This window comes from Faecalicoccus sp. LCP19S3_E2 (genome assembly GCF_052121255.1).
Taxonomy (GTDB): Bacteria; Bacillota_I; Bacilli_A; order Erysipelotrichales; family Erysipelotrichaceae; genus Faecalicoccus.
Genome location: NZ_JBQKEP010000004.1, coordinates 1 through 115,343, shown reverse-complemented (window position 1 = coordinate 115,343; position 115,343 = coordinate 1). Strand labels below are relative to the sequence as shown.

At 38.6% G+C, this 115,343-nt stretch carries 118 protein-coding genes, 4 tRNA genes and 1 other annotated feature (1 of these 123 running past the window's edge); of the genes, 106 read left to right on the top strand and 16 right to left on the bottom strand.

The window, feature by feature from the left end; translation table 11 throughout:
* From ACTQX6_RS05320 to ACTQX6_RS05240, 17 genes are all read left to right on the top strand, one after another.
* A protein-coding gene (locus tag ACTQX6_RS05320; RefSeq protein WP_205141892.1) for an energy-coupled thiamine transporter ThiT crosses the window boundary here: on the top strand, window positions 1-374 show its final stretch. It extends 490 nt beyond the left edge of the window; 374 of the gene's 864 nt are visible here — the last part of the coding sequence; its start codon lies beyond the left edge, outside the window; it ends in the stop codon at window positions 372-374.
* Window positions 375-376: 2 nt separating this feature from the next.
* Window positions 377-2,350: a DHH family phosphoesterase gene (locus ACTQX6_RS05315; RefSeq protein WP_294688274.1), complete on the top strand. Its 1,974-nt coding sequence runs from the start codon at window positions 377-379 to the stop codon at window positions 2,348-2,350.
* Window positions 2,328-2,777 carry a 50S ribosomal protein L9 gene (gene rplI, locus ACTQX6_RS05310; protein WP_022789976.1) on the top strand — a complete coding sequence of 150 codons (450 nt, stop codon included), beginning with the start codon at window positions 2,328-2,330 and terminating at the stop codon, window positions 2,775-2,777. The genes ACTQX6_RS05315 and rplI overlap by 23 nt, the downstream gene beginning before the upstream one ends.
* 2 nt (window positions 2,778-2,779) lie before the next feature.
* The gene (dnaB, locus tag ACTQX6_RS05305; protein WP_168965706.1) at window positions 2,780-4,132 is read left to right on the top strand and encodes a replicative DNA helicase; all 1,353 of its coding nucleotides are present in this window, start codon (window positions 2,780-2,782) and stop codon (window positions 4,130-4,132) included.
* Window positions 4,122-4,862: an MBL fold metallo-hydrolase gene (locus ACTQX6_RS05300; protein WP_117445274.1), complete on the top strand. Its 741-nt coding sequence runs from the start codon at window positions 4,122-4,124 to the stop codon at window positions 4,860-4,862. The genes dnaB and ACTQX6_RS05300 overlap by 11 nt, the downstream gene beginning before the upstream one ends.
* Before the next feature lie 143 nt (window positions 4,863-5,005).
* Entirely contained in the window at window positions 5,006-5,626 is a 621-nt protein-coding gene (gene upp, locus ACTQX6_RS05295) for a uracil phosphoribosyltransferase (protein ID WP_022789979.1), read from the top strand.
* Window positions 5,627-5,803, top strand: coding sequence for an AtpZ/AtpI family protein (locus ACTQX6_RS05290; RefSeq protein ID WP_117445275.1), 177 nt, complete (start codon window positions 5,627-5,629; stop codon window positions 5,801-5,803).
* Window positions 5,796-6,158, top strand: coding sequence for an ATP synthase subunit I (locus tag ACTQX6_RS05285; protein WP_168965702.1), 363 nt, complete (start codon window positions 5,796-5,798; stop codon window positions 6,156-6,158). Before ACTQX6_RS05290 ends, ACTQX6_RS05285 begins: the two co-directional genes overlap by 8 nt.
* A 5-nt stretch (window positions 6,159-6,163) precedes the next feature.
* Window positions 6,164-6,868, top strand: coding sequence for a F0F1 ATP synthase subunit A (atpB, locus tag ACTQX6_RS05280; RefSeq protein WP_117445277.1), 705 nt, complete (start codon window positions 6,164-6,166; stop codon window positions 6,866-6,868).
* Window positions 6,869-6,885: 17 nt separating this feature from the next.
* Window positions 6,886-7,131 (top strand): ATP synthase F0 subunit C, encoded by a 246-nt coding sequence (gene atpE, locus ACTQX6_RS05275; RefSeq protein ID WP_117445278.1) that lies wholly within the window; start codon window positions 6,886-6,888, stop codon window positions 7,129-7,131.
* 19 nt (window positions 7,132-7,150) lie between these two features.
* Complete coding sequence (gene atpF / locus ACTQX6_RS05270; protein WP_117445279.1) at window positions 7,151-7,666, top strand: F0F1 ATP synthase subunit B; 516 nt, start codon at window positions 7,151-7,153, stop codon at window positions 7,664-7,666.
* Window positions 7,660-8,190, top strand: a complete 531-nt coding sequence (gene atpH, locus ACTQX6_RS05265; protein WP_195221989.1) for an ATP synthase F1 subunit delta — start codon at window positions 7,660-7,662, stop codon at window positions 8,188-8,190. The genes atpF and atpH overlap by 7 nt, the downstream gene beginning before the upstream one ends.
* Window positions 8,191-8,202: 12 nt before the next feature.
* Window positions 8,203-9,723, top strand: coding sequence for a F0F1 ATP synthase subunit alpha (gene atpA, locus ACTQX6_RS05260; protein ID WP_168965698.1), 1,521 nt, complete (start codon window positions 8,203-8,205; stop codon window positions 9,721-9,723).
* A 3-nt stretch (window positions 9,724-9,726) separates the two neighbouring features.
* Complete coding sequence (gene atpG, locus ACTQX6_RS05255) at window positions 9,727-10,572, top strand: ATP synthase F1 subunit gamma (protein WP_294688259.1); 846 nt, start codon at window positions 9,727-9,729, stop codon at window positions 10,570-10,572.
* Between the two features lie 10 nt (window positions 10,573-10,582).
* Window positions 10,583-11,986, top strand: coding sequence for a F0F1 ATP synthase subunit beta (gene atpD, locus ACTQX6_RS05250; protein WP_117445283.1), 1,404 nt, complete (start codon window positions 10,583-10,585; stop codon window positions 11,984-11,986).
* A gap of 1 nt (window position 11,987) precedes the next feature.
* Window positions 11,988-12,383 (top strand): ATP synthase F1 subunit epsilon, encoded by a 396-nt coding sequence (atpC, locus tag ACTQX6_RS05245; RefSeq protein WP_117445284.1) that lies wholly within the window; start codon window positions 11,988-11,990, stop codon window positions 12,381-12,383.
* Between the two features lie 32 nt (window positions 12,384-12,415).
* Window positions 12,416-13,093: a YjjG family noncanonical pyrimidine nucleotidase gene (locus ACTQX6_RS05240; protein ID WP_168965694.1), complete on the top strand. Its 678-nt coding sequence runs from the start codon at window positions 12,416-12,418 to the stop codon at window positions 13,091-13,093.
* A 125-nt stretch (window positions 13,094-13,218) separates the two neighbouring features.
* Here the strand turns inward: ACTQX6_RS05240 and ACTQX6_RS05235 are convergent, their stop codons facing one another.
* Window positions 13,219-15,006, bottom strand: a complete 1,788-nt coding sequence (locus tag ACTQX6_RS05235; protein WP_441657346.1) for an IS1634 family transposase — start codon at window positions 15,004-15,006, stop codon at window positions 13,219-13,221.
* 346 nt (window positions 15,007-15,352) lie between these two features.
* Between ACTQX6_RS05235 and ACTQX6_RS05230 the strand changes: the two genes are divergently transcribed.
* The 15 genes from ACTQX6_RS05230 (at window position 15,353) to fba (ending at window position 27,561) form a co-directional block, all read left to right on the top strand.
* Window positions 15,353-16,414 carry an IS1595 family transposase gene (locus ACTQX6_RS05230; RefSeq protein ID WP_441657347.1) on the top strand — a complete coding sequence of 354 codons (1,062 nt, stop codon included), beginning with the start codon at window positions 15,353-15,355 and terminating at the stop codon, window positions 16,412-16,414.
* Between the two features lie 148 nt (window positions 16,415-16,562).
* Window positions 16,563-16,653: transfer RNA gene (locus ACTQX6_RS05225), tRNA-Ser, on the top strand.
* 21 nt (window positions 16,654-16,674) lie between these two features.
* Window positions 16,675-16,750: transfer RNA gene (locus ACTQX6_RS05220), tRNA-Asp, on the top strand.
* 11 nt (window positions 16,751-16,761) lie between these two features.
* Window positions 16,762-16,835 (top strand) — tRNA-Gly (locus tag ACTQX6_RS05215).
* Window positions 16,836-17,090: 255 nt separating this feature from the next.
* On the top strand, window positions 17,091-17,969 hold the full coding sequence (locus tag ACTQX6_RS05210) for a DUF1848 domain-containing protein (protein ID WP_117445286.1): 879 nt from the start codon (window positions 17,091-17,093) through the stop codon (window positions 17,967-17,969).
* A 144-nt stretch (window positions 17,970-18,113) separates the two neighbouring features.
* Window positions 18,114-18,189, top strand: a tRNA-His gene (locus ACTQX6_RS05205).
* A gap of 264 nt (window positions 18,190-18,453) precedes the next feature.
* A complete protein-coding gene (radC, locus tag ACTQX6_RS05200) occupies window positions 18,454-19,128 on the top strand; it encodes a RadC family protein (RefSeq protein ID WP_117445287.1) in 675 nt (224 codons plus the stop codon).
* A gap of 48 nt (window positions 19,129-19,176) precedes the next feature.
* Window positions 19,177-20,013, top strand: a complete 837-nt coding sequence (gene mreC, locus ACTQX6_RS05195) for a rod shape-determining protein MreC (RefSeq protein ID WP_272001146.1) — start codon at window positions 19,177-19,179, stop codon at window positions 20,011-20,013.
* Complete coding sequence (gene mreD / locus ACTQX6_RS05190; RefSeq protein ID WP_294686597.1) at window positions 20,010-20,576, top strand: rod shape-determining protein MreD; 567 nt, start codon at window positions 20,010-20,012, stop codon at window positions 20,574-20,576. The genes mreC and mreD overlap by 4 nt, the downstream gene beginning before the upstream one ends.
* Before the next feature lie 61 nt (window positions 20,577-20,637).
* Window positions 20,638-23,211: a DNA polymerase I gene (gene polA, locus ACTQX6_RS05185; RefSeq protein ID WP_117445290.1), complete on the top strand. Its 2,574-nt coding sequence runs from the start codon at window positions 20,638-20,640 to the stop codon at window positions 23,209-23,211.
* On the top strand, window positions 23,212-24,039 hold the full coding sequence (gene mutM / locus ACTQX6_RS05180) for a bifunctional DNA-formamidopyrimidine glycosylase/DNA-(apurinic or apyrimidinic site) lyase (protein ID WP_195221982.1): 828 nt from the start codon (window positions 23,212-23,214) through the stop codon (window positions 24,037-24,039).
* On the top strand, window positions 24,012-24,608 hold the full coding sequence (gene coaE, locus ACTQX6_RS05175) for a dephospho-CoA kinase (protein WP_117445292.1): 597 nt from the start codon (window positions 24,012-24,014) through the stop codon (window positions 24,606-24,608). The genes mutM and coaE overlap by 28 nt, the downstream gene beginning before the upstream one ends.
* Entirely contained in the window at window positions 24,605-25,756 is a 1,152-nt protein-coding gene (locus ACTQX6_RS05170) for a DnaD domain protein (protein ID WP_117445293.1), read from the top strand. Before coaE ends, ACTQX6_RS05170 begins: the two co-directional genes overlap by 4 nt.
* Window positions 25,743-26,624 (top strand): ATP-binding protein, encoded by an 882-nt coding sequence (locus ACTQX6_RS05165; RefSeq protein ID WP_168966471.1) that lies wholly within the window; start codon window positions 25,743-25,745, stop codon window positions 26,622-26,624. The genes ACTQX6_RS05170 and ACTQX6_RS05165 overlap by 14 nt, the downstream gene beginning before the upstream one ends.
* Window positions 26,625-26,688: 64 nt before the next feature.
* Window positions 26,689-27,561, top strand: coding sequence for a class II fructose-1,6-bisphosphate aldolase (fba, locus tag ACTQX6_RS05160; RefSeq protein WP_027969080.1), 873 nt, complete (start codon window positions 26,689-26,691; stop codon window positions 27,559-27,561).
* A gap of 133 nt (window positions 27,562-27,694) precedes the next feature.
* On the opposite strand, the gene ACTQX6_RS05155 is transcribed toward fba, so the two are convergent.
* Window positions 27,695-28,930 carry a helix-turn-helix domain-containing protein gene (locus ACTQX6_RS05155; protein ID WP_195221980.1) on the bottom strand — a complete coding sequence of 412 codons (1,236 nt, stop codon included), beginning with the start codon at window positions 28,928-28,930 and terminating at the stop codon, window positions 27,695-27,697.
* Between the two features lie 482 nt (window positions 28,931-29,412).
* On the opposite strand from ACTQX6_RS05155, the gene ACTQX6_RS05150 reads away from it, so the two are divergent.
* From ACTQX6_RS05150 to ACTQX6_RS05070, 17 genes are all read left to right on the top strand, one after another.
* Window positions 29,413-29,883 carry a hypothetical protein gene (locus ACTQX6_RS05150; RefSeq protein ID WP_441657706.1) on the top strand — a complete coding sequence of 157 codons (471 nt, stop codon included), beginning with the start codon at window positions 29,413-29,415 and terminating at the stop codon, window positions 29,881-29,883.
* Between the two features lie 42 nt (window positions 29,884-29,925).
* Window positions 29,926-30,204: a hypothetical protein gene (locus ACTQX6_RS05145; RefSeq protein ID WP_441657348.1), complete on the top strand. Its 279-nt coding sequence runs from the start codon at window positions 29,926-29,928 to the stop codon at window positions 30,202-30,204.
* Window positions 30,205-30,253: 49 nt separating this feature from the next.
* Complete coding sequence (locus ACTQX6_RS05140; RefSeq protein WP_294689247.1) at window positions 30,254-30,760, top strand: SPASM domain-containing protein; 507 nt, start codon at window positions 30,254-30,256, stop codon at window positions 30,758-30,760.
* Window positions 30,714-31,964 carry a radical SAM protein gene (locus ACTQX6_RS05135; RefSeq protein WP_294689249.1) on the top strand — a complete coding sequence of 417 codons (1,251 nt, stop codon included), beginning with the start codon at window positions 30,714-30,716 and terminating at the stop codon, window positions 31,962-31,964. The genes ACTQX6_RS05140 and ACTQX6_RS05135 overlap by 47 nt, the downstream gene beginning before the upstream one ends.
* Window positions 31,954-33,126, top strand: coding sequence for an MFS transporter (locus ACTQX6_RS05130; RefSeq protein ID WP_441657349.1), 1,173 nt, complete (start codon window positions 31,954-31,956; stop codon window positions 33,124-33,126). Before ACTQX6_RS05135 ends, ACTQX6_RS05130 begins: the two co-directional genes overlap by 11 nt.
* Before the next feature lie 267 nt (window positions 33,127-33,393).
* On the top strand, window positions 33,394-34,659 hold the full coding sequence (locus tag ACTQX6_RS05125; RefSeq protein ID WP_294689253.1) for a UDP-N-acetylglucosamine 1-carboxyvinyltransferase: 1,266 nt from the start codon (window positions 33,394-33,396) through the stop codon (window positions 34,657-34,659).
* 42 nt (window positions 34,660-34,701) lie between these two features.
* Window positions 34,702-35,385: a LytR/AlgR family response regulator transcription factor gene (locus ACTQX6_RS05120; RefSeq protein ID WP_168966482.1), complete on the top strand. Its 684-nt coding sequence runs from the start codon at window positions 34,702-34,704 to the stop codon at window positions 35,383-35,385.
* Window positions 35,386-35,966: 581 nt separating this feature from the next.
* Window positions 35,967-36,128: a rubredoxin gene (gene rd, locus ACTQX6_RS05115; protein ID WP_022790003.1), complete on the top strand. Its 162-nt coding sequence runs from the start codon at window positions 35,967-35,969 to the stop codon at window positions 36,126-36,128.
* 106 nt (window positions 36,129-36,234) lie between these two features.
* On the top strand, window positions 36,235-37,005 hold the full coding sequence (locus ACTQX6_RS05110; protein ID WP_294689256.1) for an HAD-IIB family hydrolase: 771 nt from the start codon (window positions 36,235-36,237) through the stop codon (window positions 37,003-37,005).
* A 21-nt stretch (window positions 37,006-37,026) separates the two neighbouring features.
* Complete coding sequence (cdaA, locus tag ACTQX6_RS05105; protein ID WP_117445826.1) at window positions 37,027-37,974, top strand: diadenylate cyclase CdaA; 948 nt, start codon at window positions 37,027-37,029, stop codon at window positions 37,972-37,974.
* Complete coding sequence (locus tag ACTQX6_RS05100; protein WP_195221977.1) at window positions 37,958-38,740, top strand: CdaR family protein; 783 nt, start codon at window positions 37,958-37,960, stop codon at window positions 38,738-38,740. Before cdaA ends, ACTQX6_RS05100 begins: the two co-directional genes overlap by 17 nt.
* Before the next feature lie 12 nt (window positions 38,741-38,752).
* Window positions 38,753-40,087, top strand: coding sequence for a phosphoglucosamine mutase (gene glmM / locus ACTQX6_RS05095; protein WP_294689259.1), 1,335 nt, complete (start codon window positions 38,753-38,755; stop codon window positions 40,085-40,087).
* Window positions 40,088-40,098: 11 nt separating this feature from the next.
* A complete protein-coding gene (locus ACTQX6_RS05090) occupies window positions 40,099-40,758 on the top strand; it encodes a response regulator transcription factor (RefSeq protein WP_022790006.1) in 660 nt (219 codons plus the stop codon).
* A gap of 4 nt (window positions 40,759-40,762) precedes the next feature.
* A complete protein-coding gene (locus ACTQX6_RS05085) occupies window positions 40,763-42,250 on the top strand; it encodes a HAMP domain-containing sensor histidine kinase (protein ID WP_294689262.1) in 1,488 nt (495 codons plus the stop codon).
* Complete coding sequence (locus ACTQX6_RS05080; RefSeq protein WP_294689263.1) at window positions 42,247-43,239, top strand: Gfo/Idh/MocA family protein; 993 nt, start codon at window positions 42,247-42,249, stop codon at window positions 43,237-43,239. Before ACTQX6_RS05085 ends, ACTQX6_RS05080 begins: the two co-directional genes overlap by 4 nt.
* Window positions 43,240-43,462: 223 nt before the next feature.
* Window positions 43,463-44,089 carry a hypothetical protein gene (locus ACTQX6_RS05075; protein WP_320863480.1) on the top strand — a complete coding sequence of 209 codons (627 nt, stop codon included), beginning with the start codon at window positions 43,463-43,465 and terminating at the stop codon, window positions 44,087-44,089.
* Window positions 44,067-44,390, top strand: a complete 324-nt coding sequence (locus ACTQX6_RS05070) for a hypothetical protein (RefSeq protein ID WP_294689017.1) — start codon at window positions 44,067-44,069, stop codon at window positions 44,388-44,390. Before ACTQX6_RS05075 ends, ACTQX6_RS05070 begins: the two co-directional genes overlap by 23 nt.
* Before the next feature lie 88 nt (window positions 44,391-44,478).
* Here the strand turns inward: ACTQX6_RS05070 and yaaA are convergent, their stop codons facing one another.
* On the bottom strand, window positions 44,479-45,234 hold the full coding sequence (yaaA, locus tag ACTQX6_RS05065; protein WP_117445819.1) for a peroxide stress protein YaaA: 756 nt from the start codon (window positions 45,232-45,234) through the stop codon (window positions 44,479-44,481).
* Window positions 45,235-45,373: 139 nt separating this feature from the next.
* Between yaaA and ilvB the strand changes: the two genes are divergently transcribed.
* The 7 genes from ilvB to ACTQX6_RS05030 are packed head-to-tail and all read left to right on the top strand — an operon-like array spanning window position 45,374 to window position 53,110.
* Entirely contained in the window at window positions 45,374-47,053 is a 1,680-nt protein-coding gene (gene ilvB, locus ACTQX6_RS05060; protein ID WP_294689014.1) for a biosynthetic-type acetolactate synthase large subunit, read from the top strand.
* Complete coding sequence (gene ilvN / locus ACTQX6_RS05055) at window positions 47,053-47,589, top strand: acetolactate synthase small subunit (protein WP_117445817.1); 537 nt, start codon at window positions 47,053-47,055, stop codon at window positions 47,587-47,589. The genes ilvB and ilvN overlap by 1 nt, the downstream gene beginning before the upstream one ends.
* 18 nt (window positions 47,590-47,607) lie before the next feature.
* Window positions 47,608-48,624 carry a ketol-acid reductoisomerase gene (gene ilvC, locus ACTQX6_RS05050; protein WP_441657350.1) on the top strand — a complete coding sequence of 339 codons (1,017 nt, stop codon included), beginning with the start codon at window positions 47,608-47,610 and terminating at the stop codon, window positions 48,622-48,624.
* A 60-nt stretch (window positions 48,625-48,684) separates the two neighbouring features.
* Window positions 48,685-50,346, top strand: a complete 1,662-nt coding sequence (ilvD, locus tag ACTQX6_RS05045) for a dihydroxy-acid dehydratase (RefSeq protein ID WP_294689010.1) — start codon at window positions 48,685-48,687, stop codon at window positions 50,344-50,346.
* Window positions 50,343-51,536, top strand: coding sequence for an ATP-binding protein (locus ACTQX6_RS05040; RefSeq protein WP_294689008.1), 1,194 nt, complete (start codon window positions 50,343-50,345; stop codon window positions 51,534-51,536). Before ilvD ends, ACTQX6_RS05040 begins: the two co-directional genes overlap by 4 nt.
* Window positions 51,530-52,723 carry a threonine ammonia-lyase gene (gene ilvA, locus ACTQX6_RS05035; protein ID WP_294689006.1) on the top strand — a complete coding sequence of 398 codons (1,194 nt, stop codon included), beginning with the start codon at window positions 51,530-51,532 and terminating at the stop codon, window positions 52,721-52,723. The genes ACTQX6_RS05040 and ilvA overlap by 7 nt, the downstream gene beginning before the upstream one ends.
* 9 nt (window positions 52,724-52,732) lie before the next feature.
* Complete coding sequence (locus ACTQX6_RS05030) at window positions 52,733-53,110, top strand: RidA family protein (RefSeq protein WP_117445812.1); 378 nt, start codon at window positions 52,733-52,735, stop codon at window positions 53,108-53,110.
* A gap of 37 nt (window positions 53,111-53,147) precedes the next feature.
* Here the strand turns inward: ACTQX6_RS05030 and ACTQX6_RS05025 are convergent, their stop codons facing one another.
* Window positions 53,148-53,495 carry an ArsR/SmtB family transcription factor gene (locus ACTQX6_RS05025; protein ID WP_117445811.1) on the bottom strand — a complete coding sequence of 116 codons (348 nt, stop codon included), beginning with the start codon at window positions 53,493-53,495 and terminating at the stop codon, window positions 53,148-53,150.
* A gap of 81 nt (window positions 53,496-53,576) precedes the next feature.
* On the opposite strand from ACTQX6_RS05025, the gene ACTQX6_RS05020 reads away from it, so the two are divergent.
* The 20 genes from ACTQX6_RS05020 to ACTQX6_RS04925 all read left to right on the top strand — a co-directional run bounded on the left by ACTQX6_RS05020 (window position 53,577) and on the right by ACTQX6_RS04925 (window position 74,210).
* A complete protein-coding gene (locus ACTQX6_RS05020; protein WP_117445810.1) occupies window positions 53,577-53,807 on the top strand; it encodes a FeoA family protein in 231 nt (76 codons plus the stop codon).
* On the top strand, window positions 53,792-55,822 hold the full coding sequence (gene feoB / locus ACTQX6_RS05015) for a ferrous iron transport protein B (protein ID WP_294689002.1): 2,031 nt from the start codon (window positions 53,792-53,794) through the stop codon (window positions 55,820-55,822). The genes ACTQX6_RS05020 and feoB overlap by 16 nt, the downstream gene beginning before the upstream one ends.
* A 291-nt stretch (window positions 55,823-56,113) precedes the next feature.
* Window positions 56,114-57,862 carry a threonine--tRNA ligase gene (thrS, locus tag ACTQX6_RS05010; RefSeq protein WP_294689000.1) on the top strand — a complete coding sequence of 583 codons (1,749 nt, stop codon included), beginning with the start codon at window positions 56,114-56,116 and terminating at the stop codon, window positions 57,860-57,862.
* Entirely contained in the window at window positions 57,844-58,767 is a 924-nt protein-coding gene (locus ACTQX6_RS05005; protein ID WP_117445807.1) for a hypothetical protein, read from the top strand. Before thrS ends, ACTQX6_RS05005 begins: the two co-directional genes overlap by 19 nt.
* Before the next feature lie 118 nt (window positions 58,768-58,885).
* Window positions 58,886-59,554: a DUF4339 domain-containing protein gene (locus ACTQX6_RS05000; protein WP_195222022.1), complete on the top strand. Its 669-nt coding sequence runs from the start codon at window positions 58,886-58,888 to the stop codon at window positions 59,552-59,554.
* A 9-nt stretch (window positions 59,555-59,563) separates the two neighbouring features.
* Window positions 59,564-60,211 carry a zinc ribbon domain-containing protein gene (locus ACTQX6_RS04995; protein ID WP_117445805.1) on the top strand — a complete coding sequence of 216 codons (648 nt, stop codon included), beginning with the start codon at window positions 59,564-59,566 and terminating at the stop codon, window positions 60,209-60,211.
* On the top strand, window positions 60,212-60,907 hold the full coding sequence (locus tag ACTQX6_RS04990) for a zinc-ribbon domain-containing protein (RefSeq protein ID WP_117445804.1): 696 nt from the start codon (window positions 60,212-60,214) through the stop codon (window positions 60,905-60,907).
* Between the two features lie 222 nt (window positions 60,908-61,129).
* Window positions 61,130-61,390: a co-chaperone GroES gene (locus ACTQX6_RS04985; protein ID WP_294688997.1), complete on the top strand. Its 261-nt coding sequence runs from the start codon at window positions 61,130-61,132 to the stop codon at window positions 61,388-61,390.
* A gap of 11 nt (window positions 61,391-61,401) precedes the next feature.
* Window positions 61,402-63,015, top strand: a complete 1,614-nt coding sequence (groL, locus tag ACTQX6_RS04980; RefSeq protein ID WP_168966169.1) for a chaperonin GroEL — start codon at window positions 61,402-61,404, stop codon at window positions 63,013-63,015.
* Window positions 63,016-63,147: 132 nt separating this feature from the next.
* Window positions 63,148-63,398 (top strand) — a binding site (T-box leader).
* 53 nt (window positions 63,399-63,451) lie between these two features.
* Window positions 63,452-65,125, top strand: coding sequence for a 2-isopropylmalate synthase (locus ACTQX6_RS04975; RefSeq protein ID WP_117445802.1), 1,674 nt, complete (start codon window positions 63,452-63,454; stop codon window positions 65,123-65,125).
* Window positions 65,126-65,128: 3 nt separating this feature from the next.
* Window positions 65,129-66,388 (top strand): 3-isopropylmalate dehydratase large subunit, encoded by a 1,260-nt coding sequence (gene leuC / locus ACTQX6_RS04970; RefSeq protein WP_294688994.1) that lies wholly within the window; start codon window positions 65,129-65,131, stop codon window positions 66,386-66,388.
* 3 nt (window positions 66,389-66,391) lie between these two features.
* The gene (gene leuD, locus ACTQX6_RS04965; protein WP_294688993.1) at window positions 66,392-66,880 is read left to right on the top strand and encodes a 3-isopropylmalate dehydratase small subunit; all 489 of its coding nucleotides are present in this window, start codon (window positions 66,392-66,394) and stop codon (window positions 66,878-66,880) included.
* Between the two features lie 4 nt (window positions 66,881-66,884).
* Entirely contained in the window at window positions 66,885-67,961 is a 1,077-nt protein-coding gene (gene leuB, locus ACTQX6_RS04960) for a 3-isopropylmalate dehydrogenase (protein WP_294688991.1), read from the top strand.
* Between the two features lie 55 nt (window positions 67,962-68,016).
* A complete protein-coding gene (gene rdgB, locus ACTQX6_RS04955; RefSeq protein ID WP_270599578.1) occupies window positions 68,017-68,598 on the top strand; it encodes an RdgB/HAM1 family non-canonical purine NTP pyrophosphatase in 582 nt (193 codons plus the stop codon).
* On the top strand, window positions 68,595-69,116 hold the full coding sequence (locus ACTQX6_RS04950; RefSeq protein ID WP_168966179.1) for a tRNA (cytidine(34)-2'-O)-methyltransferase: 522 nt from the start codon (window positions 68,595-68,597) through the stop codon (window positions 69,114-69,116). The genes rdgB and ACTQX6_RS04950 overlap by 4 nt, the downstream gene beginning before the upstream one ends.
* Window positions 69,094-69,648 (top strand): hypothetical protein, encoded by a 555-nt coding sequence (locus tag ACTQX6_RS04945; protein ID WP_300398709.1) that lies wholly within the window; start codon window positions 69,094-69,096, stop codon window positions 69,646-69,648. The genes ACTQX6_RS04950 and ACTQX6_RS04945 overlap by 23 nt, the downstream gene beginning before the upstream one ends.
* Before the next feature lie 222 nt (window positions 69,649-69,870).
* Complete coding sequence (locus ACTQX6_RS04940; RefSeq protein ID WP_117445795.1) at window positions 69,871-71,127, top strand: NlpC/P60 family protein; 1,257 nt, start codon at window positions 69,871-69,873, stop codon at window positions 71,125-71,127.
* 137 nt (window positions 71,128-71,264) lie between these two features.
* Window positions 71,265-72,464, top strand: coding sequence for a M16 family metallopeptidase (locus ACTQX6_RS04935; protein WP_441657351.1), 1,200 nt, complete (start codon window positions 71,265-71,267; stop codon window positions 72,462-72,464).
* Window positions 72,451-73,716: an EF-P 5-aminopentanol modification-associated protein YfmH gene (gene yfmH, locus ACTQX6_RS04930; RefSeq protein ID WP_168966184.1), complete on the top strand. Its 1,266-nt coding sequence runs from the start codon at window positions 72,451-72,453 to the stop codon at window positions 73,714-73,716. Before ACTQX6_RS04935 ends, yfmH begins: the two co-directional genes overlap by 14 nt.
* A gap of 176 nt (window positions 73,717-73,892) precedes the next feature.
* On the top strand, window positions 73,893-74,210 hold the full coding sequence (locus ACTQX6_RS04925; RefSeq protein ID WP_022789897.1) for a single-stranded DNA-binding protein: 318 nt from the start codon (window positions 73,893-73,895) through the stop codon (window positions 74,208-74,210).
* 109 nt (window positions 74,211-74,319) lie between these two features.
* Here the strand turns inward: ACTQX6_RS04925 and rpsD are convergent, their stop codons facing one another.
* Window positions 74,320-74,928 (bottom strand): 30S ribosomal protein S4, encoded by a 609-nt coding sequence (gene rpsD, locus ACTQX6_RS04920; protein ID WP_117445792.1) that lies wholly within the window; start codon window positions 74,926-74,928, stop codon window positions 74,320-74,322.
* A 273-nt stretch (window positions 74,929-75,201) separates the two neighbouring features.
* Between rpsD and ACTQX6_RS04915 the strand changes: the two genes are divergently transcribed.
* The 5 genes from ACTQX6_RS04915 to rlmD are packed head-to-tail and all read left to right on the top strand — an operon-like array spanning window position 75,202 to window position 81,418.
* The gene (locus tag ACTQX6_RS04915) at window positions 75,202-76,977 is read left to right on the top strand and encodes a septation ring formation regulator EzrA (protein WP_294687320.1); all 1,776 of its coding nucleotides are present in this window, start codon (window positions 75,202-75,204) and stop codon (window positions 76,975-76,977) included.
* 1 nt (window position 76,978) lies between these two features.
* A complete protein-coding gene (locus ACTQX6_RS04910; RefSeq protein WP_294687318.1) occupies window positions 76,979-78,109 on the top strand; it encodes a cysteine desulfurase family protein in 1,131 nt (376 codons plus the stop codon).
* Entirely contained in the window at window positions 78,093-79,283 is a 1,191-nt protein-coding gene (gene thiI / locus ACTQX6_RS04905; protein WP_294687316.1) for a tRNA uracil 4-sulfurtransferase ThiI, read from the top strand. Before ACTQX6_RS04910 ends, thiI begins: the two co-directional genes overlap by 17 nt.
* Window positions 79,284-79,340: 57 nt before the next feature.
* Window positions 79,341-80,114, top strand: coding sequence for a methyltransferase domain-containing protein (locus ACTQX6_RS04900; RefSeq protein ID WP_167698873.1), 774 nt, complete (start codon window positions 79,341-79,343; stop codon window positions 80,112-80,114).
* Window positions 80,111-81,418: a 23S rRNA (uracil(1939)-C(5))-methyltransferase RlmD gene (gene rlmD / locus ACTQX6_RS04895; protein ID WP_294687310.1), complete on the top strand. Its 1,308-nt coding sequence runs from the start codon at window positions 80,111-80,113 to the stop codon at window positions 81,416-81,418. The genes ACTQX6_RS04900 and rlmD overlap by 4 nt, the downstream gene beginning before the upstream one ends.
* 237 nt (window positions 81,419-81,655) lie before the next feature.
* On the opposite strand, the gene ACTQX6_RS04890 is transcribed toward rlmD, so the two are convergent.
* Window positions 81,656-82,366, bottom strand: a complete 711-nt coding sequence (locus ACTQX6_RS04890) for a hypothetical protein (RefSeq protein WP_009268470.1) — start codon at window positions 82,364-82,366, stop codon at window positions 81,656-81,658.
* 467 nt (window positions 82,367-82,833) lie between these two features.
* On the opposite strand from ACTQX6_RS04890, the gene ACTQX6_RS04885 reads away from it, so the two are divergent.
* The 8 genes from ACTQX6_RS04885 to ACTQX6_RS04850 all read left to right on the top strand — a co-directional run bounded on the left by ACTQX6_RS04885 (window position 82,834) and on the right by ACTQX6_RS04850 (window position 94,800).
* Window positions 82,834-83,031 (top strand): helix-turn-helix domain-containing protein, encoded by a 198-nt coding sequence (locus ACTQX6_RS04885; RefSeq protein WP_055224076.1) that lies wholly within the window; start codon window positions 82,834-82,836, stop codon window positions 83,029-83,031.
* A gap of 36 nt (window positions 83,032-83,067) precedes the next feature.
* A complete protein-coding gene (locus tag ACTQX6_RS04880; RefSeq protein ID WP_441657352.1) occupies window positions 83,068-85,839 on the top strand; it encodes a type I restriction-modification system subunit M in 2,772 nt (923 codons plus the stop codon).
* Window positions 85,826-86,986, top strand: a complete 1,161-nt coding sequence (locus ACTQX6_RS04875) for a restriction endonuclease subunit S (RefSeq protein WP_320863485.1) — start codon at window positions 85,826-85,828, stop codon at window positions 86,984-86,986. Before ACTQX6_RS04880 ends, ACTQX6_RS04875 begins: the two co-directional genes overlap by 14 nt.
* Window positions 86,987-86,998: 12 nt before the next feature.
* Window positions 86,999-87,664 (top strand): type I restriction endonuclease, encoded by a 666-nt coding sequence (locus ACTQX6_RS04870; RefSeq protein ID WP_441657353.1) that lies wholly within the window; start codon window positions 86,999-87,001, stop codon window positions 87,662-87,664.
* A gap of 66 nt (window positions 87,665-87,730) precedes the next feature.
* The gene (locus ACTQX6_RS04865; RefSeq protein ID WP_441657354.1) at window positions 87,731-90,991 is read left to right on the top strand and encodes a type I restriction endonuclease subunit R, EcoR124 family; all 3,261 of its coding nucleotides are present in this window, start codon (window positions 87,731-87,733) and stop codon (window positions 90,989-90,991) included.
* 32 nt (window positions 90,992-91,023) lie between these two features.
* Complete coding sequence (locus ACTQX6_RS04860) at window positions 91,024-93,489, top strand: AAA family ATPase (protein ID WP_441657355.1); 2,466 nt, start codon at window positions 91,024-91,026, stop codon at window positions 93,487-93,489.
* Window positions 93,486-94,535: a 5-methylcytosine-specific restriction endonuclease system specificity protein McrC gene (gene mcrC / locus ACTQX6_RS04855; RefSeq protein WP_320863487.1), complete on the top strand. Its 1,050-nt coding sequence runs from the start codon at window positions 93,486-93,488 to the stop codon at window positions 94,533-94,535. The genes ACTQX6_RS04860 and mcrC overlap by 4 nt, the downstream gene beginning before the upstream one ends.
* A 10-nt stretch (window positions 94,536-94,545) precedes the next feature.
* The gene (locus tag ACTQX6_RS04850; protein WP_320863488.1) at window positions 94,546-94,800 is read left to right on the top strand and encodes a hypothetical protein; all 255 of its coding nucleotides are present in this window, start codon (window positions 94,546-94,548) and stop codon (window positions 94,798-94,800) included.
* Window positions 94,801-94,903: 103 nt separating this feature from the next.
* Here the strand turns inward: ACTQX6_RS04850 and ACTQX6_RS04845 are convergent, their stop codons facing one another.
* The 6 genes from ACTQX6_RS04845 to ACTQX6_RS04820 all read right to left on the bottom strand — a co-directional run bounded on the left by ACTQX6_RS04845 (window position 94,904) and on the right by ACTQX6_RS04820 (window position 99,445).
* On the bottom strand, window positions 94,904-95,281 hold the full coding sequence (locus ACTQX6_RS04845) for a hypothetical protein (protein WP_320863489.1): 378 nt from the start codon (window positions 95,279-95,281) through the stop codon (window positions 94,904-94,906).
* A 128-nt stretch (window positions 95,282-95,409) separates the two neighbouring features.
* Entirely contained in the window at window positions 95,410-96,894 is a 1,485-nt protein-coding gene (locus ACTQX6_RS04840; protein WP_320863490.1) for a DNA polymerase, read from the bottom strand.
* A gap of 250 nt (window positions 96,895-97,144) precedes the next feature.
* On the bottom strand, window positions 97,145-97,330 hold the full coding sequence (locus tag ACTQX6_RS04835) for a hypothetical protein (protein WP_320863491.1): 186 nt from the start codon (window positions 97,328-97,330) through the stop codon (window positions 97,145-97,147).
* A 74-nt stretch (window positions 97,331-97,404) separates the two neighbouring features.
* Window positions 97,405-97,968: a DUF2815 family protein gene (locus tag ACTQX6_RS04830; RefSeq protein WP_008976212.1), complete on the bottom strand. Its 564-nt coding sequence runs from the start codon at window positions 97,966-97,968 to the stop codon at window positions 97,405-97,407.
* A gap of 15 nt (window positions 97,969-97,983) precedes the next feature.
* The gene (locus tag ACTQX6_RS04825) at window positions 97,984-99,105 is read right to left on the bottom strand and encodes a DUF2800 domain-containing protein (protein WP_320863492.1); all 1,122 of its coding nucleotides are present in this window, start codon (window positions 99,103-99,105) and stop codon (window positions 97,984-97,986) included.
* Entirely contained in the window at window positions 99,098-99,445 is a 348-nt protein-coding gene (locus tag ACTQX6_RS04820) for a hypothetical protein (protein WP_320863493.1), read from the bottom strand. The genes ACTQX6_RS04825 and ACTQX6_RS04820 overlap by 8 nt, the downstream gene beginning before the upstream one ends.
* Window positions 99,446-99,930: 485 nt before the next feature.
* Between ACTQX6_RS04820 and ACTQX6_RS04815 the strand changes: the two genes are divergently transcribed.
* The 15 genes from ACTQX6_RS04815 to ACTQX6_RS04745 all read left to right on the top strand — a co-directional run bounded on the left by ACTQX6_RS04815 (window position 99,931) and on the right by ACTQX6_RS04745 (window position 111,229).
* The gene (locus ACTQX6_RS04815) at window positions 99,931-100,341 is read left to right on the top strand and encodes an RNA polymerase subunit sigma-70 (protein WP_320863495.1); all 411 of its coding nucleotides are present in this window, start codon (window positions 99,931-99,933) and stop codon (window positions 100,339-100,341) included.
* Window positions 100,341-100,556, top strand: coding sequence for an SHOCT domain-containing protein (locus ACTQX6_RS04810; protein ID WP_009268462.1), 216 nt, complete (start codon window positions 100,341-100,343; stop codon window positions 100,554-100,556). The genes ACTQX6_RS04815 and ACTQX6_RS04810 overlap by 1 nt, the downstream gene beginning before the upstream one ends.
* 59 nt (window positions 100,557-100,615) lie before the next feature.
* Window positions 100,616-101,536, top strand: coding sequence for a recombinase family protein (locus ACTQX6_RS04805; protein ID WP_320863496.1), 921 nt, complete (start codon window positions 100,616-100,618; stop codon window positions 101,534-101,536).
* Window positions 101,533-101,949, top strand: a complete 417-nt coding sequence (locus tag ACTQX6_RS04800) for a recombinase family protein (RefSeq protein WP_320863497.1) — start codon at window positions 101,533-101,535, stop codon at window positions 101,947-101,949. Before ACTQX6_RS04805 ends, ACTQX6_RS04800 begins: the two co-directional genes overlap by 4 nt.
* The gene (locus ACTQX6_RS04795) at window positions 101,942-103,477 is read left to right on the top strand and encodes a recombinase family protein (RefSeq protein ID WP_320863498.1); all 1,536 of its coding nucleotides are present in this window, start codon (window positions 101,942-101,944) and stop codon (window positions 103,475-103,477) included. Before ACTQX6_RS04800 ends, ACTQX6_RS04795 begins: the two co-directional genes overlap by 8 nt.
* 114 nt (window positions 103,478-103,591) lie before the next feature.
* Window positions 103,592-104,116, top strand: coding sequence for a helix-turn-helix transcriptional regulator (locus tag ACTQX6_RS04790; protein WP_237929518.1), 525 nt, complete (start codon window positions 103,592-103,594; stop codon window positions 104,114-104,116).
* Window positions 104,101-104,661: a hypothetical protein gene (locus tag ACTQX6_RS04785; RefSeq protein WP_320863499.1), complete on the top strand. Its 561-nt coding sequence runs from the start codon at window positions 104,101-104,103 to the stop codon at window positions 104,659-104,661. Before ACTQX6_RS04790 ends, ACTQX6_RS04785 begins: the two co-directional genes overlap by 16 nt.
* A 16-nt stretch (window positions 104,662-104,677) precedes the next feature.
* Window positions 104,678-105,052 carry a hypothetical protein gene (locus tag ACTQX6_RS04780; RefSeq protein WP_320863500.1) on the top strand — a complete coding sequence of 125 codons (375 nt, stop codon included), beginning with the start codon at window positions 104,678-104,680 and terminating at the stop codon, window positions 105,050-105,052.
* The gene (locus tag ACTQX6_RS04775) at window positions 105,049-106,413 is read left to right on the top strand and encodes a hypothetical protein (protein WP_441657356.1); all 1,365 of its coding nucleotides are present in this window, start codon (window positions 105,049-105,051) and stop codon (window positions 106,411-106,413) included. Before ACTQX6_RS04780 ends, ACTQX6_RS04775 begins: the two co-directional genes overlap by 4 nt.
* Before the next feature lie 355 nt (window positions 106,414-106,768).
* Entirely contained in the window at window positions 106,769-107,137 is a 369-nt protein-coding gene (locus ACTQX6_RS04770) for a hypothetical protein (protein ID WP_320863502.1), read from the top strand.
* Window positions 107,138-107,458: 321 nt separating this feature from the next.
* The gene (locus ACTQX6_RS04765; protein ID WP_320863503.1) at window positions 107,459-109,309 is read left to right on the top strand and encodes a heavy metal translocating P-type ATPase; all 1,851 of its coding nucleotides are present in this window, start codon (window positions 107,459-107,461) and stop codon (window positions 109,307-109,309) included.
* Between the two features lie 76 nt (window positions 109,310-109,385).
* Window positions 109,386-109,616: a heavy-metal-associated domain-containing protein gene (locus ACTQX6_RS04760; RefSeq protein WP_080961596.1), complete on the top strand. Its 231-nt coding sequence runs from the start codon at window positions 109,386-109,388 to the stop codon at window positions 109,614-109,616.
* A 15-nt stretch (window positions 109,617-109,631) separates the two neighbouring features.
* On the top strand, window positions 109,632-109,910 hold the full coding sequence (locus ACTQX6_RS04755; protein ID WP_278884724.1) for an iron-sulfur cluster repair di-iron protein, ric: 279 nt from the start codon (window positions 109,632-109,634) through the stop codon (window positions 109,908-109,910).
* A 27-nt stretch (window positions 109,911-109,937) separates the two neighbouring features.
* Entirely contained in the window at window positions 109,938-110,591 is a 654-nt protein-coding gene (locus ACTQX6_RS04750; RefSeq protein WP_117447042.1) for a Crp/Fnr family transcriptional regulator, read from the top strand.
* Window positions 110,592-110,599: 8 nt separating this feature from the next.
* Window positions 110,600-111,229 carry a hypothetical protein gene (locus tag ACTQX6_RS04745; RefSeq protein ID WP_047343138.1) on the top strand — a complete coding sequence of 210 codons (630 nt, stop codon included), beginning with the start codon at window positions 110,600-110,602 and terminating at the stop codon, window positions 111,227-111,229.
* A 46-nt stretch (window positions 111,230-111,275) separates the two neighbouring features.
* Here the strand turns inward: ACTQX6_RS04745 and ACTQX6_RS04740 are convergent, their stop codons facing one another.
* The 4 genes from ACTQX6_RS04740 to ACTQX6_RS04725 all read right to left on the bottom strand — a co-directional run bounded on the left by ACTQX6_RS04740 (window position 111,276) and on the right by ACTQX6_RS04725 (window position 113,695).
* Complete coding sequence (locus tag ACTQX6_RS04740; protein WP_294688441.1) at window positions 111,276-111,947, bottom strand: Crp/Fnr family transcriptional regulator; 672 nt, start codon at window positions 111,945-111,947, stop codon at window positions 111,276-111,278.
* 372 nt (window positions 111,948-112,319) lie between these two features.
* Complete coding sequence (locus ACTQX6_RS04735) at window positions 112,320-113,318, bottom strand: IS4 family transposase (RefSeq protein ID WP_294688439.1); 999 nt, start codon at window positions 113,316-113,318, stop codon at window positions 112,320-112,322.
* Window positions 113,290-113,505 (bottom strand): hypothetical protein, encoded by a 216-nt coding sequence (locus ACTQX6_RS04730; protein ID WP_294688437.1) that lies wholly within the window; start codon window positions 113,503-113,505, stop codon window positions 113,290-113,292. The genes ACTQX6_RS04735 and ACTQX6_RS04730 overlap by 29 nt, the downstream gene beginning before the upstream one ends.
* Before the next feature lie 13 nt (window positions 113,506-113,518).
* On the bottom strand, window positions 113,519-113,695 hold the full coding sequence (locus ACTQX6_RS04725) for a hypothetical protein (RefSeq protein ID WP_206198256.1): 177 nt from the start codon (window positions 113,693-113,695) through the stop codon (window positions 113,519-113,521).
* Window positions 113,696-114,062: 367 nt separating this feature from the next.
* Between ACTQX6_RS04725 and ACTQX6_RS04720 the strand changes: the two genes are divergently transcribed.
* Together ACTQX6_RS04720 and efp are read left to right on the top strand one after the other, a co-directional pair.
* The gene (locus ACTQX6_RS04720) at window positions 114,063-114,683 is read left to right on the top strand and encodes an alpha/beta fold hydrolase (protein ID WP_294688434.1); all 621 of its coding nucleotides are present in this window, start codon (window positions 114,063-114,065) and stop codon (window positions 114,681-114,683) included.
* A gap of 96 nt (window positions 114,684-114,779) precedes the next feature.
* Entirely contained in the window at window positions 114,780-115,340 is a 561-nt protein-coding gene (efp, locus tag ACTQX6_RS04715) for an elongation factor P (protein ID WP_022789889.1), read from the top strand.
* Window positions 115,341-115,343: the final 3 nt, after the last annotated feature.

Below are 115,343 nucleotides of genomic sequence, written 5' to 3'. Positions count from 1 at the left end.
TACTGGCAATTTTATTGTGTAACCGACTGCATATTCCTATACGGGATATTGGCTCTTTAAAACAGATTCATGGCAATTCGACCTTTGGTATGATCAGTATCATAGTTTGGCTGTTGTTCTTTTTTGGACAAAATGTGTTAGAATATCCTATATGGCAAACGGGATTACAAATTTGTTTTTTTGTCGATTGCATGCTGCTAAGCTTTTTTGGAGCTGTGGTCTTGATTGACTACGGGATCCGTCATAACATTCGAAAGTTTAGCTTCTTTGCGATTATCGGTGCCGTCATACCCGTTGTCAATTTAATTTGGATATTTTTAGGCGAACTGGATTGTCTTTTAGCAATCCGCAAGAATTGGGATTTGAGAGGTTGATCATGAAACAGTTTCATAAATGGCGTTCTTTATTTGGCGCAGCAGCTTTGATTTGGATCGTTTTGGAAGCCATATCGATTCTTAATGGATATTATTTTAGTGCCGGTTTTTTACTGTTGTTAGTTTTAGTGTTTGGAATCCCGTTTTTGGGATTTGTCAAAGATATTCGCGATTATGGGGTCAAGACCGAAGTGGATATTTCCCGTGTTTTAGGAAAAGATGCCAAGGAAGCCTTATCGTTTGGCGGGGTAGGGATCTTAACGTATAATAATGAATATGTTGTGACATGGGCTTCAGACTACTTTGTGCAAAAGGGGATCGATCTGGTCAATAAAAAGCTGACAAGCTGGATCGAACGGATTCGCATTTTGTTTGATGAGGATGTGGATGTGATTCGTGCTGAATACCAAGATACGGTTTATGAGATCACAAGAAAGCAGGACTCTCAGCTTTTATTTGTCAAAGATATTACCCGACTGGATGCTCTGGAAAGAGAAGTCAACGAGAATCGTCTGGTCGTGGGCTTGGTTCAGCTGGATAATTATATGGAGTATCAGTCTTATGAAAACGAAGAACTGATGGCGCATATCAACACGCAGCTTCGCAGTCCGGTCGTTACCTGGGCACAGGATAATGGTATCTTGATTCGTCGTTTGCGCAGCGATCGCTTTATCCTTATTTTAAATCAGGAGATCTTTAAACGCATTCGCAAACAGAATTTTTCAATTCTGCAGATCATTAAAGATAAGGCCAATCATATCGGTGTATCGATCACTTTAAGTATGAGCTTTGCCTATGGTACTAATGATTTTAAACTGTTGGATACAACGATCAATGAATTGATTGAATTGGCACAGTCACGCGGAGGCGATCAGGCAGCCATCAAGGATGTCAATGGTTCTGTTGAATACGTGGGCGGCAATTCGGAGATGAGTTCAGCACGTTCAAAGGTGCGTGTGCGCATTCTTTCGCAGACATTACAGGACGCGATGAAAGAAAGCGATGAGATTTATATCGCCGGTCATATCATGTCTGATTTTGACTGTATGGGTGCCTGTTTAAGTATTTCAAGCTGGGCGCATACTTTAAAGAAGAATGTTTATATTGTTTTAAAGGATGTGCCAAGAGATGCCCAGCTTCAGTCTGTCATGGATCACTATATCAAGGTCATGAAGGAACGGCATGTCTTTATTACACCGGAGCAGGCAAGAGAACGCATGGATTTTGCCAAGGATCTGCTTGTGATGGTTGATCATGGAATCCCGGCCATCAGCAGCGCCAAAGAATTTGTGGAAGAATGCCAGAGGGTTATTGTAATCGATCATCATCGAAGAAATGAAAACTTTATCCGTCATGCGATCTTAACGTATGTCGAAAGCAGCGCTTCTTCAACGTGTGAATTGATCGTGGAGATGCTGCAGAATATTCCGGATCATGTGCCAATCTTTGAAGCCGAAGCAACTATCATGTATCTGGGAATCTTAGTTGACACCAATCGCTTTAAAATGCATACGGATGCCAGAACCTTTGAGGCGGCAGCAGCCTTAAGTACATGGGGAGCCAATGTGAAGCTGGCCGAAAAAGCATTGTGTGAAGATTATGCCCACTTTACGCTCAAGCATAGTCTGATCCAGCTGGCAAAGCCTTACATGGATCATTTTATGATCGTATGCGAAGAAGAGAAAAAAGTGGATAAAACAACGTTGGCACAGGTCAGTGAAGCCTTATTGTTGATCAAAGGATGCACGGCAAGCTTTACGATTGCCCGCAGTAATGAGGACGATGCGCCGACTTGCTGCAGCGCCAGAAGCGATGGTACCTTTAATGTACAGAAGGTCATGGAAAAGCTCTATGGAGGCGGTCATTTCAGTGCGGCAGCCTCATCGACCAAAGAGCTAAGTCCACAGGAATACAAACAAGCTTTATTAGAAATAATCAAGGAGGAAACAAGTCATGAAAGTCATCCTGTTGAGTGATGTAAAAAAAGTAGGAAAGAAAGATGATGTCGTTGAAGTCAGCGATGGTTACGCAAGAAATTTTCTGATCAAAAGAAAATTGGCAGTTGCTTATACAAAGGGAAGCAGTAAAATTTTAGACGAGCAGCTGGCGATAAAAAAAGAACATGAAGCACAGTTGAAAAAGGAAGCTGAAGCATTAAAGAAAAAACTGGAAACAATGAAGTTGGAATTTTCTTTAAGTGCCGGTAAGGAAGGACAGGTATTTGGTTCGATCTCCACGAAGCAGATTCATCAAGCTTTACAGGAAAAAGGAATTGAAGTCGATAAGCGTAAGATCAAGCTGGATGTTCCGGTATCCAGTTTAGGGACAACCAATGTAGAAGTGGATTTATATAAAGGCCAGGTTATAGGCACGATTCATGTCCACGTTTCACAGAAAGGGTAATTATGGCAAGAGAACTGCCAAATTCAAAAACATTAGAGCAGGCACTTTTAGGATCTTTGATGGTGTATCCTTCTGTAATGCAGGAGTGTAATGATCTAGATTTACAGCCGGAAGAATTCTATCTTCCTTCTCATCAGCGTTTATTCAGCTGTATGCAGGAAATTACCCGAAATGGACAGCCGGTTGATTTGAATTTGATCATCACACGATTAGCGGATAAGGAAGAACTGGATAGTGCCGGAGGAACAGATTATATTCTTTCTTTGGCGGATAGTGCCATCAGTAGTGCCAATACGCGTAATTACATTGAATCGATCAAAAATACAGCCCAGCTAAGAAGATTGATCTTTGCGGCGGAAAAGATTTCTAATGAATCATACGATGCCAGTGAAGATATCGATACGATCTTAGATCAGGCAGAGCGCGGGATCATGGATGTGACAAGAATGCGACGAGGTTCGGAATTTGAGTCGTCACAGACGGTCATTCATCGTGTCATGGAGCAGCTGATTGAACTGCGCAGTAAAAAAGGCGTGACCGGTATTCGTACCGGTTATACGGACCTGGACCGGATCACTAATGGTTTTCAGCGTGGCGATCTGATCATTCTGGCGGCTCGTCCGGCCATGGGAAAGAGTGCATTGGCATTGAACTTTGCCAATGAAGTCGCCAAGCTCAACGAGGGAGCTGTGGCTATCTTTTCGCTGGAAATGCCGGCAGATTCTTTAATGAAGCGTTTGTTGAGCTCGGAATCACAGGTGGCTTCCAATAAACTGCGGGATGGAAAACTAAGCGATGCCGAAATGTCCCGCTTAAACTTTAGCGGCAGCCAGTTAGGGGAAAGAAATATTTTTATCGATGATACCAGCTCGATTAAAGTTTCACAGATCTTTTCCAAATGCCGAAAGCTAAAGACGGAATATAATAGTCTTTCTTTGGTCGTAATCGACTACTTACAGCTGATTACCGGAACCAGAGCTGATTCCAGGCAACAGGAAGTATCCGATATTTCGCGAAATTTAAAAATTCTTGCCAAAGAGCTGGATTGTCCGGTCATAGCACTTTCACAGTTAGCGCGTAAGGTGGAAGAGCGTAACGATCATGAACCGCAGCTATCGGATTTGCGTGAATCAGGATCAATCGAGCAAGATGCGGATATCGTTATGTTTATTTATCGTGAAGATTATTATAAAAAGGAGCAGGATGATCAAATTCCGGAAGATACATCAATCGTGGATCTCTCTTTGGCTAAACATCGAAACGGTGCTTTAGGAAAGATCAAGCTTGTGTTTGAAAAGAACATTTCTCGATTTACCAACTTTTCCAATCAAGGTGGCGATATTTATGAAGGTTGATTTGTTGTGCTCCGGTTCCAAAGGCAACAGCTGCCTGGTGCGAACACAAAGATCTTCAATCGTCATTGATTGTGGTTCAACCAAAAAGTATTTGATGGCAAGCCTGCAAAGCGTTTCTCAGGATATTCAAACCTTAGATGCTTTGTTGGTTACACACAGCCATAAGGATCATATTTCGCAGCTTAAACATTTTGAGCATTTGCCAATCTACAGCTATTGTGATCTGGATGTGCAAGATCATCGGTGCATCAAGCCATTAGATCGATTTATTATTGGAGATATGCAGATCACAGTCATCGGGTTAAGTCATGATGCACCCAATACTGTGGGCTATGTGATCGAAGACGGATGCCAAAAGCTGGTTTATATAACGGATACAGGGTATTTGCCAAATCATGAAAAAGCGTATTTAGAAAATGCGGATCATTATATCTTTGAAAGCAATCATGATATGGAAATGCTGATGCATACCGCAAGACCGATGTTTGTCAAACAACGGATTCTTTCAGATTCCGGTCATTTGTCTAACGAAGATGCCAGTCACAATATTACCAGTCTTATTAATACGAAAACCAAAAATATCGTGTTGGCGCATTTATCACAAGAGGCCAATGTTCCTGAGCTGGCTTTGGATGTATTAAATGATACCTTCTTAAAGAAGGATTTACGATCATCAAATCTACGAATTCAGGCGGCTCCGCAGTTTGGAATCGTTTCCATAGAAGATTAAAGTATCTGTCTTTAGGATGGATACTTTTTTTGATTGTAAAATAATTTAGATAACCTAAATTAAAATCCTATAAAACATGTGATTTTTCGTTTCAAATTAAAGTTGGATAATGTTATAATCGGAGAAGTGAGGTTGGTGAAATTATGTTAACAGTATTTGATCATCCGCTGATCAAGCATAAATTAACAGTTATGCGAAACAAAGAAACAGGAACAAAAGATTTTCGTCAGAACCTAGACGAGATAGGTGGCTTGATGGTCTATGAGATCACAAGAGATTTGCCGTTAAAAGAGGTCGATATCGAAACACCGATTTGTGCGTATAAGGGAAGTACGCTGGCCAAAGAGGTTGTGATCGTACCTATTCTTAGAGCCGGACTTGGTGTTGTCAATGGAATTCAAAATTTGATTCCTACGGCCAAGGTTGCGCATATCGGTATGTATCGTGATGAAGAGACGCTAGAACCGCATCCATATTTTGAAAAGTATCCAAGCTGTATGGAAGATGCCTATGTCCTAATCGTTGATCCGATGTTGGCAACCGGTGGCTCCAGCATTGCGGCCATTGATATGGTCAAACGTCAAGGCTCTAAAAACATCAAGCTGGTATGCCTTGTCGGAGCGCCAGAAGGGGTAGCCGCTGTGGAAAAAGCACATCCGGATGTAGATATTTACCTGGCCAGTTTAGATGATCATCTGAACGAAAAAGGATATATCGTCCCGGGACTGGGGGATGCCGGAGATCGTATTTTCGGTACGAAGTAGATGAAACCTTTAGCGTTTTCGGGAGTGTTTTTAGTAAATTTATTATTAAGTATATTTGTAGGTTATCAGATAGATTGTCGATTGCAGACTACACCTGTTTTTATTCTTATAGGGTTATCCTACAGCATTATCGGATCTATCTATCTGTTGATTCATAGGGCGAAAAATCATGAATGAAATTCAGGTCATGTCGAAGAAAATTATAGAATGGTCAGTGTTCTTTACAGCTGGCGTTTCTATACTTGCAGGTTTTTTCTTTCAAGATATTAAAGTTGTTCTTGGCATCATTCTTGGTCAAGTGATAGCTCTTGTAGGGTATCTGATGATTGTTAGAATGGCTTTATCGCTTGGAACGGATGAAAAAGCAGGAAAAAGTCAGGGGATGACAGGATATCTTGTACGCTACCTACTCTATGCTTGTTTTTTTGGATTTGGGGCCTATACTGGTCTTTCTGTGATTGCGCTGCTTATTGGCTTTTTATGTCATAAAGCAGCTATTCTACTTTATGCATACCAACAAAGAAAGGATTGATAAAAATGCCTGAAATCAGTGCGTTAGAAATACACTTTGGTTCTTTTACGTTGGAGATTCAACAATCCATTTGTGTATGGCTTGGGCTTTGTATTTTGTTTTCTATATTTTTTATTGTAGCAGGTAAAAAGATTGAGAGAGCGGATCCGACAAAGGCAAGCAAAGGCATTGTATATGTTTGCGAGGAAGCTTTAAATCTTGTTTTATTCGTGGTGAAGACAAATTTAAGGGAAACAACAAAAAAATATATTCCTTTATTCGGGACTTTGATACTAATGATGCTTGCATCAAATCTTATTGGCCTGATAGGCCTGCAAAATCCCACCAGTAATGTAAGTTTTAATGCCACGTTAGCCATTACCATGTGGCTTATGATACAGGGCAATGCGATCAAAAAAGGTGGTCTGGTTGCTCGTATGAAAGAATTAACGGAACCCATGGTGTTGTTGACACCACTCAACATTATCGGAGAATTGGCTTTGCCAATATCTTTGACGATGCGTTTATTCGGGAATATTTTGGCCGGAAGTATCATTACGATGCTTGTATATACATTAATTAAGCTTCTTATGCCGTGGGGTGTTTTAGGCTTAGCTGTTACACCGTTTCTGCATATGTATTTTGATATTTTTTCCGGTGTTATACAAACGTATATCTTTTTTACATTATCGTCGTTCTTTTTAGGACAACAAGTATCCAATGAGGAATAATGAAGGAGGAAACTAAAATGGAATTTAATGAATTTTTTGTACAAGGTATGGCTTTATTAGGAGCTGGTATTGCGATGGTTGCAGGACTTGGACAAGGTATTGGACAGGGTATTGCGGCCGGTAAAGGTGCAGAAAGCGTTGGCCGTAATCCGGAAGCTGCCAGTAAAATTCAATCAATTATGGTATTAGGTATTGCCTTAGCGGAAACAACTGGTATTTATTCATTAGTTATTGCGATTCTTTTGATCTTTATTAAGGGATAATCTTACGTGGTGAAAAGGTATGGATAGTTTCAATATTGATAACTATCTGCGAATTTCTTTGACGGATGTTGTACTTGTTTGTATTTCTACATTTTTAATTGTCCTGATTGCCAAAAAATTCTTTTGGGATAAGCTGTTAGCGTATATCCAAAAACGTCAGGATATGATTCAGGACAATATCGATTCTTCAGTCAAGATTAAAGAGGAAGCACAGTCGATAAAAGAAAGATACGATGAAAAGATGAAGAATGCGGGAAAAGAAGCGCATGCGATCTTGGAATCGGCAAGAGCAAGTGCCGCCCAGGAAAAACAGCAGATATTAAATCAGACACAAGACGAAGTCGTACGATTGAAAAAACAGGCGCAGGAGGATATCGAACGAGATAAGCGGAATGCGCAAAAAGACATGAAGGAAGCAATTGGCTCCGTCGCTCTTGAAATTAGTAAGAAACTTCTGAAAAAAGAGGTTGATGAGCAGGAACAGAAGAAATATATTGATGATTTCATTGATGAGGCAGGTTCCGCAAAATGGTAGAATCTTTACAACCATACGGACAGGCTCTTTATGATGTCGTAAAAGAAACAAATAAAGAAGCTGAATATCTCCATATTCTTGAAGAACTTTGTAGGATTTGGAAAAGAGAGAAGGATTTTGTCTTAGTTCTTTCACATCCAAAGATTTCAAAGACAAAAAAGAAAAAGTTACTGATGAATTTGTTTTCATCGCAGCTGGACCCCACTTTGATGCAGACTTTGTTGGTTTTTACAGAACATGGTGTAGTTTTTGCGTTGCCAAAAATTTTTGAAGCGTATCAGAAGTGCTACCAGGAAGATCACAATATTGAGTTGGTTCTTGTGAAAAGCGCCAGTGCATTGAGTGCGGAGCAGGTAGATTCTTTAACGAAGATGTTGGAGAAGAAGTTACAGAAAAAGGTTTCTTTGACAGTAAAAATAGAACCGGAATTGATAGCCGGTTTACGTGTACAGGCTGGAAATCTTGTATTAGACAATACGCTTTTATCGTCTTTAGAAACGATAAAAGAAAAAATAACAAGCTAGAAAGGTGATACTATGAGTTTAAATCCAGTACAGATCTCACAATTGATCAAAGCGCAAATTCAAAATATCGACCAAGATCTAGAAATGAACGAAAGTGGTACAGTTCTCAGTATTGGAGACGGTATTGCGACAGTTTATGGACTTAGAGATGCGATGATGAGTGAGTTGCTGCTGTTTCCTCATGATGTTTACGGCATGGTCATGAACTTAGAGGATGAGCAAGTCGGTGTCGTGCTCATGGGAGAGAACAACGATATCAAAGAAGGTGACCTGGTTAAACGAACAGGTCACATAGTTGAAGTCCCTGTTGGAGATGCCCTGATAGGACGTGTTGTTAACGCGCTGGGACAGCCAATTGATGGGAAAGGAAGTTTAGAGACTTCCCAAACGCGTCCGGTAGAACGAGTAGCACCGGGTGTTATGACAAGGAAAAGTGTTTCCGTTCCTTTACAGACAGGTCTAAAAATTATTGATTCTATGATCCCTATCGGTAGAGGACAACGTGAGTTGATCATTGGTGACCGTCAGACAGGTAAAACCGCTATCGCAATCGATACGATTATTAATCAAAGAGATCAAAATGTAAAATGTATCTATGTTGCGATCGGACAAAAGGCAAGTACGGTAGCTCAAATTGTCGAAAAATTGAAACAGCATAAGGCAATGGAATACACAACAATTGTTGTGTCTACGGCAAGTGAGCCTGCCCCTTTACAATATTTAGCTCCTTATGCCGGTTGTGCCATGGGGGAAGAATGGATGGAAAATGGTCAGGATGTCCTGATTGTTTATGATGATCTATCCAAACATGCGGTAGCTTATCGTACCATGTCGTTACTTTTAAGAAGACCACCGGGACGTGAAGCTTATCCGGGTGATGTTTTCTATTTGCATTCTCGTTTATTAGAGAGAGCTGCTCGTCTAAATGAGAATTATGGAAATGGTTCTATGACGGCTTTGCCAATTATCGAAACGCAAGCTGGTGATATTTCAGCTTATATTCCGACGAATGTCATTTCCATTACCGATGGACAGATTTTCTTAAAAACAGATATGTTTAATCAAGGGATTCGACCAAGTGTAGATTCCGGATTTTCAGTGAGCCGTGTTGGTTCTGCCGCACAAATCAAAGCCATGAAACAAGTCTCCGGATCTTTAAAACTGGAATTGGCACAATATCGAGAAATGGAAGCATTCTCAAAATTTGGATCTGATCTAGATGCCGCCACAAAGGAAGTTTTGGAGCATGGTGCCAGATTGATTCAATTGTTGATTCAAAAACAGTATGCACCTTTACGTGTCAGCGAACAAATCCTTTCTCTGTATGCTGCTAAGCATAAGTACTTAAAAGAGGTGCCTGTGGAAAAAGTACAAGCTTTTGAAGCCGGACTGCTTGCATTTGCCCATAGAGAATATCCTTTTATCTTCGATCAGATTGAGACCAAGAAGGAATTGGATGATGAGTTAGAGACACAAATGAAAACCGCTTTAGATGCATATTCTAAGAATTTTTTTGCGACAGAGGGTGCCTAATTTATGGCGCAGACTCGACAAGCAATACAGGCCCGAATTAAGTCCGTAGAATCAACCAAAAAAATTACCAGAGCTATGCAGCTGGTAGCTTCCAGTAAGTTAACTAAACAAAAACAAAGAATGGAAGAGAATCGTGAATATGCGGATAGTTTACAGACGCTTTTGACTTTGGTATTATATTCGGCTCAAAAGAATTCTATCTATCTTAATTCGGATGTTTCTAAACCCAAATTGATTTTTGTTGTAACCAGCGATATGGGACTTTGTGGAGGATACAATGCAAACATCCATAAAATGATCCAAAGCCATATTTCTAAAGAAGACAAGATCATAATGATTGGCTCTCGTGGGATGAACTGGATCAAAAATCGGGATTACAGTGTTTATGATTCTTTGCCTGAATTAAATGAAGACAATGTGTATACATCTTTGGCAACAAAAATGAATGAAGCCTTACAACTTTATGAACAAAAAGAAATTTCAAGTATACAAGTTTTATATACACATTATAAAAATACATTAACCTTTGTTCCTACTTTAGAAACCATTCTTCCAGTATCCAAACAGGAAGAGAAGGAGCATATAGCGAAAGCGGAAATGATTTTCGAACCGGACCAGCAAAGTATGTTAAAAGATGTAATACCTATGGCTGCCAAATCCATTTTGTTTTCTAAGGTGTTAGAGAGTAAAACGAGTGAACAAGCTTCACGAAGAATGGCAATGGAAAGCGCAACGGACAATGCCGATGAGTTACAGGCAACTCTGGAACTGGCATTTAACCAAGCTCGTCAGGCTGCTATTACACAAGAAATTACTGAAATTGTTGGCGGTGCCAATGCATTAGTTTAGGAGGTAGAAAATGTCAGAAAATATTGGAAAAGTTGTACAAATCATCGGTCCTGTTGTCGACATACAATTTGATGAGGATCGTTTACCTGACCTTTTGAACGCAATTGAAATTAAAAGAAAAGACGAGGAGAGCTTAATTGTTGAAGTTGAGCAAGGTATTGGTGCCGATCGCGTTCGTTGTATAGCCATGGGAAGTACAGATGGTTTGGTGCGTGGTATGGAAGCTATTGATACCGGTAAACCAATTCAAGCTCCGGTAGGACAGGCAGTACTGGGACGTATGTTTAATGTGCTCGGGCGTCCGATTGATGGTTTAGGTGAAGTAAAGAATGTCAGCTATGCGCCGATTCATCGAGAAGCACCTGCTTTTGATGAACAAAGCACGACCAGCGTTCCTCTGGAAACAGGAATTAAAGTAATTGATCTTCTTTGCCCTTATGTAAAAGGAGGGAAGATTGGTTTATTTGGTGGTGCCGGTGTAGGTAAAACTGTTCTGATTCAGGAGTTGATTCATAACATTGCCAAAGAACATGGTGGAAAGTCCGTTGTTGTTGGTGTTGGAGAAAGAACTCGTGAAGGAAATGATATGTACCATGAGATGAAAGATAGTGGTGTCCTTGATAAGACTGTTCTTGTATATGGACAGATGAATGAAAGTCCGGGAGCCAGAATGCGTGTAGGTCTGACAGGTCTTACTATGGCAGAGTATTTCCGCGATCAGGATCATCAAGATGTTTTATTATTTATTGACAATATCTTTCGATTTACCCAGGCAGGATCAGAAGTAAGTGCTCTTTTAGGACGTGTTCCAAGTGCTGTAGGTTATCAGCCAACGCTGGCAACGGAGATGGGACAGCTTCAGGAACGTATTACTTCTACCAATGAGGGTTCAATTACTTCTGTACAAGCCATTTATGTGCCGGCCGACGATTTAACCGATCCAGCTCCGGCGACTGCATTTACGCATTTGGATGCCAAAACGGTATTGGACAGAGATATTGCCGCTTTAGGAATTTATCCGGCAGTAGATCCTCTGGAATCCAACTCAAGAATTTTGGATCCGCTTGTTGTAGGAGACAGACACTATAAAGTAGCTCGTGGCGTTCAAAGTATCCTGCAGAGATATAAAGAATTACAAGATATTATTGCGATTTTAGGTATGGATGAATTAAGTGAAGACGATAAGCAAATTGTGAATCGTGCCAGACGTGTTCGTAACTTCTTGTCACAACCGTTTAATGTTGCAGAAGTTTTCTCGGGAATTCCCGGTAAATATGTTCCTTTAGAAGATACAATTCGCTCTTTTGAACGCATACTTGCAGGTGAATTTGATGATCTTCCCGAACAGGCATTTATGTTTGTAGGTACTGTGGAAGAAGCTGTAAAAAAAGCAGAACAGTTAGCTGGTGAGTAATATGATTTCTTTGAAAATCGTTACTCCCAGGGGGCGCTATCTTGAAAAAAAGGTGAAGAGCATTCATTTAACAAGTGTTGAAGGAGAAATGACAGTTCTGGTCAATCATATGCCGATTTTTGCTTCAATCCTTCCATGTGAACTTGTTTTAGTCGATGAGTCAGATACAAGATTGGAATATGCCCTGTCAGGCGGATTCTTTCATTTAGAAAAAAATGAAGCCATGTTGTTGACGGATGCAATTGAAGGTAAAGGCGATATCGATATTGAACGTGCCAAGAGAGCTTATAGGCGGGCAAGAGATCGCATAGACAAAAAAGACAGCGCGACAAATATGAAACGTGCCAACTTGGCACTGGTTCGTGCAATGAATCGAATCCATGTACATGACGACTAGAACTCTAGTCGTTTTTTTATTATACTTATCGTATGCTTACAACGATCTTATTGGATGTAGATAACACATTACTTGATTTTAATGCATGCGCTTTAGCTTCTATGAAAGATGCGTTTGCGTATTTTCATCTGCCTTTTTCAAAGGACACGGTTTTTCCGGTGTTTTTAGAGATCAATTCTAAGCTCTGGACACAGATTGAAGATGGTGTTTTGACAAAGGAGCAGCATTACCAAATCCGTTGGAAAACAATTCTTCAGGTTCTTGGCATTCCTTTTGATGGGGTTACGCTTGAAAAGAAATTTGTCGAAGGTCTTCATGAATATGCTATTCCTGTAGAAGGAGCCGGAGAACTTTTAGAGTATTTAAAATCAAAGTATGTGATCTGTGCAGCTTCCAATGCACCCTATGAACAACAGATCCATCGTCTACAGCTGTCAGGGTTTTATCAATATATGGATGCTTTTTATATTTCAGAGAAGATCGGTCATCAAAAACCATCGAAACAATTTTTTATGCATTGTTTACATGAACAGGGAATTTCTAATGAGCAGGCAATCGTGATCGGCGATTCTTTACAGGCTGATATTCAGGGAGGTATCAATGCGAATATACAGACGATCTGGTTTAATCCATCGCATAAAACAGCTACAAATACGTGTATGCCAACGTATGAAGTCGATCAGCTAAAAAAAATTAAAAAAATTTTATAAAAAGTGTTGCAATAGCACAGGTATCATGGTAATATAAATCCCAAGTTTTGAACAAAAACGCCAAAAGTCCTTTGTTTATAAGGCTTTTGGCGTTTTCTCTGTGTAGTGATATTTTCTTGATTTTATCAATATTTTAAATTTCTTCGGATTTCTTCTTTTCTCTTATATTTAGATTCGGTATCGATGCCAAACACTTTCCCACATTGTTCTAGTATATGGTTTGTATAAGTCATTCGATAAATGTTGGAATGGATATGAATACATTGAAACTGTTTGAGTGATTCGATAATTTGGGCTGTTGGATACCGGTTTTCTAACTTTTGTTCCAGTAAACGTAATAATGTGATCGCCGCAAAACATGTCGTAAAATGAGATTCTATATGTTCGCTGGTCGTCACATGGATAGGTCTTGTATCCAGTTCCGATTTAGTGATGCGGAATGTTTCTTCAATCTTTGCCAGTCCCTTATAGGCATTTCTGATTTCCAGATCGGATAATTTCAGTTCGCTTGTCACAATGGAATAATATCCATCATATTTGGATTCATTTTCTATTTTTTCTGTATCAAGCTCTAAATGGACATCCATGATTTCGCCTGTTTTTTTATTAAATGCGATATTTTTGACATAACCGCTGGCTCCCTTGGCAGAGACTTTATCATACTTTTTGGGGTGCGCAATTAAATCTTTGGCTCTCTGTACCGCTCTGTTTCTTTCAAGAGCCTGTTTGTCCGCATATTTTTGTGAAAAGTAAACCATCTGTTTCTGATCGACGGTGATTGTCATTTTACGAGGCTTGTCTGTGTCTTTATCTACATTGACATAGATCGTCCTGGGATAAATTCTTGATTTATGTTTGAAATAAACAGTCTGATTTCCATCCTGCACTTTGTCCACCTGATACCCCGCAGAGTCTATGCACCATTTTTTAAATTCTTCATCGGCTCCACGAATGGACTGCCCATAAATATAGCCGTCTCTTGGATTGTTCTCATTTTTATTGTTTCCGTTTAAATAAAAGATATTATCAGATGTATTGAGTCCACGATCCGCTACCACAATGGTACGGTTAAAACCAAACCGATGTTTCGCTCTGTTTATAATGGGCAGCATATTCACTTTCTCCGATTCATTGCCCGGGAACAGACCATAGGAAAGAGGTATGCCTTTCTGATCAATCAACAGTCCCATTTCAATGATGGGATCTCTTCTGTGATTCTTTTCCGGTCCATATTTGCGATCACGCTTTTTTAGAATGTTTCCGTTGTCATCCAAATCATCCATATCCGGTTTGGAAATGTCATAGTAATAATTGGTACAGTCAAAGTAAGTCGTTTTGATATCCCGGTGATAGAGGGGAGCGGAATGATCGTACAGCCAGACCTGAAAATCTGCATCGTATTTTGTGTAATAATCTAAAGCCCGATATACATCATCCAGAGAAAAACCGGCAAACGATTCAAACAGAAAATCTTTATGTTCATAGGTCTTCTTTTTCGATCCGGGATGAAGGATACGCATAAAGACGAGCATCTCAAAAATCTTTTCCAGATCCAGAGTTGTTTTTTCTTTTTTAGAAACAGCTTTCCAGAATTTATCGATTTCCAATTCCTTATAGATCCGCTTAATAAAAACATAACCCAGATTTTTAAGCTGAATCTGACCGGGTTCTAAAGATTCCCTCATATCTAAAGAAACGGAAATGACAGAATCCTGCTTCTTTGCCTCGTTCATTTTCTGAACTTCCAGTTTAAAGTGAGCAATGGGATCGTCATAACGATCCAGATAGGTATCCGCAAAGCCGAGAGACTGAATGATCCGGTCTTTGGGTTTACGGGTGACTGGATCTCTGTATTTTTCACAGATGGAAAGAGAGGCACGGCCTTTAGAATTTCGATTGATTTTAAGATACATGATAGATCACCAAGACAATTATACCACAAAAGCCCACAAAAGACTACATAGAAATATAAAAATATTGACAAAAACAAAAGAAAAAGAATCCGCATAAATAAAGGGGATTCTTAGCACGAGATAGATTATTTTTAGACGTTACTTTTCAAAACTCAGGGGAGGTATCAATGCGAATATACAGACGATCTGGTTTAATCCATCGCATAAAACAGCTACAAATACGTGTATGCCAACGTATGAAGTCGATCAGCTAAAAAAAATCGCTAAATTCAACTAAAAAGTTGATGATTCAACATGAATAGCGTCAGATTCAGGGATATTCTTTGACATATAAAGGAGATTCCCTATGATCAACGAAACATTCTTGAACCATCTAAAACCAGTAGAACTCGAATTCATTCAAGCCTTCATTTATAAACTGACAAGCGACAAAATAACTCTGGATACAACAAATTCAGAAAATATTGAATCTACTGTGTCCCGTTGTCCACACTGTGGATCTTTTCATTTTGTGAAAAATGGATTTAACAAAAAACACAGGCAAAAGTATCTTTGCAGAAATTGCGGGAAAATATTCAGTGATACAACAAATACCATTTTTTCTCATACAAGAAGCCATTATCATACATGGACCACCTTTATTGCCTGCGAACTCAATCAGATGACACTGGAACAGGAGGTTGTGGCAACAGGAAAAAGTAAAACGACCTGTTTTCATATGCGTCATAAACTTTATGCAGCGATTGGAGCCCATATCCGGAATACTCTTTTAAAAGGAATCGTTAAGATTGACAGTACATTTACCGGTATCAATCTGAAAGGTATGAAAGCTAAGAATATGCCCCGGATAAGTAAGGTCCGAGGCAAATCAAAAACAGATACGAACCGCAAACATAAGCGGGGAATCAACAGTCACAAGGTTTGTATTGTGACTGCCATAGATGAATGGGATACCATGTTGCTTGAGATAGCCGGTAACGGAGCAGAAAGCACGGAAAAATATCAAAAATATATTGAACGATTCGATGAAGACTGCACAATTGTTTCTGATGGCAAACAGGCCATTCTTGAGTTCGCCTCCAACAATCAGTTTCAAAAAGATACGATCCGACCTAAACCGAACCGAAAAAACTATGCAAGCCAGAACGGAAACAATCTGGGTGAAGTAAATCAGATGCATCAGGAATTCAAACAAATGATCAAACATTATCATGGAGTCTCCATAAGACATCTACAACACTATTTGGATTGGCTTGTATTCCGTAAACAGATGAAATACCAAATCAGGGCAGAAGCCAGAAAAACAAAAGCTTATATGTTGGCTATGAAGGGAACTGTTCCCTTTGTGACAAAAGACATATGTTCTTTTGAGCTGCCAATTGATGTGTTTACACTGTATCAAAACTAAAAAACATCGTTTTTAATTCTCTACATCAACTTTTTAGTTGAATTTAGCGAAAAAAATTAAAAAAATTTTATAAAAAGTGTTGCAATAGCACAGGTATCATGGTAATATAAATAAGCGCTGATGAGTAGCGTTCTTGATCTTAAAACTTGGAGAAGTACTCAAGTGGTTGAAGAGGTGCCCCTGCTAAGGGTATAGGTCGGGAAACTGGCGCGAGAGTTCAAATCTCTCCTTCTCCGCCATTTTATTGAATATCTAAATTTGGTCCAGTGGTGTAGTGGTTAACATGCCTCCCTGTCACGGAGGAGATCGTGGGTTCGAGTCCCATCTGGACCGCCATTTATTTTTGTGCAGGTGTAGTTCAATGGTAGAACTTCAGCCTTCCAAGCTGACTACGTGAGTTCGATTCTCATCACCTGCTCCACTTTTAAATTGAAGAACTTCATCTGAAGTTCTTTTTTTTTATTCATCAAAATCAAAGTTTCTTTAGCTTTCATGATCAAATTGAATCAAGAGTTTTTACTATGAATTGTATATGCGGTTTTGATCAGTTTGTTGTTTATAAACATGATGTTTAAATCACTGGAGGATATTATCTTTAGCGTGCTATTTTTGAAGAATCATAGAAAGATAAAAGAGATAATTTGAATTTTTCATAAGAACTATTTACAATGACTTTATGATTATCAACGTAAGTGGAAGAACAGATATTGTAGCTTTTTATACACCATGGTTTCTAAATCGAATGAAAGAAGGATATTTTCTTGTCCGGAATCCTTTCAATCCATGTTCTATCTCTCGAATTAATGTAGAGAATATCGATTTGATCGTTTTTTGTACTAAGAATCCATTACCGATTCTAGATTCTTTGCATACACTGCAAAAACCATTTCTTTTTCAAGTCACCTTTACGCCTTACCATAAAGATATTGAACCTTATGTACCAGATAAAAGACTGATTTTGAATGCCATCCGTAAGCTTTCAAAGCTTTCTAAAGAGTCTAAACCACTGGTTCGATATGATCCTATCTTATTAAACGAAAGATACGATGTGAAATATCACATAAAAGCTTTTGAAAAGATGTGTATGGAATTAGAGGGATATGTGGATCGAATTATCGTATCGTTTGTAGATGACTATAAAAATGTCAGAAAGCATCAAACCGAATTACAAACCAAAGAGTTTACGGACGCCGATTACAAGTTGATCGGTACTTCTTTTTCTTATATTGCCAAAGAGCATGGTATGAGTGTTCAGACATGTTTTGAACAGCGAGATCTTTGTGAGTATGGCTTTCGTAAAGATGTATGTATGTCAGTCGAAGAGGCTTTTCTGATTACCGGGAAAAAGTTTAAAAAATGGAAAGCTCGTGACTGCGGTTGTGTTGAAATGGTCGATATCGGACAATACAACACGTGTCGTCATTATTGTAAATACTGTTATGCCAATTTTGATGAAAAAAGAATAGAAGAAAATGTTCGATTACACGATCCAGAAAGCCCTTTGTTGATAGGGAATGTACAACCGCAGGACCAAATTCGAGTGCGTAGAGGTTGATGTGGTTTAGTAAACCAAATGTTCCAGTTTTTCAAAAATTGAAAGACGGAAGTGAAACAAAAAGTAAAAAATGTTCTTTACATTCGTCATTAAATTGGGTACAATAGACAAGCACATGGAAAGAATATCCAGGCGCACTTTATGGCGGTTGTGGTGAAGTGGTTAACACAGCGGATTGTGGCTCCGTCATTCGCGCGTTCGAATCGCGTCAGCCGCCCCATATGTCTATAAGTCCTTTACATAAAGGACTTTTTTTGTGCTTGGCCTAATTCTGGCATAAATTTGATGGATAATTGTACTAAATTTCCTACAGAGCTGTGTTGCTAAAACCTAATGAATATTTGTACAAATGATTGAAAATGATTGTTCAATACGTATGATCTTTTCAATCTTTTTTTCTAGGTTTATGTGTAAATGGATCAAAATATCAAAAAACTTCAAAACTTTTTAATAGTTTTTCAATTATTTTTCGTATTTATATAATATGAAGATCAAAGAATTAGAAACTAATTTAAGACCCAGAGAAAAAGCATTAAGCTATGGGTTGGAATCTCTAAGTGATTTGGAGATTTTGGCGCTGCTTCTACAAAGTGGAAGTAAGAATCGAAGTGTATTTGATTTGGCAAAGGATGTAATGTGTAAGTGTGACAACCTAGAAAAACTGTTTGATTTAAGAGTGGAGGATTTAATGGAAATAAAGGGAATAAAACACGTAAAGGCATTGCAGATCTTAACAGGCATTGAACTATGTAAACGTGCCTTAAAGAAGAAAAATTATGGAGCCTCTATTTTAGAGCCTAAAGATCTTGCAACCTGGTTTCAAATGGAAATCGGTTTAAAGGATCAGGAGCATTTTGTAGTGGTGTATTTAAATGCCAAAGGAAGAATCATCACACATAAGATCTTGTATGTTGGTACATTGACGGAAAGCTGTGTGCATCCACGTGATATTTTTCATGATGCCTTTATCTATAAAGCACATTCTCTGATCATGGTCCACAATCATCCCAGTGGTGATATCACACCAAGTCCGCAGGATATTGAATTCACAAAACGGATATATGAACTTGCACTTTTATCCGGCATACAACTTTTAGATCATGTGATCGTAGGGAACAAAGACTGGTTCTCCTTTAAACAACATCAATATCTCGATTGAATGATTGAGTGATTCCTATTATAATGGAAGATAGCTTGGGGGAACGCCATGAAACGATTTACACGTTTACAACGTATTTTACTAATTGCCAACATTGTTTTACTGGTGATTGGATGCGCAATGTTAGGATTAAGACAAAATGCGTTATCGAATATGGGATACAGCGCATGGACATATATTAAATATGGGTTGATTGACTATCCTTTAACTTCTTTGACTAATGTATTTAGTGATTTGTCAAACTTATGGCATGTCTATGAAGATAACCAGTATTTAAATGAAGAGCTTGCTATGCAGAAAAGCTATAAGACATTGTATGAAGAGCAACGCAATCGAAATAAAGAACTGGAAGAGCTGGCAGAATTGAATGGAACGCTGAAAGATGCGACAAAGATCACGGCACATGTTCTGGAAAGAGATACCGAAGCGTGGGATCAGACGGTTACGATTTCGGCTGGTTCCTCGCAGGGCGTACAGGAAAATATGATTGTCTGTACATCACAGGGAGCTGTTGGATTGATTGAAGAGGTACAAAGCGCGACTTCAACCGTACGGCTTTTGACCAGTGAAGATTTGATCAATGATATCGCCATCAGCATTGCCTTGGAAGATGGAACGACCATTGAAGGTGTACTGGAGCGCTACGATACAAGTCACAGAGCGTATCGAGTTTCTTTATTTGACAACGAGGCAACAGTTACACAGGGACAGGAGGTTTCGACCTCAGGAAGAGGCGGAAATTATCCGAGTGGTATTTATCTGGGACAAGTCAGTGATATGGAAACCAATGATGATGCCATCATTTCAACGATCTATGTCAAGCCTGTTTCAAATATCAGCAGTTTTAACTATGTTACAGTCATAGGAAGCGGGCGAGTGGAATGAAACTAAGAACCAGTTTGATCTTTATTCTGAGCTGTCTATTGATCGATGACTTTTTCGCCTTTGTATGGCCATCGGATTTCACTTATGCGCATATGAGCTTTATCAGTCATCTGGGATTCATGGCTTTGATGTTGCTGGTGGTATCGCAACCGTGGCTCACGCGCATCCTGTTATCTTTTCTGTGTGGCATCGTAACGGATTTCTTTTTTACACAGGGTTTTCCACTGCATACGATTCTTTATACGTGTTTTGGCTATGTATGTGGACTTTTGTATCCCTGGATCAAAGATCGCCTGTTATATAGAACCTTATGGGTGTTTGTATTGATGCTTTTGCAGGATATTGTTTGTTTCATTTTCTTTTCGTGGACAGGCATGCTTTCGATCCCATTTAAACAATGGCTTTATACCTTTGGTTTCTTTTCATGGATTCTTAACGGACTACTATTATTGGGACTGGAATATGTTTTGGGGGTCATGGATCGATACACTACGATTCGTCAAAATCGAATCTTAAAAATGGAACGATCGCGCTATAAGAAATTGCGCTTTATGCGGAAATGAGTGTACTCATTTCTTCTTTTTTTTATCGATGTGGTACAATTAGTTCTGGAATGGTGATATTATGAAAAAATTACTTTTATTAGATGGAAATTCAATGTTGTTTCGTGCTTATTACGCTACGCTATATTCCCACAGAATGACGACTTCCAACGGGATTCCCACCAATGCGATCTTTGGCTTTATCATGATGCTCAACAAGGCCATTGAAACGATCGAACCTGATGGAATTTTGGTCGCATGGGATGCTGGTAAGAAAACATTTCGTCATGACAAATTTGAAGCGTATAAAGGAACGCGTAAGCCAATCGATGAAGAACTGATCGTTCAATTCCCGATTGCACGTGAATTTTTAGATACGGCCGGTATTTGCCGCTATGAGATCGAAGGCTATGAAGCCGATGATATTATCGGTTCGATGGCCAAAAGTCATCCGGAAGTACAGACCACGATCTTGACCAGTGACAGAGACTTGTTGCAGCTGGTGGATGCTTCGACAAGCGTTCTGTTGATGAAAAAAGGAATTACGGATATGGAATTGATGGATGCGGCTCATTTCGAAGAAAAATATGGATTGCAGCCACTTCAGATCATAGATTTAAAAGGATTGATGGGAGATTCCAGCGATAATATACCGGGGGTAGCCGGAGTCGGTGAGAAAACCGCAACCAAACTGCTTCAACAATACGCAAGTGTAGAAAATGTATATGCGCATATTGATGAAATCAAAGGAAAACTGAAAGAAAAGCTGGAAAAGGATAAAGACAATGCGTTTATGTCCAAGGAACTGGCAACGATTTATACGAATGTTGAACTTCCTTTTGAAATCGGTCAAGTTTCTTTTGAGGGCTATAAAGAGTCTGTCAATGATTTTTATAAAAAGTATGAAATGCGCTCGTTGATGACAACGACAACGCAAGCTTCTAAAAGTGCATGGCCGATCAAAAATGTAACTTCCATCGATATAGATGAAGAAGATTTGTTGTTGATGCCGGTATGCACCAAGGAGAGCTTTTTGATTCAGAAGCTGTATGGTTTTATGATCCCGTATAAAGAAGAAATTCTCTATCTTCGCGTAGAGGATGCCTTAGAAGATGCCGGCTTTAAAAAACTTTTGCGGCGAAAGGATCTGCACACATGGGATGTTAAAGAAACAAATCATTTATTAGACCGGTATGGATTTACAACAGTTGATTTTAAAGAAGATTTGCATATCGCCTGCTTCCTTTTGCATTCGCAGGCAACCGATCTTGATGCATTGGTGTTAGCTTTACATGTTCAACTGCCGGAAAGCTTTCATGATCTTTCCAAAAAACAAAAGAGCGTGGAAGCGTATGCCGAACAAAGAATGGTTCCGGTCATGCAGGTGTTTACTGAAGAGCTTGCCAAGAAGGAAAAGTCGATCTTAGAAAAGCTGAAAGAAGATAATTTGATGGAGCTTTATGAAAATATTGAAAAGCCTCTGATTCCGATCTTATACCATATGGAAAATGAGGGTATCTATATTGATGAGCATACACTGGATGAGATCGGGCAGGCCACTTCTTTTAAGATGAAAGAACTATCCAATGAAATTTATGGATATGCCGATAAGATCTTTAATATCAATTCACCAAAACAGTTAGCTTCGGTCTTGTACGATGATTTAGGCTTAAAGGGTGGAGGACGTAAGCGAAGCACCAGTGCGGAAGTATTGGAAAAACTGCGCGGCGTTCATCCGATTATTGAAAGTTTGTTGGAGTATCGGAAGTTTTCCAAGATCATGTCCACCTACATTGAGGGATTGAAAAAACACATCCAACCGGATCAAAAGATCCATACGACATTTAATCAAACTATGACACAGACAGGACGTCTTTCCAGCAGTGATCCAAACCTGCAAAATATCAGTGTTCGTGATGAAGAAGGACGCGAGATCCGTAAGGCATTTGTGGCTAAGGAAGGACATGTTTTGTTGTCGGCGGACTATTCTCAGATCGAGTTGAGAATGCTGGCGCACATGGCCAATGAAACGCATATGATTCAGGCATTTCAAGAGGATGTCGATATTCACAATAAGACAGCCACTTTGATTTTTCACTGTCAAAGCGATGAAGTCGATAGCAGTATGCGTCGTATTGCCAAGACGGTCAATTTTGGTATTGTATATGGACAGACCGCTTTCGGACTTTCTACACAATTAAAGATTTCACGAAAAGAAGCCACTGAATTTATGGATTCCTATTTTGCCAGTTATCCCAACATTCATCAGTTTATGAATACTTTGATTGAACAATGTAAAGAAAACGGATATGTAGAAACCTTATTCCATCGCCGTCGTATGATTCCGGAAATTAACGATAAAAACTTTATGACAAGGGAATTCGGAAAACGGGCTGCGATGAATGCACCAATTCAGGGAAGTGCTGCGGATTTGATCAAGATTGCCATGATTCGTGTGAATGAAGCTATGAAAAAAGCCAATGTGAAATCAAAAATGCTTTTACAGATTCACGATGAATTGATCTTTGAAGTGCCGGAAGAAGAATTAGATCAGATGAAAGCACTTGTCAAAGAAGCCATGGAGAATGCGATGGAACTGAGAGTTCCTTTAAAGGCCAGCATTCAATCCGGTAAAACATGGTACGAGGCTAAGTAAATGCCGGAAGCACCTGAAGTACAAACTGTGATTTCCACGTTGGAAGTACAGATTCACGATTTACAAATCGAAGAAGTGCAGGTCGTATATCCTAAAATCGTGGAACATACTACCCCGGAAGCCTTTATCAAACGACTTACCGGCCAGCACTTTCGAAAGTTTCTTCGCTGGGGGAAATATCTTTTATTCGTCCTGGATGACTATGATCTGGTAGTGCATTTACGCATGGAAGGTAAGTTTTATTTGTTGAAGCAGCCTTCACAGGATAAGCACGTTCACATTCGTTTTCGTCTAAGCGATGGTAGATGGATGTGCTATCATGATACACGTAAGTTTGGCCGTATGCAGGTGTACACTCACAATAATGATCCATTTTCCCATCCTTGTTTTGAAAAGCTGGGTTATGATGTTCTGGATCCACGATTGGATGGAGCGTATCTGTATCAGAAAATACATCCGTTAAAAAAGAATTTAAAATCGTGCCTGCTGGATCAAAGCATTGTAGCCGGCATCGGTAATATCTATGCCGATGAAATTTGTTTTGCGTGTGGTTTGGATCCACGTTCCCGCAGTGCAAGAATTTCTAAAAAAGATTGCGAAAATCTGGCATTTCATACAAAAAGGATCATGAAAGGGGCTATGAAAGCCGGAGGAACGACCATTCGCAGCTATACATCCAGTCTTGGTGTTACCGGGTTGTTTCAGTTAAAGTTAAAAGTACATGCACAGGCTGGTAAGCCTTGTCCAAACTGTGAGACAACTATACGAAAGATCATCGTATCGCAAAGGGGGACGTATTTATGCCCAAAATGTCAAAAAAGAAAATAATTGCCATTACCGGAAGCATGGGATCGGGGAAATCCATGGTATCGTCCATGTTAAAAGAGAATTTCCCGGTTTTAGATGTCGATCAAGTCAATAGACAGCTGATTGAAAAAGGATACAAGGGATATCGGCAATTAGTAAAAGAAATAAAAATTCCTTTAGATGAAAAAAAGAACATTGATAAACCGGCATTTGCACAATGCATGTTTACCGATAAAGCTTATAAACAAAAAGTGGAGTCGATCTTACATCCACTGATCGTGGAAAGTATGCAGGAATGGATCGAAGAACAGGAAAATACATTAGTTTTTGTAGAAGTTCCTTTATTGTTTGAATCGCATATGGAAGATCTTTTTGATGAGATCTGGTGTGTTGTCTGTGATGAAGAAGTAGCGTTACAAAGACTGGAAACAAAAAGGCATATCACCAGAGAGAATGCTAAAGCACGTTTAGCCTGTCAGTATTCTCCGGTCATCAAGATGCAGCAAAGTGATGTGATCCTTTATAACAATGGCACCTTGGAACAGCTAAGAGAACAAGTCAAGCTCCATTTAGAAAGGAGCCTTGCATGAGTCGAGAAACTTGTCGTATTCAAATGCCTTTTTCACTTTCGGAACAACAAAGAGATTCGCTGCATCTATTGTATGGAGCTTTGATTGGAAAAGAGGCACAATGTTTGTATGATGTTTTTTCCACATTATCTAAAAAAGAACAACTTTATGATTTACAAGATGTACAGAAAATCGTGCATTTAAGTCCAACCAGGTTTGAATATGCTCGTAAGCAGCTGGAACAATATAATCTCTTACAGACATATCGGGAGACAATCAAAGCTGAATACTTATTTATTTTACAGTCGCCCAAAGATCCGCAACTCTTTTTACAGCATGATATTTATTCAAGGATCTTTTTGGAAAAAGAAGGTTCTTCACAGTTAGATCGTATGAAGCTTTTCTTTTCGAAAGAATCTTTGTGTACGAAAACCATGGTCAACATCAGTGAACCTTTAGATGTATCGATCTTAGAAAACTGGACTTCTAAAAAGGAAGAAGCATTAGATAAAACGCAGATTCATATTCCTTCCAATACAGCCTATCCCTTTGACTTTAATGTGTTGTTTAAAGGGATGGAACGCGTGATACCACAACGTCTTCGCACAAGACAAAATTTGGAGCGTATCTATGATTTAGCGCGTATCTTTGGCATTGATGAAAAAAATATGCGGCGTTATTTGTCTTTAAGCATTGATCCGCAAAAAACAAAGATTGATTTTGAAGGGTTGCGAAACAAGGTGATTGCCGCACAGGATCTTCATACAAATTCGCAGGATCCATATACACTTTCACCAATTGCCTATCTGCAGCAAAAACAAAACGGTATGCCGGTTGCCAGAGCGGATAAGCTCTTATTGGAGAAGATGATGGTAGATTATCGTTTGCCGGCAGAAGTCATCAATGTGCTGATCGACTATGCCTTAAAGGCGACCGATCAAAAGTTCAGTCGATCCTTTGTGGAGAAAGTGGCCAGTTCCTGGGCACGTTTAAAGATCGATACCAAAGAAAAGGCGATGGAACAAACCATCAGTTATAAAAACACAAAAGTGGAAAACGTACCGGAATGGTATGCGGATACAAAGCAGACAGAGCCGGATGAAGAATTAAAGGCAAGAATTGCCCGTCTGCAAGAAAAATTGGGAGAAACAAACCATGGAGAAAATTAAAGTGGCATCAAAGATTACAGAAGATCTATATAAACCGTTGTTGGAAGATGCACGCATCCTTCATTTTTTAAAGCAGCATCAAAAGGATATCGACTTTTTAAAAAAGCATGCTTCTGATTTTTTTATGTGGCAGGAAACATTAGATAAATGTAAACACTGTCAGGGATTGTTTCAATGTAGTCAACCGTTACAGGGAAAAGTCAAAACATTAGAATTTGATGAAAGCGGATTTTTAATTCAAAATTTTGTTTCCTGCAAATATAAAAAGAAGGATGAAAAGAAACACGAGCATGAAAGAAATTATCGACTCAGCCATTTAAGCTATCAAGAATTAGAAATTGATTTAAAAGGCATGACAGATAATCAAAGCATGGAATATTTAATGGTTTATGAAAAAATGCTGGAGTCAATAGAGAGGGATAAAGGTGTATTCCTTCATGGACAGCCTGGGGTTGGCAAGACGTATCTTTGTATCGGCATGGCCAATTATTACGCGCAGAATCAAAAGAGCGTTTCCTTTGTGAAAATGCCACAGTTTATCAGTGAATTAAAGCAAGCGATGTACGATAATGACTTTCGGCAAAAACAGATGAATGCGTTGAAGTTTTCTGACATTGTGTTCTTAGATGATATCGGTGCCGAGGCTTTAAGTGCCTGGACAAGAGATGAGATCTTACTGCCAATCCTGGAATATCGGATGAATCATAAAAAGAAGACGTATTTTACCAGTAACTATGCTTTAGAGGAACTTTTGAATCAATATATCATTCGGGGGGAGCCAAACTCTAAGGTCAGTGCTTTACGAATTCTGGAAAGAATCAAAAGTTTGGCAGTGATTTGTAAATTATCCGGGGAATCCAGACGTTAATTCTTTTCAAATGCTTACATTTGGAGTAAAATAGACATAGCAAAACATAAAGGAGGAAATTGAAATTATGTTAGTATCTGCTACTGAAATGATCAACAAGGCACATGAAGGACATTATGCGATCGGTGCCTTTAACATCAACAACCTTGAATGGACAAAAGCAATTCTGGCAGCTGCTGAAGAAGTAAAGTCACCAGTTATGTTGGGTGTTTCTGAAGGTGCTGCAAAATATATGTGCGGATTCAAGACTGTTGTTGCAATGGTTAAAGAAATCCACGATTATATGGGAATCACTGTTCCTGTAGCAATCCATTTGGATCATGGAACTTACGAAGGAGCTAAAGCTGCTATTGAAGCTGGATTCACTTCTGTAATGTTTGATGGTTCTCACTATGATTTCGAAGAAAACTTGGCTAAATCAAAAGAAATGATCGAATTAGCTCATTCAAAAGGATTGTCTATTGAATGTGAAGTTGGTGGAATCGGCGGTGAAGAAGACGGTGTCGTTTCTGCCGGTGAATTAGCTGATCCTGAAGAATGTAAGATTATTGCCGAATTGGGTGTAGATTTCTTAGCTGCCGGTATCGGTAACATCCATGGAAAATACCCTGCAAACTGGGCTGGTTTGAGCTTTGATCGTTTAGCTGAAATCCAGGCTTCTACAAACGGTAAACCATTAGTATTACACGGTGGTTCAGGTATTCCTCGTGAACAAGTTAAGAAAGCCATTGATTTAGGTGTTTCTAAAGTTAACGTAAATACAGAATGCCAGCTTGTATTTGCAGATGCTACTCGTAAATACATCGAAGCCGGAAAAGATCAGGAAGGAAAAGGTTACGATCCTCGTAAACTGTTGAAACCAGGAGCTGATGCCATCACTGAATTAGTAAAAGAAATGATGACAAACTTCTTCGGTTCTGCCGGAAAAGCTGAATAATTCAAAACCTTATAGAGTCGGATGTGTCCGGCTCTTTTTTGTTTGCCTTATTTTGATCCTGTTAGAAAATATCTCTCTTGTAAAAAAAGACTCCCAAATGGGAGCCCATTATGGCTCTTTTATAAATGTAGTGTTATTCTTTCAGATTTTCTTTATACAATAGATATAAATCTTTATATCGACGTTGTTTTAAATAAACATGTTCTATATCCGAAAAATAAAATTTTTTTAAACCAAAAGAAAAGGCAGCTTCAGCATGTTGAAAAATATATTCAATATTTTTTTGATATACAGGATTATCTTCGTAATCTATATTGTTTAATTTTATGTTAAGTGATGAAATAATGTTTTCACATACTTTAGTTTGATGACTTTCTTGTTGGTCTAAGCAATTTGTCATTGCTTCGATGTGTTTTTTAGCTTTTGATATTAGATTCATAGATGTATATAAATATGCTAATTTGTGATGTAATAAGAAAGAATATTTTTCCTCTTTAAACGACATAGCTTCCAATTTTTGTAGATAAGTATAAGCTTCATCTATTTTATTCTGTGCTAAATACGTACTTCCAATATTATAATTAATTATTTCATCAAAATTATAGTTCAAATAATAAGACAGATTTTTTAATTGATTTAAATAATGGTTTAACTGTTTAGTGTTTGTTTGCTTCTGTTCTAATATACAAAGCATTAAAAGTAGGGTACAACCATACATCATCTGAATATTACATGTTTCACATGCCAACTGAAAAGCTGATTGACTATATTGAATACATTCTAGATACTTGCCTAAATGAAACATATCGTCCGCTAAAAAATATTGATGCCATCCAATTTCATCGGAAGAAATATTCGTATTGAATTGATGCACTCTATCTTTAATATTTGAATTATGAATCACAAAAACGAGGTGATAAAAGTATAATTCATCCGGGTTACAAAATTGTTTATATTGATTTAATAAGCTTAGAGCATCATTATTTACTGCAATTTGTTTCAAATCAAATAAATTGTAGGCTTTATAAATTTTTGCTATATAGAATGTAAGCAAGTGAAGCGAATTTAAAAAGAGTTCTGCTTTATCCATGATTTCGGAATAGATGGCATCTCTATCTTGGTTTATTTTGAGTCGTTCAAAATAGTCATTGCAAATATTTTCTATTTCCTTCGTGTTTTCAATAATCATCTCTTTATCATATTTACCGACTTTCAAAAGTAAAGAATTAATAATTTCATCTTTTGCATTGATTTGATTATTCTCTATTTTGCTTAAGGTAGAAGGTGAACAAATATCAACACATAATTCATGAACAGAAAGCTTTTTCTGCAATCGCTTTATCTGAATATATTCTCCAATAGTAACCATATCGATTTTCTCCTTACATGATTTATTATATTCTATAATTTTTTTACCATTTTGAGAAATTATTTATAATTTTTTCACCTGAGGCACCATTTAAATGTAATAAATAAGGAAATATTTCTTGAAAAATAAAATTAAAAGGTATATAACAAAGGTGACGGAGAGCATTATTGTTGATTTATAATTATTGATCTATATAGGAGGCACAAAATGAAATCCTTAAACAAAAAAAAATAATATCGATAATAGCAAAAAATTTAAATGTATTTATCATAAATGTAAATAAATTATTAATTGAGTGAAAATTTGCTCAAAGAAGGCTTTTACTTTAGCTGCTAAATTTCGAATTTGAATGGCTTTTCAGTAGTAACGAAGTACTTTTTTATTCAATATGTTGACGTCTTTGTCAGAATAGGCAATATCTAAAACAATAATGTCTTTCCGTATTTAAAAGGAGTATTAAAATGAAATTAATTAATTAAATTATGTATGTAAATTGTGATAAAGATAACACTATTATAATTAATTTGATTAATGGATTAGCGGATGTAATAGATAGGAATTTAGAAACAAACTTAAAGAATAATAAATTTGAAGACATACAATCAGATATCATAGAATGTCTTATATCTAGAAATTTTTTATTTTGGACGAAAGATGAATATATAAACTATTTGAAACATATTGAAACTAAAGTTAATGAATATGAAATAAAAGAATGTCCAAACTATGTTTTTATTCCAACTTATGATTGTAATTTGCAATGCAGTTATTGTTATCAAAAAGCTAATTTTATACAGCGCAATGTTGAACTAGATCAATGTGTTGATGAATTTTTTAAATTTATTTCAGAGCAAACTAGAAAGTTAGAAATTGAAAACCATTCTAAATATAGAAATGATGAAATAGTAATAACATTAATGGGTGGGGAACCTCTATTAATAGAGAATAGATAACTAATTAAAAAGTTTGTATATAAATGCCGCGATTCGGGATACATGTATAACATTGTTACTAATGGGCTTACAATTAAAGAATATAATGAAATAATTAATACTCCGAATTTAACCTCAGTTCAACTTACTTTAGATGGAGATATGCAGACACATGATAGTCGAAGAATGAGAAAAAATGGCGATGGGACATATCATATAATTAAAAACTCTATTAAATTATTATTAGATTCGAATATTAATGTAGATTTGAGGATCAATGTTGATAAAGATAATATATTTAAACTTCCAAATTTAGCTCACGAAATTCAACATTTTTTTTAACTATCCTAACTTCAATCCTTATATTTTTTTATTAGAAGATGAAGGTTGTATGGGAAAGAAAAATGTCATGGAAGATTATGAAGCTTTAAGCCTAATTTATGAATTAGCAAAGAAACACAAGGTATTAAAGCAGATAAATATAGCGTATATAGGACGAGAACTTGTAGAGTCAATCTTTGATGATGTTACATTTTATCCTGCATTAAGAAAGTGCGCATCTTCTAAGAATCAATATTTATTTGATTTATATGGCGGCATATATAAATGCTGGTGGGGTATTGGGCTTAGCCATTATAAAATTAATCCAGATAATTCTTTATTGCTTGATTCATTATGGAAATTACGAAAAATTTCTATGATAAAAAAATGTAGATTATGCAAATTTAGATATCTTTGCGGAGGAGGATGTGTTGGTAGAATGATAAATAATAGTTTTACTGTGTCAAGTCAAGGCGGTCAATGTCATGATTTTGAAAAGTTATTAAATGTAGCTATAAAGGAGAATTATCATGAAAGAATTAAAGCTGACGAAATACATGATTTCTATACCACATAATGAATATATGGTTTTGTTCCATACAATTTATGGATATTTAGATATAATACCTAATTCTGTATTTAGCATGATAAAAAATGGAGAATTCTCTGAAATAAGAAATCAAGATTATGAATTACTTTTAAGTAGAAAATATTTAACGGACACTAAACAAAATGAAGAAAAGATTTTGTTATCTCAATTATGCGAATATAAGAAAATTAGAAAAAGAATTAAGAATGTCTATTTAGTTTTTTCATATAATTGTAATTTTGATTGTATCTATTGTTTTGAACAAGATAAAAGCGGAAATCAAATAGAAGCAAAAGTACTCGAGAAAATTTTAGAGAGATTGACTTTAATTCATAATGAATTTGACTTTGTTCTTACCTTATATGGTGGGGAACCATTATTAATTGATAATTATGCTAATTTAAAAAGAATATTTTCTTTTGCTTTGAAACTTGATATAAGAGTTAGGATTATAACTAACGGTTTTACAATCAAGCCGTTTTTAAATCTTTTTTTAAAATTTAAAAGTGTACTTGAAGAATTTATTATTACAATCGATGGTAATGAAAGTGTTCATGACTCAACACGAATAACAAAAAATCATAAAGGAACTTTTAAACGAATAAGAGAAAATATTGAATTATTAGATAATGAAAGCTTTCCAGTAATCATTAGATCTAATATAGGCATAGAAAATGAATATAAAATCGTGGAATTTATTGAAAATAATGCACTTTGTAAAGATCATAATGTAAAACTATACTTTGTAGAGAACAATCGAGGATTGTTAAGTAATAGGTCAACAATTTCAGATAAAACTGAATTAATAAAAAGAATTAACAGAGTCTGCAATAAACATGAGAATATAGAGTTAGTGTATCCCCCTTTAAATCAGATGTTGGCGATGATTTATGATGACAATTTTGTATTACCTTTATTTGATTACTGTAATAGTAATAGTATTATTTTATATGATTATGAAGGCGTTCCGTATTCATGTACAGAATCTTGTGGTAATAAAGATTACATTATTTCTGATATTCAAGATGAACATTATTTCACAGATATACCCAAATGTTTAAAATGCCATTTAGGTCCAATTTGTGGCGGTGGCTGTAAACTCAAAAATAATAAACAATGTAAAATAGAAATGGAAAATTTCATCATTCAAATTCTGCAAGATGTGATTGAGAAAAACTTTTATGAGATATAAAGCTAACATTTATGTTTTTCTAATTTATGATTTTTTGACAAATTTATCTCCGTTAGCATTTATTTATACACTTTATTTGACTCAACAAGAGATAACGTTAACACAAGCAGGATCTTTATTGGGCGTTTATCAATTATCAAAACTCTTGTTTGAGATTCCCAGCGGTTTTATATCGGATAAGCTGGGGAGAAAGAAATGTGGAATCTTTGGTCAGAGTGTCTTTATACTATTTTTATTCATCACCTTGTTTTCTAGATCTTTCATTGTTCTATTTTTGGGATCAGTATTGAGGGGAATCGCATATGCATTTCTTTCAGGAACTGCAGATTGTATTTTCAATGAATCTATCTTAAAGTCTTCACCGAATAAAATGGACTTCTGGTTAAGTATTGACAAGTGTTTGTTTTATACATCAATCGGATTATCGGGCATAATCGGTGGTTTTCTGGCGACTTTTAGATACGATATAGTTTTTTATTTTGACATTCTTATGCAATTCCTTTCATTGCTCTGTATATTCCAGTTCAGGGAAACCTCTTTAACAAAAATGAGCAGAAAACAAAATGACATAAAAGTGTCTTTAAAAAAGGCAATTAAAAATAGAAAAATTGTATATCTACTTTTATTGCCTTCTATTATAGCAATCATCTTTTTACCATATGAAGACTACTATTCAGTCATATTAAGGAGCCAGAGCATTCCAGAATTTGAAATGGGTATATTAACAGGTATGCCACTTTTGATAAGTGCTGTAGCAGGTATGTTCACTCAAAAATTGAATCAAAAGTTTGGATATGGTTTTACAGTTAAAGGGCTTCCAATCCTTTCCGCGATTATTTTTTCGATAATGATTGTTTTTCTTGATCATGTGTTTGCCGCATGGGGATTATATGTTCTTTGTGAAGCGTTATCGAATATAAACAATACATCGTACAATTCTTGTTTCCAAAAAGAAATTGAAAGTACTAGCCGTGCAACTTTGATGTCTTTACGAAGCTTTGGTATTGCGCTAACAGCTATTGTGATCTCACCGATTGTTGGGTGGTCATGTGACCATTTTGGATTTAAGCTTACATTTTTGACAAGTGCATTCATATGTCTCTTCATTCTATTTTCTATCAATGTTGTATATTTAAACGAAGAAAGCTTTGAATTGCAGTAAGGACATGGAATAGATGATTTTAATCGAAATATGCCAGTAAAGAAAATCGATACCAAATGTTCGTTTTATCTATGATTCTGACAGATACAAAAGTTTTGATGATCTTGTGATCGATTTAAAATTAGAGTTTTAAGATTAGAGTCGATTACTCAGACTCTTTTCTTATTCCTCCTTGTAATTTCATAAACATTTCTTTAGAATAAAAAGGAACACTTGAAATGAACACAGTTTTGTGTATGATATATAAGCATGTCTAGGAGGTAAGGTATGGAGGAAGTAATCAAGATCGAAGGGGGCCATCCTTTACGGGGGACAGTACGAATCAGTGGTTCGAAGAATTCAACGGTGGCATTGATTCCTGCCTGTGTTTTAGCCAACGAACCGGTAACGATTTATGGTGTTCCCAATATCAGTGATGTGGAATCCTTAAAAGTCTTGTTAGAAGAATTAGATGTAGATGTAAAACAGTGTGATGAAGAAACACTTTATATAGATCCAAGTCAAATGAACAATAAGCCTATGGTATCACAGGCTGTTAGTAAGCTTAGAGCCAGCTATTATTTTATGGGGGCTTTATTAGGAAAGTTTGGTCATGTAGAGATCAAAATGCCGGGTGGATGTTATTTGGGGCCTCGTCCTATTGATTTGCACTTAAAAGGCTTTGAGGCTTTAGGGGCTACTGTACAATATACAAAAGGTTGTTATATTCTGGATGCCAAGGAACTGGTAGGAACGAATATCTTTTTGGATATCAGTTCCGTAGGGGCAACAATCAATATCATGATGGCAGCTGTCTATGCCAAAGGACGAACAGTTATTGAAAATGCGGCCAGAGAACCGGAAATCATTGATATCGCTACGCTTTTAAATAAAATGGGGGCACGTATTCATGGTATGGGTACCAGTACGCTGACCATTGATGGGGTAGAACGATTGGGTGGTTGTATGCATGAGATCATTCCGGATCGTATTGAAGCCAGTACGTATCTGATCATCGCAGCAGCTATGGCTGACACGATGCGGATCGAAAATATCATTCCGCAGCATGTGGAAGCTATTACCATGAAACTGAAAGAAATCGGTATTCAAATGAAGGTGGAATCGGATGCAATCGAAGTGTATAAGACAGAAGGGCCTTTAAAGCCAACCGATATTCTGACAAAACCATATCCAGGGTTTGCCACGGATGTTCAGCAGCCTTTTACGGCACTTTTGACACGTGCTCAGGGACAATCGGTCGTAACGGAAACCATCTACACAGAGCGTTTCAAGCATTGTTATGAACTGAATAAAATGGGAGCGGATATTGATGTTCGTGTTCCAAGTTCCTTTATCAATGGAAATACACCATTAATGGGTACCAGCGTTACGGCAACCGATCTTCGCTGTGGAGCCTGTCTTGTGATTGCCGCTTTGATGGCAGAAGGCGTAACGGAAATTCATGACGTTTATCATATCGATCGAGGATATGAGGATCTGGATGGAAAATTAAAATCGTTAGGCGCTGTACTTTGGCGAGAAGAAGTTGAATAGACTGCAATTGATTTTGCGGTCTTTTTTCTTTATCATAAAAGTATGATCAAAGTTGCCTTGTTAGAGTATGAAAAAGAATCTATGGAAGTTGTCTTTTCCCTGGCGAAGGTTTTTGATGCGCTGGATTGGACGTTTCGTGTCTTTACAAAAGCCTCGGAACTGGCAAAGCGCATGAAGGTGGAGGATTATCAGATCTTTGTCTTTGATGAGGTATTTAAGACACCTCGTTTAGAAAGTGTATTTGTGCATGATCATCCCAGTGCTTTGTTTATTTATCTGTGTAAAAATGTATTGGCGGTAAAGGGAAATGATCAAAGACACCGTGTCTTATATATCGATAAGGCAAAGATTCGCCAGCAGATTGAAAATGAAAGAGAACTGCTTCTTTCACAATATCACCAAAGTGAATTCTATGAATTGAACTATGATGGAATCCATGTTCGATTGCCTTATCAGGATATTTATTATCTGGATAAAATGGAAAAGATGATTTATTTTCATACGCGAAAAGGGGAATTTCATGAGCGAGCCAACATGGCTGATTTAGAAGAACGTCTGGCTGATTTTGGATTTCTGCGCGTACATGTGTCCTATCTGGTGAACGCCAAATACATCGTAGGCTGGTTTAAAGATGAAGTAGAACTTAGCAATGGTGATAAGGTGCCGCTTTCCAGAGCGCAAAAAAAGAAGATTTTGGCTAAACAAAGGTCAAAAAAGACAATATGACAACCAAGATGGACAGAGTACTTGTGATCGTTTTAAAATCATTTATACTGTAAGTGAACAAAGGAAATAAAAGTAAGCGAAAGGTTTCCTTTCTAAATGAAATGATAGAGAGCGGTGGGAAGATGACAATAGTTTAATCGTCGGAAATTGATTTTTCCGGCAAAGCACGAAACTATGGAGAGAAGACTCCAAAGGGTATGTCGGAGCAATCCGAAAAAAAACATTCCGTAAAACTTGATGAATGCGTGGATGAAAGATTGACAGGCTGGTAAGGCTGTCAGGTGATGGATTTCACAGATAAAACCATCTTTGCATATCATGAAGCTGTCATCTAATCCTACATAAAAAGAGCACAGACACCGGAATATTGGAGCAATCGGAAAATGCTGTGGAAAATACGTTATGTGGGTAACATCTCAATAGATGAACTTATACAACAACTGAATTTGTAAGGCAAGACTTGTAGTCTTGCCTTCTTTTGATATAGATGGAAACTGAAATGAAAAAATGGTCAAAAAAGAGTCAAAATAGATGCAATTTTTGAAGAAATCTGTCATAGTATAGGCAAGGAGGAAATACTAATGAAAAAATATGTATGTGATGTATGTGGATGGGAATATGATGAATCCGTAGGTATTCCTGAACAAGGTATTGCACCGGGTACAAAGTTTGAAGATCTTCCTGAAGATTTTGTTTGTCCATTGTGCGGTGTAGGAAAAGATCAGTTCAGTCCAGTTGAGTAATACATGAAATAAGAATCTTCGGATTCTTATTTTTTTGGTTTGAATTATGTGATTTTTTTTAACTGTGGTATATTATATACATAAATAGAAAAGTTGAGGATCTTGTATGAAACTATTAGCTACGGATTATGATGGAACTTTAAAATACGCAAAACATATTATGCCTGAGGATCTACAGGCGATTCAGGATTGGAAAAAGGCCGGCAACCTGTTTGTTTTATGTACGGGTCGATCTATGGAATCCATTGAGACACAGGCCAAACAATACGATTTACCGGCTGATTACTATATTACGAATAATGGCGGTATGGTTTTTGATCGAGAAGGACATGAACTGCTTTCGTATTATTTGGATATCGTAACAGCGGTGGATATCATTTATGCGGCCAAGCAGGAAGAAGGCGTTGCCAGTGTTGTGATCAATGATGGTGTACATCGTCACAAAATGACGATTGATGAAAGTATTACGGATCGTCGTTATCCGGAAATGCAGAGTGATATGAGCGTGGATGATCTGATCAATACGCAAAAGATCGCCCAGATCGTTATTTCCATGTCAGAACAGAATCTGGCGGTTACATTGGCAGAAAACATTAATATGTTCTTTGGGGAGATCGTAGTAGCTTATGCCAATAACTTTGTAGTGGATGTTGTTCCTAAAGGAGTTTCCAAGGCAACCGGTTTGGAATTTGTCGTGGAATATACCAATACAAATGAAGAAGATGTTTATACCATCGGTGATTCCTACAATGATATTCCGCTAATGACGTATGGATATCATGGCGCCTGTATGGAAATGGCGGATGAAGCTGTTAAAGAAAATGCAAGCGTTTTCTATGAATCGGTAGGTTCTATGATTCATACAATTTTAAAATAAAACGTATAAGGGGGTAAGGAAATGAATATAACGCTCAGCGATATTTCATTGCTCCTGCGGCTGATTTTAGACATTCTTGTTGTCTGGGCATTGATTTACTATGCATTGCGTATCGTGCGCAATAACACACGAACGATTCAGATCACAAAGGGAATCTTGTTTATCATTATCGCACAAGGGCTTTCTACATTACTGGGATTAAACGCATTAAGCTTTCTGATCAGTATCTTTGTGAACTGGGGCGTTGTCGTCATCGTGATCATTTTTCAGCCGGAAATACGTGCCATGTTGGAAAAGTTTGGTAAATCGTCTTCTATCTTAGGTGCCAATGTTTCCAAGGAAGAGCAGATCAATATGATCGAAGAACTGGTTCGTGCCTGTGAGCAGATGTCAAAGACCAAGACGGGTGCTTTGATCTCCATTCAGCGAAATTCATCGATGGAAGATTATGTACATACAGGAATCGAAATGGATTCGGTTGTATCAAGTGAGCTTTTGGGTACGATCTTTCAGTATGGGACACCCATGCATGATGGAGCGGTAATCATCATTGGAAATAAGATTGCCTGTGCGGCAGCTTATTTTCCACCTACGACAAAGGATCTTCCCAGCAAGTATGGGGCTAGACATCGTGCGGCGGTAGGTATCAGTGAAATCACGGATTCTATTACGATCATCGTCAGTGAAGAAACAGGCAATATCTCGGTAGCCATGAATGGTCAGCTGACGCAATATAAACCAGAGGCACTTTCCCGTCTTTTGCGCAATTTGCTTGTGCCGGATACAGAAAAACCAACAGGCAGTCCATTGTTCAGGCCAATCATTGATACGGCTAAAAGTCTGGGGTTCAATCGTTCGCGCAGACAAATTGAGATGCGTAAACAACAGAATGTGGATGAAAGAATCCAACCACTGGAAATTGTCGATCTCACAAGGCAGGGGGTGAATACGCATGGCAAAGCCAAGTAAGGATAAATCCTCTGCAGGTTTTTTGGATCGTTTTTTGGAAGTGCTGTATTCTTTCTTTCGACGCTTTAATAAATTGTTTGATCGTGTTGTTTTCAATAAAGCAGGTTCCTTGATCATCTCTTTGATTGCTTCTCTGGTGATTTGTATCGCCATTGATTATCAGGATATTCGTATCGAACTGTTTAATGATACGACAACGGTCGTCGATCTGGGAAATGTGAATACAGAGATCAATTTAGATCAGAATAAGTATGAGGTCAGTGGTATTCCTTCCAGTGTGCAGGTAACGCTATCTGGTGAGGAAACCGATATAGAAGTGTATCAGAAGCAACATCCGAATTTGACGGTAAAAGCGGATTTGAGCCAGTATAAAGAGGGAAGCTATATTATCGATTTGGCACTGGAGGATCTTCCATCGACCATTAAGGCTTCCATATCACCGGCGACGGTCACGGCCACGATCACATCTAAGCGTACACGTGTCTTTAGTGTAGCACCGGAAATCTTGATCGGAGCCGGACAAAAGGCATCGGATTTCAAGACACCGACTTTAGCAGTCAACAGTGTTACGATTCGAGCTACAGCGGATGAGCTGAATGCGATTCGATTTGTACGTGCTATCGTGGATGTCAGTGGATTTACCAGCGGTAATTCTGCGAAAGTCAATGCCAATGTTGTGGCTTATGATGCGGATGGTAACCGTGTACAAGTGGAAATCGATCCTACAACGATCGAAGCAACGGTTGAAAGAGAAGATACAGAATAGGAGTATAGAATTATGGGAAAATATTTTGGTACCGATGGCGTGCGGGGACGTGCCAATGAGGGATTGACACTGGATATGGCCATTCAAATTGGTCAGTATCTGGGCATGTATTATGGAAAAGAAAAGCATGCTCGTATCCTGATTGGAAAAGATACACGTTTGAGCGGTGATATGTTTGAATTGGGATTGGCAGCCGGCGCTACTTCCATGGGAGCACAGGTCTATTTGTTAGGGGTATGTCCTACACCGGCTGTAAGCTATTTGATTCAAAAAGAGCGCTTTGACTGCGGTATCATGGTATCGGCCAGTCACAATCCTTATTATGATAATGGAATCAAGGTCTTCAATCATAACGGGGAGAAGATGGAAGAAGATGTGCTTTTACAGATCGAAGATTATATCGATGGCAAAAGTACTCTGACTTTAAATACCGGAGATAAGATCGGAGAATACTTTGAATGGCAGGATGGCCTGGAAATTTATATGTCCTGGTTAAAGGAAATCGTGCCGGTCGATTTAAGTGGCTTTAAGATTGCGGTCGATAATGCCAATGGTTCCGCCACCAGTACCGCGATTGAAACTTTAGATTCTTTAGGTGCAACCGTAGAAGCTATCTCCAATTCACCAAATGGAATCAATATCAATAAAAACTGTGGTTCTACACATCCGGAAAAGCTGCAGCAGATGGTCAAAGAGGGCGACTATGATATCGGTTTGGCTTTTGATGGCGATGCCGATCGTTTGATTGCGGTCAATGCCAAAGGTGAACTTGTCGATGGAGATTACATTCTATACATCTGTTCAAGATATATGAAATCGGTTAACCGCTTGAATAAAAATATGTGTGTAACAACTGTCATGGCTAATTTAGGTTTGTATAAAGCTTTAGATGCCAATAAGATCGATTATGTACAAACACCGGTCGGTGATAAGTATGTATTTGAAGAAATGCAGAAAAACGATTACTATCTGGGTGGAGAACAAAGCGGACATATCATTTTCTATGAAAATGCAGTAACAGGCGATGGCTTATTAACGGCATTGAAACTTTTAGAAATCATGAAGAATACCGGAAAATCGTTAGAGGAGCTTTCGGAAGGATTGTTTATTTATCCACAGCTTTTAAAAAATGTTAAAGTAAACGATAAAGAAGCAGCTTTAAAAGATGAAGCCTTGTGGAAGGTCGTTAAAGAAGTGGAAGACGAATTAAAGGATGAAGGACGTATTTTAGTTCGTCCAAGTGGTACAGAGCCATTGGTTCGTGTCATGGTAGAGGCAAAGACAGATGAACTTTGCCAGCAGTATGTACAGCGTGTCGTTGATTTTATAGAGGAAAGTCAGTATTAAGGAGGGAGATCATGAAGCGAGTAATCTGTGTGGTTGAAGATGAAAAAGATCTAAACAACCTGGTTGCGCAATATTTACGCAAAGAAGGCTACGAAGTACGTTCTTACTATACGTATGAAGAAGCCAGTGCTCACGTTCAGGATGATGATGTGCATTTGTGGATTCTGGATATCATGTTGGATGACAAATCCGGCTTTGATCTAATTGAAGAGATCCGTCTGCAGGGACCGGAAACACCGGTTATCTTTATGTCAGCTCGTGATAAAGAATTTGACCGCATCATCGGTTTAGAAAAAGGTTGTGATGACTATATCACAAAGCCATTTTCACCTAAAGAAATGGTGCTTCGTGTCAACAATATCATCAAACGTGCCTATAAGGATGACAATAACCGTATTGCGGTAGATGGATATGAACTGGATGAAGAACAGCGTAAGATCTATGCCGATAATGTTGAAATTGAACTGACGACAAAGGAATTTGATCTTTTGATGATGTTTATTAAAAATAAAGGTATTGCCTTTTCACGAGATAAGATCTTAGAAAACGTATGGGATGAAAATTACTTTGGAAGTGATCGTGTAGTGGATGATACGTTACGTCGTTTACGTAAAAAACTACCGAATCTGAACATCCATACCATTTATGGATACGGATATCGTTTAGGATAGGTTCATGTTTTCTCAATTTTTTAAAAAGCTTTCTTTAACACAGCAGGTCTTATTGATGATACTGCTGTTTATCAGTTTTTTTGCGACGTTTTTCTTTTTTTATCTCAGCAATAACATTGACAATATGATTGCCAATCAGATGTACACGACCATGTCCAGTCGCCAGCAGCCTATTGTTTCTTTATTGAAATCGAATTTATTAGGTGCCGGGGATGCCTATGATGCGATTTATAAAGCTTTGTCCAGCGATAACATACAAACTAACTGTATCGTTTCCAAAGACAGCAAAAGCAATGAAATGCAGATCACAATTTTAAATCCGGACAATGCCGATGATGTCGATCAAAGCCTATATCGTTATTTGATCAACCAATCCGCAAATATGGTTTCGGATCATAATGAAGAAATGCAGGGAACGATTTCAAATCAAAGCATACAATATTATTATCGACTCCAGCAGGTACAGACAACCAACGGTGTGATCGTTTTGGTCAGCTTTATGGATGATGCCTATCCGCAAAGCATACGAAATACTTTGGTTGAATCCACGGTTTATGGTACGATACTGGCATTTTGTATCTTTATCATCATCATGATGATCTGGGTTTTCTCAATCATTCATCCTTTGAATCAGATCAAATCGTATATTGCGCAGGTGAAGCAGGGAAAAGAAGTGGAACTGCATTTGAATCGCGATGATGAGATCGGAGAAGTGGCCAAAGAACTGGTCAATATGAAGGATGAGCTGCAAAAGCAGGAAAAAGTGAAAGAAGAAATGATTCATAACATCTCTCACGATCTAAAAACACCGATTGCCACGATCAAATCGTATTCTGAATCCATTAAGGATGGTATATATCCGTATGGAACCCTGGAAAAAAGTATCGATGTGATCTTAGATAATGCCAATCGATTGGAAGCAAAAGTACATAACTTATTGTATTTGAATCGTATTGAATATTTGATTACCAGTGATGCCGAGGGCGTTGTGACCAATATGAAAGAAGTTGTGGAGGAAGTCGTATTAAATTCGGCGGTGATTCGTCCGGAAATTCGCATCATTACTGATGTGGAAGAAGTCTTCTTTGACGGACTTTTGGAATCCTGGCGTGTTTGTATTGAAAATATTATGGAAAACGCATTCCGTTATGCGAAAAGCTATATACAGATTGCGGTCCGGGAAAATGATTTACAGATATCCAATGATGGTCCAAAGATGCCGGAGGATCGAATCGAAGCTCTTTTCAGGCCTTATGAAAAAGGCGAGGGCGGACGCTTTGGTTTAGGCCTTTCTATCGTATCTCGTGTTGTTAAAGCTAATAAATATCATGTAAAAGGCTTTAATACAGAGGATGGTGTATGTTTCAGGATTTACCGAGATGTTCCAAAGCCAAAGAAAAAGCCGAGCGACCGAAAAAGCTGGCGTGACAACAAGGCCCATGAAAATAAAAAAGAAACAGAAGTAAAAGAGAACAAGGAGGATCTGACATGAGAGTAGGAACGATTGGATCTGGTGTGATCGTAGATCGTATGATTGATGCGATGAAACAGACAAAGGATGTTGAAGTGGTTGCCGTATATTCTCGAACAAAAGAGAAAGCGGAAGCCTATGCGCAAAAACATCAGATTGAAAAATCGTATCATGACCTGGAAAAAATGCTTCAGGATATCACCATTGATACGATTTATGTCGCCAGTCCCAACAGCCTTCATTTTGAACAGTCAAAAAGAGCGCTGCAGTCAGGAAAGCATGTCATCTGTGAAAAACCATTTACACCTACACTGCATGAAGCACAGGAGCTTTTTGATCTGGCAGATCAAAACAATCGTTATATTTTTGAAGCAATTACAACAATTCATCTTCCAAACTATCAGATCGTAAAAGAGCATCTAAGAGATACCGGAAAAGTACAGCTGGTTCAATGTAACTTTTCACAGTTTTCGTCACGCTATGATAAATATAAGAATCATCAGGTAACCAATGTATTTGATCCGGCTTTTAATGGTGGAGCTTTGATGGATATCAATGTATATTGTCTTCATTTTGTAACCGGTCTTTTTGGAAAACCGGACTCAATAGAGTATAACGCAAATCAAGGTTTTAATGGTATCGATACCAGCGGTATTGCGATTCTTCGGTATCCGGATAAGCTGGCCATTTGTGTAGGTGCTAAAGATAGCAGTTCACCAAACCAAGTCTTTATTCAGGGAGATCAGGGAACGATTCGTGTCTATGGTTCGAGCTGTGGTGTTTGTAAACATGTACAGTTTTTACCTCTAAAAGGTGATATGATTGGCAAGGAAGACCAAGAAACAACAGTAGAGTTAGGTATTGACCAGCTTCCACATATGATTTATGAGTGTCAGGTCTTTGAAAATATTATTCAAAAGGACGATAAAAAAGAATATCAAAGACTTTGTGAACAGACAAAGTTAGTCGTTTCTTTAATTGAAGAAGCACATTCACAACTACAAGGGTGAGAAATCACTCTTTTTTTATAGTTTGTAAACTATATTATTGTTGGTTAATAAATGTTGGCAAGCATAGTTGAAATTTTATAAAACGTATATGGAGATTCAGATCAATTAAAAGATGAAGGTGTGTTCTAAAAAATTAGGACTCACTTACTGTTTTTAAAAGAATTTTTAATAGTTTTCTCTTTTCATACATATTAAATAGTGTAGAGAAAAGGAGGGAACTCAAATGGAAGACAAGAAAGAATTGAAAGAAATCGTGCAGGAGTCAAAACGACTGTATGATGAACAGTGCAAGAAGATCCTGTCGTATAAACAGATCCTGTCCTATTTGTTCCAGTCCTGTCTGGAAGAATATAAGGATCTTTCCCTGGAAGAGATACAGGATCTGCTGGATGAAGGACAAAGCCTTGACAAGATGATCAGTAAAAATGTGGAGGATCAAAGTATCAGGGGAAGTATGATCCGCTATGATCTTCTCTATAAGCTCAAAAATCCACAAAACAGCAACTCGATGTGGATCGATATCGAACCACAGGGGATGGATCCCGGTACCTATGATCTGTTTCATCGAGGCTTTTACTATGCCACAAGAATGGTGGCCCGACAAAGAAACGATCCGGAAGGCTTTAAAGAAGATGACTTTGACAACATACAAAAAATAATCACTTTTTGGATCTGTTTGCGCCATGCGAGGTATAAGGACAATACGATCAATAGATACAGGATCGAAGAAAGAAACATTGTGGTTCATCTTAAACATGCAAAAGAGTTTTATGACCTGATGGAGATCATATTACTGTATCCCCGGAAACAACAGCGATCACAAGAGCATGGAAGAGATCCTGAGCAGTGAAAAGAGTGTTATGGAGTATCTGGAGATCTTGTTTCTATCGCAAAGAAGCTATGAGCAGAGGATAGAAATCCTAGAGAAGAAGTATGGTATACTATTGGAAAAGGAAACAGAAAGCGAGATGAGAAAGATGTGTACATTCAGTGATGCGATCTGGGAAAAAGGGAAAGATGAAGGAATTCGAAGAAGTGTTATAAATTTAATGAAGAATCATGTAACTTCGAATATAGAAGAAGCCATGGATTTATTAGGAGTAGAAGCATCTTTACGACCGGCTATTTTAAAATCTCTACAGATGCATTAGACGTCGAATAAAAAAACAAAAGCTGTTGATATATCTTTAATTTTTGAACGAAATTAAAATAAATGAGACCTCTGTATTTTCAAAGGTCTCATTTACTATGCTTGGTTTTTATGTTCAATTCGTGGTTATTTGATTTTCTGACAAAATTGAATACAGTTTCTGTGCTTGTCTCTTCGTCAAATTCATAGCCACTTTCACGAAATTTTTTCACATCATCTAGTGATTCTATTTGATGTTCTGCCAGAAAACGTACCATTTGGCCTCGTGCCATTTTGACGTAAACGCCTTTTTCTACTCTTTTATTTGGTAATTGTTCGTAAAAGTGAACATCGATCAAAGCTTTGTAGGGGCGTATGCATTTGGCATATTCTTCGCTGGCTAGATTTAAGATCACATTGTCATTGATGGTATTGGCTAAATCATCTGTCCAATAGTCATATAGAGAATTTGGCACTTTTGCCTGCATTTCCAAACGATATTTTACAATGCCATCAAAAGGTCTAAGGATCCCATATAAACCCGATAGGATGAAAAGATGATTCTGCAGATAAGAAAGTGATGCATCCTCTAAGATTTGAGGTGCCATATACTGGTATTGAATTCCTTTATACGTTAGTATAGCGGCAGAAGGGTTTTGATCAAATCGGAAGGTTTGATAGTTTTGATAGGCCTCTGTGGCAAGCTTATCGGAGCATTGTAGGATTTCTTTTAACTCTTCATAGCTTTTGGATTGAAGCTGATGTAGAAGACAGGCTGCTTTGTCTAAGAAACGAGGGGTTGAAAGAGGCAGGAGATCGTCTTCGCAAATCTTCATTTGTTTGGCAGGGCTAATAATAACTTTCATGGAATAAGTGTATCAGTTTAAAGTAGATTTGTATAGTTTTTGAAAATAATGAAAATAGTATGAAAAAAGTTTCAAAATATGTGTAAAATGAAAGAATTTTCTGTTATAATAGTCGATATTAGAAAAGAAAGGTGAGAACATGAAACTATCGGGAGCGCAGATCACGATTGAAACGTTGATCGAGCAGGGAACAAAATTTGTGTTTGGTTATCCTGGTGGTCAGGTCATCAATTTATATGATGCGATCTATGAAGCGGATGATCGAATACATCATGTCCTGACAGCTCATGAACAGGGAGCTTCTCATGCGGCAGATGGGTATGCCAGAAGCAGCGGTGGCGTTGGCGTCGTGATTGCGACAAGCGGGCCGGGTGCCACAAATCTTGTGACGGGAATTGCCACGGCCTATTTAGATTCTGTGCCGTTGGTGGCAATTACAGGAAATGTGCCGAATTCATTGATTGGAAGAGACAGTTTTCAGGAAGTAGATATTACGGGTATTACGATTCCTGTGACAAAACATAACTTTTTTGTGAAACGTATTGAGGATTTAGCGGATACGATTCGCCATGCTTTTCAAATTGCGAAGTCTGGAAGACCGGGACCGGTTTTAATCGATATTCCAAAAGATGTACAGATTGCCGAATATGAATATACGAAGATGCCGGTTGTAGAAAAAGAAGAGCAACGTAAACCTAAAACGTATAAGCTGGAAAAACTTGCCAAGATGATCAAGGAAAGCCAAAGACCATTCATTTATGTAGGTGGCGGTGCTTTGGTAGCTGATGCAACGCAGGAAATTGAGCAATTTGCCAATGTGATGGATGCACCAATCGGTTCCACCTTGATGGGACTTTCTTCTGTATATCACAACAATCCTCGCTTTTTGGGAATGGTCGGAATGCATGGACATTACGCCAGCTCCAAGTCTTTGAGCAAAGCTGACCTGTTGATCGTTATTGGTGCTCGTTTCTCGGATCGTGCTACCGGTGATGTCAATAAATATGGAAACCGCACAAAGATCGTACATATTGATATTGATCGTGCGGAAGTGGATAAAAACATCATTGTGGATTTAGGAATCGGCGGCGATGTCAAAGAAGCTTTGCAGGAGCTTTTACCGATGTTGGAAACAAAGTCCAATGTAGAATGGCAGAAGCAAATTGAAGCGTTAAAACAGGAAGAAGCTCAACAGTTTGAAAGGACAGTTTCTCTAGATACCTTAAATCCTTATACACTGATTACAGAAGTTCAAAAATATACGACACCGGATATGCCGATTGCGACTGATGTAGGACAACATCAGATGTGGGTCGCTCAGTATTACCAATTCAATAAACCGCGTACATTTATTACCAGCGGTGGTTTGGGTACCATGGGATTTGGTTTGGGAGCTGCTATCGGTTCTGCTTTGGCAACGGGCAAGAAAACAGTTTTATTTACCGGAGATGGAAGCTTTGGTATGAATATGAATGAGCTTTCCACGTTGTCGAAACTACAGGCACCTGTTGTGATCATCATCATGAACAATGGTGTATTAGGTATGGTACGTCAATGGCAGAATCTGTTCTTTGACAAACATTATTCCCAGACCAATCTTTCCGGTATGCCGGATTATCAAAAATTGGCGGATGCCTTTGGTATTCCATCGTATCGTATTACCAATATGGATGAGCTTCATGAAAATATAGAAAAAGCCATGCATACAAATGGACCGGTTTTGGTAGATTGTCTGATCGATAAAGATGAAATGGTATTGCCAATGCTGCCACCGGGTGGATCATTTGATGATATCATTACGGAAATGGAGGAGAACTGATGGAAAATCGTTTTGTGATTGCCTTACTTGTTGAAAACAAGTCCGGTGTATTGACACGTATCAGTTCTATGTTCACCCGTCGTGGATTCAATATTGATTCGTTGACGGTTGGACGAACCGAAGATCCTCGCTTTTCCCGTGTTACGATCTGTGCACAGGGTGATGATGCCACACGTAAACAGATCATGAAACAGGCCAGAAAGCTTTATAACGTACATGAAGTAAAGTTAATGCCAGAGGATGACAGCGTTCGAAGAGAACTGGCGTTGATCAAATTAAGAAACAAGCAGGAGACAAGAAGTGATATTTTGTCGGCCGTGGATATTTTCAGAGGAAAGATCATTGATTTTTCTCCGAATACACTATGTGTAGAAATTACCGGAAACACATCGAAGATCGAAGCGTTTATCACCGTAGTTAAACCATTGGGCATTTTGGAGATGTGTCGAACCGGTATTACCTCTTTGGAAAGAGGTTGTAAGTATTTAAATTCAGAAACGCAAACATTTGAAGACAGTCAAAAATGTAAAGAGTAAAGAAAAGGAGTGTTTACAATGTCTAAAATTTATTATCAGCAGGATTGCGATATCCAGAAACTGGATGGGAAGAAAGTAGCCATTATCGGTTATGGTTCTCAGGGGCATGCGCATGCTCTAAACCTGAAAGATTCCGGTGTGGATGTAGTAGTCGGGTTGTACGAAGGAAGCCGTTCTATTGAAAAGGCGAAAAAACAGGGATTGGAAGTTATGAGTGTTGCGGATGTGACAAAAGCCAGTGATATCATCATGATCCTGATTCCGGATGAAAAACAAAAACAAGTCTATGAAAGTGAAATTGCCCCGAATTTAACGGCTGGAAAGACATTGGCATTTGCCCATGGCTTCAATATTCATTTTGGATGTATCGTTCCACCTAAGGATGTCAATGTAATCATGATCGCACCAAAAGGGCCGGGACATACTGTACGTAGTGAATATGAAGCAGAAAAAGGGGTTCCTTGTCTGATTGCGGTAGAACAGGATGCCACAGGAGATGCCTGGGATCTTGGTTTAGCCTATGCGGCCGGAATTGGTGGAAGTCGTGCCGGTGTATTGGAAACGACATTTAAGACTGAAACTGAGACAGACTTATTTGGAGAACAGGCAGTGCTTTGCGGTGGTGTCTGTGCTTTGATGCAGGCTGGTTACGAAACACTTTGTGAAGCCGGCTACGATCCAAAGAATGCTTACTTTGAATGTATCCATGAAATGAAGCTGATCGTTGATCTGATCTATCAGTCTGGTTTTGCGGGAATGCGTTATTCTATTTCCAATACAGCTGAATATGGTGATTACATTACCGGGCCAAAGATCATTACTGAAGATACAAAGAAAGCGATGAAGAAGATCTTGAGCGATATTCAGGATGGAACATTTGCCAAGGATTTCTTACTGGAAATGTCACCATATGGAAACCGCGTACACTTCAATGCGCTGCGTAAAAAAGCAGCCGATCATGACTGTGAAAAAGTCGGAGAAGAAGTACGTTCTTTATACAGCTGGTCCGATGAAGACAAGCTGATCAATAACTAGTATTTTTCATTAGACAATCCTCTGGATTGTCTAATGCTTTAATAGGAGGAATTAAACGAGATGTCAAGTAAAGCTATGAAGGAGGGCTTTGATAAAGCCCCACAGCGCTCTTTGTTGCATGCTCTGGGATTGACCAATGAAGAAATTGAGAAGCCCTTAGTAGGAATTGTCAGCTCATATAACGAAATCGTACCCGGACATATGAATCTGGATAAGATTACTGAAGCAGTAAAAATGGGAGTGGCCATGGCCGGAGGTACACCAATCGTTTTCCCGGCCATTGCGGTTTGTGATGGTATCGCCATGGGACATGCCGGTATGCGTTATTCTCTGGTGACACGTGATTTGATTGCGGATTCAACGGAAGCAATGGCTTTGGCGCATGCTTTTGATGCCCTGGTCATGATTCCTAACTGTGATAAAAACGTGCCTGGTCTTTTGATGGCTGCTGCTCGTATCAACGTACCGACGATCTTTGTTTCCGGTGGACCGATGTTAGCTGGACGAATCGATGGACATAAAACATCTTTATCCAGCATGTTTGAAGCGGTTGGAGCTTATCAGGCCGGAAAGATTGATGGCAAAAAGCTGAAAGAATATGAATTGAATACGTGTCCGACCTGCGGTTCTTGTTCCGGTATGTACACCGCCAATTCGCATAACTGTTTAACCGAAGTCTTAGGAATGGGACTGGCCGGTAATGGTACGATTCCAGCGGTTTACTCCAAGCGTATTGAACTGGCAAAACATGCCGGTATGCAGGTGATGGAGTTGTATCGCCAAAATATTCGTCCAAGAGATATCATGACCAAAGAAGCTTTCCATAATGCAGTAACAGCGGATATGGCATTAGGATGCTCAACCAATTCGATGTTGCATCTGCCGGCTATCGCCAATGAATGTGGCATTGAAATCGATTTAAAGAAGGTCAATGAAATCAGTGCCAAAACACCAAATCTTTGTCATTTGGCACCGGCCGGTCCAACTTATATTGAGGAACTGGATGCTGCCGGTGGGGTCCATGCCGTCTTAAATGAGCTGGATAAAAAAGGCTTGCTATATACGGATGTTATGACTTGTACCGGTAAGACATTAAAGGAAAATTTGGTTGGTCACATCAACAAAAATTCAGAAGTCATTCGACCTATCGATAAGCCATATTCACAGACCGGTGGTATTGCGGTCTTATATGGAAACTTGGCACCGGATGGCTGTGTTGTCAAACGCAGTGCCGTGGCTGAAGAAATGTTGATGCATGAAGGACCGGCCAAAGTCTATAACAGTGAAGAAGAGGCCATCAAAGGAATCTTTGGACAAGAAGTTAAAGCCGGCGATGTCGTTGTGATTCGTTATGAAGGGCCAGCCGGTGGACCGGGCATGCGGGAAATGTTGTCCCCAACCAGTGCGATTGCCGGTATGGGATTGGATAAAGAAGTGGCCTTGATCACAGATGGACGCTTCTCCGGAGCAACCCGAGGTGCCAGCATTGGTCATGTTTCACCGGAAGCTGTTTCCGGGGGCACGATTGCCTATGTCAAAGATGGTGATTTGATTGCTATCGATATTCCAAATCATACGATTACCTTAAAGGTCAGCGAAGAGGAATTGGCAAAGCGTAAAGAAGAAATGCAGATTCTGAAAAAAGAAAATGTGACAGGTTATTTAAAACGATATGCAAAGCTTGTCAGCAGTGCCGATAAAGGAGCTATAATCAACCGATGAGTTTAAAAATCATTAGTGATGTTCAGACTTTTACCGTATTTAAAGAACTGGAGAAGGATAAAGTAATTCAAAACTTCTATCGTTTATTACGAAAAGAAGACTTGGAGAGTTATGCGACATTTGTGAGTTCTTTATATGAACAAAATACGGATAACTGGACAAGATATCTCGTTTCAAAAGTACTTTCTTTAGAGAATTGTCTGGTTTCTATGGCATGTTCCAAAAAAAGCATCCCGTACTCTATTCGTGAAGCGGCTTCTTTTGAATTGGATATTCTGGAAGAAATGTCACAAATGGAACCGGAAGCTTTCAAAATGAAGGGATTTAAGGCCAACTGGAGCGTAGAACCTACTGATTTAAAGACCATTTATCTGGAGCGCTTAGAGCATATTGACCAGTTTGGTTTTGGCGAATATGCACGTTTTATGACATTCCGCTTAGAAGAAACGGAGGAAAAACCGGGATTCTATTTAAAACCGGTTGCCTATCCAGATTCAATTACTTTCAAGGATTTGATCGGCTATGATCTGCAACGTCAGCAGGTTATCGCCAATACGGAGATTTTACTGCAGGGAAATATGGCCAGCAATGTTCTTTTATACGGTGATGCCGGTACAGGAAAGAGTGCTACGGTCAAAGCCATAGCCAATGAATATGCCTCTAAGGGACTTCGTTTGATCGAGTTAGGTAAAAAAGAACTGCATCTGTTGCCAAAGCTATTGGATGTATTAGCTTTAAATCCTTTAAAATTTATTTTGTTTATTGATGATTTGTCATTTCAGGAAAATGATGATGATTTCAGCGCTTTAAAAGCCGTGTTGGAGGGAAGTGTATCGGTACGCTCCAACAATACAGTGATCTATGCGACAAGCAATCGTCGCCATATCGTTCGAGAAACGTTCCAGTCCCGGCAGGGAGATGAGATCCATCGCAATGATACGATGCAGGAAACGATTTCTCTTTCAGAACGCTTTGGGATGAAAGTGTATTATGAAAAGCCAAAGAAGGATCTTTATTTGGATATCGTCTATGGCTTGGCAGATCAATATGGTCTTACGATGGATCGCGAAGTCTTGGCTCTAAAGGCAGAGCAGTTTGCCTTGCGAAAAGCCGGACGATCGGCCAGAGCGGCCAGACAGTTGGTGGAACAATTGTCGGCTTTAGAAGGAAAGGAGGATGTCACATGCTAAGTCTTGATAAAATTTATCATGCCAGTTATGTGCTCAAGGGTGTAGCCCGAAAAACGGACGTTTTACACGCTCCGAAAATCAATCCGGAAGCCAACGTATATTTAAAAACTGAAAATCTTCAAAATACCGGATCATTTAAGCTTCGTGGTGCTTATTATAAGATTTCACAGCTTTCACAAGAAGAAAAGAAAAAAGGTGTGATTGCCTGTTCCGCCGGTAATCATGCACAGGGGGTAGCGTTTGCGGCTACACAAAATGGTATTCCTTCGATTATTTGTCTGCCGGATGGAGCTCCGATTTCCAAAGTGGAAGCAACCAAGGGCTATGGTGCCAAGGTAGAGTTAGTCAAAGGCGTTTATGATGATGCATATAATCGCGCTTTAGAGTTAAGAGATCAGTGTGGTTACACCTTTATTCATCCTTTTGATGATGAAGACGTGATTGCCGGACAGGGAACAATTGGTCTGGAGCTGTTGGAACAGCTGCCGAATCTGGATGTGGTTGTCGTACCGGTTGGTGGCGGTGGGCTAATCAGTGGTATTGCCTTTGCGATCAAAAGCTTGAATCCTAATGTGAAGGTGTATGGTGTTCAGGCTGAGGGTGCTGCCAGCATGGTACAGTCCTTAAAAGAGGAACAGATCATTCAACTGGAAAGTGTCAATACGATTGCGGATGGTATTCAAGTCAAAGAACCGGGTACACATACGTTTGATCTTTGTCAGAAATATGTAGATGATATCGTAACTGTCAGTGATGATGAGGTGGCCGGTGCTATTCTTTCTCTGATTGAAAATCAAAAGCTGATCACCGAAGGGGCCGGTGCCGTTTCGGTGGCTGCGGTAATGTTTAATAAAGTACCGGTCAAAGGAAAGAATGTGGCTTGTATCCTTTCCGGAGGAAATATTGATGTAACGATCCTTTCCAAGGTTATCGAACGCGGTTTGTTGAAGTCGGGTCGCAGTGATACTTTAGTCATTCAGCTGAAAGATAAACCGGGTCAGCTGCAGGGCGTATCAGCTACAATTGCGCAATATGGTGCGAACGTCAACAGTGTGTACTATGAAAAAGCCAGCGAAGGCAGCAATATTACCGATTGTGTATTACGTATCAATTTGGAAACGCGCAATTTTGAACATATCAAAGCGGTGCGTGAAGGTCTTACCAAAGCAGGCTTTAAGTTACTATAGGAGGGTTTCATGAAGAAAATACATACGGAGAAAGCACCGGCTGCAATCGGTCCTTATTCACAGGCTGTCGTGCATAATGGTGTTCTATATACTTCCGGTCAGGTTCCTTTGGATCCTGTTACCGGTGAAATCGTTGGCGGTGATATTCAAAGTCAGGCTAATCAGGTCTTAAAAAATCTGGAACAGATTTTAAAAGAAGCAGGAACTGACTTTTCCAAGGTCATCAAGACAACATGCTTTTTAGCGGATATGAAAGATTTTGCGGCTTTTAATGAAGTCTATGCATCGTATATCACTGAAAAACCGGCCCGCAGTTGTGTAGCTGTCAAAGAACTGCCTAAACAAGTGCTGGTGGAAGTGGAAGTCATTGCCGCTATTGAAGAATAGGATAAGAAAAAAACAGCCAAACGGCTGTTTTTGTGCTTTATTCGAGAATGTGTTCTAACGCAACTTTTAAGACAGAATGTATATGTTCATCATCTAAAGAATAATAGACGGTTTTTCCTTCTTTACGACTCTTGACCAGTTTATTGCTTTTGAGAGTTTTCAACTGATGGGAAACTGCACTGCGTGTCATCTGGGATACATTGGCTAAATCACTGGCACAAAACTCACCGGTTTCCAGTGCCATCAACAATTTTAAACGCGTCGTATCTCCCATGACCTTATAGAAGTCAGCCAATTGCTCGATGGAAGAGGTATCGGGCATTTTTTTCTGGGCTTCTTTAATGCGCTGGGGATCGTTTGTCTGATATAAATATTCTTTTTCCATGACTGAATTATAGTGGAATGTCTTTTAGATTGTCAAATGGAAAGAAATGCATATAATGAATAAAGTAAAGAAGGAACCAATATGAAATTAAGTGAAGGAAAGTGTAAAAAGGAATACAGGATCTTGCAGCTGTATGTACCAGCTCAGACAAAAGATCGTCTGCAATCTTTGGGCATGACGGTTCATACAGCGATAACGATCATACAGAAAAAACATAACGGCACCATGGTCATCAACCTTCGAGGTACTAGATTTGCCCTGGGTGATGAATTAACAAAAGAAATTGAGGTGGAACCATGTCAAAAGAAATAACAGTCGGTTTTATCGGAAATCCTAATTGTGGGAAGACGACTTTATTCAATGCCTATACAGGTGCCAATTTAAAAGTGGCCAACTGGCCGGGTGTTACCGTAGAACGGATGGAAGGCGCTATTCAGGATCATGACATGACGATTCATCTGGTAGATCTGCCGGGAACCTATTCATTGACATCTTATACGATGGAGGAACAAGTATCCAGACAGTTTATTTTAAGTGATCAGGTGGATGTGATCATTGATGTGGTTGATGCTTCCAGTTTAGAAAGAAGTCTATATTTGACGTTGCAGCTTTTGGAGTTGAATAAACCTATGGTTTTGTCTTTGAATATGATGGATATTGTGGCCAAACGTGGTATGGATATTGATTTACATCGTTTAAGTGAAATTCTGGGGGTTCCGGTTATTCCGGTCACGGCTCGAAAAAAACGAGGCATACAAGCCTTGATGCATGCCGCCTGTCATCAGCAGGAAGGGCAGAATACACAGGTCAATCATCGTCCGCAGTCCATACATGGAGAGCAGGTCAAACGTTATGCAATGGAATACGATGCGGATTTGGAGCGTAAGATCTCTTTGATTCAGGAACGATTAGTACGACAAGATCCGCATATTATCAATCCCAGATGGATTGCGATTAAGCTATTGGAAAATGATCAGGAAATTCAAAAGAAATATGCGATCGATCTTTCGGATATTGTAGATCATGGAGAAGATACCCAAATCATCAATCAAAAATACGATTATATTCAAGCAATCATACATGAAGTGTTATTAGGGAAGACATCAAAAGAAGAATTGACAGACAAGATCGATGCGGTTGTCACCCATCCGGTATGGGGAATGTTGTTCTTTTTGGTTGTGATGTTGGCCGTTTTTGGATTAACATTTTTATTTGGAGACTTTTTAAAAGGTTATATAGAAGGCTTTGTTGATTGGCTGATCTTGTTGTGTACGAATCTTTTTGAACAGATGCATGTATCCAACTGGTTATTAGATCTGGTGACAAACGGAATTATCGGCGGTGTTGGTGGTATCATCACCTTTCTGCCCAATATTGCCATCTTATTTTTGGCACTTGCCTTTTTGGAAGACAGTGGTTATATGGCAAGAGTAGCGTATGTAATGAACGATATCATGGGACGTTTAGGTCTTTCCGGAAGAGCCTTTATTCCTATGGTTTTAGGTTTTGGATGTACGGTACCGGCTATTATGGCCAGCCGCGCTTTGGAATCAAAAAAAGACAGGCACCGAGTCATGCTTGTCACACCGTTTTTTTCCTGCAGTGCCAAACTGCCGGTCTATATCTTATTTAGTGGTATGTTTTTTGGCCGGTATGCAACATTGGCAGCCTATAGTATGTACTTGATTGGCATCATCGTTGCCTTATTTGTTGCCTGGCTATTGTATAAAAAAGATAAAGATTCGACCAAAAATCCATTGTTGATCGAGTTACCGATTTATAAGATGCCAAGCGCTTATACTGTTTTTATTTATGTCTGGGATAAAGTCAAAGACTTTTTAAGCAAGGCCGGAACCACGATCTTTGTGGCCTCGATCATCGTTTGGATCTTGATGCACTTTGGTCTGCAGGGCTATACACAGGATATTTCATTAAGCTTTGCGGCATTGATTGGAAATTTGTTGGTACCTGTTATGACACCGGCCGGACTTGGGTTCTGGCAGATCTGCGTTGCCCTTTTGGCCGGAATCAGCGCCAAAGAAGTGGTCGTTTCCAGTACCGCTGTTTTGTTTGGTATTTCCAATATCAACGGTTTATCCGGCATGCAGGCATTAAGCCTTCAGCTTTCCTCATTAGGCTTTACTGCTTTAAATGCATATTGTCTGATGTTGTTTTGTTTGTTGTATGTACCATGCGTTGCCAGTTTGGGAACGATCAAAAAAGAGAGCGGTTCAATCTTATACATGTTTCAGACGATGGTATTTCAAATTGCGGTGGCATGGATTGTTAGCTTCATCGTCTTTCAGGTAGGAAACTTGATTTTGTAAAAGAAAGAGTGTTTTCTTTGACAAAGCGGGCAAGTCATTCTATAATTTTGCCAACAATGATGATAAGGATATGAACGCAGAGCTTTGGATGTAGAGAGGAAAGTGGCTGGTGAAAACTTTCTGACAAAACTGTTGTTTACTCCCTTTGAATTGCCCTTGAAAAAGTGAGCCGTACTCTTGCGTTAAAAGAAAATGAGGTGCACATAGATTTCTATGTGAACAAAGGTGGTACCGCGTGCGACAGACGTCCTTTGGATGCTGTCGCTTTTTATATGGAAAAGGAGATTATGTATGGAATTAGTGAATGTACTGGAAGATGAATATCTTTCCAAATTGAATCACTCTTGTGCGCACATGATGGCACAAGCTGTGAAACGTCTGTATCCACAGGCTAAGTTCTGGGTAGGACCTGTCATTCAGGATGGATTCTACTACGATATGGATTTAGGCGATGTCAGTTTAAATGATGCCGATCTGGAAAAGATCGCCAAAGAGATGAAAAAGATCGCCAAGGATGGAAAGCGCATTGTGCGTAAAGAAGTATCCAAAGCGGAAGCACAGGAAATGTTCAAAGACGATCCTTATAAAGAAGATTTGATTCAGGATCTGGAAGATGGAACGATCACGGTGTATTCGCAGGGAGAATTTACGGATCTTTGCCGTGGACCCCATGTCGATAGTGTTAAAGAATGTAAGAACTTTAAGCTGCTGAAACATTCCGGTGCATATTGGAAAGGCGATGCCAAAAATAAACAGCTGCAGCGTGTGTATGGAATTTGTTTTCCAACAAAAGAAGAATTAGAAGCGCATTTGGAAGCGTTGGAAGAAGCGAAAAAACGAGATCATAAAAAGTTGGGAAAGGAAATGGGCTTGTTTATGGTATCGGAATATGCGCCGGGTATGCCAATCTTCTTGCCTAACGGTATGATCCTGCGTAATGTGTTGGAACAGTTCTGGTATGAAGAACATGCCAAAGAAAACTATAAATTTATTAAAACACCGATCATCATGTCACGTGAGTTGTGGGAAACTTCCGGGCACTGGGATCACTATAAAGACAATATGTACACGACAATGGTCGATGATCGTGAATTTGCGATCAAGCCGATGAACTGTCCGGGCGCTTTGTTGGTCTATAACAATGATCTGCATTCGTATAAAGATCTGCCGCTTCGTATGGGAGAATTAGGACAGGTACATCGTCATGAAGCCAGTGGGGCTTTGAACGGTTTGTTCCGCGTTCGTACATTTACACAGGATGATGCTCATATCTTTGTGATGCCTGGTCAGATTGAAGAAGAAGTTAAAAACGTATTGATGTTGATTGATCGTATGTATAGTGTATTTGGACTTTCTTATGATATTGAGTTATCCACTCGCCCGGAAGAAGGTTATATCGGAAGCGAAAAAATTTGGGAACAGTCTGAAGAAGCGCTGGCCAATGCATGCCGTTATGCCGGTAAGGACTTCAAGGTGAATCCGGGCGATGGTGCATTCTACGGACCGAAGCTGGATATCCATATCAAGGATAGCTTAGGTCGAGTTTGGCAGTGTGGTACCGTACAGCTGGATATGAATCTGCCGGAACGTTTTGGCGCAACGTATGTAGATTCCGAAGGTAAAAAACAAACGCCAATCATGCTGCATCGAGTTGTCTATGGTTCTATCGAACGTTTTATCGGAATTTTGATCGAACACTTTGGTGGACATTTCCCATTGTGGTTGGCTCCACAGCAGTTTGTCGTAATTCCGGTTCATCAGGAAAAACATCTAGACTATGCCAAGAAAGTTGTAGAAGCTTTACAAGCACAGGGTATGCGCGTACAGTTAGATGATCGTAATGAAAAATTAGGCTATCGTGTACGTGAAGCCCAGATGAAAAAGGTGCCTTACCAGATCGTTGTCGGTGATGGAGAAATGGAAAACGAAACGGTAACAATCCGTAAGAGTGGTTCTAAAGAATCCACTACGGTTGCTTTACAGGAAGCATTGGAAAAATTCACTAAAGAGGTAGAAGATAAATGTTTATTCAAAAAGTAAAAAAAGGAACTAAACTGGCATTGGCAGCTGCACTGGCATTTGCGATGACAGCCTGCTCTTCGTCAACGCCAAAGGAAGAAACAGTAGAACCGGTTTCAATTTTATGTCCGACCGGTGCGCCGGCTTTAAGTATTCAGGGAGCGGCCGATCTGGAAGATGTAAGCATCGAATATGTGGATGGAAGCGATCTTCTGACATCAGAATTGGCAAAGGAAGACGGGGAATACGACATTATCGTAGCACCAACGAATTTAGGTGCCAAGGTGTACAGTGAAAGTGAAAGCTATAATCTGGATGCGGTACTGACATGGGGAAATCTATATCTGGTAGGACCGGAAGGTATCGATTTAAAAACGGCTTCCATTGCGGCTTTTGGACAAAATGCCGTACCGGGTCTTGTCTTTAATCAGGTGGAAGAAGAAGGCTTAAATGTTACATGGTATTCTTCGGCTGCCGAAGCACAACAGGCTTTATTAACCGGTCAGCAGCAGGTTGCCTTATTGGCACAGCCGGTTGCACAGGCAACCGTTGCCAAAGCGAAAGAAAATGGTAAAGAGTTCAGTGTACTGCAAGACCTGCAGGCATTATGGCAGAAAAAAACCGGCAGTGAAGATGCCGGTTATCCACAGGCTTCCCTGTTTGTCAAAGCTGATGAACAAGAAAAAGTAAGTCGTGTTCTGGATGGAATTGAAACCTTTATTGCGGATGCCGACGAAGATACATTGACAAGTGCCATCGACAAAGCCGGTGCGGATACTTTAGGGTTGCCAAACACACAAATTGCGGTCAAGACATGGAAGCAGCAGAACATTCGCTATGTCAAAGGCAAAGATGCCAAAGAAGATATTGAGAACTTCTTAAAGGTATTTAAAATGGAACTGCCAGAAGGCTTGATTGCTGAATAGGTACAGAAGAATTTGATAGTAAGAACTCCTGAGGAAACTTGGGAGTTTTTTTGCGTGGAAAAGCATTGACTTTTAGAGTCGGGGGGGGGGGTTAGAATTTTGATAGGAGATTTAAAAAATGTATTGTAGAGAATGTGGTCAGGAAATTTTTGATGGTGCTGCTTTTTGTGAAAATTGTGGTACTCCTGTTGACGAGCTTATGAAATCACCACCGCCAACACCTGTTTTGAATCAGTGGTATTGTGTGCTTGATGGAAAGTCGCCGTCGGGTCCATATAGTGACGAGCAAATTAATGACATGGTCAGCAATAAATTGATTCAAAATAATACGCCAGTATGGCATAAAGGTTTAGAGGATTGGACGGAGTTTTCAAAAGTCAGAGAATCAAAGTATTATGATGATAGAGTTCCTTCTTTAAAGAAAGAACATATCAATGACAGTTGGATGTGGACTCTAGCGTTTGCGCCTTTGTTGAGTAGCAGCGTATTTTGTACATACCAATATTATACGTATTTAAATTTAGCTAATGATGTATCTAATGCAGAGTTATACCAAACAGAGCTGGACTTATTCCGCTTCAGTTGGATTATTACACTTTCGATAAATTCATTTTTAACATATCAAGATTGTAAGATGTTGAAGAAATGTGGCTATGATACTCGCCAATTAGGTTCGTATTTGATTATTCCTGCATATATGTATAAACGAGCAAGAATGCTTAATCAGAGCCAAGTCTGCCTTGTTATTTGGATCGTTACCTTTGCGATAGATGTATTGTTTTTTTAGGAGGATATTATGAAGTGTGTAAATTGTGGACAAGAGATACCTGATAATTCTCAATTTTGTGGATATTGTGGAACAAAAGTTGAACCTAAGTTAAGTTCTAAACGATTCTGCCCGAGTTGTGGTAAAGAATTAAAGACAAATGCAAAATTTTGTACAAGCTGTGGAGCTTCGGTAGTAACGAGTAAAGAAAAAATTATTGATAATTCAAGTGTTAATTTGAATGTTAATTATTCTAAGGATAATATATTTTCTAAGAGTGTTGTGCTAGGAACGTCTTCGTTTTATGTTACAGAAATCGTTGGGATTATCTGTTTAATTTTTGCGTTGCTTTCTTTGTTCTTACCTTATGTAGGAACAAATTTATTAGCTAGCACATTCTCTATTACCTTGATCACTGGGCCTGATGGTATTATGGCTTTGTTTATAATTATCATATCTTTGATTTTGGCTATATTTCATAAACCTTTAGTGAGTATGATTGGATGTATCTTATCGACTTTAATTCCAATTATTGAAATTACTGTAAATATGCAGGAAGAATATGGAGTCATGCTTTCTTTCTATTTTGGATTTTATTTACTGCTATTTGTATCCATTGTTGGATGCATATCGTTTTTACTAGCCTATTTAGAACAACGAAAGATGAGGAAATCATAAATGTATTGTCCGGAATGTGGTCATTTGAATACTGATGAGGACCAATTTTGTGAAGAGTGTGGATGTCCACTAAAAGAGGATGTTCAGCCTAATGAAGAAAATTTACTTGCAGATCATCTGAGTTTTGAAAATAATCAGAAATTACATCCTGACTCATCACCGCATCAAACCAAAAACTTAATTATTGCATTGGTTAGTGTTGTTGCGATAATTGGAATAGCTGTTGGGGGCTATTTCTTTTACCAGCATCAACAGTCGCAACGAGATTTACAAGAACAAAAGGAAGAGTTGAAAGAAGCTAAAAAAGAGGCAGATGAAGCCAAGGAAGATGCGGATAAAGCTAAAGAAGATGCGAAGAAAGCGACTGAAGAGAAAAAAGAAGCAGAAGAAAAGGTACAGGATGCTCTAGAAAAGCAAGAAAAATCTAATTCATCATCTAATCAATTACCAATTAATCAAATTCCGGGAGATAATTTTGCCGGATATGATTTAGGACAATACATTCTTCAATATAATATGGTTACACGTGTATCCCCTGATTATAATGCAGCTGAAGTAGGAAAATTGGTAAAAGGTGTTCCGATCAATGTAGTGGATATAGTTCCAGGTTCCAATGGAAGTCTTTGGGGAAAACTAACACATGGAAATTGGATATGCTTAAAAGATAACAATTACACATATGTGATTAGAAACTAGTATATTTTCAAAAGTAGATATCAGCGAATATCTTTAGTTTAGTGCGTAGAGTTTTGATTCATATTTTAGAAATATGGCTATTTCGTTTATGAAACGGATAGCCATTTTCTTTTTTTGTAAAAAGTTTTTAAAATTCTTTAGCAAACCTATTGCACAAGTGCTAAAAGTGTGTATAATATACTTAGCACATAGATAAAGGGAGTGCTAAAGGAGGGATTAAGCATGTTGAAACCTTTACATGACTATGTATTACTGGAAAAAGAAAAAGTAGAAAAAACAACAAGTTCAGGAATTATCCTGACAAGTGGTAAAGAAAAATCAAAGTTGGCGGTTGTAAAAGCTATCGGTACTGGAGTAGAGAAGCCGGAATATAAAGTCGGTGATCGTGTATTGTATCGTGAATATGTTGGTACAAATATGAAAGTAGACGATGAAGAATTTATCGTAATCAAAGATGAAGATATCATCGCTTGTGAAGGATAGGGGGAAAGAACATGGCTAAGGAAGTACGTTTTTCTAAAGATGCCCGTGAGGCAATGTTAAAGGGTGTTAATACACTGGCAAATGCTGTTCGTGTTACATTAGGTCCAAAAGGTCGCAATGTAGTATTGGAAAAAGAATATGGTTCACCACTAATTACAAATGATGGTGTAAGTATTGCCAAAGAAATTGAATTGGAAGACAAATTTGAAAATATGGGTGCCAAACTGGTTTATGAAGTAGCTAATAAAACCAATGATACAGCTGGTGATGGTACAACAACAGCTACGATTTTGGCACAGAGTATGATTGAAAATGGTTTGAAATTAGTTGATCGTGGAGCTAACCCTGTTTTGATGCGTGAAGGTATTGAAAAAGCCGCAAAAGAAATTGCCGCTTATATCTTAGATCATGCCAAGAAAGTAGAAAGCACACATGATATTCAAAACGTAGCTGCGATTTCTTCAGGAAGTGAAGAAATTGGTAAGTTAATTGCCAACGCAATGGATAAAGTAGGACGTGACGGTGTGATTTCTACAGATGATTCCAATGGATTTGAAGATGAATTGGAAATCAGTGAAGGTATGCAGTATGATAAGGGATATGTTTCTCCATACATGGTTTCTGATCGTGAAAAGATGGAATGTACAATGGAAAATCCATATGTCATGGTAACTGATCAGAAAATCACAAACATTCAGGAAATCTTGCCGGTATTGGAACAGATCGTTCAAAGCAATCGTGCTTTATTGATCATTGCCGATGATTATGAAAATGAAGTGACTTCCACATTGGCATTGAATAAATTGCGTGGAACTTTCAATGTCGTTGCGACAAAAGCACCTGGATTTGGTGATAACCAGAAAGAAATGCTGCAGGATATCGCAACATTGACAGGTGCTACATTCTACTCAAAAGATTTGCAGATGGAATTAAAAGAACTGCAGTTATCTGATTTAGGTACAGTTAAAAAACTGGTTGTGACAAAAGATAACACAACAATGATCGGTGGTGCCGGAGATAAAGATGCCGTAGAAGCTCGTGTACATGAAATTGAAGCACAGATTGAAAATATAAAGAGTGATTATGATAAGAAACGTTTACAGGAACGTTTAGGTAAATTGTCAAATGGTGTTGCCGTAATCAAAGTTGGGGCCATGACTGAAAGTGAATTGAAAGAAAAGAAACTTCGTATTGAAGATGCTTTGAACTCTACACGTGCTGCTGTTGAAGAAGGTATTGTTGTCGGTGGTGGAGCTGCCTTAGTTTCTGCCTACTCGGCTTTAAAGGATAAAGTAAAGAGTGATGTAGTCGATGTACAAAAAGGTATCAAGGTCGTATTTGATGCATTGTTGGCTCCAATTGCTCAGATTGCCGATAATGCCGGATACAATGCCGAGGATATTGTTTCTGAACAATTAAAGGCAACTGGAAATCAAGGATTTGATGCCAAGAACGGTGAATGGGTTGATATGATTGAAACTGGTATCATTGATCCATGTAAGGTAACACGTAATGCGTTATTGAATGCCGCCAGCATTTCCGCACTGTTTATCACAACAGAAGCCGGAGTTGCCAAAATTCCGGAACCGGAAAAAGAAATGCCAATGCCTCAGGGAATGTATTAATAGGTGATAAAGGATGGAGAACCCATCCTTTTTTTATTGGGAATGTCTTTGAAAATTTACATTCCTTAATGTAAAAAGTTACATTTTGGTGTTGAAATCTTTGAATACTCTTGATATACTTCAACTAAGTTAAAAAACGCGATGACAGGGAGCTGTCAAAAAATGATGTTTTTAAGAGAGCGATTGGCTGGTGAAAAATCGTAAAGATCTTTTTGACACACTCACCCTTGAGCTGCTTTACTGAAACAAGTAAGTAAAGACGGAAACTCACCGTTATCAGGAGAAAACAATTCGCATTAGCTGATTGTAATGAGTGGTTACTAGTTTGTGACAATGAGAGTGGTACCGCGGGAAACTATGGTGTTATAGTCCTCGTCTCTCAAGGCATAAGTCCTTGAGGATGAGGACTTTTTATTGGTTAAAGGAGATTGAAAACATGATGGATGCAAGTAAGTATGCCCCAGGTTATTATCCGCCAAAGGAAAATGAATATCGCTGGGTCAAAAAGGATCACATTGAAAAGGCACCGGCCTGGTGTTCAGTTGATCTAAGAGATGGAAACCAGGCATTGATTGTACCGATGTCTTTGGAAGAAAAACTTGAGTTTTATCAGATGTTACTGGAAATCGGGTTTAAGGAAATCGAAGTAGGCTTTCCGGCTGCCAGTCAAACGGAGTATGAATTCTTGCGAACGATCATTGAAAGAAATATGATTCCGGAAGATGTAACAGTACAAGTATTGACACAGTGTCGTGATCATATTATTCGAAAGACATTTGAAGCAGTCAAAGGGGCACCTCGTGCTGTGATTCACTTCTATAATTCAACGAGTGTGGCACAAAGAGAACAAGTTTTCCAAAAATCAAAAGAAGAGATCAAACAAATTGCCGTAGAAGGTGCTAAGTTAGTCAAGAAGTTATCCGAAGAATATGAAGGAAATTTCCTGTTTGAGTATTCTCCGGAATCTTTTACAGGAACTGAACCAGATTATGCTTTGGAAGTTTGTAACGCGGTTTTGGATGTGATGCAGCCAACAGTGGATCGACCGATGATCATCAATTTACCGGTAACAGTGGAAATGAGCTTGCCGCATGTGTATGCCAATCAGATCGAATATTGTTCGGATCGTTTGAAATATCGTGATGCGGTTATCTTATCGACACATCCGCATAACGATCGAGGAACTGGTGTAGCAGATACCGAGCTGGCTTTGTTGGCCGGGGCGCAGCGCGTAGAATGTTGTTTGTTTGGAAATGGAGAACGTACCGGAAATGTGGACGCGATCACATTAGCCATGAACATGTATTCGCATGGAGTCGATCCCAAACTGGATTTCTCCAATATGCCGCATATTTGTGAAGTATATGAGCGCGTCACAAGAATGAAAGTCAACGATCGTCAGCCTTATGCCGGCAGTCTTGTATTTGCGGCTTTTTCTGGATCACATCAGGATGCTATTGCCAAAGGCATGCACTATCGAAAAGTTCATCATCAACATCAATGGAACTGTCCGTATTTGCCAATCGATCCAACGGATGTAGGACGTACATATGATGCGGATGTGATTCGTGTAAATTCACAAAGTGGAAAAGGTGGAATCGGGTATATTCTGGAAGAAAGTCACGGATTCCATTTGCCGCCTAAGATGCGTGAAGATTTCGGATACGTCGTTAAAGATATCAGTGATAAAAATCACAAGGAGTTAAAACCGGAGGAAATTTATCAAGTCTTCAATGAGACATATTGTAACAAGATGATGCCGCTACACATCGTAGAAGCACATTATATTCAACAAAAGGGAAATAACATTACCGCCATGTTGAGTATTGAAAAAGATGGACAGATGCATGAATGCAGTGCCAAGGGAAATGGTCGTTTAGATGCCGTCAGCAATGCCATCAAACTGGAAATGGGTTACAGCTATGCCTTAGAAACCTATACCGAGCATTCGTTGGAAGATATGGGCAGTGGCTCACAAGCTGTCAGCTATATCGGTTTGAAGTGGAAAAATGGTTCTACCAGCTGGGGTGCCGGTTTGGATACCGATATTATTCGTTCCGGTATCAAGGCACTAGTTTCGGCTATCAACAATAAGCCGCAGGAGGATTAAACTATGGCAATGACAATGACACAAAAGATTCTGGCAGCCCATGCCGGATTAGAGGAAGTAACAGCCGGCCACTTGATCATGGCTGATTTGGATGGTGTGTTGGGAAATGATATCACAACGCCGGTAGCCATTCAGGAATTTGAAAAGGCTGGATTTGATAGCGTATATGATAAAGAAAAGATCAATGTCGTATTGGATCACTTTGTTCCTAATAAAGATATCAAAGCGGCTAAACAGTCAAAGACTTGTCGTGATTTCTGTCATAAACATTCCATCAAGAATTTCTTTGATGTGGGAAAGATGGGAATTGAACATGCTCTTTTACCGGAGCAGGGGATCGTAACGGCCGGGGATTGTATTATCGGTGCCGATTCTCATACATGTACGTATGGAGCTTTGGGTGCCTTTAGTACCGGTGTTGGCTCGACGGACATGGCAGCGGGTATGGCTACCGGAAAAGCCTGGTTTAAAGTACCGGAAGCCATTCAGGTCGTTTTAAAAGGTAAATTATCTCCTTTTGTTTCCGGAAAAGATGTGATCTTACACTTGATTGGCTTGATCGGTGTGGATGGCGCTTTGTATCGTTCTTTAGAATTCTGTGGGGAAGGTGTTTCTTCTTTAAGCATGGATGATCGCTTGTGTATTTGTAATATGGCGATTGAAGCTGGTGCCAAAAACGGCATTTTCCCGGTGGATGATATCACCATACAATATATGGAAGGGCGATCACAAAGACCATGGAAGGTGTATGAAGCGGATGATGATGCTTCGTATATCAAAATGATTGAAATTGATCTTTCTTCTTTGGAACCGACTGTTTCCTATCCGCATTTACCGGAAAATACACATTTGGCTAAAGAAGGAAAGAATATTAAGATTGATCAGGTTGTAATTGGATCTTGTACCAATGGTCGTTTGGAAGATATGGAAGCGGCCTATCAGATCCTTCATGGAAAAAAGGTGGCACCGGATGTGCGTGTGATCATCATTCCGGCTACAATGGCTATTTATAAAGAATGTCTTCGCCGTGGTTATACGGAAAGTTTTATTGATGCCGGTTGTGTGGTTTCCACACCAACCTGTGGACCATGTTTAGGTGGATATATGGGTATTCTGGCTGAAAACGAACGTTGTGTATCCACGACCAATCGAAACTTTGTCGGACGTATGGGCGATATATCCAGTGAAGTTTATTTAGCCAGCCCATATACGGCCGCAGCCAGTGCATTGACTGGGTATATTACAGATCCAAGGGAGGTATAATTGATGGAGAACGCAAAAGGAACCGTATTTAAATATAAGGATAATGTCGATACCGATGTCATCATACCGGCACGATATTTAAACACAGCTAACGCTAAAGAATTGGCCAGTCATTGTATGGAAGATATCGATACTTCTTTTGTGCAAAAGGTAAAAAGTGGCGATATCATGGTGGCCGGATGGAACTTTGGCTGTGGATCATCCAGAGAGCATGCACCACTTGCCATCAAGACGTGTGGTATCAGTGTGGTCATTGCCAAAAGCTTTGCCCGCATTTTCTATCGCAATGCCATCAATATCGGACTTCCGATTCTGGAGTGTGAAGAAGCAGCCGATCAGATTCAGGCTGGTGATGAAGTGATGGTGGATTTTAACACCGGGATCATCACGGATCTTACACAGAACAAAGAATGGCAGGCACAGCCGTTTCCGCCATTTATTCAAAACATCATTGATAAAGGTGGCTTGATGGCCAGTCTTAAGGAGAAATAAACGTATGGAAAAGAAAATTGGTGTAATTCGAGGCGATGGTTCTTCTCCGGAAATTGTGCTGGAAGCATTGCGTGTGCTACAAAAAATTGAAACATTGTTTTCACATCACTTTACCTTTGAAGAAATCGATATGGGTGGTGCTGCCATTGATAAATATGGAGAGCCCATGCCGCAGCACGAACTGGATAAATGTTTAGCCTGTGATTCCGTCTTGTTGGGGGCTATCGGCGGCCCTAAATGGGAAGGCTTTCCAGGTGAAAAGCGACCGGAAAAAGGATTGTTGAAGCTAAGAGCCGGTATGAAGCTTTATTCAAATAATCGTCCGGCTACTTTGTGGCCACAATTGGCTGATGCATCTCCATTAAAAAAGGAAATCGTGGACAAGGGCATTGATTTTGTGGTTGTGCGCGAGTTGATCGGTGGCGTTTATTTTGGAAAGCACAAAACATTTATAGAAGATCAGGAAGAAAAAGCTGTGGATACTATGCCATACAGTTGGCATGAGATCGAACGAATTGGACGCATTGGTTTTGAAATGGCACAAAAACGGCGTAAAAAACTTTGTCTGGTCGATAAGGCTAATGTCCTGGATACTTCTCGTTTATGGCGTAAAGTCTTACAGTCGATCAAAGAAGACTATCCGGATGTAGAATACAGTGAGATGTTTGTGGATAACTGTGCTATGCAGATTTGTAAAGATCCCAGTCAGTTTGATGTGATCGTCACAGAAAATATGTTTGGTGATATTTTAAGCGATGAAGCCAGCCAGATCACGGGTTCCATCGGTATGATTCCAAGCAGTTCTTTAGGGGAAGGCACAAGAGGCTTATATGAACCGATCCATGGTTCGGCACCAGATATTGCCGGTATGGATATCGTAAATCCTATTGCCTGTATTTTAAGCGCGGCGATGATGCTTCGATACAGCTTTGACATGGAAAAGGAAGCTTTGTGCATCGAACAGGCGGTGCATCGTGTGTTGGATGCCGGATATCGTACGCAGGATATTTATACGGAAGGTATGAAAAAAGTGGGTACCAAAGCTATGGGAGATGCGATCTTAGAAGCAATGCACGTATAAAGAGTTCAAATTGATTTGAGCTCTTTTTTTGTCTATAATGCTTGTGGTGATGAAAATGAAAACAATATGGATTGCGACTTCCAATATGCATAAAGTAGAAGAGTTTCAAAACATGTTACAAGGAAGGGCCAATGTAAAATGCTTAAAAGATCTTGATAAGAAGATTGAAATTGTAGAAGATGGAAAGACATTTGAAGAAAATGCACTGATCAAGGCACGTTGCTTATACCAGGTTTTAAAGGAACCTGTAATTAGCGATGACAGTGGGATTGAAGTCGATGCGATGGATAAAAGACCGGGTGTGTATTCGGCGCGCTTTATGGGCGAGGATACCGATTATGCGATCAAAAATCAGGCCATCATCGATGCGGTTAAAGGAAAAGTGAAGACAGCTCGTTATGTATGTGTAATTGCCTATATCGATGAAAATGGGCAGGAAAAAACATATAGGGCAACTATTGAGGGTGAGATCAATGATCGACCAGTCGGCAAAAAAGGCTTTGGGTATGATCCAATTTTTTATTATCCGCCGTTTCAAACGACTTTAGCCAATGTTTCGGAAGAAAAGAAAAACAGTGTTTCCCACCGCGGAAAAGCACTGCAGATGTTTTTAAAGGATTTGGAGGCAACCTTATGATTCATGTTGTATTGTATGAACCGGAAATTCCTCAGAATACCGGTAATATCATTCGTACCTGTATGGCGACAAACTCTGTGCTGCATTTGATCGAGCCATTAGGCTTTAGTCTGGATGAAAAACATTTGCGCCGAAGCGGCATGGACTATATCAAAGATGCCGAAATTCACATTCATAAAAACTGGCAGGCATTTATCGAACAATACCCCAGCAGGCATTACTATTTTATGACGCGTTATGGACATAAGGCCCCCAGCCAGTTTGATTTCACAAAGGAAGAAGGCGATATCTTTCTAGTGTTGGGAAAAGAGAGTACCGGTGTAGATAAGCACATTTTAAAAGATCATTTAGATACGTGCATGCGTCTTCCCATGGTGGCTAATGCCCGAAGTTTAAATTTAAGCAACTGCACGGCTATCGTTGTATATGAAGTCTTACGACAGCTTGGATATCCGGGTTTGAGTACAAATGAAGAATTAAAAGGAGAAGATTTCCTTGAAACTTTATCGTTTGATTGATTCTTTATGGAACAGCTTTGAGAAAAGAAGAAGGATATTGAGTCTGTTTGTCTTCTTGTACTGGTTTCTACAATATGTACTACAGGCTTTGTTCTTTCTTTCACTAGTGCAGGTTCATGACTATCATTCCTTGTTTGCGTTTATGAAGGATATGGATGCTTATACCGGCTCGATCCTGATTCGTATCGCTTACCGGTTTATTACCATACCGACAGTTTCTGTCACATCCTTTTTAAGCAGTCTATGGAATGCCATGAGTTTTTTTGACCTTCTTTTTATACTGTTAACAATTCTATGGTTTTTACAGGCCAATAAGAAAAAAGCCGGTCTTTTTATAGGTGGTAATGTCTTGATGCTTACTATGCTTTTTATCGGCTTGATGATTGGTATGCGTGCCGATTCTATACAAAGTCTGATTCAATGTCTTCATGTGCTTTCTTTATGTAGCTTGGTGGTACATATCGTATTTATCGTGATTTTGATGTTTAATCTTGTACAAAATTGCTTAAAATGGGTCAAAACAAAGTCATAAACTGTCTTTATATGGTGAACATGTGTATTTTTCATAAAAATTTTAAAATTTTTTAAAAAATCACATAATATCCCATAAATTATAAAAATGCGCTTTAAATAAAGCTTTATCGTATTTTTGTATCAAAAAATGGAACCCAAAAATGGGACAGAATACAGTGATTTTTTTTGAGATTGATGTCGAATATGTTATTCTATGGTTGTTGTATGAGAGGTGACAGTAATGAATTTTATCGAGAAACACAGCAAAATCTTGGCCGTTGCCCTCTGTGCTTGTGCATGTGGTCCAGTGCTTTCTACGGTATATGCCTATGAAACACAGCCTGGATGGCATGGAGAGGGAAAGAATCGAAGCTATGTTTTAGAATCGACACGTCAAGAGGCAACAGGATTAACTGAGATCAACGATGAATTGTACTACTTTGACCAGGATGGAAAACTTCAGTTTGGATGGCAGACTGTCGGAAACGACGTTTACTACTTCACATCTGAAGGAACAGCCGCAACTGGAAAAACTTCTCTGCAGGGTACAACGTATAATTTCCAGGAAGATGGAATGCTTCTTCAAGGATGGCAGGATGACGGAACTTACTTTAACGATCAAGGTGAGCAAGTCAAAGCATCCTGGATGGAAATTGATGGCGTTAAGTACTATTTTGATGCAGAAGGATATTCCGTGACAGGTTGGCAGGACATCGAAGGTAAGAAATATTACTTTAACGAAGATGGTTCTATGGCAACAGGTCAGGTTACGGTAGATGGTACGACATACCATTTAACAGATGCCGGTGAATTGAAAACAGGATGGATCACTGAAGGTGATAATTCATTCTACTACAATGAAAACGGTGAACAAGTCAAAGACCAGTCAATTGATATCGAAGGAAAGAAATATTTCTTTGATGCCAATGGTGTTATGTTGAAAGACACAACAAAAGATGGATATACAATTGCTTCTGATGGCGTAGCTACAGAAACAGTTGAAGAAAGTGCTCCGGTACAGGAAGAAACACAAACGCAAGCACCTGCTCAATCACAAGAGCAGACACAGACTCCTGCACAGAGTACACCGCAGACTCCATCAAACAGTGGTTCTAACAATGGATCATCAAGTAACAGTGCCGTACAGCAGCCACAAGCTCCATCAAACAGTGGTTCTGTAAATACTGGTTCTGTAAGCTCCAGTGCAATCGCCAGTGCAGCTTTAGCACAGGTTGGTGTAAACCAGGATTGTACGATGTTAGTAACCAATGCATTAAAAGCAGTAGGAATCAACTTCCATGGTTGGCCAAGTGATTATGCTTCTTTAGGTAGCTGGACAAGCAATCCGGTACCAGGAGATATCATCATCTATAGTGGACACGTTGCCATTTATATTGGAAACGGTCAGGCCGTACATGGTGGATGGAACGGATATACTACAGTTGTATTCTCCGTTAACTGCTCCAATGCATTAGTTGGATATATCCACGTAGGATAATCATCAGGTTAAAAAGAAGGATTCGTTCCTTCTTTTTTTTGCTCATGGAAGCTTTGTGCTTCCTTTTTCTTTTTGTAAAGGGTGAATAGAATGCAGAATCAATTGCGTCTAATGAATTTTATGGTAGAATACTTTTCATGAGGTTTATTAAAACAGATAAATTTGTTGACAATTCCATTTCAATTCGGATGTTTCTGCCATTTGAAAGAGAAACAATTACAGTTACGAATCTGGCATTACGAATGTTAAAGAGAAAGACAGAAGCTTTTCCTTCGCTACAGCAGGTTGCGTTAGCTTTAAATGAGGCATATAGTTTTCGTGTTTCTTTGCATATGACCGGTTTAGGAAACAAATTGATGATCGAATACAGATTTCAATATCTTCAAAGCCAATACTGTCCGACAGGACTGGAGGATTCCACTGTTTTAAAGATCATGGATCAATTTTTGTTTCATCCGTTGATCGATGCGGCCAGTTTTGAAGAATGTAAAGCGCAATATAAAGACAAGCTGCTTCGTCTGCAGGATGATCCGGATTATTTGAGCAGCTCACAATGTCTTTCTTTATTGGATAAGGGACACACCAGCTCTATTTCGATTCAAGGCTATCAAAATGATTTAGAAACACTTTCTTATCAAGATGTACAAAAAAGGATTCACGTGATCATGACTTTGAAAAAGCATGTTTATGTCTGCGGAAGACCATCACAAGCCGTGTTGTCTTACCTGCAATCCATCGATGCTCCTTTAGAACCGGTGATGTCCATGCATCCATATCAGGGTACAGAATATAGAGAATCCTTTCTTCAAAAAGAGATTGCACAGACTTCTTTGACAATGGCCTTTAAAACTAAGATTACGATTAAGGACGAGTTATCCTATCCATTAGTGCTTTTAAATTCTGTTTTAGGTCAATGTCCAAACAATCTTTTGTTTGATACGATTCGTGAAAAATACAGTTTGTGTTATGCGATTCATTCTTCACTGATTCGTTATGATGGTTTATTGTTGGTGCAGACAGGTCTATCCAAGGCAAACTTTGAACAGGTCAAGTTTTTGATACAGGAGCAGATTCAAAGAATTCAATCGATGGATTATTCGGATGAACTTTTGGAAAATGCCAAAAAAGACTGGATCGATTCTATTCGAAGCATACAAGATCTGCCGTTTTCCTGGATGGAACAAGTCTTTTCGGATGATTATTTACATCAAACGGCTTCCATTGTGCAAAGGATATCAATGATTCAGCGGATTCAGAAAGAGGATATTGCTTTGGCAGCGCATAATTTATCGTTGTGTGCCTTAGCTTTGGTGGAGGAAAATGATGAAGAAGTATAATTTTGAATGGTTTTCAAAGACCTTGAAAAACGGGATGAAGGTGCTCCTTGTACATAAGCCACAGTTTTCCCAGTCTTTTTTCTTGTTGGGGATAAAGGCCGGTGGTATGGATCTTTGTCAAAAGCGAGGGTTGGAACAATTGACATATCCCAGCGGATGTGCTCATTTTTTAGAACATCAGATGTTTCGTCTATATGGACAGGATGTAACAGATCAGTTTGCCGATCTGGGAGCCATGACCAATGCCTTTACCGGTTTGAGTGAAACGGCTTACTATTTTTCCACATCGTCCAATCCGGATAAACCATTATCACTTTTAATGGATTTTGTGCAAAATCTGGATATTGATGAGAATAGCGTTGAAAAAGAAAAAGGCATTATTTTAAGCGAATACAATATGTATCAACAAAATCCGGAAACAAGACTGATGAAGCTGGTATGGAATGCTTTATATCAAACGCATCCGATTCGGATTGATGTTTTAGGAAATCCGGAGGATATTACATCCATGAAGGTTGCAGATCTGGAAGCGTTTTATAACGATAAGTATGATCCTCAAAACATGGTTCTGGTCGGGGTTACGGGAAAAGAGCCTTGTTTGTTGTTGAAAGAAATCGAGCGGAAACAGGAAAGCTATGATAAACATTTTTCACATCCAACAGAACGTGTTTTTTTGAAGGAACCGGATACGGTTGCCAAAGAAATCGTAGAAGATCGAATGGATATCAGTATTCCTTATGTTGCTTTTGCCGTCAAGCTAAAACCGATCTTAGATCCTTTACAGGCAGCTTGTATGGATTTTGCGCTTCAAATGAGCTTGGATGCGTGGTTTAGCTCTTTGAATCCGGACTTTCAATCATGGATGGATCAACGGATACTTACTACATCCTTTGGTGCCGAGTGTGAGATCACCTCAGACCATGCGTATTTGATGTTTTATGCGCAAACAAAGAAAACAGAAGAATTCTTTCAAATCGTAGAAGATATTTTGCATAAAATGCAGACAGAAGCTATGGACGACTTAATTTTTAACAGTTTAAAGAATAAATCCTATGCACAGTCTTTACGCACATTTGATCATTTTGAAAGTTTTGCGATCGACCTGTTTCAATCTGAGGTGCAGGGTGTGTCTTATTTTGAGCTTTTGGATACTATAGCTGCTATGAAACGAGATGAGGTTTTTAAGATGGTTTCAAAGCTTGATTTATCTCACCAAAGTCGAGTGTATTTAAAAAGCTACAATGAATGCTAATTTGTCTAAATCAATCCATAATACTTGTTTTTAGAGGACAATAGCCCTCTAATTTGACATAAAAACGAGCTGGTTAGAATAACCGGCTCGTTTGTTTTGTTTGATGAAAATGACTATCCTATCCTCGAAGGCAGGTGATAAATATGGGAAGATACCCATACCGGATAGGGAGGTAAATGATGAATGTATTTTGTCTGGTAGGGCAGATCAAAGAGATGCCACAGCTTAGATCTATTCCTTCGGGAGAAAAGGTTTGTAATGTATTATTGGAAGTAGAAAGACCGTATGCGAATGCTGATGGTGTGTATGAGTTGGATACATTTCAGATTGAGGTATGGCGAGGATTGGCAGAAACGCTTTGCAGTACGATGAAAACAGGCTCATGGATCACTGTAAAGGGAAGAATATCTTCACGAGCATATCACAAAGACGATAAAGTGTATTATAACAGTGTCTTTGTAGCTGAACATATTGGATTTATACACACTGCTTAAATGATTTTTAAAATATAGGTCATAGGATTCACAGTTACAATCTCCGTTTTTAGTATTTTAAATTTGAAGATCAATAAAAAAATCTCTGCTTGCTGCAGAGATTTTTTCATTAGCGGTTGTAGAACTCAACAACTAACAGTTCATTGATTGGCTGAGCTGTGAACAATTCGTTACGTTCAGGATAACGTGAATAAGTTCCTTTTTTAGCTTCTTTGTCAACATCAACGTAATCAACGATTGTAGTAGCGGCTTCTAATGCTTCGTTGATAGAAGCCATGTTTTTAGCACGTTCACGTACTTCGATCACCTGACCAGGTTTTACCTGGAAGCTAGGGATATCCACTTTCTTTCCATCTACAAAGATGTGTCCGTGGTTAACTAACTGACGGCTTCCGCGACGTGTACGGGCAAATCCCATACGGTAAACAAGGTTGTCCAAACGAGATTCCAACATAATCAAGAAGTTTTCACCGGCAGAACCAGGTTTCTTACTTGCTTTCTTGTATGTGTTATAGAACTGTTTCTCGCTTAGCTGATACGTATGACGAATACGCTGTTTTTCCTGTAACTGAATACCATAGTTTGTTAATTTTACACGGCGACCTTTCCCGTGCTGACCTGGAGCATAAGGACGGCGGTTCAGCTCTTCACCTGTTTCCAGGACGGAGAAGCCTAAACGACGAGACTTTTTCCAGATACTTCCTGTGTTTCTAGACATAATTTTCCTCCTATTGTTTTACTCTTCATAAAACAATAACAGTACAAATCACCACCAAGTGTGTTGTAACCGATCTTTTCCGCTATCAGCTATTAGCTTACTCACATCGCTGTAAAGCTTACAACGCTGGCTTGACGGCTTTGTATGCTGCTATCAATTTATGCCTAGAAATCATACCAAATGTACATTTATAAATCAAGAAAATTTGAAATGTTAATGCACAGAATATAAAGATTTGTTATAATATATGAGATTCATTTGGGAGGTACTGTCATGGATGCAGTTTTAGATATTTTTAATTCGTTCATTGATTTTATTAGTTCGCATATATCAACGACCGTACTGGTATATATCGCCGTCGCTTTTTTGTTGTTGATCTTGATTTGGATCGTTTCCAGAATGATTCGTCGTCGTAAGGCAGAAAAACGTTTGACAGAGCTGGAAGTGGAAATCAATGAGATTCGCAATAACCAGCTGGCTTTTAAATTCAACAAAGCCAGTGCATTTGCTCGTGTCAATGATGATGTGATGGAACGTGTTAAGAATTTAACGACAAAATATAATACTTGCCAACAAAGTGTATCTACAATTGAAGATTTATTTACGGATGCCGATCATCTGTTAGATTCCCGTCGTGCGAAAAAAGCAATGCGTAAAATGGATGAAATTGAGTCTTTAATTGATGATACTAAAGAAAGAATTCGTATCGTGAACCAGAGCTTAGATCATATTTTGGAAAAGGAAAGCGAAGTTCGTGAGCTGGCCAGTGCTTTAAAAGAACGTTTCCGCAGTGTAAAAACTGTTTACCAGGATAATCGAAGCAGCTTCTATGGCGCTGCCGTTTTGATTGATGCCAAATTGGAAGATATTGAAAATCAGTTTACGAATTTTGAAGAATGGATGTATGCTTCCGAGTTTAATAAGGCAAAAGATGAATGTGAAAAGATCAGTAAACAGGTTGATACATTAAGCTCTGTGATCGCAGCCTATCCGGATCTGTATGAAAAGGCAAAGACTGTATTGCCTAGAGCCATTGAAGAAGTTGAACACAATGTTCAGACGATGGAGGCAAGTGGTTTAGATTTGAGCTATTTACAGCCAATGAATAAAGTAAGTGGATTTAAGGACAATGTGCAAAACGTATTGAATTTATTAGATTCCGGTGAAGTAACTAAAGCTGATACATTGTTGAATGAAACAACCGATGCGGTTTTGGTTTTACAGGATAACATTTTGCAGGAACAAAGTGCTTATGAAGAAATTCATGGTGATTTAAATGCCAAGCTGGCTATTCTGGATCGCATTGAAGATGAATTGTCTGAAATCAAAAGCTTGTATGCCAATATTAAAGATCGTTTTGGTCTGGAAGACTGGACGCAGCATTTCATCTTGGCGGATAAACAGTGCGCCAGTTTAAAAGAGAAGAAACATTTGATTGAAACACAGTTGAATCAGGATGATAAAACAAGTGTGGATCTGATTCACAATTATCGTGCTTTTGTGCAGGAAGCCGATGAGTTTGAAAAACAGATTCAGTCTATGAAGAAAATGCTGGTAGGTGCCAGCAGTGATGAAAGCCGTGCGAAAAAGCAGTTGATCAAGCTGCAGCTGATCTTAAATGAAGTTCGTTTGAATGCAGCAATTCGCCAGCTGCCAAGCATCTCCGGTCAATTTGATGATGATATCAAAGAAGGAGAACGCTTGATTCAAAGAGTGCGTGTAGTATTGGATCACAGTCCGTTAGATGTACAGACATTGAATGCAGATCTGCAGGATGCGATTGATTTTATCTATAAACTCTACAACAACGCCAATAACTTAACTGGTGTAGCCGTTATGGTAGAAAATGCAATCGTCTTTGGAAATCGTTTTAGAAGCAGTCATCCGGAAATGGATACAGAACTGACTAAGGCTGAATTGTATTTCCATAATGGTGAATATACAAAAGCCTTACGTATTGCGATTCAGGCCATTGAAAACATGCATCCGGGTATTTATGAAAAGCTGATTGCGAAAAAAGATCCGGCTGTGATGAACCAGGTGCAATAATATGATTTATTTTGATAATTCTTCGACAACCTCTGTACGTGCAGAGGTTTCTCGTATTTATGCCCAGTTGATACAGGAAGCGTATGCCAATCCGGATGCGATGCATACACCGGGGCGTGAGGTTTCAAAAATGATGGAAACATCTCGCAAAAAGATTGCCGAGATGTTGAAAGTTGCTTATGAAGAAGTGTTGTTTACTTCCAGCGCCAGTGAATCTAATTCATTGGCCATCATAGGTTACTGTTTGGCTAATTCGCATCGAGGAAAGCACATTCTTTTATCCAATGTGGAACATGCCAGTGTGAGTCATTCTTTTGAATGGTTACAATCCCTGGGTTTTGAAGTTGAATACTTGTCGATTGATGCCAGTGGCAAGGTTACATGGCAGGAGCTTAAAAACAAGATACGAAAAGATACGATTCTTGTATCTTGTATGCATGTCAACAATGAAATGGGAGCCATCAATCCAATTGATAAATTAGCCGATGTTGTTCATACGCATCCAACCTGCGTATTTCATTGTGATTGTGTACAAAGCTTTTCTAAAATCGATATTCCTTTTGAAAAGTTGGATCTTGTGACACTTTCGATGCATAAAATCCACGGTTTAAAGGGAAGCGGTATCTTGATCAAAAAGAAGAAGGTTCAGCTTATGCCTTTGATTCAGGGGGGACAGCAGGAATTTGGCTTACGAGGCGGCACCAGCAATGCGCCTGTCAATATTTGTGCTGCCAAAACGATTCGTCTGGCTTTGCAGGAACAAAAAGCGTCTTATGATAAAGTGCAAAAGATCAATCAATATTTGCGCAAAGAACTTGTAAAGATTCCCGGTGCGCACATCAATTCACCGGAGGATGCGATTCCTTATATCTTAAATGTGTCTTTTGATCAGATCACAAGCGAGGTTTTATTGAATGCCTTAGATCAGAAGGGCGTTTGTGTGAGCGCAAAAAGTACATGTTCTTCGCATTCAAAACATGCCAGTGCTATATTGTTGCATATGGGATATGATGAAAAGATTGCGACACATATGATTCGTTTGTCTTTTGATAAAGACAACACGATAGAGCAGGCAAAAGAGTTTATAGAAATATGTAAGGAGATTTTAAAAAGTTATGGATTACAAATATGATCATATACTGATTCGATATGGGGAACTTTCTTTAAAGGGAAAGAACCGCAATACCTTTATCAAACAGCTTCATGAAAACATAAAAAAAGCAACAAAGGGTTTTCCAACATTGGAAATTGAGCGCCAACATGATCGTATGTACATCTATTTACATGATGAGGATGCGAATCAAGTCAAAGATGTGATTGCAAAGGTGTTTGGTATTTCCTCGTTTAGTTTTGCGATCAAGACCAACAGCGATATGGATGAAATCATACAAGCATGTATGCAGACCCTGCCTTTGCAGGAAAAAAAGACTTTTAAAGTGGCAGCTCGTCGTTCGGACAAAAATTTCCCGATTATTTCGGATCAAATCAACCGTATGGTTGCCACATCGATCTTAAAAAACAGTGAATGGAAGGTTGATGTTCATCATCCGGATGTCAAGATTGTTATTGAGGTGCATGCGGATGCGACTTATATCATGACGGATAAATATCCGGGGGCCGGGGGATATCCGGTTGGAGTGGGAGGAAAAGCCATGGTTCTTCTATCCGGTGGTATTGATTCGCCGGTCGCTTCGTATTTGATGATGAAACGTGGTGTTCGTATCGAATGCATTCATTATGCTTCACCACCTTATACCAGTGAGAATGCCAAAGAAAAAGTCATGGAACTCGCAAGACTGATATCCGGCTATCAGGGCGATCTACTGGTGCATATTGTACCTTTTACTAACTTACAGCTTGCGATCTATCAAAATGCGGATGAAAGCTATGCCATTACATTGATGCGAAGGATGATGATGCGTATTGCGGCAGGTTTAGCACAAAACCGAAAAGCCCTGGCCATCTGCACCGGAGAGAGTGTAGGACAGGTTGCCAGTCAGACTTTGGAGAGCATGGTTGCCATCAATGAAGTTACAAACTTACCTATGATTCGTCCAGTCGTATGTATGGATAAAATTGAAATCATTGATCTGGCTAAAAAGATTGGTACATATGAAACCAGCATTTTACCTTATGAAGATTGTTGTACGATTTTCACACCGAAAAACCCTGTGACTAAACCAAGAGTGGATAAATGTAAACAATATGAAGCTCGTTTTGACTATGAAGCTTTAGTACAGGAATGTATTGAGAACGTGCAGTCGATCTGGGTACATCCTCAAAAAGAAGAGGACGATTTATTTTAAGATTTCATCACAAGATGAAGTCTTTTTTCTTTTGCGGATTTGTTGTAAACTTTAGCTATGTTAATTTGTCCAAAATGTAAAGAGCCATTAGTTAAACAAGAAAAATGCTTTGTCTGTTCAAATCATCATGTCTATGATATCGCCAGGCAGAGCTATGTGAATTTATCAATGAAACAGAAAAAGCATTCCGGGGATAATGCGTTGATGGTTAAGGCGAGAAGCTCTTTTTTAGAAAGTGATGTTTATGATTTTATGCGTCAGTTTGTTTGTCAACAATTGTCAATATATGAAATCAAAACCTTACTGGATGCCGGCTGTGGGCAAGGTTATTATACAAAGGCATTTTCACAGATCGTACAAAGCTGTGTAGGTATCGATTTGAGTAAAGAAGCCATTCTATACGCTTCCAAACAAGATAAGAAGACACAATATATTGTCTCCAGCTTTTTTGATGCACCTTTTACCGATTCTTCTTTTGATGGTATCGTATCTATTTTTGTACCCCAAGCTGCTGATGAGTTTGCTCGTCTTCTACAAGAGAAAGGGATATGGATTGAAGTTGGGCCAGGTCCAAAACATTGTCTGGAATTAAAAGAAGTATTGTATCAAACGCCGTATCTCAATCCCATGTCGTCTAAAGAGCTTTCAAATTTTGAATTGGTAAAGGAAACTATTTTATCGCAGAAGAAATGGATAAAAGATTGTTGGAGCTTACTAGAGATGACACCGTATCGTTATAAAACACATCCTAAGGCTTTAGAAAAAGTAAAAGAACTACAAGGAATGGATGTGACTTTAGAATTTTTAATTCGTATTTGGAGGAAAAAATGAAAACAACGATAAAAAAATGGGGAATCAATGCCGAAGGAATCGGTTATTTTCATCATAAACCGGTATTTATTAAAGGAGCACTTCCGGATGAAGTTGTTTCTTTTACGTTAGAAAAGGAAATGCCTCGATATAGTATCGGCCATCTGCAAAGTATTCTTAAAGATAGTCCAAGGCGAAGAAAATCGCCATGTGCATATGCTGACCAGTGTGATGGGTGTGCTTTAATGCATGTAGACTATAAAGGACAATGTCAAATGAAAATGCAGATTTTAAAACAAACCTTAGCCAAATATGCCGGTTATCGAGGAAAGATCAATCCCTTAATCAAAAATGAGTCTGTATTAGGGTATCGAAACAGCTGTAAGATGCCAGTCAAACAAGTGGATGGAAAAATCAGGCTGGGCATGTACAAAGCAGAATCCAATACCTTTGTCTCCATCCCACGATGTATTGTACATCAAAAAGGTTTGGAGCAAACCAGACAGATGCTGGAAAGTATTTTTAATACGTATTCGATGCAGGCGTATGATTTTCAAACAGAATCTGGATTACGCACCGTTGTCATCAAAGAATTTGAAGAAAAAATACAAGTTATTCTGGTAACGGGTCAAGATATTTTAGATGCAGCTATGTTAAAAGAAATTAGTCAACTTGAACATGTTGTTTCACTATGGCAAAGTATGAAAACGGACAATAGTGTGGATATCTACGGGAAAGAGATGCGCTTATTGTATGGACAGGAAACAATGGAGTTGCATTTGGATGATTTAGTTCTCCAGCTTCTTCCACGTTCTTTTTTCCAGTTGAATACTAGACAAGCCTATCGTCTTTACCATTATGTCAAAGATTTGATTCAGCCTTGTGATGTTTTAGTGGAAGCCTATAGTGGGATTGGAGCCATGAGCTTGATGCTTGCCAAAAAAGCTAAAAAGGTAATCGGTATTGAATATATTGAGGATGCCGTAAAAAACGCAAATGAAAACGCACAACGAAATCATTTGAAACATGTGTCTTTTGTTTGTGAGGATGCCGGAAAAGCTTTAAGGGACATGAAAGAAACTATAGATGCTTTGGTGGTAGATCCACCAAGAACGGGACTAGATGCATTGATGAAGGAAGTCATCTTAAAAAAACAACCCAACCAGATTGTTTATGTTTCCTGTAATCCCAGTACATTGGCAAAAGATCTAAAGCAGCTACAAGAAATCTATCAAATCAAATCTGTGCAGCCATTTGATATGTTCTCTCAGACTCAACACGTCGAGACGGTCTGCTTGATGTCAAAAGTGAACCCAGGCAAATAGAAAAAGCACTGTAAACAAAAGGTTTTTCAGTGAGCTATCGTTAACGAGTGCGATTAGCTGCTGGAAAGCCTTTTTTTTATGTGAAGTAATGACTTTGTGGAAACTGGTCTATAATGCAGGATTGACACTAGGGCATAGATAACGAGAGAAAATGAACCCAGGGGTTCACCTTGTAACGATAGCTTTTTCCATAAAAAACAGCGACCAGGCGGTATTCATCCGGTCGCTGCAGGTTGATTAACGGTGCTTCTTATCATAAATGTCCTTAGCATATGACTGCATCTTTTTCACATAATCATATGCCTGGCTCTTTCCCTTTTTCAAGTCGACCTGCTTCAGAGCATTACTGATCTGTGGATCGTCCATCAGAAGAGAGAAGATTGCTTTAGCTTCTGGATACTTAAGAGACACCTCGTTGATGAGATCGTCGATCATCATAAGACTGAGAACTGAACTTTCAGTTGAAGTGTTATCTGTTGGCTCCCAGCCGCTGCGATTAGTATTGTCGTCGCTGTTATCATCCATAAACTTGTCTAATGAAATATAGCGAGAGTGGTACTGGTCCTTTTCAGGGCGTTCGCACCCTTCACATTTATTGCACTTAGGGCAGCGGATGTATTCGCCTTTGGAATTAAGAATTAAGCATCTTTTTTTACGAGTCGATTCAAGATACGCATCTTTTTCTTTCCAGAATCTTTCCATGTAGGATTCGACCTGATCCTTAGGGATAGATGTGAAACCTACAAGAATCTTTCTACCGCGAATATTCCAGGTTTCGAAGTTATCTTCGATAATTCCTTCATTACGCTTGCGAATACCGTCTCTAATATCCTGATGGTAATTCTTTAAAACTTCATGTGCTAAGAATGGAACCAATGCCTCATTCTCTTTTGTTGCTACACCGTCGTAGCTGCGTTTGTTACTGTAATCGTAATTTTTCTCTGCCATGTGGCTTTCCTCCTTGGGTTGACACGGAGGAAATTCCACATGTGTGATACCTGAATATAGTTGGCCATTGCCATAGCGAGTTTCCTCCTATTGGTTGGCCAGCTTGTCCTATTCAGCTGGTTTGGTTATTTAGTTGTTCATCAGAGTCAGATAGGACCGTTCTTGATCAGGGAACGCATCGTCTGATGATGGGGGCTTAACCCTTGATTGCATGATACAGCAAACGTTAAAAATGCCCGTTGAAGATAGTTCAACCGGCTAAGAGGCGAAGAATGGAGCTTTTCTGAAGCTAAAAGACATAATTCTGTATGAAATTAAGATGTAAATGTTGAAGAAAGTTCACCAAAAATATTTTTCTAAATTGATAGCACCACGCAAACACATACAAACTTATACAAACGATTGAAATTTGACACAAAATAATATATAATAAAAATTGGCTTAGTATATTTAGGAAAGGAGAACCTATGACTACTACCAATAATGAAGAAAAATGGATTGGAACAAATGAAGCTGCAGAATTTCTAGGAGTAAAGCCGGCAACAATTCGGGATTGGATTCGTAAAGGTAAGAATATTCCAAGAAAAAAAATTGGGAAGGCGTGGAAGTTCAAATATTCTGAACTTGAGGAATGGGCTCGAAGTGGCAAAGCTGCAAATAATTAAACAATCACGCAACTTAGCGGCAGGAGGTAAAAATAGATGAATAAACAACAATTAGCATCTACTATTTGGCAGTCAGCCAATCAGATGAGATCAAAGATAGAGGCAAATGAATATAAGGACTATATTCTTGGATTTATGTTCTATAAATATCTTTCAGATCGTGAAGTGTCATTTCTGAAAGGGGAAAAGTATTCTGATGAAGATATCAAAAAAGTGACGACAAATGACGAGAAGCTTGTAAAGCATATCAGCGAGAATATTGGATACTTTATTGCTTATGAGGACTTATTCTCAACATGGCTTTCGAAAGGAGATGATTTTGACGTATCCGATGTAAGAGATGCATTGAGTAATTTTGATATCAATATCGAACCAACATATAAGAAATTATTTGAAAATATTTTTAAGACATTACAGAGCGGTCTTTCAAAACTTGGAGAGACATCAACAAAACAGACAAACTCAATAAAGGCACTACTTAAGTTAATAAAGAGAATTCCGATGGATGGAAAGCAAGACTATGATGTTTTAGGGTTTATTTATGAGTATCTCATCAGCATGTTTGCAGCTAACGCTGGAAAGAAAGCAGGAGAGTTTTATACACCACATGAAGTTTCAGTGTTGATGTCTGAAATTGTGGCCAACCATCTTAAGGATAGAGAGCATATTAAAATCTATGATCCTACATCAGGTTCAGGCTCATTGCTCATTAATATTGGAGCATCTATGGCTCAATATATCGAAGGCGAGAACAGGATTGATTATTATGCGCAAGAATTGAAGGAGAATACCTATAACTTAACTCGTATGAATTTGGTTATGCGAGGAATTAATCCAGCTAATATCAATGTTAGAAACGGCGATACTTTGGAAGATGACTGGCCATTTTTTGAAACAGATGAAAACAAAGATGAGACATATTCGTTAGTTAAAGTTGATGCAGTAGTTTCAAATCCTCCATATTCACAGAAATGGGATCCAAAGAATAAAGAATTTGATCCTAGATTTAAAGAATTTGGAGTTGCACCCAAGGCAAAAGCAGATTATGCATTTTTACTTCACGAACTCTATCATTTAGTGGATGATGGAATTATGACTATTGTATTGCCACATGGTGTTTTATTTAGAGGTGGAGAAGAAGAAACAATTAGAAAGACTTTGATTGAACGAAATCATATAGATGCAATTATAGGTTTGCCTGCGAATATTTTCTTTGGAACTGGTATACCTACAATTATTATGGTTTTGAAAAAAACAAGAGCAGACTCAGATGTCTTGATTATTGATGCATCAAAAAATTTTGAGAAAGTTGGAAAAAATAATAAGTTAAGAGCAAGAGATATTCGAGAAATTGTTGATACCTTGAAGGCTAGAAAATCTGTGACAAAATTTTCAAAATTAGTTACAAAGGAAGAGATACGGGAAAATGAATATAATTTGAATATTCCGAGATATGTTGATTCATCTGATGATGAAGAACCATGGGATATCCATTCCATTATGTTTGGCGGAATTCCTAATATGGAAATAGAAGGTCTTCATAAGTATTGGGATGCATTTCCGGGTCTACGAGAGGAAATTTTTAGTGCTCTTTCAGCTAATTATTCTAGAGTTATAGTAGATGATGTAGAAAGTTTGGTATCTAATTCTGTATCTGTCTCTGATTATATTGCAAAATATCATTATATTTTCAGTGGATTTGGAGAGCATTTAAAGGATTGCTTGATAGAAGATATCCTTGATGTTAATGCACAAAGTCTTAAAGAAGATATATGTACAGATATTTTTAGTAGAACATCAAATATTAAATTAGTTGATCAATACAAGGCATTTCAGATTCTATCTGAAAATTGGGAGACAATCACTTCTGATTTAGAAATGATCCAGGGAGAGGGATTTGATGCTATATTCCAGGTTGATCCTAACATGGCAGTAAAGAAAAAGAAGGAAGATGAGGATGAGGTAACTGAAGTACAGGAAGGCTGGAAAGGTCATATTTTACCATTTGAGCTTGTACAGGAAGTATTCCACTGCGAACAATTATCTGAAATAAAATCAAATGAAAATAGGTTAGTGGAAATTGATGGCTACTATACTGAAATACTAGAGTCACTCGAAGAGGATGAACTTGAACTGCAGATTACAAATGAGGACAAGAATGCCTTCGTCGGAAAAGAAGTAAAGGCATATGTTGTAGAGGCATTGGCTGATGTTGAAAGCCCTGAAATCAATGCATTGAAGGACTATTTAAAGATTTCATCTAAGAAAGAAAAACTTGCTTATATTGAAGAAAGAAAAGTGGTTGATTGGAACACAATGGCTGCAAATAAGGACGGTACATTTGGAAAACCTGCAGTAAATGCAAGAATTTTACAATTGCAGATGGATTATGAATTTCCAGAAGAATCATTAGAAGCAAAAATGAAAAGAGCTATGCTTTTAATGGAAGAAAAAAGCGAATTGAAGAAAGTAATCAAGGCACAGAGGATCGAACTAGAAGCTGCAACCATAGAAACAATAAAAAATCTCGATGAAGAAGATGCACTTCGCCTGCTAGAGTTGAAGTGGATTGAGCCTATTGTATCCGGATTAGGAACTTTGCCAGATGATGTAATTACAGCATTGGTTTCAGAAGTTGAAAATTTGAATTCAAAATATGCAACTACATATAGTGATATTGAGGTAAAGAAAGAATCTGCAGCTGGTTCTCTTATTCAGATGATTGATGGTTTATCTGGTAGCAAAGATGATCTTGATGGTCTAGCAGAATTTAAGAAGTATATGGAGGTAAAAAATGAAAAAGAATAAAAAAACACCTAAACTTCGTTTTTCTGGATATACTGACGATTGGGAACAGCGTAAGGTTTCTGAAATTGCGGATAGATTTGACAATTTAAGAGTTCCGATTGCGGCAAGTTTACGAATTCCAGGCAGCATACCATATTATGGTGCAAATGGTATTCAAGATTATGTAGAAGGATATACCCATGATGGTGAATATATTTTAGTGGCTGAGGATGGTGCAAGCGATTTAAAAAATTATCCTGTTAATTATGTGAATGGCCGTATTTGGGTTAATAATCATGCACATGTGCTTCAAGGTAAGGAAAAAATAACTGACAATAAATTCCTATCATATGCCATGAGTCGTGCAGATATTGAATCGTTTTTGGTAGGTGGAGGAAGAGCAAAATTAAATGCTGATATAATGATGAATCTTGACATTACACTACCTTCTTTTACTGAACAAGCTAAAATCGGACAATACTTTGCCAACCTCGACAACCTTATCGCCCTTCATCAGCGTAAGCTTGAGAAGTTACAGAACATGAAGAAATCATGCTTGCAAAAGATGTTCCCTAAGGATGGTGCTACTGTTCCTGAAATAAGATTTTCTGAATTCAAGGGAGATTGGGAGGAACGAACACTTGGTTCGTGCTTTGATGAGCGATTAGAAAGCTTACCAGACGGAGAATTACTATCAGTTACAATTGGTTCAGGAATAAAGAAGTTTTCTGAACTAGATCGCCACGACAATTCAAATACTGACAAATCTAAATACAAAAGAGTTTGTATTGGTGATATTGCTTATAACTCAATGAGAATGTGGCAAGGAGCAAGTGGGCGTTCACCATACGAAGGTATTGTAAGTCCTGCATACACTGTAGTAAAGCCAATAGGAGATATAGACACTCAGTTCTTTGCTTATATGTTTAAGAAGAAAGAGATAATTCATCTTTTTGAAATTAACTCACAAGGATTAACATCCGACACTTGGAACTTAAAATATCCAGCATTCAGTAAAATTGTGGTTAAAGTTCCTAGGAATGTGGAAGAGCAAAGTAGGATTGCTAGATTTTTGTTCCGGCTCGATGAGCTCATTTCATGTACTGAGCAAGAAATTGAGATTACGAAAAGAATGAAAAAAGGATGTCTTCAGAAGATGTTCGTATAAGGAGGGATAGACTTGTCAGATATTATTTTTAATGAAGAAAAGGACTTTGAAGAAGCTGTCATAAAATCCCTCATCGAGCATGGATGGGAATCGGATGTTATTAGATATCCATCTGAAGAAGATTTAATTCAGAATTGGGCGAACATATTATTCAATAATAATAAGCAGGGAACGCGATTGAATGATCAGCCATTAACTTCCGGAGAGATGGCTCAGATTTTAGACCAGGTAAGAAATCTACAATCGCCAATGGCTCTAAATGAGTTTATTAATGGGCGTAGTGTATCTATTACTCGTGACAACCCAGATGATCCTCTTCACCTAGGTAAGGAAATTTCTTTAAAGATTTATGATCGTCAGGAAATCGCGTTAGGACAGAGCAGATATCAGATAGTTCAGCAGCCAAAGTTTAAAACAAAGTCCCCTATTCTCAATAGCAGAAGAGGCGACCTGATGTTATTGATTAATGGTATGCCAGTCATTCACCTGGAACTGAAACGTAGCGGAATTCCAGTTAGTGAGGCATATAATCAGATAGAAAAATATTCACATGAAGGTGTATTTAGAGGTATTTTTTCTCTAGTACAGATCTTTGTGGCAATGCAACCTAAGGAATCTGTATATTTTGCAAATCCAGGAGAAAAAGGCGTGTTCAATAAGGCTTTTTATTTCCACTGAGCTGATTTCAATAACTATCCTATAAATGAATGGTATACGTTCATTAAAAAGTTTTTGTCTATACCAATGGCACATATGTTAATTGGCTTCTATACAATCGCAGATACTGATGAAGGTCTTTTAAAAGTAATGAGAAGTTATCAGTATTATGCTGCAGTTGGTATTGCTAATATTGTTGCGGAGAAAAAGAGCCACTGGGATGATAAAAAGCAGCTTGGTGGTCATGTATGGCATACAACTGGCAGTGGAAAAACCATGACTAGTTTTAAAGCTGCTCAGCTCGTTGCTGCTAATCATGATGCAGATAAAGTGATTTTTCTGGTTGATAGAAAAGAATTAGGAATACAGTCACTTAAGGAGTACCGTTCATTTGCTACAGGAACAGAATCTGTTCAGGCAACGGAAAATACAGATATTTTAATGTCGAAATTAAAGAGCCCAGATTCTGATAATACCTTGATTGTTACATCAATCCAGAAGTTGAGTAATATCGCAAGGGAAGACGTGGCTAATATAGAAGCAGATTTAAAAATTGTTCAGCGTAAGAGAATGGTTGTCATCATTGATGAGTGCCATCGTTCTACGTTTGGAGATATGCTTGTAGATATAAAAAACACGTTCAAAAATGCATTGATCTTTGGATTTACTGGAACACCTATTCAAGACTTAAATGCAAAAAAAGACAGTACAACCCCGACAATATTTGGTGATGAGATTCATAGATATACTCTAGGTGATGGAATCAGGGATAAAAATGTTCTTGGCTTTGATCCGTATATGGTGCGCATTTATGATGATGCTGATCTGCGAGAGAAGGTTGCACTTAGTAAAGCCAAAGCAAAAGACCCAGAGGATGCTTTTAGCGATCCTAAAAAGGAAAAAGTATATCTCAAATACATGGATTCATCTCAAATCAAGATGTACGGAGAACTGGTAAATGGAAAATATGTAAAAGGTATAGAAGATTTTGTACCTAATGAGCAGTACCAGACAGATGAGTATGTGGACGGCGTAATACAAGATATAAAAAAGAAATGGACGCTATACAGTAGAAATAGAAAGTTTCATGCTATTTTTGCGACCAGCAGTATTCCAGAAGCAGTTAAATATTATAGATTGATGGTCAAGGCTTTTCCTGATTTATTCATCACCGCAATGTTTGATCCTACTATCGATAATGAAGGTGGTGGAAGTTTAGAGAAGGAAGATGGAATTGTTGAAATCTTGGAAGCTTATAATAAGCACTTCAATCAGAAGTATACGATTCCAACGTATGATAAATTTCGTAAGGAAGTCAGCCTAAGATTAGGCCATAAAAAACCTTTTGACAGCATTGGTAAAGATGAGCAAATTGATATTCTTATTGTAGTGAATCAAATGCTTACAGGATTTGATTCTAAGTTTGTAAATACATTATATCTGGATAAGATGATGGAGTATGAAAACCTCATCCAGGCTTTTTCACGTACAAACAGACTTTACAATATGGCTGAGAAGCCTTTTGGAATTATCAAATACTATCGTAGACCAAATACAATGGAGAAGAATATTGAAGCAGCTGTAAAGGCATATTCAGGTGATGTTCCTACAGGATTGTTTGTTGATAAATTGCCTAACAATCTAAGGAATATGAATGTTCTTTTTCAAAGTATAGAACAGATATTCAAAAATGCAGGTATTGTTAATTTTGAAATGCTGCCTGCTGATAATGCAGCGATAGGAAAGTTTGCAAAAGAATTTAATAAATTTGTGAATCATCTTGAAGCGGCTATTATACAAGGGTTTACTTGGAGCAAGAATTCTTATCCGGATGAGGATCAGAATGAAGATGCTATAAAAATGCTAATCGATGAACAGACATACCTGACATTATTAGCTAGATATAAAGAGATAACTCGTGGTGGCGGTGGTGGAGCCGGTGGAGATGTTCCGTATGAAATAGATATTCATATTACGGAATATGATACCGGTAAGATCGATGCTAATTACATGAATTCTAATTTTGATAAGTATGTCAAGTTGATTCAAGGTGATAGTGATCCAGGAGTTGTCGATGCGGCATTGAAGGAATTACATAGATCATTTTCGATGCTTTCACAGGAAGAACAACGATATGCGGAAAGATTTATTCATGCAGTAGAAAGTGGTCAGGCAAAATTAGTTCCAGGCAAAACGTTTAGAGATTATATTACTGATTATATGAAGGCAGATGAGCATGCACGAATTAATCGTGTTGTCAGACGACTTGGATGCTATTATGCTCTACTTAAGGAATTGTTAGATCGTCATGCGACACCAAGTAATATTGATGATCGTGGTACATTTACTGAATTAAAAAAATCAGTCAATAAATCAAAGGCAGAAAAATTCTTTAGGTTAGTATTTAAGGATGACTATGTTCCTTTACGCCTTCCGATTTACAGTGAGGATTATTTGCGTGATTTTATTTTTTCAGGGGGAAAAGATCCGTATTTAAATGTGATTGAAGTAGAACAGACTTCTGCACATACACCTGATGAAGCTAGAGAATACAATAAACCTAAAGTGGTAGTTGTTAAGCTCACAGATAATGATTATGCCGGTAGAGAGATAAGAACTTCGGTCAGCTACAAGACCTTAGAAAACTGGTATTCAGAAAGCAAAGCTGTAAAAAGTGTTATTGAGTCAGAATGTTTTGCGTATGTTGAAGATAAACTTTGCGTTGCTACATCGGAATGCTTGGAACGTACTGATGACGGAAAAATAAGATTAACTGAATATGCAAAGACACATGAAGAAGAATGTTTCTTACAATTCATTGTGGATGAAAAAGATGGAACATTGCATTATGTGAAACTTCCAAAATCAAAGGCGGATGAAGCATTTAATTATAATGACGCTATAACAGAGGATTTGTTATCTCAGTACGGGCTAGTAAATGAAATGTCAAAAGAGATGTTAAATGCAATTGACGGTGAAGAATTTGGACCAGCACTTGATATCCTGATGGATAAACATATCTGTAATTATACAGCAAGACTTTTAAGAAGTATTACAGGTTTGGATAACAGAACAATAAGTAACATGAAGAAGGGTGAAAACCTTACTAAGTCAAATGTGATATCTGCGTGTTTAGGTATACATATTCCATTTAGAGTTAGTAACCATATGCTTAGTCTTGCTGATTTGACGTTGAATATGACTTCCAAAGGTCAAGTGGGCGATGACAATGAAACGTATGATATGCTTCTTCATTTAAGATGGACGACTGATTATGATGATATTTATGAAGAATTGAAAGTTCAATCAAAAGATCATCTAATTCACCAGCCGCCAGTAAAAAAGTAGAAAATCAACGATGAACAGGAGGTATCGTGAAAATGCAATTTGAATGGATAAATTTTTATTCGGAGTTTGCCACAAAACTCCTGGAATTCAAAGATAACCGTGCAGAATTAATTTCTGATATACAAAGTGCTTATCGTGCAATTAATATGAAATTGCCAAAGTTAGAAAGTGAAGATTCAATAATAGACATAGACCCTTTTACTGTATTTGGACTTTTCAATAAGGGCATAACTAATGCTAATAGAATCGCCATCTTAGAAAGCTTTGCAACTGTTTTTAATATCAAATCAAAGGTTCCAGATAATTTTGATGGAATTCCGGTACTTAACAATTTGAAGGCAACCTACTATGGATTTAAAGATGATAGGCAGGCTGCTGATATTGATAACTTGTGGGGGCTTTATGAATCAGCAATTAATCTTGCGGAAAAAGATGATGCGGCAAACCGCGAGATATTTACTAAATGGTATGATACAGTTCATGATCAGTTAGGCATTCGTTGGAATATAACGATGGGATTGTACTGGATTAGGCCATATGAGTTCATTAATTTGGACTCAAGAAATAGGTGGTTTATTGTAGATCCAGATAATATGCCGGTTGAGTTTGTAAATTCAGTGAAGAAGAAACTAAATAAGGTACCATATGCAGCAGAATATTTAGCAATAAAAGATGGTAATTATGAATATAAAAATTATCCAGAACTGTCATATAGAGCATGGATTGTATCGGAACAAGTTAATCAAGAAAAAGCTGAGGTAAAAGGGAAAAAATCCTCCAAGGCGGCATTCTTGCGTTGGTTTGCGCCATTGATTCAAGCATTGCGTGATCTGGGTGGCTCTGGAACTCCTGCTGAAGCACGAGCAAAAATTATTGAGAATGAGCAATTATCAGAAGATGAAATCAACGAAACAAGAGGGAAGAACAACGTCAATAAATTTGAGAATGAAGTTGCATTTGCACGAAATTATCTTGTGAATGCAGGCTATATTGACAAAAGTGTTTATGGAATATGGACATTAACTGAGGCTGGAAAATCTGTTGATATGACTAGTGAAATGGCTTCAGATATATTCAAGAATGTTCTCTCTTCGAGCCCAAGTAAACAGGGAAAGAATATTGTCGCACTTGCAGATGAAGATGTTCATACTGTTAGATATTGGCTTTACGCTCCTGGAGAAGGTTCCTGCATGTGGGATGAGTTTTATACATCAGGAATAATGGCCATCGGTTGGGGAGAAATTGGAGATCTGAGTACATTTGATAGTAAAGATGCAATGAAGATCAAAATGAGAGAAGTAATTGATGAAAGTCTTTCTTATAAAAATGCAGCTCATGCAACATGGCAATTCGCAAATGAAATGAAAATTGGTGACATTGTTTTTGTTAAGAAAGGAATGCATCAAATCATTGGACGTGGTGTCGTTATGTCCGATTATGAATATGATGATACTAGAGACGATGAATATAAAAATATCCGTCAGGTAGACTGGACTCATAATGGAGAATGGCCACATCCAGGTCAGGCTGTAATGAAAACTTTAACAGATATTACTTCATACACTGATTATGTAGAAAAGCTCAATTCTTTATTTGAAGATGAAACAGAAGAAGATGCTGAAGATGTGGAGAAAACATATCCATCATACACAAAGGAAGATTTCCTGTCTGAAGTCTTTATGCCTGAAGAGGAATATGAAAAGCTTTCTGGAATCCTTCGTATAAAGAAAAACATTATCCTTCAGGGTGCTCCCGGTGTTGGTAAGACTTTTGCTGCCAAGAGAATCGCATTTTCTATGATGGGAGTAAAAGATGTAGAAAGAGTTATGATGGTTCAGTTCCATCAAAGCTATTCGTATGAAGACTTCATCATGGGATTTAGACCTTCGACGGATGGATTCGAACTGAAGCGAGGTGCTTTCTATAACTTCTGTAAGAAGGCTGAAATCGATGGAGATAATGATTACTTCTTTATCATTGATGAAATCAACAGAGGTAACTTAAGTAAAATATTCGGTGAGCTGTTTATGCTTATTGAAAATGACAAAAGAGGCGTTTCGTTACAGCTTCTATATTCTGATGAGAAGTTCTCTGTACCTAAGAATATATATATCATTGGAATGATGAATACAGCCGACCGTAGCTTGGCTATGTTGGATTATGCGCTCAGAAGAAGATTTGCTTTCTTTGAAATCAAGCCGGGCTTTACAACGGATGGATTCAGAGAATATAGAATGAGCTTAGAAAATGAGAAATTTGATAAACTGATTGCCTGTGTGGAGAGTCTGAATAATGTGATATCTAATGATGAATCATTAGGCGATGGCTTCTGTATAGGACATAGCTATTTCTGCAATCTGCTACCGGACACGATTGATGACCAAGTATTGTCTGGAATTGTTGAGTATGAGCTGATTCCGCTTTTGAAGGAATATTGGTTTGATGAGCCTACAAAGGTGAAAGATTGGAGCAGTAATTTAAGGAGTGCGATTAAGTGATACCGGTTCAAAATGTCTATTATATGCTGTCGTATGCCTTCAAAGTTCTGAATGAACAGGGATACAAAAGAATAGCTACTGAAGAATTTAATAATACTGCAGAGCTGATGGCAGCAATATTGACAAAAGGTATTGCTGTCGAGCTAAAACGTGGACTCGGAAAAGAGTACATTTCTCAAACTGAAGATTTGTCATCGCTTCGAGGCAAAATTGATATTGCGGAGTCGATAAAAACACAAAGTATGCTTAGAAAAAAGCTGATTTGTACATACGATGATTTTTCTGTTAATAGTACAATGAATCGGATTATCAAATCAACAGTGGAACTTCTTCTAAAAGCAGATATTGCAAAAAGTAGAAAAAAGGAACTCCGCAAGCTAATGGTATTTTTTGCAGATGTAACACCGATTGACTTGTACTCTGTGAACTGGAATTTGCAATATAACAGGAACAATCAATCCTATCAGATGCTGATTTCTATATGTTATTTGGTAGTGAAAGGTTTGCTCCAAACAAATACGGATGGAACTACAAAGCTGATGGATTTTCTTGATGAGCAGAGAATGTGCCGTTTGTATGAGAAGTTCATTCTCGAATATTATAAAAAGCATTATCCGAAATTAACCGTCAGTGCTTCACAGATACCGTGGGCTTTAGATGATGGAATTGGAGATATGCTTCCAGTAATGCAGAGCGATATTCACCTTCAAAAAGAAAATACAGTATTGATTATTGATGCCAAGTATTATACTAATACAACACAGGTTCAGTTTGATAAACATACTTTGCATTCAAATAATCTGTATCAGATATTTACTTATGTAAAAAATCGTGAATATCAATTTGGAGATGAGGATAACAAGGTTTCCGGAATGCTGCTGTATGCAAGAACGGACGCTTTGATTCAACCGGATAATGTATATCAAATGCATGGTAATCAGATTAGTGTTAAAACGTTAGACTTGAATAAACCATTTGACGAGATTGCTAAGCAGTTAGATGAAATTGCAGCAGCGCATTTTGATGGTATTGAGAAAACGATATAGAGGAGGAACAATGACAAATAAAGAAAAAGCACAGATGATTCAGGGTGTCATTGATCATCCAGGAAGAGAAAGAACTTATTATAGTATGCTTGAAGATATGGGTGACCTTAAGGGTAACTATGCGGATTACATGACAACGGAACCGATCAATTGTAATGAAGAATTGCAGCGAGTAAAAAATGCAGATTATGAATTATGTACTGCATTGCTTACTGCGATTCTAAGAGAAGATCATTTTAGTAATGGCTCCTTCGAGCACAGATAACGCGCCGGTCAGGTTGATGAAATCCTTAAAAGAATGGTAGCAGAATTGAATAAATAAAGCATAATGGCAGTATCGGTCGCTATGATCAGAACTGCCATTTTCGTTAGTCTTTTTTATAAAATTCTGTAACGTAGCCATCGGCGCGAAGAAGGATGTCCGGCATCCAGTCTGGTGTTCGTGCCATCTGCGTACAGAGCGCTTCCAGTGATATCTTTTCGGAACATTCAATAATAAGTTCATCATGGACATGACCGCAGATAAAGCAGTGGGAGAGTGTTTTCATAGCATTCATCAGAAGGTCTCTGGAGATGGCTTGTACTACATTCTCGACAAATTTAGGTCCGTAGCTTTCCAGGCGTTCCCACTTTTTAGTGGCTCCGATACCTTCGTAGGTTACAGATTCACCACCGAATTTATTCTCGCCAATACGTGGTTTGACGTAAGTGAGTTTTCTGCCGGATGGAAGAGTAATGAATAACATGCCACTGCGCCTTGTGAACTTGATACCGTGTGAGGCAGTGCTGCAATGCATCTTGATTGCATTTTTGATGGCTGTATCGAAGTCCCACCAGAGAGCTACGATATTTGGATTGGACTGTCTCCAGGCGTCTACCAGCGGTTGGAGCTCATCTTCGGTAAGCCCATTTCCAGGGCACCCATTGCCTTCAGTGCACCGACACTGCCGCCGTAGCCAAGAGCCAGCTCCGCAATCTTACCTTTTTGACGAAGGTGACCGTTGATGCCATGTTTCTCAACCGGTACATGGAACATCTGACTGGCACTCGCACAGTAAATGTCACCACCATTTTTGAATACCTCTGCACGCCATGATTCTCCTGCAAGGTGAGCAATAACACGAGCTTCGATTGCACTAAAGTCAGCTACATAGAATTTGTATCCAGGCTTTGCAATGAAGGCAGTGCGGATAAGTTGGGAAAGGGTATCTGGGATATCATCATATAACATAGACAAGGAATCATAATCGCCAATGCGGACAAGTTCTCTTGCAGAGTCCAGATCATCCATGTGGTTTTGAGGAAGGTTCTGTAACTGGATCAAGCGGCCTGCCCAGCGACCGGTACGATTGGCACCGTAGAATTGGAACATACCTCTAGTACGATGATCATTGCAGGCAGCATTTTGCATGGCCTGATATTTTTTTACAGAGCTCTTTGCAAGTTGCTGACGAAGGGAGAGGACCTGTGCTAAAGCTTCCAGAGCATCTTTGATCATTTCAGCAATGGCCTTCTTACCAAGTGATTCTGCTTCAATCCCCTGATCAGATAACCAGGATTTCATCTGTGACACACTGTTTGGATTATCGATACCCGTAAGGCCGCGCATCTCATCTGCGATAGTTGCTTTGGAACGTTCGTCAAAGGTAATAGCGTTGTTTACCATTTGCAGGTCAACAAGGATACCTCGGTCATTGATTTCCTGGTCAAGGTGATATTCATCCCATACGAAGTCCGGCACAGGAAACTTATGGAGTTTGTCTTTGATGCCCATTTCGACTTCAACGTCACGCTTATTGTATGACTTAAAAACAGTCCATTTCTCTGGTGCATGCATTGGAAGATTTCTGCTCCTGCCAGCATTGGATTTGGTAGGTTTGCATGGAACACAGAAGTAGCGGATGAGATCTTTACCTTCTTTCATTTTCTGGTCCTTAAGGCCAAGTACAGAACCGACACCTTCAAGTGAAAGTGGAAGCCCCATGTAGGCACTCCAAATCATTGTGCAGCGCCATGAAGCAGGATCGAGGTAATTGCCAACGGTGTCCTCAGGAATGCTGTAACTGCAGAAGCGGTCAGGATAGTTACGCTTCATCCAGTAGGAGAGGCAGATGCGCTCGAAGGAAGCGTTGAAGGCCCATTTGATTATGTCATTGCTGACAATAGCATCCAGAATCTCATCAGGAAGAACATCGCCATAGGCTAGATCATATACGATGACATCACCGCCATTGATGGAGACCGCAAATAATAGTATTTCAAAACTCTCAGATTCGGCATATTTGTATACGCCGGATTTTTTTATATCAACATCGCTGTAAGTTTCTAAGTCGATGGACATTTCTTTTATATTTTCCATGTGTTTACTCCTTTATAAAAATAGGCAGCAGCACGATATGTACTGCCGCCCACATGTTAAATTTTGCTATCGGAAGAATTCTTCTTCTTTTTCCTTACTAGCCCTTGGCAAAGCCAATGTACGAAGCGAATCGATACTCCGATCAGCCACTTCCAGATTGCGGCTAGTGCAAAAAGTGTTAATGCAAGTACGATAGCAGTAAAAGTGAAATTTACAGCATCGTTCATGAATTGATTAAGCAATTCCATATTCATTGATTGTCACCTGTCCTTTCATTGTCATCAGCGTTCTGCTGAGTTTTCTTTTCCTTATATGCTTTGACTTTCTTTTTGATAAAGCAAATACCTTCATAGATAATCATTCCAAGACCAGCGAGAAGGTATCCCATTGTGGTGCCAAAGCAAACCGATAACATTAATTCTTGATAAGTTGTCATTATATTTCACCTCATTTTTCTAAGATGACTGGCAGCAGTTATTCCGCTGCCAGCCGAATTTATTGTGTTGCAGATTAGCTTAAGAAATCGTCATCCTCTTCTGTAGCGAAATCATCCTCAGCTCTAGACTTACCGCCAAGAGGCTCACCATCACGAATCTTCTGAAGGTTGTTAAGTCCACAGGCGATTCCACGGTTACCGTTGGAATTGAAAGCGTACAGGTTAATGGAAGCACGGCCGTACACGCCGCTGTAAACTTCTGAACGATCAATGATCTGCTGACGATCTGCATCTACAATACCAGGGGCAGTAGCAGAGTTGGCGTTGATGAAGTAGCTGTCCTTGTAAGCTTCATCACCAGGACGCTCCTTGTCTCCGTCACGAAGAGGAGTCTTGATAACATCAAGTGCAGGACAAACCTTAGCGGTTCCCTTAAGCTTGGATTCACCTTCCTCGTAGGCTGCCTGGATTGCGGCTTTAATCTTGTTTACGGTTACGGTATCTGACTTTGGAATGATAAGAGAAACGCTGTACTTTGGTGCGCCTCCATTGATTGACTTAGGGTCCCACACGTTAGCGTATGACCATCTTGTGTTTACTCCTGTGATTACTTTTGTAGGGTTTGCGATCTTAGACATAATATTTTCCTCCTGTTAATTGTCATTAAAATCATCTGCTGCAGTGTTCATTGCTGGTCTTTTATCAGACTCAGGAACAAGAGCTGGTTTGCCTGGCGGCTTGTATACCAAGTCACCTAATAGTTCTTCAAACTTCTTTTTGCCAAGAAGTGAGCTCATGGCTGTAATGCCAAGTAACTTCTTTTCGTAAGGCTCGTATCCGGCGTCAGTGACTTTTGAAGCAACAGCATCTTCGTCTGTGTATTTACGGTTGCTTCTGCCTTCTACGATTTTGAAACCATCATAGTGGGTTCCAGATTGTGCTTGTGTCAGTGCGTAATCTTTGATGTCATTTCCCCAGGAAATCAGCTGGTCGATTCGTGGAAGAATTGCTGCAATCTCGAAATCATCAAGGGTAGCAGGCATCTCAAAATCGTACCTTGCAAGTTCCAAGTTGGTTTCTGCGCGCTTTCTACAAGTAGCTTTTACTTTGCAGAACTGGCAGTGGTCACCAGCCTTAAATTCACCTTTGCCTTCATAAGCGAGGGCAGCGGTAGGTTTCAATACATCCTCAGCCCATTTAAGAAGATCATCTTTGCTGATGGAGCTGGTAGATACGTTTTCTCTTCGTGGCTGGAAGATTGTCATTTCGATAGTGCTGATATCATACAAGTCATCGAATGCTTCCAGAGCACCAAGCGCATAGCACATCATCTGACTGTTACCTTCGGATTCCACAAGGACTCCAAGACCATGCTTGTAATCAATAATGTGGAGAACTTCGTCAGCAATAATGACGCAATCACCGGTTCCGAATCCGTTCTCAACCCAGCGAGAGAAGTCGAGTCTCTGTTCAATGAACAACATAGGATCACTGCAGAAATTCTTGGAACGTTCATACTGTTCGAGAACGTAATCTCTATATTCTTCCGCACAATTTTGCATTTCACCACTGTAGTAGGAGAGGCTTTCTGTTGGATCAGTTACATCACGACCGAGAGCTTTCTCCACAAGGTAAGCACAGAGTTCATGGCAGTCGGTTCCTTCCTGTGCATAAGGAGAGGATTCATCTTTGATTCCTTCACAGAGCTTGGCGGATGGTGGACAGTTGATCCATCGATGCGAAGCTGATGCGGAGAGGAATGCGTATTTAGCCATTGGCAATTACCTCGGCCACAGCCACTAAAGCAGGATAATCTTCCTCTTTCACATCACTCAGGCGACTAGCACCATATTTTGTTAGGAGGGCCTTTGCTTCAGCTTTCTTTCCTTTACCAGCGAGTGAAGCCATGATTCCGCGCACTTCCTGGAAGGAGTATTTCTTAACTTCAGCTTCCTGTGCGGGTGCTTCTTTCTTTTTGGCTTTTGTTTCAACCTTGCTCATTTCAGGAGCAATTTCTGAGAACATTTCTTTTAATGCAGTAGCTGCATCAATCATTTTCTGTCCAGCGGTGATCATCTCATCAAGGACAAGATCTAAATTCGACATCTTACTCATTTTCAGGTTCCTCACTTTCTCTTTGATTTTCAGTAGATTGTCTTAGTTTGGCTGCCAGTCTTTTTGTTACGACGCTGATGGCAATGAGCGTGTCAATAAGCTCTTCATCAACTGCATATCAATATGACTGGCAGAATCTCTTGTGTTTGTCATCTTCTTAACCTCGCTTTCCGATTGGCTTTCTGCCTTTCTAACTTCCTAAGGGGATTCGAAGGAGTGGATTCCGGATTTTTTGAAAACTTTTTAAATTTTCTTTTTGACCGGTGCCTCATGCCCTTCTAACTACCTAAGGGAAAGTGCGAGATGAAATTCCGGGTTTTGTGAAAATAAAAATGTCAGGCTGTTTCGCTTATATAAGGAAGCGATTCGGGCCTGACATATTTTTTTTGAAATTTTATGAAATGGGCCGGAATCTGGGTGGCCAATTCCCCTTAGGAAGTTAGAAGGATAACAAAAGCCTTCTAACGATTAAGGAGGTACAGACAATGACAGACAAACAAAAGAACCAGATTGCAGAATACCGCGAACAGGGAATGAGTTATACAGAAATCTCAAAGAAAATGGATCTTTCTATCAATAGCATAAAGACATATTGCAAGCGACATGGGCTTGGTGGCGTGAAAGCATATGAGGCGGATGGGCCAGCAGTTATTATTCCTTGCGAACATTGTGGCGCACCGGTAAAGCAGAATCCAGAAAGAAAACAGAAACGCTTCTGTTCCGATAAGTGCAGAAATCTATGGTGGAATTCTCACATGGATCTGGTGCAGAAGAAAGCCAACTATGAATGTACTTGCGTTTGCTGTGGGAAGAAGTTCACTTCTTATGGAAATAAGGAACGTAAGTATTGTAGCCACAGCTGCTATATCGAAGACCGATTTGGAGGTGCGTACTAATGGAAGTGACAAAGAACACCCCGGTTGCTGTTGATGTGGCACCACGTAGAATGACACTTGATGCTATGCAGAAGGATTTTGAATACGAGATGGCACAAAAATTGACAAAGAGTCTGATGGATCAGGGCCTTATTTCCATTGACGAATACGACAGAATAAGCACATTGAATCGGGAAAAATTCTACCCGTTTTATGGCGATTTGATGCAGAAATAACTGGCTATATACAGCCGTTAGAGTGATATATAGTACTGACAAAAACAGGAGGTGAGACGATGGCAAGGATAACAAAAATAGAAGCTACACCAAGCCTTGCAGTAAACAAGAAAGTCCGTGTTGCGGCTTATGCCAGAGTATCAACCAAATCCGATGAGCAGTTACTAAGCCTGGAAACACAAAAGGAGCATTACGATAATTTCATTAATGCGAATTCGGAATGGGAGTATGCAGGCCTTTATTATGATGAAGGTATCAGCGGAACAAAGGTGGAAAAGAGAGAGGGACTGCTTTCCTTATTGAAAGATTGCGAAGATGGAAAGATTGATCGAGTGATTACCAAATCCATTAGCCGCTTTTCCAGAAACACAACTGACTGTCTGGAGATGGTAAGACGACTGGCTTCCTTAAATATTTTCCTTTATTTCGAGAAGGAGAATATCGACACAGAGCACATGTGTTCAGAACTTATGCTTTCCATTTTAAGTTCCATTGCAGAGAGTGAATCTAGGTCCATTTCAGAAAACGAAAAATGGTCCATTACAAAAAGGTATCAGAATGGAACCTTCATAATTGGCTATCCGCCATTTGGTTATGACAATGTGGATGGAAAGATGGTGATTGTTCCGGAAGAGGCAATCGAAAAAAACATGGAACAGCAGACGGTGCTGGTAAATCTTATGAGCGCAGGATATCTGGAACCTGAAATATTCCATATGGAAAAGAACCAGCTGGTGTTGGAAGCGGACGAGCTTGCAAAAGATAAGGAGCTTATTTCTAAAAGCATCAATGGAGATTTGACACACCTGGAGGAAGCCAAGAAGCTGCTGCGGTTTGCATCAAAGAAAAGCAAAATTGAAAGCTTCGATGATGACATGTTCATGGAATACGTGGACACCATCACAGTGATGTCCAGAGAAGAGATTGTGTTCAATCTGAAATGTGGCTTGCACCTTACAGAAAGGCTGGTGGAAGAATGACGCACACACCATATGGTTACAAAATCATAAATGTGCAGGCGGTTATCGATGAGCCGATAGCAGAGAAAATCAGACAGCTTTTTGAGGAATACCTGGAAAGCGGCTCCATGAGAGCAGCAGCGATGAAGGTTGGAATCGATAAGACACATTCGGTAATTGGAAGGTTGTTGAGGAATAAGGTTTACCTTGGAACAGATTATTATCCGCAGATTGTGGATGAAGAGATATTCGAAAAGGTGCAGGAGCTTCGAGGCAGCAATGCCAGAAGCCAGAATCGCATAAGAGAATATGAAGCACCGCCGGAATTGGAACTCAAGGACTACAAGCTGGGCAAGGTAGAAGAAAATTACACCGATCCTTATAAGCAAGCAGAATATGCTTACAGCATGATCGAGGAGGAACACAATGAATGAGAATGTTACATTGATACCTGCCAGACGACGCGCAGGGAATCGAATTATAAAAGAAGAGAAGCCAAAGCATAGAGTCGCAGCGTACTGTCGAGTTAGTACTGACAGCGATGAGCAGGCTGGAAGTTACGAAATGCAGGTGAACCATTACACAGAATATATTGAAAGAAATAAGGAATGGGAGCTTGCAGGCATTTATACCGATGATGGTATTTCTGGAACTAACACCAAGAAGCGTGAAGGCTTCAATGGAATGATTGAAGATTGCATGGCCGGGAAAATCGATATGGTGATTACAAAATCCATCAGCCGATTTGCAAGAAATACGATTGATTGCCTGAAGTATGTGAGGCAGCTTAAGGAGAAGAACATAGCAATCATATTCGAGAAGGAGAATATTAACACTCTTGAAGCAAGTGGTGAGCTTCTTCTTACGATTATGGCTTCTTTGGCCCAACAGGAATCGGCATCGCTTTCGCAAAACGTGAAGCTAGGATTACAGTTCCGTTACCAAGAAGGAAAAGTGCAGATCAACCACGAACATTTTCTGGGGTATACGAAGGATGAAGAAGGAAATCTAATTATTGATGAAGAAGAGGCAAAGGTGGTCCGCCGCATTTATCGAGAATATCTGGAAGGTGCAAGCTTCAGAGATATTGCAGAAGGTTTGGAACGGGATCGAATTAAGACCGGCGGCAAACGATATAAATGGCACCTTAGCACGGTTCAGGGAATCCTTCGAAATGAGAAATACATGGGCGATGCCCTTTTACAGAAAACTATAACAACGGACTTCATTGAGAAAACCCGAATTAAGAACGATGGTACAGTTCCACAATACTACGTAAAAGATAGCCAGGAGGCCATTATTCCCAGAGACGTGTACATGCAGGTGCAGGAGGAAATGGTAAGACGCGTAAATATGACAAGCGGCATCGAGGGTAAAAGGAAGCGTGTTTATTCCAGCAAATATGCCCTTTCCTGCATTTGCACCTGCACCAAGTGTAGTGACATTTATCGAAGAATCGCCTGGAACAACCGAGGCAAGAAGTCCACGGTATGGCGTTGCTGCACAAGAGTGGAACAAGGACCAAAGGCATGTGATGCTCCAACAGTAACGGAAGAAGAGTTGCAGCAGGCAACTGTTAATGCAATCAACCAACTAGTGCATTGCCAGGATTCAATGATACAAACATTAAAGGAAAACATTGAGATTGCTATGGTGGATGATAATTCCGGTGAAATGGAAAAGCTGAATGCCATCATGCTTGAGAAGCAGAAGGAACTGGTAAATCTGGCGCATGCAAAGAAGGACTACGGACTCCTAGCGGATGAGATTGACATCCTGAGGAATAAAAAGCAGGAGCTTCTAGTAAAGAGAGCTGAGACCGAAGGAGTAAAGAAGAAGGTAACAGAACTGGCAGAATACGATGAGCTGATGGTACGAAAGTACATTGATCAGATTAAGATATATGAAGATCATTTCACGGTTTGTTTTAAGGCAAAGGTGGAGATAGATATCCAGAGATAACATGACGAAATACAGCAGAGGATCAGTTCCTCTGCTTTTTTGTGTTGTTAACATTTGATACATTGACAATAAATTTGTCGAGGTATATTATATTTTCATAAGGAGGATACATCAATGGAAGAAATTCAGAGAATGCAAGATAACTTATTGTTGATTCGTAGAACCGTAGGATGGACTGCAGAGGAATTTGGAGATCAAATTGGTGTAACCCGTCAAACGATAAATAATATCGAAAGCGGTAGAAATAAACTTACAAAGACACAGTATATTGCGATGAGAAGTGTGATTGAAGCTGAGATGGTAAAACATCCAGATGAAACACAAATGTTAAGAGCACTTTTGGATATGCTGATTGATCATCCTGAAAATTACTCAAAGGAAGATTACGAATCGTTATTAGAGAAAGCTAACATGATGTCACCATCTATTTTAGCTGGAACCTCAACTAGAGAAAATGTGTCAAAAGAGTGGATGAAAGCAGCTGGTGCAGTAGGCGCTATTGCGGCTGTTGCCGCCGGAGCTGCAGCATTACCGGTAGCAGGTGTACCTCTTGCTGGTGCGATAATTGGTGGATGGTTAGGAAAAGCTGTAAAAGCTACGAGCAGAAAGAAGGGTGATAAGCAATGGCAAAAGAAGTAGATGGCTATATTACTAGAAAGAAAGATATGACTTTTCAGAGTGTTGAAGCTCTTCAATCTGTGGTGAATGTTGTAAATGAGGCAGCAGCGGCACTTAATGATAAAAAAAGAACGATTCGAGAAAGTGCAATTCCGGAAGTACTTGCAGGTGCGCTTGGGGCTGGTATTGGTGGTGTAGGATCATTTGCTGCTTTATATGGATTAGGATCAGTTGTTGGCTTATCTGCTGCAGGTATTACTTCGGGATTGGCAGCAGCTGGCAGTATTGTCGGTGGTGGAATGGTAGCAGGTGTATTTGTGCTTGCAGTTCCAGTGGCCGTGTTAGGTGGTATTGGGGTAGGTGTTGCATCACATCTTAAACATAAACAGCTTCGTCAAGAGAAAGAACGTCTGTATAAGGAAGCATTAAATAAGCACGATGCAATTATTAAGGCATTGAAGGAAGAAACTGATGCAGATAAAGAGCGTTTAGACTATTTGAAGAGTTTGAATATTCTGCTTCAAAGAGCTATTGAGGACTTACATAAGGATTTAGGCGTTGCATAATTTGGGAGGACCATGTATGGGGAAAATTGATTTGAATCAGATAACTCCAATCCTAAAAAAGGTAGGAACTGGAGTTTTGAAAACAGTTAAAAATAAGGACTTTCAAAAAGGCGTGGCTCTTGCTATTCCATCAGCGATTGCATTGACGTATGAAATAGGAAAATTGAAGAAGAAGTCGGCAGAAAAGGAAGCGTTATATAAAGAGGCATTAGCCAAGGAACAGGCAATTGCGAAAGAACTAAAGGAGCGTACAGACCTTAGCAAAGAAAGGCAAGATAGGCTATTGGCGTATGATGCTGAATTAAAAAAGAAACTGTTAAAATTGGATGAAGAAAATCAGGAGCTCAAAGCTCAAATTAGAGAACTTGAGAAAAAGAAGGCGAAAGAATGAGCAGATATAAATATTCAAAAACAGAACAGGAAATCAATGATGTTCTTAAATTTCAGTCCAATGAGTTAAATGCAATCAAGAATGAACTGCCTTCTACATATGAAATTGATAGAAGGATTCAGGAGAGTGAAGATTTGTTAAGAATGCTAGGACATACAGAAATGCCTGTAGTTCCGACTGTAACTGAAGCAAAAAGAGTCATTGCTGTTCCATCATGGGAAGATTTGCTTGCAGAAGCGGTTCTAAATGTAGGAACAGGAAATAACCTAGAATCATTATTTACGGAAGAAGAGTTAAAAAGAAATCGTCAAGAGATACTGCAACTTAACGCCGAATTCAATCAGTTACACAATCTGGATAAATATGATGTGGCAATTTGCGCGTCTGCAGGAATTTTGAGCGGGGTGATAGATTTGCTTCTTGTGGGAATTCCACAAAAAACACCAGATGGCTTAAAAGGCGGACCATTATCTAATTATGTAAGAGATTGGTTTGATAAAAAGTTTCCAGAAGATGAAATGGAAAAACTTGCAAATTCTAAGGTGAGTAAAGTCCCTTACGATGCACAGGATAATAGAAACACAACGGAATATGTTCAGGGATTATCCGCATACTATCATCGACTATTATCACTTGGGCATGATCCATTGTTAGGCCTGCTGTTTGGTGTTATGGACATTCTTACCGGAAGAATGACAACAATTGATAAAACAGGGAAAATAGTGTCACAGGCGATGGAAAATTATGCTGATAGAAAAGAGTCTGATGTTTTTGCCGCTATTGCAAAACAGATAATTCATTTCAAATCAGATATAACAACGTCGATGGGGCTTCCAGCTCCAATGATGGCATTATTTAATTTATTGCAGTTCGGTAGCATCGCTGAAGAGGAGCAGACAATTGCAGAGATTGTGCAAGGAATGTATTTTGAAGGTTATGACTTTATTCATTTTTGCTCGATGTCTATTCCTGTAATGATCACTGAAGTTGTTATCAGAGTGGGCTATGGAATTAAGCAAATTAAGGAAGGAAACACTATAAAGGAATCCATTCCATTTTCTCTTAATCGTGAAAAGCATCCAAAACTTGCAACGATGCTTTTTATAGGGCATTCAGCTGCAACTGCTATAAACACTGGAAAGGTATATTTTACAAAGAATCCAATGGCAATTAATTATCCTCAGTGGATTGCTTTTGCGAAATACTCATATTCTCAGTTGAAGTGGGTTCTTATTGAAAAGCCTGAATTACGAGACGCATACGTGTCCGGTAAGATTAACGAAGAATTGAAGGAAGTTTACGATGAAGTGAACCGTACTTTTGATGAATTTGCAAAGGATAAGATTGTGATATATGGGTAATTGTTTAGCGGATTGATAGGAGGATTAAAGGATGGATTGGTTGCTGCTAATAGTAGAGATTGCGAGTATTATTGCAGTATTTTTACTAGGACTATTTACAAAAAATTATTTACCATCTTATATGTAGAAAAAGGGTGAAAACCTAGCGACTAAGGAAGATGTTAAGGAAATTACAAGAAGGACAGAGGAAGTTCAGTAAGTATTTCGTCATGAGATTGCAAGTTTTTCTAAGGACCTTGAATTTAAGTATGATTTTTATTACAAGCAGTACGATGGGCTGTATAGTTTTCTTTATGCTATAGTCTCTCAATCGGAGTACACTAAGCATATTATAAAATTGACAGAGGGTCGCGAATTGATCTTTGATGAATACCCATTTGTTAAGATTTCTCCTACAAGAACTGTGAAAACTACTTATGAGATTGGTAAAACGACGCACCAGGAGACGCTTACAGAAACTGAGATTTCAGAGTTTGATCAGAAAAAAATATGTGAGTACATAATTAGCAATGGTCATCTCGCTACGCCAGAGTTGCTGAAACTTGCTGTTTCTTATCGTTTAGTTACTAATTTAGGTGTGGATATAGAGATTGCAGACAATGAGGAGTTTAGGTTAATAAAGGAAATTGTGATGAGAATAGTTAAAGAGTACAATTTCTTTAGAAAAGAACTTCAAATGTCATATAACGAGGAAGAATTGGAAAATGGAACTATCACCATTTAACGTTAATAACGTTAAATGGTTTATGGATATGTTTCCATAGACGACTTACTCGATTTGACATTCATGCAGTCGTGTCGTTCCATGTGGAGACGGTCTGCTTGATGTCTAGGAAAGAGAAATAAATAGCGAAAAGTAGCGTATTTACGGGCTTTTTTGAGATTAGGCAATAGCTCATGAAAGTCCGTATTTCTTATATTGAAACTCAAATTTCGCACTTAAATAAGTGCTTAAATACCTTGATAAATCAATAAAACTTGATATAAATCAATTATTATATTTCTATGCTCGGTTATACTGGATATAATAAAGGAGGTAGAAATTATGCAAAAATGGTTATCACATTATCGGAATTGGTTGACAGCAATAACTGGTGTTCTTATTATACTTGCTTTTTCATCCAAATGGGTTTTTAGTAGTGAGCAGGGCTCAGCTTATCTACTGTTTATAGCTTCATTAGTTGGCGGTTTACCAATTTTTGTTCAAGCCTATCAAGCTCTTAGAATTAAGGTAATTAGCATAGATCTCTTAGTAACTCTTGCTATTTTAGGGGCCTTCGTTATTAAAGAGTTTGAAGAATCAGCTATTGTAGCTTTTCTCTTCTTATTTGGTGCATACTTAGAACAAAGAACATTAGCCAAGACACGTTCTGCGATTAAGAATCTCGTGGAGATGGTACCAGAGACTACTTTTCGTAAACTACACAATGGTGACTTTGAAGAGGTGTCAGTTGAAGAAGTTAATGAAGAAGATATTCTTTTAGTAAAAACTGGTGGAAAGATCCCAGTTGACGGTGAAGTGATATTTGGCTCTGGTACTGCAAATGAAGCAAGTATTACGGGCGAATCTATTCCAGTCTCTAAAGGTTTAAGAGATAAAGTTTTTGCTGGCACCATTCTCGAAAATGGCACTATACAAATACGTACTGAGAAGATTGGGGAAGATACAACTTTTGGGAAAATTATTGAATTAGTAGAAGAAGCACAGGACAGCAAGTCAAAAGCTGAGAGATTTATTGACAAATTTTCAAAATACTATACTCCTTCAGTTTTAGTGTTAGCGATTATTGTTTGGCTTATTAGCCGCAATATTGAGTTAGCCGTTACTATTTTGGTTCTTGGATGTCCTGGTGCACTGGTTATTGGCGTACCAGTTTCAAATGTGTCAGGGATTGGAAATGGCGCACGACATGGTATTTTATTTAAGGGTAGTGATGTCATTACAAACTTTAGTAAAGTTGATACAATGTTATTTGATAAAACAGGAACATTAACTTATGGTAGCCCTCAGGTTGCACAGACAATCTATTATAGCAGTGATAGGAGTCTTGCTGAGAGCTTACTGGCTAGTGTTGAGAGAGAATCAGATCATCCGCTCGCGAAAGCAATTGTGAACCATTACTCAGGTTCTGTAGTAGAGGTGATTGACTCAACAGAGGTCGTTCAAGGTGGGGGAGTTGTTGCTCGTATTCAAAATCACCAAGTTCTCGTTGGGAACTCTTATTTGATGAATCAATATAATATTCCTTTCACTAACCAGATGAAGACCGACATAGCAGGGATGGAAGCAGAAGGGAATTCAATTGTCCTAACTGCTATTGATGGACAAATAGCTCTTGTTGTAGGGATTCGCGACCAGATTAGACAAGGAGTCAAGGAGGATTTAGAGACGCTTAAGAATATGGGAGTAAAAAATCTCATTCTATTATCTGGAGATAATCAAGGCACAGTTGATTTAGTTACTAATCAGTTAGGCTTAACCGAGGCTTATGGTCATCTACTACCAGAAGACAAGGCAGAATTTGTGAGAAAACGTCAGGCAAGTGGAGAAATAGTAGCATTTGTCGGAGATGGTATTAATGATAGCCCATCGTTGGCCTTAGCAGATATTGGAATTGCCATGGGAAACGGTACAGATGTTGCTATTGAAACTTCAAATGTTGTTTTGATAAATTCGGATTTTCACAGAATCCCTCATGCGATTGGATTGGCTAAAACCACACGACGTAATATGATTGAAAATATCTTCATTGCATTGCTAGTCGTAGTAGTTCTTCTTATCAGCGTTCTCTCAAGTTCGTGGATGAATATGGCAATTGGCATGTTTGTTCATGAAGGTAGCATTCTCGTAGTTATTTTGAATGCTATGAGGCTTTTAAAATATAAAAGAAAATAGAAATTCTTGATAGAAATCAATTTTTTATTCTAAATATCGTACTATACTAAAGATATAATAAGGAAAGGAAGTAAAGATGATGAAAAAAGCTATACTACAGCTTGAAACACTGGCTTGTCCAACATGTATGCAAAAAATTGAGGGAGCCATTAAAAGTGTAACAGGTGTCGATAATGAAAGTGTCAAAGTTCTATTCAATGCCAGTAAGGCAAAAGTAAATTTTGACGCTAGTATGACAAACATTAATGAAATTGTGAAGGCAGTGCAAGCAATTGGCTATGATGTCCTAAAAGCATCAGAAAAATAATAGGAGGAAGTTACAATGTTAAGACATTTTTTTGAAGCAAACGATGAGATGCTTGATCTATATACAAATGCTATTACAAAAGCTCATGGGAAAAATCATCCAGAAGTCTTTGATGTTCGCAAAGTTTATGAAACAATTCAACATAAAATTAGGGGTAATAATTTGGACCTATCAAATGAATTTTCAGAACTAAGAGCTCTTACAAAAGATTATACAATTCCAGATGATGCTTGTGAGACATTTACTAAAACTTATCAGCTATTAAAACAATTTGATGAATTATCTCAAGAATAAGTTTTATCAATTAGAAAGAGGCTATCCATGATTCAACATATTTGTGTGACACTTGTACCATTATTTAATTATCTGTCAGAAGATGAACAGATTAAAATTAATAGATTGGCACAACACAAACAATTTAAAAAAAATGAAATTGTTTTTAGACCAGGAGATGAAAATCTGGACATCGTGGCTCTCGGAAGTATGAAAGTATTCCAACTGTCTACAAATGGTGATGAACAGCTTTTACGGGTCGTTGAACCAGGTGGCTATGAGGGTGAGAATCAGTTGTTCGGTATTAAAAATGAATCTCTTTTTGGTGAAACTCTTGAAACAACTGAAATTTGTAGATTAAGTAAACAAGCTTTTGATCAAGTAATGCTTAGGAATCCACAAATAGCTCTTAAATTATTTGAATTAAGTGCGCAAAAGATGGTTCAAGTAGAGAAGCAGGCCCATATTTTATCTATGGAGCGTGTTGAGGAACGTTTGGCGAACTATCTCTTAGATCTGTCAAAAGTAGCGAACGATTATCGGTTCAGTTTACCTATGAAGATGATTGATATCGCGCGATATATAGGGACTACCCCTGAAACTCTTTCTAGAAAATTTAGATTTCTTGAGGATAATAGATTGATAAAACGTTCAGGTAGAAGAATAATTATTCTTAACGCAGATGGCTTGATTGATTTATGAGGTGAAAAATGTCGTTTGACAAATTAAAGGAATATCTACCCTATCGAGGAGAAAAATATATTAAGCCGGAAAAGGCTGGTAATTATCGCCAGTATATGATGGATTTAAGGGACCTAGCTCGACAGGCCCGGGATGAATTCAGTTTAATCAGTAAATCTTTTGAAGACAGGGTAAAGCCATTTAAAGCAGAGCGTGTTAGTCAATGGATGAATCAATCTCAGCTATGTCGTCCACATTTTTGGTGTTATTTCCGATTGCCTTCCGATGATTTGGATGATTCAGCATTGGCTATTCGTCTTTATGGGGAATCTGATAATTTTGGAATTTCCGTTGAGGTTAGTTTTGTAGAAAGAAGGAGGTCTGAAAACAGTTTAGAAAAACAAAATAAAGTTTTGAATCTTCTTCCTTTTGGAGCTATGTATTATTTTGTACAAAAAAATGGTATAAGTTTCAAAATGGATGCAACAGAAGAAAATCGAAAGAATTTACTAAAACAGGTCAAATCAGGTGAGGTTCGTAAGGTCTTGGTTAAACAGGATATTCCAATTGAGACTGACCACTCATTAGAACGGTTAATTGATGATCTATTAAAAAGTTTTGATGAATTACTGCCATTTTATAAGGAAACAAAGAAATAAACTAAAGGATAGGTAGAAGTAACACCTATCCTTTAGTTTATAAAAATTATAGAAAGTCAAATTTATCCCAAAAAGAACGAAATAGTATAATTTTCTTTCCATTTCTATTTATTAATCCTTCTTCTTGAAAAGCTCTTAATTTACGGGATATTGTTTCAGGACTGGTAGCTAGATAGCTGGCTAGTTCTTTCAGTGAGACTGGTATCGTAATGATCTCTTCAGTCATTACCTCTGAAGGGAGAGAGAGCTGACTGAAGTAGGTAGCTAAACGATCCTCTATTGAATCAATTGCCAGTAGTTGCAGTTGCTTCTCAATCTCTAAAGATTTGTAGGCATTTAATTGAAGTAGTTTGCAGCTTAATTGTGGGTAAAGATTGATTAACTTATTGAAATCTGACTTATATAGGATACATACTTTTGTTTCTTTAATGGCCTCTCCATAAAGAGAATCATTTGAGAGACCAAAGAGATAATTCTCTCCGTCATATTCTCCCTCATTAACAATACGAATAAGCTGTTCCTTACCAGTTTTACTCAGTTTATAGATTCTCATAGCACCAGCTGAAATAATCGATAGCTGCTCTGGATCATCGGGAGAAAAAATAATTTCTCCCTTTTTAAAGGTTTTATGATATAGCAATTCTTGAACCTTACTCTGTTCATCGCAAGCAAGATTATTAAAAAGAGGAACCCGATGAACGCAGCCAATTTTTGTCATATTTTTATTCTCCCTTGCATTCTTTTATATCTCCTAAAAAATTGACCATGGTCATTTTTTTTAATTAGGGAAGATATATAATTAAATCACTATATGTAATGTAGTGTCTGTTTTTATCATCAAATACAGTATATAGGAACTATACATATTAGGAGGGAAAAATGCAAGTGATTAGAATATACTATATCAGTCTTAGCGGGAATACGACTAATTTTCTTGAAAGATTAGATCATTATCTCCAGAGGGAACTTCAAGAGAAATTGGATTATGTTAATGTCAAGGATTTAGTAACTCAAACTTCGCACATAAATTGTAGCTATGAACCTTGAAAAATCAGTATCTAGAACCTATTTAGTTGTCAATGATTCTACTTTATGCAGCTCGCAGTTTCGTTTTCAACATAACTGGTAATGTATCCATAAATGCATCTACTAATTGCGTTATTTTTTCATCTGAAAGTTCAGTATAATCTGTAAGTATCGTTCTAAACATCTGTAGCAGCATTTGAAACGCTTTTATCCATGTGATATCCGCCATCTCATCAGAAAAATGTAGAAAAAGCTCTCCTAGAGACCGAGTATCACTGGATTCCCTGCTCTCTAGCGAAAGCATCATGTATCGTGTAAAATCAACCGCAGTATGCGCAGTCATTGCATCGTAGGATAGGGAGTTACATTCTCTACTTAGGTTAAGATAGCTTTTGCATACCTTGAAGAAAACTTCTATATCCCAGCGTTTTCCATAAATTCGAATGATCTCATTTTCGTCTAAATTTACGTTTGTAGAAATCAAGCAGAGGTATTCTTTTCGTTTGTTTCGATTTCGGACATAGACTACTTTAGCAGGAATGATTGCATCATCTTTTACAACTTCAATCGTTACCGAGAGTAAATATCTTGATTTTCCACGTCTCTTTTTGTTCTGGTTATAGATGGAAGCTAGAGACATGGCTTCGCCATTATATCGAAAGAACATCTTTGGAGTTTTCTTTACCATACCAATTACATCATAGCCCATATTTTTTACGGCGTGGAGTGTACTTGGTGATGAAAAACAACTGTCGAAAAGAACGTATTTTGCTGGAATTTCAGCTTTCTTCGCTGCTTCTAGAAGCGTAAGCATTGCATGGGTTCCTTTTTTCATGGACAATTTTCTGCGTTTGTAACCAACAGTTCTTTTATCCATTTCTACTGCTTCATTCATTCGGTTTTTACTATTTTCCGTGGAAAGAAGAACGCTGTTTATTGGTAAGAAAGTGCACCCATCTGACCAACCTAAAGTAAGCATTCGAAATCCGAATGCGTATTTATGTTTTGCGTGATCATAGATTTTAGCAAGGAGTTCAACTTTTTTTTGAACGGTTACGTTCAAAAAGGGAATCATCAATGATAAGCACATTTACTCGATTTTCAGAGTTCAAAGGGACGATGGCTTCTTTGATGATTCGAGCTGAAAGAAGTGTTGTGAATCGAATCCAGTTAATCTGAATCATTTTCATGAAACGATACACTGTATCCTTTGCAAAAGAAGGCGTGTTTCTACCTGTAAGCATATTCATGTACATGCTTCTGTTAGAAAAAATCAACAAAAACAGATATTGGAAAATTTCTACCACAGGTACACCTTTCTTTTTGTAGGCGTTGGATGCTTTCAGAGCTGAGGAAATATGAAATTTTATAAAAAATTTTTTTGATAGATTTTGATAGTTGCTTATCGTTTTGAGTTATTTGTGTTATACTTTTAGCCATAGCATGAACCTCCGGGGGATATTTTTTTGACTAACTTAATTATACCAAAACCGGATGGTTTCATGCTATTTTTATATCAAGTTTTATTGATTTATCAAGGTATTTAAGCACTTATTTAAATGCAAAGTTTGAGTTATAAAATAATAAAGTTTTAATGTATGGCTCAGCTAAAAAGTATTGTGCTTATCTAAAAGAATTCAAAGTGTGATGTAGCACTTATGATCGAATGTAAAAGAGGTAAAACATAGCTTCATTTTCTTTTCGGGCTAGATTTTATGATCAATAATGTTAGAGTGAGATTGAAATAGATACGAGGATAAAGTTTTGATATGATCTAGAATAAGAACGTGATGAAAGGAAAATGCATATGAAAACAATTTTGGTACATGGAACCGGTCATAGGGCTGACAGATGGAATCAAACAGTTTGTTTAATGGATGAAAAGCTTGATATTGTTTGTCCGGATCTGAATACCTTATTACATCATCAAGAAACAAGCTACGCAAATTTGTATTCTGCCTTTTCCGGATATTGTCGAAGCTTTAATGATTCACTATGCATATGCGGGCTTTCTCTAGGTGGTGTATTGGCGTTAGATTTTGCACTGGAGTATCCGGATCAAGTAAAGAAGCTGGTTTTGATTGGTACACCGCATAAGGTTCCAAAATTATTGTTTCATCTACAAAATCTGGTATTTCACTTTTTGCCAAGATCAATATTCAAAAACATGGCCTTTGATAAGAAAGAAACACTGTCTTTGACAAAATCTATGGTGGATATAAATTTTGAAAATCGTATTTATGATTTCTCGATACCTACAATACTTCTATATGGAGATCAGGATAAAACAAACATTAAATCGGTACAATATTTTAATGATCATATGACGAATACTAAGCAAATTATCCTTTCAAATACAGGGCATATCGTCAATGAAGAAAATCCACAGGAACTCGCAAAACTTTTAAATGATTTTTTTGTCGATTAAAAAGAAATAGATAAACGGATGACAAGTATTCGTTTTCTTGACAAGATGGATTTTTCTCCTAAAATTAGTAGTGGTAAAAGATAAGGAGAGAAAAGAATGATCAGTTCAAATGATTTGAAACCAGGACAGACAATTCAGGTCGATGGTGATATTTATGTGGTATTAGATGTTTCACAGAATAAAACAGCTCGTAGTGCGATGGTTGTAAAGGCAAAAGTTCGCAATCTACGCACCGGAAGTAACGTAGAATTATCATGGGGTGGGGGCGAGAAAGTGGAACCTGCTCAGATTGAAAAACGTGAAATGCAGTATTTATATGATACTGATGATGCTTTGGTATTCATGGATAATGAGACATATGAACAGATTGAAATCCCTGCCGATCGTTTGGAATGGGAAAAGAAATTTATCAAAGCGAATGATAATGTATCCATTTCATCTTATGAAGGAGAAATTTTAGGTATTGTCTTACCAGATAAGGCTACGTTAAAGGTTATCGAATGTGAGCCGGCTGTAAAGGGAGATACCGCAACTTCAGCCAGTAAAAATGCGGTATTGGAGACGGGATTGGAAGTTAAAGTTCCTTTGTTTATCAACCAGGATGAAATGATCGTTGTAAATACAAGCGATGGTAAGTATTCTGGTCGAGCTAAGTAATTG

Excerpts from the sequence above, each read along its gene's own strand:
- ACTQX6_RS05315 (WP_294688274.1), top strand. The coding sequence starts at position 377 with ATGAAACAGTTTCATAAATGGCGTTCTTTATTTGGCGCAGCAGCTTTG.
- rplI (WP_022789976.1), top strand. The coding sequence starts at position 2,328 with ATGAAAGTCATCCTGTTGAGTGATGTAAAAAAAGTAGGAAAGAAAGAT.
- dnaB (WP_168965706.1), top strand. The coding sequence starts at position 2,780 with ATGGCAAGAGAACTGCCAAATTCAAAAACATTAGAGCAGGCACTTTTA.
- ACTQX6_RS05300 (WP_117445274.1), top strand. The coding sequence starts at position 4,122 with ATGAAGGTTGATTTGTTGTGCTCCGGTTCCAAAGGCAACAGCTGCCTG.
- upp (WP_022789979.1), top strand. The coding sequence starts at position 5,006 with ATGTTAACAGTATTTGATCATCCGCTGATCAAGCATAAATTAACAGTT.
- ACTQX6_RS05290 (WP_117445275.1), top strand. The coding sequence starts at position 5,627 with ATGAAACCTTTAGCGTTTTCGGGAGTGTTTTTAGTAAATTTATTATTA.
- ACTQX6_RS05285 (WP_168965702.1), top strand. The coding sequence starts at position 5,796 with ATGAATGAAATTCAGGTCATGTCGAAGAAAATTATAGAATGGTCAGTG.
- atpB (WP_117445277.1), top strand. The coding sequence starts at position 6,164 with ATGCCTGAAATCAGTGCGTTAGAAATACACTTTGGTTCTTTTACGTTG.
- atpE (WP_117445278.1), top strand. The coding sequence starts at position 6,886 with ATGGAATTTAATGAATTTTTTGTACAAGGTATGGCTTTATTAGGAGCT.
- atpF (WP_117445279.1), top strand. The coding sequence starts at position 7,151 with ATGGATAGTTTCAATATTGATAACTATCTGCGAATTTCTTTGACGGAT.
- atpH (WP_195221989.1), top strand. The coding sequence starts at position 7,660 with ATGGTAGAATCTTTACAACCATACGGACAGGCTCTTTATGATGTCGTA.
- atpA (WP_168965698.1), top strand. The coding sequence starts at position 8,203 with ATGAGTTTAAATCCAGTACAGATCTCACAATTGATCAAAGCGCAAATT.
- atpG (WP_294688259.1), top strand. The coding sequence starts at position 9,727 with ATGGCGCAGACTCGACAAGCAATACAGGCCCGAATTAAGTCCGTAGAA.
- atpD (WP_117445283.1), top strand. The coding sequence starts at position 10,583 with ATGTCAGAAAATATTGGAAAAGTTGTACAAATCATCGGTCCTGTTGTC.
- atpC (WP_117445284.1), top strand. The coding sequence starts at position 11,988 with ATGATTTCTTTGAAAATCGTTACTCCCAGGGGGCGCTATCTTGAAAAA.
- ACTQX6_RS05240 (WP_168965694.1), top strand. The coding sequence starts at position 12,416 with ATGCTTACAACGATCTTATTGGATGTAGATAACACATTACTTGATTTT.
- ACTQX6_RS05235 (WP_441657346.1), bottom strand. The coding sequence starts at position 15,006 with ATGTATCTTAAAATCAATCGAAATTCTAAAGGCCGTGCCTCTCTTTCC.
- ACTQX6_RS05230 (WP_441657347.1), top strand. The coding sequence starts at position 15,353 with ATGATCAACGAAACATTCTTGAACCATCTAAAACCAGTAGAACTCGAA.
- ACTQX6_RS05210 (WP_117445286.1), top strand. The coding sequence starts at position 17,091 with ATGATTATCAACGTAAGTGGAAGAACAGATATTGTAGCTTTTTATACA.
- radC (WP_117445287.1), top strand. The coding sequence starts at position 18,454 with ATGAAGATCAAAGAATTAGAAACTAATTTAAGACCCAGAGAAAAAGCA.
- mreC (WP_272001146.1), top strand. The coding sequence starts at position 19,177 with ATGAAACGATTTACACGTTTACAACGTATTTTACTAATTGCCAACATT.
- mreD (WP_294686597.1), top strand. The coding sequence starts at position 20,010 with ATGAAACTAAGAACCAGTTTGATCTTTATTCTGAGCTGTCTATTGATC.
- polA (WP_117445290.1), top strand. The coding sequence starts at position 20,638 with ATGAAAAAATTACTTTTATTAGATGGAAATTCAATGTTGTTTCGTGCT.
- mutM (WP_195221982.1), top strand. The coding sequence starts at position 23,212 with ATGCCGGAAGCACCTGAAGTACAAACTGTGATTTCCACGTTGGAAGTA.
- coaE (WP_117445292.1), top strand. The coding sequence starts at position 24,012 with ATGCCCAAAATGTCAAAAAAGAAAATAATTGCCATTACCGGAAGCATG.
- ACTQX6_RS05170 (WP_117445293.1), top strand. The coding sequence starts at position 24,605 with ATGAGTCGAGAAACTTGTCGTATTCAAATGCCTTTTTCACTTTCGGAA.
- ACTQX6_RS05165 (WP_168966471.1), top strand. The coding sequence starts at position 25,743 with ATGGAGAAAATTAAAGTGGCATCAAAGATTACAGAAGATCTATATAAA.
- ACTQX6_RS05155 (WP_195221980.1), bottom strand. The coding sequence starts at position 28,930 with ATGGTTACTATTGGAGAATATATTCAGATAAAGCGATTGCAGAAAAAG.
- ACTQX6_RS05150 (WP_441657706.1), top strand. The coding sequence starts at position 29,413 with ATGTATGTAAATTGTGATAAAGATAACACTATTATAATTAATTTGATT.
- ACTQX6_RS05145 (WP_441657348.1), top strand. The coding sequence starts at position 29,926 with ATGTATAACATTGTTACTAATGGGCTTACAATTAAAGAATATAATGAA.
- ACTQX6_RS05140 (WP_294689247.1), top strand. The coding sequence starts at position 30,254 with ATGGGAAAGAAAAATGTCATGGAAGATTATGAAGCTTTAAGCCTAATT.
- ACTQX6_RS05135 (WP_294689249.1), top strand. The coding sequence starts at position 30,714 with ATGAAAGAATTAAAGCTGACGAAATACATGATTTCTATACCACATAAT.
- ACTQX6_RS05130 (WP_441657349.1), top strand. The coding sequence starts at position 31,954 with ATGAGATATAAAGCTAACATTTATGTTTTTCTAATTTATGATTTTTTG.
- ACTQX6_RS05125 (WP_294689253.1), top strand. The coding sequence starts at position 33,394 with ATGGAGGAAGTAATCAAGATCGAAGGGGGCCATCCTTTACGGGGGACA.
- ACTQX6_RS05120 (WP_168966482.1), top strand. The coding sequence starts at position 34,702 with ATGATCAAAGTTGCCTTGTTAGAGTATGAAAAAGAATCTATGGAAGTT.
- rd (WP_022790003.1), top strand. The coding sequence starts at position 35,967 with ATGAAAAAATATGTATGTGATGTATGTGGATGGGAATATGATGAATCC.
- ACTQX6_RS05110 (WP_294689256.1), top strand. The coding sequence starts at position 36,235 with ATGAAACTATTAGCTACGGATTATGATGGAACTTTAAAATACGCAAAA.
- cdaA (WP_117445826.1), top strand. The coding sequence starts at position 37,027 with ATGAATATAACGCTCAGCGATATTTCATTGCTCCTGCGGCTGATTTTA.
- ACTQX6_RS05100 (WP_195221977.1), top strand. The coding sequence starts at position 37,958 with ATGGCAAAGCCAAGTAAGGATAAATCCTCTGCAGGTTTTTTGGATCGT.
- glmM (WP_294689259.1), top strand. The coding sequence starts at position 38,753 with ATGGGAAAATATTTTGGTACCGATGGCGTGCGGGGACGTGCCAATGAG.
- ACTQX6_RS05090 (WP_022790006.1), top strand. The coding sequence starts at position 40,099 with ATGAAGCGAGTAATCTGTGTGGTTGAAGATGAAAAAGATCTAAACAAC.
- ACTQX6_RS05085 (WP_294689262.1), top strand. The coding sequence starts at position 40,763 with ATGTTTTCTCAATTTTTTAAAAAGCTTTCTTTAACACAGCAGGTCTTA.
- ACTQX6_RS05080 (WP_294689263.1), top strand. The coding sequence starts at position 42,247 with ATGAGAGTAGGAACGATTGGATCTGGTGTGATCGTAGATCGTATGATT.
- ACTQX6_RS05075 (WP_320863480.1), top strand. The coding sequence starts at position 43,463 with ATGGAAGACAAGAAAGAATTGAAAGAAATCGTGCAGGAGTCAAAACGA.
- ACTQX6_RS05070 (WP_294689017.1), top strand. The coding sequence starts at position 44,067 with ATGGAAGAGATCCTGAGCAGTGAAAAGAGTGTTATGGAGTATCTGGAG.
- yaaA (WP_117445819.1), bottom strand. The coding sequence starts at position 45,234 with ATGAAAGTTATTATTAGCCCTGCCAAACAAATGAAGATTTGCGAAGAC.
- ilvB (WP_294689014.1), top strand. The coding sequence starts at position 45,374 with ATGAAACTATCGGGAGCGCAGATCACGATTGAAACGTTGATCGAGCAG.
- ilvN (WP_117445817.1), top strand. The coding sequence starts at position 47,053 with ATGGAAAATCGTTTTGTGATTGCCTTACTTGTTGAAAACAAGTCCGGT.
- ilvC (WP_441657350.1), top strand. The coding sequence starts at position 47,608 with ATGTCTAAAATTTATTATCAGCAGGATTGCGATATCCAGAAACTGGAT.
- ilvD (WP_294689010.1), top strand. The coding sequence starts at position 48,685 with ATGTCAAGTAAAGCTATGAAGGAGGGCTTTGATAAAGCCCCACAGCGC.
- ACTQX6_RS05040 (WP_294689008.1), top strand. The coding sequence starts at position 50,343 with ATGAGTTTAAAAATCATTAGTGATGTTCAGACTTTTACCGTATTTAAA.
- ilvA (WP_294689006.1), top strand. The coding sequence starts at position 51,530 with ATGCTAAGTCTTGATAAAATTTATCATGCCAGTTATGTGCTCAAGGGT.
- ACTQX6_RS05030 (WP_117445812.1), top strand. The coding sequence starts at position 52,733 with ATGAAGAAAATACATACGGAGAAAGCACCGGCTGCAATCGGTCCTTAT.
- ACTQX6_RS05025 (WP_117445811.1), bottom strand. The coding sequence starts at position 53,495 with ATGGAAAAAGAATATTTATATCAGACAAACGATCCCCAGCGCATTAAA.
- ACTQX6_RS05020 (WP_117445810.1), top strand. The coding sequence starts at position 53,577 with ATGAAATTAAGTGAAGGAAAGTGTAAAAAGGAATACAGGATCTTGCAG.
- feoB (WP_294689002.1), top strand. The coding sequence starts at position 53,792 with ATGTCAAAAGAAATAACAGTCGGTTTTATCGGAAATCCTAATTGTGGG.
- thrS (WP_294689000.1), top strand. The coding sequence starts at position 56,114 with ATGGAATTAGTGAATGTACTGGAAGATGAATATCTTTCCAAATTGAAT.
- ACTQX6_RS05005 (WP_117445807.1), top strand. The coding sequence starts at position 57,844 with ATGTTTATTCAAAAAGTAAAAAAAGGAACTAAACTGGCATTGGCAGCT.
- ACTQX6_RS05000 (WP_195222022.1), top strand. The coding sequence starts at position 58,886 with ATGTATTGTAGAGAATGTGGTCAGGAAATTTTTGATGGTGCTGCTTTT.
- ACTQX6_RS04995 (WP_117445805.1), top strand. The coding sequence starts at position 59,564 with ATGAAGTGTGTAAATTGTGGACAAGAGATACCTGATAATTCTCAATTT.
- ACTQX6_RS04990 (WP_117445804.1), top strand. The coding sequence starts at position 60,212 with ATGTATTGTCCGGAATGTGGTCATTTGAATACTGATGAGGACCAATTT.
- ACTQX6_RS04985 (WP_294688997.1), top strand. The coding sequence starts at position 61,130 with ATGTTGAAACCTTTACATGACTATGTATTACTGGAAAAAGAAAAAGTA.
- groL (WP_168966169.1), top strand. The coding sequence starts at position 61,402 with ATGGCTAAGGAAGTACGTTTTTCTAAAGATGCCCGTGAGGCAATGTTA.
- ACTQX6_RS04975 (WP_117445802.1), top strand. The coding sequence starts at position 63,452 with ATGATGGATGCAAGTAAGTATGCCCCAGGTTATTATCCGCCAAAGGAA.
- leuC (WP_294688994.1), top strand. The coding sequence starts at position 65,129 with ATGGCAATGACAATGACACAAAAGATTCTGGCAGCCCATGCCGGATTA.
- leuD (WP_294688993.1), top strand. The coding sequence starts at position 66,392 with ATGGAGAACGCAAAAGGAACCGTATTTAAATATAAGGATAATGTCGAT.
- leuB (WP_294688991.1), top strand. The coding sequence starts at position 66,885 with ATGGAAAAGAAAATTGGTGTAATTCGAGGCGATGGTTCTTCTCCGGAA.
- rdgB (WP_270599578.1), top strand. The coding sequence starts at position 68,017 with ATGAAAACAATATGGATTGCGACTTCCAATATGCATAAAGTAGAAGAG.
- ACTQX6_RS04950 (WP_168966179.1), top strand. The coding sequence starts at position 68,595 with ATGATTCATGTTGTATTGTATGAACCGGAAATTCCTCAGAATACCGGT.
- ACTQX6_RS04940 (WP_117445795.1), top strand. The coding sequence starts at position 69,871 with ATGAATTTTATCGAGAAACACAGCAAAATCTTGGCCGTTGCCCTCTGT.
- ACTQX6_RS04935 (WP_441657351.1), top strand. The coding sequence starts at position 71,265 with ATGAGGTTTATTAAAACAGATAAATTTGTTGACAATTCCATTTCAATT.
- yfmH (WP_168966184.1), top strand. The coding sequence starts at position 72,451 with ATGAAGAAGTATAATTTTGAATGGTTTTCAAAGACCTTGAAAAACGGG.
- ACTQX6_RS04925 (WP_022789897.1), top strand. The coding sequence starts at position 73,893 with ATGATGAATGTATTTTGTCTGGTAGGGCAGATCAAAGAGATGCCACAG.
- rpsD (WP_117445792.1), bottom strand. The coding sequence starts at position 74,928 with ATGTCTAGAAACACAGGAAGTATCTGGAAAAAGTCTCGTCGTTTAGGC.
- ACTQX6_RS04915 (WP_294687320.1), top strand. The coding sequence starts at position 75,202 with ATGGATGCAGTTTTAGATATTTTTAATTCGTTCATTGATTTTATTAGT.
- ACTQX6_RS04910 (WP_294687318.1), top strand. The coding sequence starts at position 76,979 with ATGATTTATTTTGATAATTCTTCGACAACCTCTGTACGTGCAGAGGTT.
- thiI (WP_294687316.1), top strand. The coding sequence starts at position 78,093 with ATGGATTACAAATATGATCATATACTGATTCGATATGGGGAACTTTCT.
- ACTQX6_RS04900 (WP_167698873.1), top strand. The coding sequence starts at position 79,341 with ATGTTAATTTGTCCAAAATGTAAAGAGCCATTAGTTAAACAAGAAAAA.
- rlmD (WP_294687310.1), top strand. The coding sequence starts at position 80,111 with ATGAAAACAACGATAAAAAAATGGGGAATCAATGCCGAAGGAATCGGT.
- ACTQX6_RS04890 (WP_009268470.1), bottom strand. The coding sequence starts at position 82,366 with ATGGCAGAGAAAAATTACGATTACAGTAACAAACGCAGCTACGACGGT.
- ACTQX6_RS04885 (WP_055224076.1), top strand. The coding sequence starts at position 82,834 with ATGACTACTACCAATAATGAAGAAAAATGGATTGGAACAAATGAAGCT.
- ACTQX6_RS04880 (WP_441657352.1), top strand. The coding sequence starts at position 83,068 with ATGAATAAACAACAATTAGCATCTACTATTTGGCAGTCAGCCAATCAG.
- ACTQX6_RS04875 (WP_320863485.1), top strand. The coding sequence starts at position 85,826 with ATGAAAAAGAATAAAAAAACACCTAAACTTCGTTTTTCTGGATATACT.
- ACTQX6_RS04865 (WP_441657354.1), top strand. The coding sequence starts at position 87,731 with ATGGCACATATGTTAATTGGCTTCTATACAATCGCAGATACTGATGAA.
- ACTQX6_RS04860 (WP_441657355.1), top strand. The coding sequence starts at position 91,024 with ATGCAATTTGAATGGATAAATTTTTATTCGGAGTTTGCCACAAAACTC.
- ACTQX6_RS04850 (WP_320863488.1), top strand. The coding sequence starts at position 94,546 with ATGACAAATAAAGAAAAAGCACAGATGATTCAGGGTGTCATTGATCAT.
- ACTQX6_RS04845 (WP_320863489.1), bottom strand. The coding sequence starts at position 95,281 with ATGTTATTCATTACTCTTCCATCCGGCAGAAAACTCACTTACGTCAAA.
- ACTQX6_RS04840 (WP_320863490.1), bottom strand. The coding sequence starts at position 96,894 with ATGGAAAATATAAAAGAAATGTCCATCGACTTAGAAACTTACAGCGAT.
- ACTQX6_RS04835 (WP_320863491.1), bottom strand. The coding sequence starts at position 97,330 with ATGACAACTTATCAAGAATTAATGTTATCGGTTTGCTTTGGCACCACA.
- ACTQX6_RS04830 (WP_008976212.1), bottom strand. The coding sequence starts at position 97,968 with ATGTCTAAGATCGCAAACCCTACAAAAGTAATCACAGGAGTAAACACA.
- ACTQX6_RS04825 (WP_320863492.1), bottom strand. The coding sequence starts at position 99,105 with ATGGCTAAATACGCATTCCTCTCCGCATCAGCTTCGCATCGATGGATC.
- ACTQX6_RS04820 (WP_320863493.1), bottom strand. The coding sequence starts at position 99,445 with ATGAGTAAGATGTCGAATTTAGATCTTGTCCTTGATGAGATGATCACC.
- ACTQX6_RS04815 (WP_320863495.1), top strand. The coding sequence starts at position 99,931 with ATGACAGACAAACAAAAGAACCAGATTGCAGAATACCGCGAACAGGGA.
- ACTQX6_RS04810 (WP_009268462.1), top strand. The coding sequence starts at position 100,341 with ATGGAAGTGACAAAGAACACCCCGGTTGCTGTTGATGTGGCACCACGT.
- ACTQX6_RS04805 (WP_320863496.1), top strand. The coding sequence starts at position 100,616 with ATGGCAAGGATAACAAAAATAGAAGCTACACCAAGCCTTGCAGTAAAC.
- ACTQX6_RS04800 (WP_320863497.1), top strand. The coding sequence starts at position 101,533 with ATGACGCACACACCATATGGTTACAAAATCATAAATGTGCAGGCGGTT.
- ACTQX6_RS04795 (WP_320863498.1), top strand. The coding sequence starts at position 101,942 with ATGAATGAGAATGTTACATTGATACCTGCCAGACGACGCGCAGGGAAT.
- ACTQX6_RS04790 (WP_237929518.1), top strand. The coding sequence starts at position 103,592 with ATGGAAGAAATTCAGAGAATGCAAGATAACTTATTGTTGATTCGTAGA.
- ACTQX6_RS04785 (WP_320863499.1), top strand. The coding sequence starts at position 104,101 with ATGGCAAAAGAAGTAGATGGCTATATTACTAGAAAGAAAGATATGACT.
- ACTQX6_RS04780 (WP_320863500.1), top strand. The coding sequence starts at position 104,678 with ATGGGGAAAATTGATTTGAATCAGATAACTCCAATCCTAAAAAAGGTA.
- ACTQX6_RS04775 (WP_441657356.1), top strand. The coding sequence starts at position 105,049 with ATGAGCAGATATAAATATTCAAAAACAGAACAGGAAATCAATGATGTT.
- ACTQX6_RS04765 (WP_320863503.1), top strand. The coding sequence starts at position 107,459 with ATGCAAAAATGGTTATCACATTATCGGAATTGGTTGACAGCAATAACT.
- ACTQX6_RS04760 (WP_080961596.1), top strand. The coding sequence starts at position 109,386 with ATGATGAAAAAAGCTATACTACAGCTTGAAACACTGGCTTGTCCAACA.
- ACTQX6_RS04755 (WP_278884724.1), top strand. The coding sequence starts at position 109,632 with ATGTTAAGACATTTTTTTGAAGCAAACGATGAGATGCTTGATCTATAT.
- ACTQX6_RS04750 (WP_117447042.1), top strand. The coding sequence starts at position 109,938 with ATGATTCAACATATTTGTGTGACACTTGTACCATTATTTAATTATCTG.
- ACTQX6_RS04745 (WP_047343138.1), top strand. The coding sequence starts at position 110,600 with ATGTCGTTTGACAAATTAAAGGAATATCTACCCTATCGAGGAGAAAAA.
- ACTQX6_RS04740 (WP_294688441.1), bottom strand. The coding sequence starts at position 111,947 with ATGACAAAAATTGGCTGCGTTCATCGGGTTCCTCTTTTTAATAATCTT.
- ACTQX6_RS04730 (WP_294688437.1), bottom strand. The coding sequence starts at position 113,505 with ATGAATATGCTTACAGGTAGAAACACGCCTTCTTTTGCAAAGGATACA.
- ACTQX6_RS04725 (WP_206198256.1), bottom strand. The coding sequence starts at position 113,695 with ATGGCTAAAAGTATAACACAAATAACTCAAAACGATAAGCAACTATCA.
- ACTQX6_RS04720 (WP_294688434.1), top strand. The coding sequence starts at position 114,063 with ATGAAAACAATTTTGGTACATGGAACCGGTCATAGGGCTGACAGATGG.
- efp (WP_022789889.1), top strand. The coding sequence starts at position 114,780 with ATGATCAGTTCAAATGATTTGAAACCAGGACAGACAATTCAGGTCGAT.